This window comes from Pseudomonas frederiksbergensis, from assembly GCF_001874645.1.
Lineage (GTDB): Bacteria > Pseudomonadota > Gammaproteobacteria > Pseudomonadales > Pseudomonadaceae > Aquipseudomonas > Aquipseudomonas frederiksbergensis_B.
The window spans coordinates 731317-843481 of the sequence record NZ_CP017886.1 but is presented as its reverse complement, the minus strand read 5'-3'; the positions used below and the strand labels follow the sequence as shown (position 1 = coordinate 843481).

Genomic DNA, 112165 nt, shown 5'->3' with positions numbered 1-112165 from the left:
TCGCTCACATTCGCTAGACGTTCACCCCTCATTACCCACTTATTCACTGGGTGGCATTAAACCGGGGTTGCTGCCACCGGAATCGACCTGTAAAAAGTAGTCATCTTCGATAGGTGCGACCGCAGAGAGCGGCAAGCACCACACCACCAAACCCGGCCATTGCGCCGGGTTTTTGCGTTTAGGGGTTGGCGATGACAAGCGAGCAACAAGCACTGGCAGAGATGCCGATTTGGTTAGTGATCGTCCTGGCTCTGGTCGGTGGCGTATCGGGAGAGATGTGGCGGGCCGATAAGGATGGGGCGCGGGGCTGGGCATTGTTGCGCCGCCTCGCGCTTCGGTCCGGAGCCTGCATTGTCTGCGGGGTGTCGGCGATGATGCTGATGATCGCGGCCGGCATGACGATCTGGACGGCAGGTGCCTTGGGTTGCCTGACGGCGATGGCCGGTGCCGATGTGGCCATCGGGTTGTACGAACGCTGGGCCGCCAAGCGACTGGGCGTCAGCGAAGTCCCGCCAGCCGGAGGCGAGCAGGGGTGATGCACCGATCTGGGGCGCCGAAAACCGCCGGGGACCCTAGGGATATCTGAAGGACACGGGGTCGGAAACCCGCGGGAAAGTGTTAGCGGTAGGATTGCCAGCTTACTGAAATTCAATCCATTGAAATTGAAAGGTTCCCATTGAAAAGCCGTTGAAAGGAGGGCTTATGACAGAACCAACGTACCTGTCGAAGAGCGCCTTCGCGGCTCGGATCGGCAGGGCGCCCAGCTACATCACCTGGTTGAAAAACAACAACCGCTTGGTGCTGAGTGCCGATGGTAAACAGGTCGATGTAACGGCCAGCGAAGCGTTGATTCGCGACACCGCTGACCCCTGCAAGACCGCCGTCGCTGATCGGCATCACCAGGACCGGCTTCAGCGTGACGTTTACAGTCAGTTATCCAGTCAGGTCGAACCGACTTCAACGGCTGCGCCGCCGCCCGCGATCACCCCTGCGGGGCAGCTGCCCGACTTCCAGAAAGCCCGCGCACTGCGCGAGCACAACCTGGCGCAGCTCGCCGAGATTGAGTTGCACAAAGCCAAGGGCTCGCTGGTCGCCATGACAGCGGTACAGACCGGCGCTTACAACGCCGGCCGCATGCTGCGCGATCAGCTGTTGGGCATGCCTCCGCAGCTGGCTCCCGAACTGGCGTCCATGACGGACCCTTGGGAAATCGAAAAGCACCTGACGGCGGCGATCCGTCGCTCGCTGGAAGACGCCGAACGCATGTCTTCAGCGGACCTTGAACACGCACTGACCACGAGTTAAGCCCATGCCCACGGAAATTCCTGACGGTGCAGAGGTGTACCGCGAGGCGTATTTCCGTGGGTTACGGCCCGACCCGGACGTCTGGATCGATCAGTGGGCCGACGAGTACATGCGGATCCCGCGTGACACCGGCGCCGCTGAGCCGGGCCAGTACCGCACCTCGCGCACGCCGTATGCCCGCGAGCCTATGCGTTGTCTCTCGCCGGCCCACCCTTGCAAGCGCGTGATCACCATGGTCGCGTCGCAACTGATGAAAACGCAGATCGGTCTGAACTGGATCGGTGGCCTGATGCACATGGCGCCGTCGAACATCCTTGCGCTGTTGCCCAGCCTCGGCCTGGCCAAACGGGTGTCGTCGCGGATCGGCAAAACGATCAAGGCTACGCCTGTACTGCGGGAGCGAGTGGCGGCCAACCGGTCGCGGGACTCGCGCAACACTATGGATACCAAGGAGTTCGAGGGCGGTACGTTGTACGTCACCACCGCCGGCTCGGCGGCCAACCTGTCGGAGCTGTCGGCGCGCTACGTTTACGGTGACGAAATCGACCGGTGGGAAGTGGACATCGGCGAGGAGGGCGACCCCATCGAACTGGCGGAAACCCGTGGCAGTACCTTCGGCCGCAACGCGAAGTTCTACTTCTCCAGCTCGCCGACGATCAAGGGCGCCTCGCGGATCTCGGACCTGTTCGATGGCAGTGACCAGCGTCACTACTACGTGCCGTGCCCGACCTGCGGGCACATGCAAACCCTGGAGTGGGAGCGCCTGCACTACTCGAAGGATTACAGCGTGGTGCACTACGAGTGCGCCGGGCCTGAGTGTGACGTGCTGATCGAGGAGTACCACAAGGGCGAGATGCTCGCCAACGGTGAATGGCGCGCCCATGCCGAGGGCGACGGCGAGACGGTGGGCTTTCACCTCAACGCGCTTTATTCACCGCTGGGCTGGATGGACTGGAAGTCACTGGCCAAGCAATTCGAGAAGGCCAAGAAGGCCCAAGCCAAGGGTGACCTTGAACCCATGCAGGTGTTCTACAACACCCGTCTGGCCAAGGTCTGGGACGCCGCTCAGGAGCAAACCAAGGCCGATGTGCTGAAGCGGCGGGCTCGATTGGAAGGCTATGGCCTCGGCTCAATGCCGGCCGGCGTGTTGATGCTCACCGGCGCGGTCGACGTTCAGGCCAATCGCCTGGAGTTCATGGTCATGGGCTGGGGTGTCGGTATGGAGCGCTGGGTCGTTGACTTCCAGGTGATTCCGGGAGATCCCTCAGATGAACGCACCTGGTCAGCGCTGGATGAATTGCTCAAGGCTCGTTACCGCCATCCGTGCGGTGTCGGCCTCGGCATTCTGGCGGTGGCGGTCGACTCCGGCGGTCACCACACCGATGAGGTCTACCAGTTCTGCCGCGTTCGCCGCTGGCGCAATATCTTCGCCATCAAAGGTGCGAGCAAGCCTGGTAAGCCGGTAATCGCTCAGCGGCCGTCGATGGTCGACGTGACCTGGAAGGGGCAGACCGAACGCCATGGCGCCGAACTGTGGTTTGTCGGGACCGACACGGCCAAGGACTGGATCTACAACCGTTACCCGTTCGAGTCAGGGCCGGGTGCGTTGCACTTCGCCAATGACCTACCAGATGACTTCTTCGACCAGTGCGTCGCGGAACGCAAGGTCGCCCGCTACGTGCGGGGCCATAAGCGCATCGAGTGGGTCAAGGGCAAGGCCGAGCGCAACGAAGCGCTCGACCTGATGGTGTACTGCCTGGCCATGGCCCATTACCTGGGCCTCAATCGCTACAAGGAACACGACTGGGAGCGGGTGCGTCAGGCTCTTGCGCAGTCTGGTTTGTTCGACGAAGCGCAGGGCATCAAACCCGTTCAGGGCGAGCGCCTTAGCAGTGAGCCCCCAGTCGTCACCGCATCACCACAACCGGCGCCGCAACCCGTTGCTCCGGTCGTGCAATCACGACCAGCAGCACCGCCGCCTCAACGCCGCAGCTCCAGCAGCGGTTACCTGAAGAGACGCTGATATGTCCTTTACCCAGAAGCACCTCGACGCGGTTGAGGGGGCCATCGCTCGCGGTGAGAAAACCGTGCGCTATGGCGACCGCACCGTGGAATACAGATCCATCGATGAGCTGCTTAAGGCTCGCGACCAGATTCGCACCTCGCTGGTCAACTCGGCCGGGCCGCGCTCTCGCGTGGTTCGTCTGTACCACGGAGGCAAGGGAGTCTAATGGCCCGACATTATCCGACGCTGACCCGTAACGGATTTGTGTTGCCGTCGAACATCAAGGCCAGTTACGAAGGCGCCGGGGAGGGCCGTCGCTCCACTGGCTGGGATGCTCCCGACAACGGGGTCAACAGCATCAACACTCCGGCACTGCGCAACCTGCGCTCCCGCTCGCGTGCGGCGGTACGCAACGACCCGTATGCCTTCAACGTCATCGACAAGCGCGTCAGTAACCTGATCGGCACCGGCATCAACCCTCGGCCGAAAACCGAAGATCATGAACTGCGCAAGTTGCTGCAGGAACTCTGGGAGGACTGGGTCGATGAGTCGGACGCCGATGAGCGCACCGACTTCTACGGCCAGCAGGCACTGATCGCTCGCACGGTCGAAACCTCGGGCGAGTGCTTTGTACGACTGCGTCCGCGTAGCCTGGACGATGGCCTGGCGGTTCCGTTTCAGCTCCAGACATTGGCGCCGGAGTTCGTGCCGCATGACAAATTCGAGACCACTAAAACCGGCAACATCATCCGTGCCGGGATCGAGTTCACGCCGGGCGGCCATCGGGTGGCGTACTGGATGTACCTGTCACACCCGCGTGATGCGTCGTCGCTGAACGCCGGCTACAACCAGTTGGTGCGGGTACCGGCTGCTCAGGTGTTGCACATCTTCGAGCCGGTCGAGCCAGGCCAGCTACGTGGTGTGCCGCGATTGTCGCCGGTGTTGAAGCGCCTGCGCAGTCTCGACAACTACGACGATGCGGTGTTGTTCCGACAGGAGGTGGCGAATCTGTTCGCCGGCTTCATCAGTCGCCCGGCACCGGATGCCGGACCTGTTCCGAGAGACCCGGTCACCGGCCAGCCGTTGAGTCTGGATCGTGATGGCTTCACGCCGATGGTCGCGCTGGAGCCCGGCACCATGCAGGAGCTGGGGCCAGGGGAGGAGGTCGAGTTCTCCAAACCGCCGGACGCGGGCAACAACTACCCGGACTTCATGCGACAGCAGTTGATGGCAGCCGCTGCAGGCACGGGTACGCCTTACGAGATCCTCACCGGCGATATGCGTGAGGTCAATGACCGGGCGCTGCGGGTAGTGCTCACCGAGTTCCGCCGTCGCCTGGAGCAACTGCAATTCAGCGTTTACGTCCACCAGCTCTGCCGCCCGGTCCGGGCCGCCTGGATGGACATGGCTGTCTTGTCGGGCGCCCTGGTGCTGGAGGATTACGCACAGCGTCGCCGTGAGTACCTGCGCACACGTTGGGTGCCGCAAGGCTGGGCCTACATCCAGCCCGTGCAGGACGTACAAGCACGGCGGATGGAAGTGCAGGCCGGTTTTGCCTCGCGCAGCGAAATGGTCCTGCGTACCGGCTACGACGCCGAAACGGTCGACGCGGAAAACGCCGCCGATCTGACCCGGGCCACCACCCTTGGCCTCAACTACAACACTCTCGACGCCGTCCAGCCAATCGACGACAAGGAGCAAACATGAGCAAAAGAGCGCAACCGCGCATTTACAACAGGGCTGGCCAGCGGGTGCAGGTGAAAGACAAAACCTGGTATGCCCTGCAAGCCAGCGGTGAGGCTGCCGAGCGAGTTTTCGAAGTCTTCGTTTACGGCGAGATCGGTGCCTGGGGCATTACCGCCAATCAGTTTGTGCAGGATCTGCGCGCCATGGACGACGGCGTCTCGCCGGTGATCGCGGCGTTCAACAGCATCGGCGGCGATTTGTTTGACGGGCTGGCCATGCACAACGCGCTGTCGCGTCTGGGCGAGCGCTGCACTGGCCGCATTGATGCGTTGGCAGCCAGTGCAGCCAGCGTGGCGGTGTGCGGCGCACATAAGGTCGTGATTGCAGCCAACGCCATGTTGATGATCCACAACCCTTGGACCTATGCGGCTGGGGATGCCGAGGACTTCCGCAAGGTGGCCGACGTGCTCGATCAGACAATGGAGGCAATCATCGCGGCCTACAAGGCCAAGGCGCCGGACATCGATGAGGTCGAGTTGCGTCGGTTGGTCGCCGCTGAGACCTGGTTGACTGCCAATGAGGCTGTGGCTCTGGGCTTGGCCGATGAAGTCGGTGACGGCGTCAAGGTTAAGGCCTGTCTTGGCCAGGGTGGCGTACTACAGCGTTACCAGCACGCACCGGCTGACTTGCTGGCCCAGCTTGATGAACCACCGGAGCCTGATCCGGAGTTAGAGCCTGACGATCCGCTACCGGCGCCGCCCGTGGTCGACTCAGCCAAGCTGGCATTGATGATCACCCAGCGTTGCGCGGAGGCGGGGATCAGCAACCTGGTCGCGCCGTTGCTCAGCTCAACCCAGCTCGAAAGCGAAGAGATCGTCCAGGCGGGCCTGACGCGCGCCAAGGCCGTGAACGACCTTTGTGTTGCCGCACGGTTGCCGGAGCTCAGCGCCGAGTATGTCGAGGCTGGACTGGATGCAGCCGCGGTTCGGGCGCGTCTGTTCGACAAGATCGTCGGCAGCGGCAAGGGCTTTGAAATCGACAACAGCCTGCCACTGGATAACGACCCGGCGCCGAAGGTGCTGGCCAAACAACCTGATCCACCCTCGATCTGGGCCGCCCGTCAGGCCGCCCAAGGAGGACACCCCCAATCCGCGAAAGGAGTAAGACCATGACCATTAAAAGAGAGCCGATGCATGCGGGCGAGTTCCTGCTGTCCGAGGGCGCCGGCAATATCTCGCGGGAAGCAATCGATGTGGCGGCAGGTCCTGCACTAGAGCCAGGGCAAGTCCTCGGTCTAATCACCGCCACCGGCCAGTTCGCGCCTTACAACCCCGCTGGGGAGGACGGGACGCAGAACGCTACCGCGATCCTGTTCGGTCCTTTGGGCGAGTCTGAAGATGTGCGGCGCGGTCGCGCTGTGGTGCGGCTGGCCGAGATCAGTGAGGCCCATTTGACCGGGCTCGACCTCGATGCCGAAAAGGCCCTGGCCACCCATTTCCTGATCGTCCGCTGAGACGGTCATTCACGGTTATCCAACCCCGCCGCGTGCGGGGTTTTTCATTTCTGGAGAGTACCCATGGCCGACATCGCCATTTTTGACGACGAAGCGTTTTCTGTTTCCTCGCTGACCGCAGCCATCAACGAACAAGAATACCTGCCGGGCCGTATCAGCAGCCTCGGCCTGTTTCGCGAAGAAGGTATTACCACCCTGACCGTGCAGATTGAAAAGGACGGCGATGCCCTGGCGCTGGTGCCGGCCGGCGAGCGCGGTACCTCAGGCTTGGTGGTTGGGGCCAGCAAGCGTTTGATGATCCCGTTCAACACGGTGCACCTGCCGCAGCGCTTCACCATTAAGGCCGATGAAATTCAGGGCATCCGCGCCTTCGGCACGCGTACCGAGTTGCAGGCGGTGCAGGATGTGGTCAACGGCCGACTGGCGAAAACTCGTCGTCAGCTGGATGCCACCCACGAGTTCCAACGCATGGGTGCGCTGAATGGGCAGGTGCTCGATGCTGACGGCAAAACCGTCCTGCTGGACATCTACAAAGCGTTCGGTGTTCAGCGGCAGAAAATGTCAATGGAACTGAGCAAGCCGGACACCAACGTTCGGGTTAAATGCGGTGAAGCCCTAGACCTGCAAGAGGACGCGTTGGGCAACATCACCAGTTCCGGTTCCCGTGGATTCTGCGGCAAGAACTTCTGGAACAAGCTGATCAGTCACCAGTCGGTAGAGAAGACGTACCTCAACACAATGCAGGCAGCAGCGCTTCGCGGCGATGCCCGTGAAAGCTTCGAGTTCGGCGGCATCATTTGGGAGCGCTACCGTGGCAAGGTTGCCGGTGTGTCTTTCGTCCACGACGACAAGGCGCTGCTGGTGCCGGAGGGTGTGCCGGATCTGTACATCTCGGTGTTCGCTCCGGCCGACTACATGGAGACGGTCAACACCCAGGGCATTCCGTACTACAGCAAAATCGAGCCACTGCCGTTCAACAAAGGCATGGCCGGGGAAGCCCAGTCGAACCCGCTGCACCTGTGCACTCGGCCCCGTGCACAGATCCTGCTGGAACTCTGACCATGGGCTTTCGTGACCTGATCGCCGAGGTCGACGCGGTGGTGTTCGAAACCCTAGGCGACAGCGCCCGGATCGAGGGCCGTGACGAGCCGGTCCTTGGGATGTTCGCTGCGCCCTGGTTGCAACCGAAGATCGGCAAGCTCAACACGGGGCTGCGAGAGCCCCGGTTTGAGATTCGAGTCAGCGATTCGCACGATCTGAAGAAGGGCCTGCTGGTCAGCGTGGATCTGCCGGAACTGGACGGTGGTGGCGATTACGATTTGTTGCAGCTGGAGCCGAGCGGTGACGGCCTGGTCGCTCTTATTTTGAGGAAGCGCGTATGAGTGTCGGCAGCTACTTCAAACCCTCGGCCGGCGGCGGGATGATCTCGTTGCAGACCTCAACTGCAGATCTGCAAGCGTTCCAGGACTTCGCCAAGTTAGTGCCGAAAGCGGCGGCCGCTGCCCAGCGTCGAGCGATCAACAAAACCCTGGGCTGGCTGCGTACGCACATTGCCCGCGCTGTCGGTCGGCAGGAACGGATCGCCGTGGCAGCCGTGCGTCAGCGGTTGCGTGCTTACCCGGTCACCGGCGGCGCCATGAGCGGCAAGTTGTGGTTCGGTATCAATGCCATTGAGGCGAGTCGGATCGGTCGGGCACGGCAGAGCAACTCCGGTGTGTCGGTGGCTGGTCGCCGTTATCAGGGGGCCTTCTACAAGAAGGTCTATGGCAACAGCGCGGACATCTGGATCCGCACGTCCAGCAAGCATTTCAATGCCGACGACTACCCCGGCAGCACGGTGAGTGCGCGAGGCGGGGCGAGTTCGGGCTGGATTGCCGAACACGACAGTCGTTTCCCTCTGGCCAAGGCCAAGGTTTCTCTGGAACAAGCCCGACCCCACTTCGAAAGCTGGGTACGCAAGGCCGATGAGCACCTGCTGCATGTCCTGCAGCAGGAACTCAACTTTGAACTGCAGAAGTACCTGAAGGGGAAATAATGTGGTGGATGAAACGGAAACACCGTTCAGCCTTGAGCAGTTGTACCAGGCTATCGAGCGGCAGGTGCAGGCGCATTTGCCGGGTGTCCACACCGTAGCAGCTTGGCCGGCTATCGAAGATCGCATTCGGCTGCCGGCGGTGTTCATCGAACTGGCGGACATGGAACCGGGTCAGGACCCCGGTACCGGTGAGGTGGGGCTGGCCTGCAAGTTCGAAGCGCGGGTGATCACCGATCCGATTCAGTCGGATCACCATCAACAGGCGGTTTTCTTGGCGGGGCAGCTCGCTGTCTTGTTGCGCCTGCAGACCTGGGGCGTGGCGGTGGAGCCTGCGGAGTTCGTCCAGGCCATGCAGGACTGGACCAAGCCGGAGCTGGATGGCTACACCGTCTGGGTGGTGGAGTGGACGCAGCAGATCTACCTGGGCAAAGCGCAGTGGCCGTGGCCGGATCAGCCACCGGGAACGCTGATGTTCGGCGTTGATCCGGATGCAGGCCCGGCCAACAAGGACAAGTACTTTGCACCCGAGTCGTTGTCATGAGTTATGTGTCAGCTCAACACGACCGGATGCTCGCGGGCCTGGTCAAGGACTGTTATGTCGTGGCGGTGGATCTCGCCGCTTCGCCACCGGTGTGCCGGGTATCGGACGGTGAATGGGTCAGCGGCTGGGTGCGCTGGCACAGCGTGGCCGCCGGTAAAGCCCGGCATTGGCGGGCGCCCAGCATTAATGAGCAGGGCACGCTGATCAGTACCAGTGGCGACGTGTCGCAAGGGACGTTTATTCCCGGCCTGTACGGCAATGGTGGGGCCCCACCGGACAATCGCGACCACGTTGAAGTCTGGCGTTTCGAGGATGGCGGCTCACTGGTCTACGACTGGGAGGCCAAGAGCTACACCATCAGCGTGCCGAGTGGCACAGTCACCATCAAGGTGGGGGCGACCCAGGCGGAGGTCACAGACAGCGCGGTGACGGTGAAGACCGGCACCATCAACCTGGAGGCAACCGTGAACATCAAGGGGCCGGTGAACATCGACGGCCCATTGCACGCGACGCAGGACATCACCAGCGATGCGGCGATTCTCGACACCGCTGGCAACAGCAACCACCACTCGCATTAGCGACAACCCATAACCCCAGCCCGCCGCGTGCGGGCTTTTTCATGCCGGGAGCAATCATGGCCAAACCTCAAGAAGACCCCATGGCGCTGGATCAAGCCATCACCACCAGCCCACTGCCGGCACCAGGAGGGTCGACGGCGACCTTCCGCGACACCGTGTATACGTCGCGTACGCTGATCCTCTCTGATGACCGGGAGCTGGCCGTTGCGAAGGGGATTGTATCGGTCAGCACCACGGATGCCATGGCGCTGAAGTTCTTCAAGGACAACGCCGAGTTCGAGCCGCTGAAGGAGTAACCCCGATGATCGGAATGGATCGCCACACCGGGCAGCCCATCTCCGGTATCGAGCATTTACGCCAGTCCGTTGAAGACATCCTCGGCACGCCGTTACTGAGCCGCCGCGAGCGACCACTGTACGGTTGCAAGCTGCGGCGCATGGTCGACCTGCCCATTAACGAAGGCTGGAAAAGCGCCGCTCAAGCCGAGGCCGCTCGGGCGTTAGGCCTTTGGGAACCACGCCTGAAGCTTGAGCGGGTGCGCGTGGTGTCCGTGCTGGGCGGGAAAATCAATTTGCGGATCAGCGGCGAATACCTCGGTGTGCGCGGCACGTTGGAGGTGTGGGTATGAGTACCTTGGTGGACCTGTCGGAATTGCCGGCACCGGAGGTGCTAGAGCCGCTGGACTTTGAAGTCGTGTACGAGGAAGGGCTGGAGGTTTTCCGTGGCCACATGGGCGACAACTGGACGGCCTCGCTGGAAAGCGACCCGGTCACCAAACTCCTGGAGGTCGGCAGCTACATCAAGCTCGGCAACCGAGCGCGAGTCAACGACGCGGCCAAGGCGCAGCTGCTGGCCTATGCCACCGCCGGGGATCTGGATCAGCTGGCGGCGAACGTCAACCTGAAGCGCCTGGTGATTCAGCCGGCCGACCCGCTGGCAGTCCCGCCGGTCGAGGCGGTCATGGAGTCCCACGACGCACTGCGTGAGCGGGTGCAACTGGCGTACGAAGGCTTGACCACGGCCGGGCCGCGTAACAGCTACATCCTGCATGCGCGTAATGCCTCGGCGCTGGTGGCAGATGCGACGGCCGAAAGCCCGTCACCTGCGTGTGTGGACCTGACAGTGCTCAGCCTTGAAGGCGACGGTGAGGCCAGCTCAGAGCTGCTGGCCAAGGTCGCGACGGTCGTCAATGACGAAGACGTGCGACCGGTCGGTGATCGCGTAACTGTGCGAAGTGCCGAGATCATTCGTTACCGCGTCGACGCGGTGCTGCACATGAAGGGTGCTGGCCCTGAAAACGATGCAGCGCTCGATGAGGCGATTAAACGTCTGGCGGCCTGGATCAACCCGCGCAGGCGGTTGGGGGTTGAGGTGGCTCGTTCTGGTGTCGACGCGCAACTGCACGTTGCCGGGGTGGGGCGCGTTGAACTCAAAGGTTGGCGTGATCTGGCCCCGACCAAGGGGCAGGCGGCTTACTGTACCGGTTACAGCGTCGTGCTGGGAGGTTGATATGCGCAGTCTTTTACCGCTCAACAGCACGCCGCTGGAGCGTGCTATTGAGGCGGCGTTCTATGAGGAAACCATCATCCCGCTGCGCACGCTGTACAACCCCGATACCTGTCCGGTTCATCTGTTGCCGCACCTGGCGTGGGCCTGGTCGGTCGACCGCTGGGATCCCAGTTGGTCCGAGTCGGTCAAGCGGGCAGCCATCAAGGCGTCGTTTTACATCCATGCGCACAAGGGAACCATTGGCGCATTGCGCCGCGTGGTCGAGCCGCTGGGCTACCTGATTGAAATTATCGAGTGGTTCAAGACGGTGCCGGAGGGCGTACCGGGCACCTTCGCGCTGAAGGTCGGTGTTCTCGACACCGGTATCACCGAGGAAATGTATCAGGAGTTGGAACGCCTGATTGACGACGCCAAGCCCGTCAGTCGGCACATGACCGGCCTGGCGATCAGCCTCGAAACCCAAGGCGCTTTGAATATCAGTGTCGCCCTGTACGAGGGCGATGAAATCGACGTTTACCCGCCGGTCATGCGTGACATCGAGGTCACCGGCACCATCGGCGTGGTTGGGCGCGAACACTCTATAGACACCCTGGACGTTTATTCATGATTGATGCGAACTCTCAGTTTTTCGCGACCCTTACGAATGTGGGGATGGCCAAACAGGCGAACGCCGATGCGCTCGGCATTCCCTGGAAGATCACCGAAATGGGCGTCGGTGATGCCAACAACACCGACCCTATCCCCAGCGCCGCGCAAACCAAGCTGATCAATGAATGGCGCCGCCGTCCGCTGAATCAACTCAGGGTCGATCCTATTAACCCGGCGGTGCTGATCGCCGAGCAGATTATTCCGGCGGATGAGGGCGGTCGTTGGATTCGCGAAATTGCCCTCTATGACGCGGACGGCGACATGGTGGCGGTAGCCAACTGTGCGCCGAGCTTCAAGCCGGTCCTGTCGCAAGGCTCGGGCCGCACGCAAGTGGTACGAATGAATTTCATCGTATCCAGCACCGGGAACATCACGCTCAAGATTGACCCGGCGGTGGTGCTGGCAACCCGTGAATACGTCGATACGCGGATCATGGAAGAGCTGTACAAGCTCGACAATAAGCAGTCGGTGCGGGTGGCCACCACAGCCAACATCGCCCTGGCGGGTCTTCAGGTTCTCGACGGTGTCGCGTTACTGGCGGGTGATCGGGTGTTGGTGAAGAACCAGACCGTGGCCAAGGACAATGGCATTTACATTGGCGCAGGTCCTGCGTGGAAGCGGGCAGAGGATGCCGACACCAATGCCGAGGTGACGTCGGCGTTACAGGTGTCTGTTGAGCAGGGCACCACACAGGCCGACACCACTTGGCAGCTGGTCACAGACGGGGTGATTGTTCTCGGCACCACGACTCTGACTTTTCAGAACATTACCCAAGGGTTTGCGCCGATCAATTCCCCGGCTTTGCTGGGTACGCCAACGACTCCAACGCCGGCTCAGTTCGACAGTAGCAAATTGCTGGTGAACTGCGAGTTTGTGCAGAGAGCGATAGGCAGCTTAGCTAAAAGTGAATCAATAGATGGGGGCAATGTAACGCTGACTGCTGTGCATATTGGTGCTCGGATTGAAATGTCTTCGACCGGAACCCTCACGCTACCCAACGCGAAATTGCTGCCTAAAGGCTCCTCGATCCTGATTACGACCTCTCTCGGAGCCGGAGTGGTAAACCTAGCAGTTCAAGCTGGGGGTGTGCTCGCACTGAATAACGTTGGCGTTGTGACTCCATACTCAATGTCCAGTGGGTCGGACCTCCTGCTGGTATCCGATGGGTCTGTATGGCGCGGCCATGCAAGTCTTGAGTGCTTGAGAACTTCCTCGCTCTTTGCCGCCAGTCTCGGCTCTCCGGGCTGGCAAAAGCTGCCGAGTGGATTAATTATCCAGTGGGGCCAGGTTGTCTGCGTAGCAGGGCAAGGAGGTCAAGGAGGCATGGGGGCCACGATGACACTGCCTCTGGCTTATCCGAACGTCCATATGCAGACGGTTCTTACGCCGTCGCAGACTTCGACAACTGCGGTTTCAGCGTGGGTTGATGCTGAGGATGCGGTTTCGTTCCGCGTCAGTACTAACGGGGTTGCTGGAACTATTGTTCGATATATCTCAACCGGGAGGTGATCGATAATCGAGGCGGATCTTCACGAGTTCAAGCTACCTGGCTTCGACGATATATAAGTGAGTTCGCAGCTGGTAATCCACGTCAATACTTAACGAATCATAATTTAGGTGTCTTATGGGGCTCTTTTCAAGTAAGTCCATGAAAGGTTTCTACGATGATGACGTTCACGAGACTCTCCCAGAGGACGCTCTAAAAATCACTCTGGAACGTCACTCTGAACTTCTGGTGGGTCAATCCGGAGGTCAGTTAATCGACTTCAGTCCTGAAAATGGCCCGGTGCTAATCGATCCGCCGCCAGCCTCTCCTGAGGCTTTGGCCACCATTGAACGGCAGTGGCGTGATGCGCGCTTGCTGGAATCGGACGGTGTTGTTTCGCGCCACCGCGATGAGTTGGAGGGCGGGGGTACTACAACGCTGACTCTTGAGCAGTACACCGAATTGCAGGCGTACCGAAGTGGCCTACGCAACTGGCCGGAGGCGGGAGAGTTTCCGCTGATTGACCATCGTCCGCCGCCGCCTCTTTGGTTGGGAGGCCAGCTCCAGTAAACGCCCCGCACTGACGGGGCGTTTTCTTTTCCGTTACGCGTAACACGAACATCCCTCACAGCCTCGCTTATGCGGGGCTTTTTCGATTCTGGAGATCGCTCTATGAGTTTCTACCACGGCGTCACGACCACTTCGGTGGATACGGGCGCACGCACCATTTCGCTGCCGTCCTCATCGATCATCGGGCTCTGCGACACTTTCACGCCCGGTGGCTTGTCCGGGGCCAGCGCCAAGGCCGGCGAGCTGAAGCTGATCACCACCGAGCGCGAAGCCATTGCTGCCTTCGGCGCCGACGCGGCGATCACCAAGGCCTGCCAGGCAATCTACAAAAAAGCCAAGGCAGTGATTGTGGCCATAGGTGTGCCCAAGATGGATGACCCCGCGCTGCAAACCTCGGCGATCATCGGCGGGGTGCTGGCCTCGGGGCAGCGTACTGGTCTGCAGGCGCTGCTCGATGGCAAGAGTCTGTTCAACGCCCAGCCGCGGCTGCTGATTGCGCCGGGACATTCCGCCACCCAAGCAGTCGCCACGGCGCTCGTCAGCCTGGCACAGAAGCTGCGGGCCCTCGGCATCATCGATGGGCCATGCACCACCGACGAAGCCGCCATGGCCTATGCCAAGAACTTCGGCAGCCGCCACCTGTTCATGGTCGATCCTGGCGTGCAGTTCTGGGATACCGGCACCAGTGCAACGGTAGATGCGCCGGGCTCGGCCTGGACGGCGGGATTGTTTGCCTGGACCGATGCGACCTACGGTTTCTGGGCTTCTCCGTCGAATAAAGAGTTTGTCGGCATCACCGGTACCACGCGGGCCATTGAGTACCTGGACGGTGACGAAACCTGTCGGGCCAACCTGCTCAACAACGCAAACATCACCACGATCATTCGTGATGACGGGTTCCGTTTGTGGGGTAACCGGACCCTGTCCAGCGATCCGAAATGGGCCTTTGTCACACGGGTTCGCACGCTCTTCATCCTCATGGATGCGGTTCAGGCGGGCCACAAATGGGCGGTCGATCGCTCGATCACCAAGACCTATGTCAAGGATGTCACCGACGGTCTGGAGGCGTTCATGCGTGACCTGAAGAACCAGGGCGCGGTGATCAACTTCGAGGTGTTCCCGGATCACGAACTGAACACCGCCAGCCAGATCGAGCAGGGCAAAGTGTATTGGCGCATCCGCTTCACCGACGTGCCACCGGCCGAGAACCCGAATTTCCTTTTTGAAGTCACCAATCAATGGATGACCGAAGTGCTCGAAGCCGCCTAAGGAGGCCCCCTGATGATTCCTGAAATTCTGTCCAACTGCGCCGGCTTTATTGACGGCGTGAGTTTTGCCGGTGAGATGCCGAGTCTCACCCTGCCCAAGGTGGTTCTGAAAATGGACACCTACCGGGGCGGCGGTATGGCCGGTGAAATCGAGATCCCGACCGGCGTTGAGAAACTCGAGGCCGGGTTTACCACCAACGGCGTGCGCCGCGAGGCCCTGAAGTTTTTCGGACTGTCGGATCGCACCGCGTGCAATGCCGTGTTTCGCGGTTCGTTCAAGGGCCTCAAGGGCAAGGTCACCCCGGTCATCGTCACCATGCGCGGCGGCCTCAAGGAGGTTGACATGGGTGACTGGAAAGCCGGTGAAAAGGCCGAGAGCAAACACAACATGGCGCTCACCTACTACAAGCTCGAAGTCGATGGTCGGTTGATTTACGAGATCGACATGGTCGGCATGGTGCTGGTGGTGGATGGCGTCGATCAACTCGCTGCAGAACGTTCGGCCCTGGGCCTTTAAGGAACATACGAAATGACTCAAGTCACCCAAGAAAAGCCGCTGCCGAAGTGGCTGCAAATCACTGAAGACGGTTTTCGCATCGCCCTTCGATACCCGACCGAACTGAGCGGTGTACTGGTCGACAGCATGTCGATGCGCGCCCCCTGTGTGCGCGATATTCGGGCCGCGCAGGCAACCTGCAATGGGGATGAGGAAAAGCGCGAGATGTCGCTGTTTGCCTCTCTGACCCAGACCCCTGAGGCGGATCTGATGGCGCTCAAGCTGGTCGACTACATGCGTCTGCAGGCCGGCTATTTTCGTCTGGTCCAAGACGACGGCGTTTGATGCGACCGCGTTGAAAACGCTGGCCAAGCGCGTGGCCAAAGTGACCGGGTTCTCGGCTGCCGAGATCATGGTCATGCCATTCAACGAGCTGGTGTGGTGGCTCACGGATTGAGCCGCCTTTCATTTCTCCGACGCATAGGGCACGCACATGGCGAACAAACTGGCGCTCGGCTTTGTCATCGGCGGCGCCGTCGATTCGACGGTGGGCAAAGCGTTCAAGGACGTCGAAAGCAAGATCAAGCAGCTGGACGAAACCGGGAAAAAAGCACGGGTGTTGCAGAACACCATCGGCGACACGATCCGCCTGCGCGAGGAGTGGCGCAAGGCGCATATGGCCGGCGCCGAAGGCGCGGGCAAGCTGCTGACCAAGCTGGAATCCAACCTCGACCTGCTGAAGAAACAGGGCGTTGAAGTCGGCCGGCTCAGCAAGGCGTACACCGCGATGGGCCGGGCGGCTGCCGGGGCCGAATTGAAGGCGCTGGGACACCGGCAATTGGAGGAAGGACGGGCGGGCCTTAAGAGCAGTCTTGGTCAGGCAGGCGCCATGGTCGCCGCCGTGGCCATTCCGAGCAAGGTCAGCGCGGACTTCAGCGCCATCATCCGTGACATCTCGATCAAGGCCGGCGTTGCCAACACCGCGCAAGAGCAGGACATGACGCGCACGATCATCAGCACGTCGCAGGACACCGGCATGGCCCGCAACCAGGTGGCCGAGGTGGTCAATGCGTTGGTCGGCGCCGGTATGGACCTGAGCAAGGCGCTGGACTATGCCCCGACGGCGGCCAAGTTCGTCGTCGGTCAGGGGGCGGACGGTACCGAAACCGCGAAGATGATCAATGCTCTGGGGCAGAACGCCAGGATCACCGATCCGGCCATCATGCAAAAGGCGCTGGAAGCTATCGCGTTCCAAGGCCAAGCGGGCAGTTTCGAATCGGCGGACATGGCCCGTTGGTTTCCTGCGTTGCTCGCAGACATGGGCAATCTGAAGATTTACGGCATGGATGCGGTGACCCAACTGGGGTCGATGCTGCAGGTGCAGATGAAAACTGCCGGCGGTGCCGACGAGGCGGCCAACAACCTCAAGAACTGGATGGGCAAGATCGGTTCGGGTCAAACGGTGGATGCGTACAAAAAGGCCGGAATCGACTATCAGGCTTCGATGGCCACCGGATTGCAAAACGGGATGTCGACCCTGGAGTCCAGTTTCGCACTGGCTCAGAAGTACATTGCTGCGACCGATCCGAAGAAGGCCAAGGCGATGGCCGAGGCGACGGCCAAGATCAGCAAGGAGACCGATCCGGAAAAGGCCAAGGGCATGATCATCGCCCTGGAGGAAGCTTTGCGTACCGGTGATCTGTTTGCCGACATGCAAGTCAAGGCGGCCCTGACGGCGTATATGCAGAACAAGGATCTGTACAACCAGCTGAAAAAGGAATCGGCGGACGCCAAGGGCATCCTAGACAAGAACCTGGCAGAGCGCCGGCAGACGTCTTCCCAAAAATGGGCCGAGATGGCCCAGAGCATGGATGACAGCATGCGCAGTATCGGCGATGCGTTGCGGCCGGTCACCGACGCGGTGGCCGACGGCATCACTAGCGTTGCCCGTCGCCTCACTGAGCTCTCCGACGAATCTCCGCGATTGGTGACCGGCATTGGAACAGTCGTGGCCAGCTTGGTTGCGCTGAAGACCGTAGTCAGCGCCTACAAGATGGGCAAGGGGCTGATGAACATCGGGCGTGGCACCTTGATTGGCAATCCGAATATTCCGCAGAAGGTGATCGTCACCAACCTGTCGGCCCTGGGCGGCGGGCCGGATGTCGGCGACCTCAATGCCGGCGGCGATGGCAAGAAGGGTAAGGCATCAAAAGGAGGTGGTAAGGGTGGCGGTGGTAGTGGAGTCGGCGGTGGCGTCGGCTCCGTTGTGAAAGGCACGGCGGTGATCGCAGTGGCTGAAGCCGGCTTGAAGGCTTGGGATACCTACCAGAACGCCGAGACGCAGGACGAAAAGGCCGAGGGTTACGGCGCGGCCGCCGGTGGATTGGCGGGCACGTTGGCAGGTGCCGCAGCGGGGGCCGCTATCGGTTCGTTCGTACCGATTATTGGTACTTTCGTTGGCGGTCTTGTCGGTGGCTATCTGGGTTATATGGGCGGCGATGCCCTGGGTGGTGTTGCCGGAAAATCAATGTTTGGCACTCCAGATGCGCTGAAGAAAGTGCCGGATGCTGGGTCGTTGATGATGACCAACGCCGGGCAGAACATTCCCCCGGTGCTGGGCAATATCGCCCGCTCGTTTGCGCCAGTCGCAGGCAATGACCCGCATGGTCCCAGTCTTCTTATGCCGTCGAAGCCCTTGGCAGCACAGAGTCTTTTGCCAGAGCGGAAGGCAGACACCGCCGCGCTGGGCAATGTCACGCGGTCCCTGACCCGGCCTTCGACGCCCAGTGTGCCACCGCTGTTGGCGCCGGTTCCGCCACCGCCGAAGCCTTCGGCAGTGCAGAGCCTTTTGCCAGAGCGGGAGGCAGACACCGCTGCGTTGGGCGATGTCACGCGGTCCCTGACCAAGCCTGCGACATCCAGTATGCCGGCGCCGTTGGCGCCGGATCCGCCACCGCCACCGCCGAAAAGCGAGCCGCCCAAGATCGAGCAGCGGGTCGACATTCAGGCCCCTTTGCACATTACCGTGCAGGGCGATGTGAAGGATCCAGCGCAGCTAGCGCGAGAGCTGCGGCCATTCATTGAACAACAAATGCGCGAGGCCACGCAGCAGCTGCAGAACCGCAAGCTGTATGACGAACCGCACGTATGACGAGGAGGGCCTATGGCCTACATGGAGCAACTGCAGTCGGGCTTGAAGTACCTGGCGGCAGCGGGCGAAACAGGGCGCCGCAGCCTGGATGGGATGATGGGGCCGGTCAACGGCGCGATCAGCGAAATCACCGGCGCGGCGTCCGAGCTGGAGAGCATTCCCATTGTTGGGCCAGCAGTGGGCCAGAAGCTGCAGCGGGTCATGCGCAGCGTGAACGCCGCTCAGGCCAAAGTGGGGCAGGTGGTGGCCACGTACAACAAGGTGACTCGGGCGGTGTCGCAGATCGATGAGCGCATGGGGGTGCTGAAGGAGCAGGCCGCCCGGGCGTCCACTGCCATCAACAAGATCGCCGGCAAGGTCAGCCCATCACTGGCCAACATCGTGCCGACCGGTTCGCTAGCCGGCGATGCGACACCGATGCCGGAGGCGGTGAAGCCATTCCCGCACTTACTGATCATTCAGCCGCAGGATCCGAAGGCGCAGCCTTACTACTTCAACCTGGACACGGCTGCCTTCGATGAGCTGCGACGCTCGACCGAGTTTCGCTGGGCCTCCCAGGAACGCCTGACCCGTCGACCCGCGCAACAGGCGGTGGGTATGGGGGAGGAAAAGATCACGCTCAAGGGGGCAATTTTTCCGGGATTCAAGGGCGGCATCAAGCAACTGGACACCTTGCGCACCATCGGCGCTCAGCTCAAGCCATTGACCCTGACCACCGGCTATGGCGAGGTCCTTGGCACCTGGTGCTTGAAGAGTGTTGAAGAAGAACAGAGCGCGCTGCTGCAGGGCGGTATCCCGCGCAAGCAGGCGTTCACCTTGGAGTTTGCGCGCTATGGCGACGACCTGCAGAACGTCCTGACGGGGATCTGCTCGATACCCTTTGCTACCACGTTTACGGCCACCTCAACGGCACCGTCGAGGCGGTGCTGGATGCCAATCAGGGGCTGGCCGATGAACCGCAACCGTATCGCGCCGGTATCGTGATCGTGCTGCCGGATCTGCCCGCACCCACCGACGAGGTGGTGATGTTGTGGGGCTGATGCCGACGCCGACGCCGACGCCCCACACACCGCCTTGATGACACTTATTTTGCCCGCCGTGTGCGGGCTTTCTTTTGGACAAAACAATGACCCCAGCCTTTCGCGTCGTGGCCGACGGCGCCGACATCACGGCACTGATCAATGATCGGCTGCTGCAGCTTAAAACCACCGACAAGCCCGGCATGGAGTCGGATGAGTTCGAGTTGCGCATCGATGACCGTGACGGTGCGGTGGCATTGCCGCCGCGAGGGGCCGGCATCGAGATCTTCCTCGGCTATGCGGAAACGTCATTAACCCGCGTCGGGCGCTATGTCGTCGATGATGTCGAGTTCTCAGGACCGCCGGACACCCTGGTGATTACCGGCAAGGCCAGCGACATGCGTGGCAGCGGCAAGACCACGCGTAGCGGCAGTTGGGAAGACGTGCCCTTGTCGCGCATCGTTGCCGATGTCGCCACGCGTAACGGCTGGCAACCGGTGTGCGCGGTGCAGACCAAAGTTCCGCGTGCCGATCAACTCAACGAATCAGACTTCAATTTCATCACCCGCCTGGCCAAGCAGTATGACTGCACGGCCAAGGTCGCCGACGGCAAATTGCTGGTGATGCCTCGGCAGGGCGGGCAGAGCGCCTCGGGTAAGGCCTTTGGCGTGGTCGTGATACATCGCAGTGACGTCAGCCGCTTTCAGTTCCGGCTGGGTGATCGCAACACCCACAAGGCGGTGTCGACCAAGCACCAGGACAAGAAGAGCGGAAAGCTTGCGGTCGTCACCTTGGACAACGACGACTCACCCGACGGCCTGCCGCCGGTGCACACCGACCGTCACATCTACCCGAACAAGTCGGCTGCGGAACAGGCGGCCAAGGCTCGACTGGCGGCCTTTAACCGGTCGACGGCAGGTGTTCGTCTGGAGATGCCTGGGCGCACCGACTTGTTTGCCGAACGAACGATCAACGCCCAGGGCTTCAAGGTCGGCCTTGATGGCGAGTACCTGGTGGACTTGGTGGAGCAGGTGTTCACCCAGTCCGGCTGGAGCACGACTGTTGAATGCAACGGCGGCAAGAAGGGCAAGGCGAAAGCCAAAGGCAAAAAGAAAAAAACGGCGAAAGATCTGAAGGTCGTTCAGCTCAAGCAGTAGAGCCGCATCCCCCACACGACACCATCAACCACTGTCCCAATGGAGAGTCTGTATGTCACTGACAGAGCAACAGCTACAGCGCATCATGCCCAACGCCCGCCGCCAAGCGGGCGTTTTTGTTTCTGCCCTCAACGCGGCGATGCTTTGCCGGCAGATCAACACGCCACAGCGGCAGGCGGCGTTCCTGGCCCAGGTCGGGCACGAGTCCGGCCAGCTGCAGTACGTTCGCGAACTGGGTGGCGACCAGTACCTGAGCAAGTACGACACCGGTAGCCTGGCCGTGAAGCTGGGCAATACCCCGGAGGCTGACGGCGATGGCCAGCGCTATCGCGGTCGCGGCCTGATCCAGGTGACTGGGCGTAACAACTACCTGCGCTGCAGCCTGGCCCTGTTCGGCGATGAGCGCTTGCTGCGTACCCCGGAGTTGCTCGAGCTGCCGCAATGGGCTGCCGAGTCGGCTGCGTGGTTCTGGTGGGTACGCGAGCTGAACGCTCTGGCGGATCGGAATGAGTTCGAGGCGATCACCCGCAAGATCAACGGTGGTCTGAACGGCCTGGCGGATCGGCTGCAACTATGGGAGCGGGCGAGGGCAGTGCTATGCGTGTCGTCGACTTGATTTCTGCGCCTTATCGGCTGTTAGCCATTGGCGTGCTGCTGGCCGCATTGGTTGGTGGTTCTGCTGCGTCGGCCTGGAGGGTTCAGGACTGGCGTTACGGCCGGCAGCTTGAGCAACAGGCGCGCCTGCGGGCTGAAGCCCTCAACCAACTGACACTGGCGTCGGCTGCGCAACAGCGTGTTGAACAGGGTAAGCGCCTGGCTCTGGAGCAACGGCTTTCAGCCAGTGAACAAACCCGTTACCGAGCCTTAAGCGATGCCCAACGTGATCAAGGTCGCCTGCGCGACCGCCTTGCCACTGCTGATCTGCGCTTGTCAGTCCTACTCGACACCACCGATTCAGCCAGCGGTATCGCAGTGTCAGCCGCCACCACAACCGGCGGCTTGGTTCATGGAGCCACAAGAGCCCAACTTGACCCAGCGCATGCTCAACGAATTATCGGTATCACCGATGCCGGCGACCAAGGATTGATCGCGTTGGCGGCCTGTCAGGCCTACGCCAAAGAAGTCTCAACACCGAAGTAAAAAAGAGCGGCCGGGGTGGATGCGTCAACATCCAACCCGGCCGCCGTCCCTGCAGATTGTCCCTGCAAGTCCAGCCAAGGCTCTCGCTTCGTGCACAAAGCGCGGCGAGCCTAGCACCTGTTTATCCATACAGTAAAGGTCTTGCTTTCAATGTCTACACCCATCATCCCTTGGATGGGCGGCAAACGCCGCCTGGCCGACCGCCTCATTCCGCTCTTCCCACCCCACGAATGCTACGTCGAAGTCTTTGCCGGCGGTGCCGCGCTCTACTTCATGCGACCCCAGGCCGCGCCTGTCGAAGTCCTCAACGACATCAACGGCGACCTGGTGACGCTGTACCGCGTCGTGCAGAACCACCTCGAAGAGTTCGTGCGCCAGTTCAAATGGGCGCTCAGCTCGCGTCAGGTGTTCGAGTGGCAGAAGATGACCCGCCCCGAAACCCTCACAGACATCCAGCGCGCCGCTCGATTTTTCTACCTGCAGCACCATGCCTTCGCTGGCAAGGTCACCGGGCAGACGTTCGGTACCGCGACCACCGGCCCGGCCATTAACCTGCTGCGGATCGAAGAAAACCTCTCGGCTGCCTGGCAGCGCCTGTCCGGCACCTACGTCGAGAACCTACCCTGGCTTGAATGCGCCGAGCGCTACGACCGTGCCCATACCTTCCATTACATGGATCCGCCTTACTGGCAGACCGCTGGGTATGGGGTGGACTTCCCGTTCGAGAACTATGAACGGATGGCCGACTTTATGCGCCGCTGCAAAGGCAAGGTGATGGTCAGCATCAACGACCATCCAGACATCCGTCGGGTCTTTGAAGGTTTTCATTTCGAGACGGTAGACATTCGTTACAGTGTTGCCAATCAGCGGCAGGGGAATACGGAGGTGAGTGGGGAGCTCGTAATCATGAACTGGGAGCCGGCTGCGCTAGGCGGGCTGTTCTGATGCTGACTCCCGATGATCCGAACTGCTTACTATACGGTTGCGCCAGGCATTCAGCCCCGCGTCCAGCGCTTCCAAGCGTAACGCTTTCTCTAGGTCGCTTATTGCCACCGCCATCCGCTCAAATCAGCCGGCCGAGCTAAGCCCAAGTCATGCGCCTCGACGGTGAACTCCAGCCAACCGCCGCCGGTACCATTAAGGCCGTCCTCGATGCGCCCTTGCAGCGTCAGTCCGTCCGGTAACTGTACCCGTAGGACGTTCGCACCCTCGGGGCCTTTCAGGTACACCGGGAACTGGATGCGCGCCCTATTAACCCCGGCGTTCTGCAACACGATATGCAGCTCTCCGGTAGTGACCTCGACTGGATCGCACCCCAAGTACAGGGCCGAGATAGTGACGGTGGCAGATCCTTCGTAGGCATTGGGCATGGGGCGTTTCCTTTTCTGGGAAGTGGTGGACAGGGCGTCAATCCAGTGACTGGGGGAGTGGTCATTCAGTGTAGGAGGTGGTGGATTTCGCGCCGACAAAAAAGGCCCCCACGCTTATGGAATGTGTGGGGGCCTTTTGCGTAAGCCGCATTGTTCGAAGTCAGGCGCTACCCTGGTTGGTTCGCTTGGGCTAGCGCAGCTGCACTGATTTTCATAGGCGGCTTTTCTGGCTTTTCGTCCTTGGCCCGACGGCCCAAAATGAAATAAGTGTAGTCATTATTATCCGCAGGGCTGGCTCGCGTGGTGATCGCTAGCAGCTTCCAACCTTCGGTTAGTTTTATATTCGCATCGCGAATGCCTTCTACTTCAGTAATAACAGTGGCGTCCGATAGCTGCATAGCGGTTTTCCTCATTGAGTGCGCCGGAGTGGCCGAGTCAGCCTAGTCCATTGGCCAGCGGCGCAAGGGGGCTTTCGCTCGATTCGTTACATAAGGGGGCCGGCGCCGACCTATCAATGAACGTCGGTGTTCATGAGCCCAAGAAACCAAGGAAACTCACCACCGCTGGCAACCTGCTCAGGAAGGCGGCACACTCTCCACACAATGCCTGTAATAGCTAAGGAGAGAGAATTGGGAGCGGAGTTGGAAAAGGTTAAGGACCGGAAAAGGAGTAGAGCATTGGTTGAAGGCCTCTATGAGGACTCCAATCGTGTCTATGTAATCCATTATTCGTGCGAGTCTTTTTACGAAAATGCGACAGGAGAGTCTAAGCGAGTTACATCTATTGCTATTCGCAATTTAAAATCTGGCCAAACAAAATCATGGTCAATCCATAAAGAGGCAGAGCTAACAAAGCAGCTTGGCAATATGGTTGAGGGGCTAGATAAGTTTGAGAAGTCAATGCTCAAGGGGTATTTTCAGTTTCTTGAGAGGCACAAAGACTGTCGCTTCCTTCATTGGAATATGCGAGACGAAAACTTTGGTTTTTATGCCCTTGAGCACAGATTTCGAGTTCTAGGAGGTAAACCCTTTGAGCTGCAAGACGATAAAAAGGTCGACTTGGCTCGAGAGCTAGTAGCTCTGTACGGTAGGAACTACGCTCCCCATAAAGATTCGAGGGGGAGAAAAGGCCGAATCATGGCCCTAGCAGAGCTCAATAACGCTAGCGATCAAGACGCTCTACCTGGTGCAGACGAAGCAGCAGCATTTGTTAATGAAGAGTATATAAAGATGCACCAGTCCACCTTGAGGAAGCTGGATCTTTTTGCGAACTTCTTTGAGCGCACACATGATAAGTTTTTAAAGACAGCCTCAAACTGGTGGGATCGGAATGGTGCTCATCCAGTGGTAGTTATAGAAGCTATGAAAGAGCATCCAGTATACACGGTGCTTATTGTCTTAAGTCCTCTAGCGATTTCTTTCGTCAACTTTTCAAGTTTCTTAAAATGGGCAAAAAATGTCTTGGCGAGCTAGGCATAAGTGGGAGTGATCATGAGTTTTTGAGCCGCTGAGAATCCTTTTGCGACCAAAAGCAGCCTATTGATATTTGTTTATATTGCTCTTCTTTAGGGTTGCCTTGATCGCGTTTGAATTTAGTACGGTATCATCATCGATGTCGAGTGATATTAGGGAGGATGTCTCGATGTATGTTGATAGCTTCTATTTTAACTGTGTTGCTGGTGTTGGATATGCTTGTAGTGCTTAGCTATTTCTAGCCAAATGTATTTATATCTGTAGTGGAGCCATTTGATGAGTAATGTATCTAGCTGACGTCGAAGAAAGCTTTGCTTTCGTGCTTCAAGCATTTTTTCAATGTCGCTTTCCAGTTCCTCTCTGTTGAAACAAAGCCATATGGTAGGGAGTATGCTCTCAAGATTAGAGTGGCAAACGGGTGCGACCTCTGAGTAGAGGATGTTTTTTACTTCCGTCATGTCAAATTTTTTTACCTGTCTTACAATGGCTGCGTAGTCAACTTCGTTATCAACGAATGCATCCGATAATGCCCACCGTATATCTGCTCGTTCTTGTTTGCTTATAGAATCTTCCACTTGGAAAACTCCTCCAGTTCTTCGTCCAGACTATCGGCAGCCATGCTTCCGGCGATGCCGCCGGCAATACTTCCTGCCAGAACTACCGCTACTGCACATACAAGAGCACCAGGGCCGCAAAATGCGGATACACCGAGGCCAGCCAGTCCACCACCAGCGGCACCACCGCCAATGATTATGCCTTGTCGAGCTGTTTCCTTGACTTTGTTGTCAGCATTCATGATTTCATAAACAGCAAAGGTTGCCGTGATAAGAATGCCAACCTTCCCCATGATTCTCAATTTTTTTGTGACATGACTTACAGGGGCGTTATCGCGGCCAGAAGACTCTAGGATTGAATAATGAACTTTGTTTTTTTGTTCTGCTGTTAGCTTGTTATATTCGATGTTTTCTGCGCGTAGAGCATATTTGTCGAGAGTTTCTTGTAGAGTTGGTGGGAGTTTCTTTTTTCGTTCTGCGAAAGCGAGGCCTTGGGCAGAGGTGAATTTTCGATGTTCCAGCATAATTCTATTACGCATTTCTTGGCAGAACTCGACTCCCTCACGAGCGCTGATCTTTCCAGCGGTCACCTCGGCTTTGGTCTCAATCGACATGCGTTTGATATTGTCCATGTAGCTGGCGCGGATCTTTGCATCAGAGATTGCGTCTGCTGAAAACCGTACTGCGGCGCCTTCCATACCGGCAATTGCCATGTCTAATGGAGAGCTCTCCAGCGCGTGTGCCTTCTGAACGACGTAGCTTCCAGTTACAAGTAAAGGCTCAGACATGAAATGTTCCTTATTTCAATGTTGTATTGAGAAAGGTATCGAACATGGACTCTCCGTCCATTTCACCTTGAGTGCCGAAGTCAAGCTTTTGGCAAACCTTCCCACTGGTGTTGGCGAATTTCACCACGTTATTTGCATCAAACACTCCCGACATGGATGTCCCGTCTTCAAAGTGCGCGACGCAGGTCAGGCCCGCATACGACTCAGTTGCTGGAATGCTGAAGCTGATCCAGCTCGAGAGGATATTCATGGGTGTAGGGGGAATGAACGGTGCGGGTGTATGCGAATCACCGATTATCACTGTGCCCGAACCACCGATCACGACGTCGCCGTGAGTGCCGCCACTGCCTTGTAATGCGGCATTCTTGCCGTTGATGAACACTGTCGAGGATAGTCCCGAAGACAAAGCACTGCCGCAGGTACAGGTGTCGCCTTGGCTAGCAGCTGCAAGCCCATCGAAGAAGACGTTGGCGGAGCCTGTAGCTATGGCTTTGGGGCCATGCCCAGGAATAGGGCAGCTGGTTGGATCGGTGATACGTGCGGCTGGCTTTGCCATGCTTGACTCCCTGTCAACGAATTTACCGGGGCCGACTGTATCAGACTTGCATAGAAAGGAGCTTTGGAAGATGCGGTAGATTTGCGTCTGGAGAGCTGGATAACAGCTTCTGTGTCACAGCAGTAATTCCCTCCATCATCGAGCTGGCCACCACCGGAATGTAGTGGTCAGAACTCGGCCGGAAGCGGTCTTCCGCGATAAAAAGTTTCCGATGCTGACCAAACATTCGCTTGCCGATTTTTTTCTGTTAACGCATATGGAAAACTATTGCGAAACGTGCAGGTCGCTCCTGCTATGAGTAGCTTGTCGGTCGTGGCCGGGGAAGGGCGCGGTGGCAATTCGCGAACAACGCCATGGATGTTCGCGATTCAATGAACGACATTTGAGGAGATTTAAATGGATGAGCAAGGCGCGGTTACGGAACATGTCGTTCAAGGCTTCAACCCCGCAGAGCTTTTCGGCAAAGGTTTAAATCTAGGTTCTGCCGACCTAATTCAAGGTGGCTCGTTCCGGGAGGTGGTAGGCCGATGCGTTTCTGCTTTGCTGCTGCACCTGCGGGACAAGGATGGGCATAGCGTCTTCAAGGGCGCGACGATAGTCCTGCCACCGGCAGCAGCGACCAAGGACACGGAGGAGTCTGTGTTCACTGCCTTGGCCAGAGCGACAAAAGAACTGCGTGGCTTTGAGCTTGACGAACAAGAAATGATTATTCTTCGTCGGCTTGTGCTCATCGTGAATAGCCCATCGCTAGAAGTCGCTGAGCTGCTGCGCACTGTGCAGGAGCAGGGAGAGCGGCGTCTCGTTGCGGTCGCGGGCGCTAGCCAGTATCGAGACCCATCACTCGACCTACCTACTGCCTTCGGTGTATCGGCTATTCGGATGGGCGAAGACCGGTGGGTGCCTCACGTGACTTCGATTTGCCGGCAGCTTGTGACTATTGTGGAGGCGTTGGAGGGCTACGGGCTGGTTCATGTTCCGGAAGTCCCCGCTCAAAAGCCAGCCAATGTGGAGATGCTGCTTTCTGTGAACGATTGTTATGTCGCAACGGTGCATTATGACGCTGCCCCCGAAGATGTGATCAATTCCCGTGCGCAGACATGGAGGTCCATGATACTCCAAGGCCGATTGTCGGATGTGATGACGGAGCTTGAAGGCCTAGCATTGCCGGACGGTACGCGACTCCACGCTCTCGCCCAACTGCTAGGTGGAACTGGAAGAGATAGCGAGACACTCGATGTCATTGCTCAGCTACGACCATATCTCGCGACGCTCTCAGCTGAGGTGACCATTCAATTGGCTCAACTTTCTCATCGGGCAGGCGACGATGAACTGGCGCACGATTTCCTGCCAGAGGGGCCCGATGGGGTTGGAGGCCAACAGTGGCTTGAGGAAGGTCTCGAACTTGCCACGCACCTTGAGGACAACGACCGAATCTCTCGGTTTGACGCACGTCTGTCAGAACTGTTTCCCCATTCGGAGCGCCTGCGGGAGAATCGAGATCGCCGACTGCTCATGAACTCCCAAAAGGTGAAGTCAGGCGAATCGCACATTTTCACTACCGTCGGGTTCACGGCCAATCATTTGATTCTGCTAGCGCGGTTGTCTGCATTAGAACCGGAGTATGAAGCGATTATCGAGGAGGCGCGTGCATGGGAGAAGGACTGGCAGGAGCTAGCCTTCGTTTGTTGCGCGATGCACGCACAAAGCGTCGACAAGCCAAGGGATGCGGCCGAAGTCGCAGGTCTTGTCACCTCCTCCGAACTCTATGGCCGCCAGGCCACCCAGGTTCTCATTTGGTCCGTCAAGTCGATGATGCTCAAGGAACTCGTCCCTGAAGACGAGCGTGACGACTACCGTCACTTTTTCCAATCGGCTTTTCGATTCCTTGCGCTCCATCCAGGAGACAGTGGCGTTAGGTCTGGCCTCACTACGCTGCTGTCGGTCGAATCGTGTGGTGACATGGGCATCCCCCTCGTGGCAGTCACAATGCTTGACCTCGCCCAACAGGGCGTGCACCTGGTGCGGCCGACTGTCGATACCAAGGAAGTCTTCTCCGGAGAGCCTGATGAAAAGATTCGCACATCCATTGAGAGTGCGATGCACTGGCTGGCCGACATCGGTGGAGGCGAGCCCGGCGTGACGGTGATACCACGTGACCTATTGATTGCTAGCCCTGACGACGTCGTGCGCACCATCGCGCGCATGGTGCATATCACCAGTGGTCAGACGGGTGAGAACGTCGACTTGATGTACATGCAGCAGTTGGTACTAATCGCATGCACGATATGCCCTCATGCCACGCAGGAATGTGACGAAGACATTCGGTTAATGAGGCTATTGGCCAGCCAGTTTGCTACAGCGGGACAGTTCCAGCAGGCGCGGGATTTTGCCGAGCAAATCCTGCTGATGGGCCAGACCAGTTTGTATCGCCGTCGCTTGGCCTGGCAGGCATTCGGTGACGTTTATCACCGCTGCCGTAACCACGTCGTTGCGCTCATCGGCTTGGCCTGTGCTTTGGCTGTCGACGTTCCAGTCGAAAAAGCCGACCTTTGGCACGAAGTCTATGCCATCCATCGCGTTCTGCGAGACCTGGGGCTTTTTGAGCTTTCTCGTTCGTTCCTTTCGACAATGAAGACGATTCTGTCAGACCTTGGATTTAACGCAGACAAGGACCCGCGCTTCCTCAGCGCTGAGTTGAGCCTGCGACTTATGGAAACCGATGACTCCGCTATCGGACCGCTTGGCGAAATTCTTGCCGAAGTCGCAGAGGCTTGTCGAGGCGAGCTTGAAGACCGGAATCAGCTGCTTCCTTTAGTATTACTTTTGGGGCAATCGGTCCTCAAAGCGGAAGGTGCGGGCGTGAACATTTCGCCAGAGGTGCGAGCCACGCTAGACACGGCGCTTGACCAGGTCGGAGCTGGAATGGCTGATATGGTTCGGACTGTTTCGACGGCGAAGCCAAGTGCTGAGGACGTGCTGACGATCTTCAACGGCGTGCAGCGTGCAGCATATGCTTCGGATGTCGCGCATGACTACGCAGTCCTCGCACTGACGGCGAGGCGACTATTGGACTTCGGTTCGCAAGGCGAGCTCACACTAAGCGAGCACGCATTTGCTATCGAGCTTCTTGCCGACCACACCGTTACGTTGGTGGGTGAATCTCCGGCGATGATGATGGAGTGGCCAATTCGGTACGCCGCGGAGCTGAATCAGGGGGGGCTAGATGTCGCCTTCCTCGCTTTAAACAGTGAAGGCGAGCTGACGGTAATCCATGTCTCTGACGGACAAGTGCGCACGGTCGAGCAGCCTAAGTCTGAGCGACGTTTTCGGGACCGTTTCCATTCCTGGCTTCAGGACTACCCGAAGAATTATGGCCGTGTCGACAGGACCGAAGGGAACAACATCTTCTACATGACGATGGAGGCACTCGATGTTCGCCTGCCTCAGTGCGAGAGGCTAGTCTTGGTTGCGGAGCCGTTTCTGCAGCAGATCACCGCCAATTTGGTGGTTGTACAGCCGGAGGATGGAACATTTGGTTACTTCGCGGGAACGAAGACGGCTATCGGTATCGTCCCGTCTCTAAGTTGGCTTTCGGCAGCTAGCAACGTTGAGCTCAGTGGGCGAACCGCCTACAAGGCGTGGATTTCGGCTGATCCAAGATTCGGGTTCGGTGAGGCAGCGGAAGTTAAGGATGAAGGCGGAGACAACCAGGAGGCAGCTGAATTAGAAGCTACTCTCGATATCGCTTTAAGGAACCTCAGCAGTTGCTTCAAGGACTTCGGGTTTACAGTCGATAACGGACGCCGACTACCGTATGACATGAAAGATGCCCGCTTGGCCGTGATCACGGCGCATGGGGGACTGAACAGGGAAGGTCGCTACCTCCACAGTATTCGCGACGACGAGGACCTCATCGTTGCGCCGTCGGCTCTCGCTGCCGCCTTGGCAGGAGTCGAACTGGTCATCCTGTTCGTCTGCAGCGGAGGCCGCATTGATAAAAACCCGTGGGACAATTCGACGACCAGTCTCCCAAAACAACTGCTGAACAACGGGTGTCGCGCAGTCATTGCATCGCCCTGGCCGCTCAATGTGATGGTGACCTACAACTGGCTTGAACCCTTCTTGCAGGAGTGGGAAGCAGGCGCGACTGTCCTTGACGCAACGAAAAGGGCGAACGACGAGGTTGCTCATCGCCTCGGCGAGGTTCCGCAGTACTCCTTGGCGATGCGCGTTTATGGGGACGTGTTGCTCACAAAACTGGCGGAGAGGAAGGAAACTCCATCTGCACAGATAGGGGGGTGACGGCTTTGAAGCGGCGCTCGAGAGGCCAATAGACGGAGGGATAATCGCGACAACGGGGTAGGGCTGCATAAAGCTATTTGTGCCGTGTTGCCCCGATCTCACCTATGTCAGCCAGTAGAGTAAGGCCATGAGTCACGACGTTTTTTTCAGTCACTCCAGTGAAGGCAAAACCGCCGTCGCGAGGCTGTTCAATGAATTAACTTGGGCTCGCTGCCTCTTGGCTTAACGGGATGAACACTCAAGCCGCGAAAAATCATCTGGCACAGCATCGACTCCCTTCGAGAAAAAGTACAAGAATGGTACCGGCAGTACTCGTGTCAGGCAGTTATTACAGCTTGCTTAGAAATTGCTACAACGCGAAAAATTTTCAGCGCGTGAACCAGCCTGAATTGGGCATTGGGGGAGTGCTACGTCCAATCCATCATCGGCGCCACGCTGAAGCGGCGGGAGAGGGGTTGGGCGGTGGTTGGAGCAGATGATGGGAGCATGGGTATCTAGGTGGGTAAGGCGAGGGAGGGGAGTTTATCAGGAAAGGAGGTTGGATGGCTGAAGGGGCGAGTGTCTAGGTGTCGGTAGGATGGTCAGCGGAGGCCACGACTTGTGAAAATCGTGGTCTGTCCCTGAGGGATCCCTTGACCTCGTCCAGCGCGACAACACCACGCCGCTGCGCCTGATGGCCGAGCAGGTCAATCTTTCCACGGCTGCCGTGCAGCGCCGCATCAAGCGGATGGAAGAAAAAGGTGTCATCACGGGCAATGTAGCCATCGTCGACCCGACCGCCGTAGGACGGCCGATCACGATCATTGTGGAAGTGATGGCCGAGCGCACGAGCATCGAGGCACTGGAGGCGATGAAGTTGCACTTCGCGGTGCCCGAAGTTCAGCAGTGCTACTACGTCACCGGCGAAGTGGATTTCGTGCTGGTGTTAACCGTTGCCAGCATGCAGGAATACCAGGCATTGGCGCGGCGATTGTTTGCCGAAAATGCCAACGTGACCTGGTTCAAGACAATCGTGGCGCTGGATCGTGTGAAAGTAGGGCTTGATGTACCGAGCGTGACCGGATAACTGCTGGCACAAGAGTGTCTTGCGTATCGAGCTTCTTGGAACATAGCCAGGACAATTGCTCTGGATGCCGGAAAGGGGAAGGATCTATTTAGCGGTTTATTTTGGTCGCTCCAAGTGTCCCGCTTTTGGCCGACATCCCAGGCAAGACGAACTTGCACAAGCGCGGGCTTTTCCGTTTATGAGGCTGGAGTGTAGTGATGGGGCAGATTATTTTTTTTGAAGTGCCCCAATACATCTGTTCACTTATCTCGGAAAATAACCGCCAGTCAATCAGCGCTCTCATTCGCGTCTTTCATGGCCTTTTCTTTTTTCCGATTTTTTGCATCTCTCCTGGCAGCCCAAATAAGGCCCAAGACTGTAACGGCAACAAAGATGATAATTTGTTCTGTAGGCATTTGCTTTCCTTCATAAGGCATCCGTTGAAATAGCGACGTCCCTGAATTCGCGTAAGGCCTGTCCATGCTAATCAACGAGAGGAATGCAGTTGTTGGAAATATGTACCTGAGATGTAAAAGAATGTGATCGGAGGAGGAGCATGAATATCGAAAGTGTTACAGAAGTTGTAGAGGGTGTAGGGGCGGGCATTGCGACAGCCCCTCGTTTATATCGAATGCTGGTTAACCCGCTTGCTCAATTCCTGCGCGCTTTGCTTGCGCGCCGAGTAGTGGTCGACGAGGTCGGGGCGGTCGCGTAGCAGTACGGTGAATTTCAGCCGTTCTTCCATCACGTCCATGGTTTGGCGAATATACGAATTGTCGAATATCAGGTAAAGCGCGGTGGGTGACACTTGCAAGTGCAGGTTTCATCGCTGAAACGAAAATGGGCGACCGCAAAGGGTCGCCCATTTTTTTGGGGATTGGCGGGGAAGGGTGGCACATCGCGATGCTTCCCCGCGTTGCTCTCGGCTTTAGAGATCCAGGCCTTCTTCTATCACCGAGAGAAAGTTGTCCTCATCGAGCTCGACCGGATCCGGCTGCGGTTGTCCGCTGCACGGGAGGGTCTGGATCTGCCAATGCGTTTCACCGTGTTCGGTCTCGGTCCGGCGTAAATACAGCTCTTTGCCTTTGGAGAGCACATCGACACGGCCCATTCCGCCAATGATGAAGCGAGCGATGGGGTCGAGGGTAATGCTGTTGTGGTTGCCCTCGATCAGCAGTTTGTCGATGGCGTAGTTGAAGGTCTCGCCGGAGGGGAGGCTTTCGAAGACGTGTGTGGGGATGCGGCGAATGTTCAAGCCGGCTTCGGTCAGTGGCTCCAGCCATGCTTCAAGCTGGTGGTACATCTCATAGATCTGTATCGGCCAATGCTCAATCGTCGTATCTGCGCAGGCTTCAGCGTCAGCGCGGGTTTGCTGTTTTTGCTTCAGTTTTGCGGCGAGCTCATCTGCCTTACTCATTTCGATGCCCTATCGTGACGTCAGTGTAAGCGTAGCCACTTCAAGGTACTTCACCCGGTTGAGTGACGGCCAGCTAGAATCCGCTGCAATGACAGGTTCACCACGCTGCGAAAGATCATCCGATCTGCCCCAAAGGAGAGGGTTTATGAAAAAACTGTATGCACTGGTCGCGCTCTTTGCGCTGACGATCGGCAGCGCCGGCATGAGCGACGCTCGGTCCCATCGCGATAAGCAGCAGACCGAGTCGGTGGCGGGGGTGTTTGATTACTACCTGCTGACGCTGTCCTGGTCGCCGACGTTTTGCCTGACCCACCAGAACAATCCGCAATGCTCGGGCAAAGGCTACGGCTTTGTGCTCCACGGTCTCTGGCCGCAATACGCCAAGGGCGGTTGGCCGGAGTCTTGTCCGCCGATGGTGCCTTTGTCGCCGGCAGAGCAGAAACAAGGGTTGACGCTGTTTGTGACGCCAAAACTGCTTCAGCATGAATGGTCCAAGCACGGTACGTGCAGTGGCCTTGGCGCTTCGGGTTATCTGAATGTGGCGGACAAGGCGGTTGGCGCGGTGAAGATCCCGGACAAGCTGAAACCCTTAAGTACCGAGATCTACTTCCCTGCGCAGGAAATTGTGCAGATGTTTCGGCAGAGTAATCCCGGAATTCCGGAGGACGGCATCGCGGTGGTTTGCAGGGGGCCGGAGTTGTCGGAAGTGCGAGTGTGCCTGGGTAAGGACTTGTCGTTCGGGTCTTGCGGCAAGGGCGTGAAGAGTCAGTGCCGGGCGGGGGATATTCGGGTTCCGCCAATGCGTTGATGGGGATCGTTGTAGATTTATTGGCATAAAAAATGGGCGACTTCGGTCGCCCGTTTAGCTTGGCAGCCGCTTAATCGAGCGCGGTATTCTTGATTTCCAGCCAGAAGCTCTTGAATCTGAATCGCCACCAAACGACCAGCAGCTTATCGATATTTCGTTTGAGCCAGCTTTCTCTACGAGCGCGGAGGGTTTCTTCGATTTCGGCTTCCAGCCACTCATCATCAAACCCTGTCCAGATCGGAGGAATCGGTGTTTGCGCATTCCAGTGGCAGACCGCAGTCACTTCCGAGAAGAAAATATCTTCGACCAGCGCGATGTCGTAACCCTGGATTTGCCGTGCGATGTAGGCATAGTCCACTGCAGTGTCAACGAAAGCGTCGGCCAGTGCACAGCGGATTTTGGTTTTATCCTCAGGGCTTAATGGGGGGTAGTTGGTCATGCCGGTTCATTCTGCACCTGCACGGGCAACCCCAGCGCTGCCAGATCTTTGCGCAGTTGCGCTGCACTGGTGAACTGACGTGCATTGAATCCTTCCCGGCGTGCGCCTTCGATGTTCGGCGCATGATCGTCGATAAACACTGCGCGGCTGCCTTCGAACTGGTAGCGAGATTTTAGTAGCTGGAAGATCGCCGGGTCGGGCTTGATGAGGCCTTCTTCGCCGGACACGAGAATGCCTTCGAACGTGTGCAAAAAGGGAAAGCGCTGAAGGGCAATCGGGAAGGTTTCGGCAGACCAGTTGGTCAGGGCTAGCAGGCGGACACCCTTGGCGTGCAGTTCATTAAGGATCAGCACGGTCTCTTCCAGCACGCCGCCGAGTGTCTCTTCCCAGCGCTCGCGGTACGCACGAATCAGCGCTTCTTGTGACGGGTGCCGTGCGATGGCTTCGTCGATCCCTTCCTGCCAGGACCGGCCCGCATCCTGGCGCTCGTTCCATTCAGGAGGGCAGACCTCGGAAAGAAAGGTCTCCATGGCCTGTACGTCATCGCCGAAGATCTTTCGGTAAAGGTTTCTTGGGTTCCAGCGTATCAGGACGTTACCGAGGTCGAATACAACGGTATCGATGGTGGTCGGGTGGTTTAGAGCGTTCATGCTTTTCCTCCATGGATTGGCTCGCGCGGCGGTGTATGAATACAAGAGCAGGTGTGTTTGAGTCGGGCCGTTTTAGGGTAGCCCTGTTTCTGCCGCATCCCAAACCGAATAACACGCGCCGTAAACAAACTGATCATCCATCGGAACGGCCCATACAGCAGCGCGCTGGCGCCTTCGATTCGACCGGTATCGCGGTGGTTTTCCTCATCCTCCAGAATCAACTGGAGCGTTTCATAGGTCGCCGAATCGTTCCGGCTTTCAAGGTATGAGAGCTGATCTTTCAGATGGCTCACCACGACCTATTCCACGGCAAAGGTGCAGGCCATGACGCCGTTTTTCCCTGGTAGCGCCGAGATAAAACCCATGAACCATCCCCCGGCGTGATTCACCTTGAGAATCTTTCTGGCGGTGTCCAGCGATGCGGTACTGTCTTTGTATTTCATTGGCCGTGGACGTTCACAGGGCTGTACCGGTGGGGGGCATTGATGTTTCAAGCGAGCATCAACGAACGCGTTGAACATTACAGGAGAAAAGGCGAGCAAGTTTATGACTCGCCCCACAATTGCCCCATATCACCCCGTAAGCTAAGCTCTCTGGCATTAAGGGATCTGGGCTTTTGCTCATGCCTTACCCTTCAAGGATGACGCTTTTGCCTACCCCCATTCACGACCCTCATTACGCCCCTGGCGGCCCTCTTAAACGCTTGCCTCTGCGCAAGGCTGCGGTGATGTTTGTTGCGGCGGTTTGCCTGTGTTTGTGTGGCTTGCTTTACCTGCAACTGGAACAGTCCCGGCGCTACGATTTGTCGTTGGCTGAGGTGGCCTCGTCGAACCTGACGCGGGCGATGGCGCAGCAGGCGCAGGACACGTTTTTGAGCGCGGATCTGGTGATGACCAGCCTGGTTGACTGGATTCAGGCTGACGGTTTTGGCGTGGTGCGGAATCCGCGGTTGCAGCGGACCTTTGCGCGGCGGGTGCAGGCACTCGAGCAGTTGCACGGGCTGTTTCTGTTCGACAAAAACGGGCAGTGGGTGGTGACATCGTTTGATGACCTGCCGCGGCGCGGGGGTGTGGCTGATCGCGACTACTTCAAGTTCCATCAGCAGAATCCTACGTTGCTCGCGCACATTGGGCCGGCAATTCGTAGCCGGCAGAATGGCGAGTGGATCATTCCTATTTCCCGGCGGGTGAACGACCAGCATGGCGAGTTCCAGGGCGTGCTGCTGGCCGGGATCAAGCTGGCGTACTTCGATCAGTTCTTCAAAAGCTTCAGCCTCGATGACAACGGCGTGATGTTTCTGGCGTTGTCGGACGGTACGTTGCTGGCCAGGCGACCGTTCGAGGAAGCGCGAATAGGCGAGTCGCTGGCGCATGGGGATATTTTCCAGAAATACCTGCCCCATGCCAGTTTCGGCAATGGGATGATCCGTTCGGTAGTGGATAATGTGATCCGGCTATATGGCTATCGTCAGCTGGACGCCTATCCGCTGGTGGTTGCGGCGGCGACCCCGAAGGAAACGATTCTTCGGGGCTGGTACGCCAACGCCTATCAATCCAGCGTCATCGTCGCCCTGGTGGTGCTCGGTGTGGGCTTGTTCGGTTGGGTGTTTGTGCTGCAGGTTCGCAATGGTGAACTCATCGAGGCGGATTTGCGGACCGCGCAAGAGCGGCTGGAAGTGATCGCGACTCATGACAGCCTGACCGGGTTGGCAAACCGTCGGCTGTTCGAACGGGCACTGGACATCGAGTTCGCTCGGGGTGCTCGTCAACAGAGTTCGTTGAGCCTGATCATGCTCGATATCGATTTTTTCAAACGCTACAACGATACCTACGGTCATGTGGCGGGGGATCAGTGCCTGGCAGAAGTGGCGCGTGCGGTGAAAAGTTGTTGTCACCGCAAGTCCGACCTGGCGGTGCGTTACGGCGGTGAAGAGTTTGCGGTGTTGTTGCCCGACACTGACATTCACGGCGCCTTTACGATTGCCGAGCAGATCCGCCACAGCGTCAAGGACAAGCACATCATCCATTCAGGCGCGCCGTCGGGGAGCCTGACGGTGAGCCTGGGCTGTTATGCGTTTATCCCCGAAGACGGGGACAGCGTCGAAGTGTTTATCGAGCGGGCAGACGCAGCGTTGTATCAGGCGAAGAATTTTGGTCGAAACCGCACAGTGGTGGTGTCGATGGAAGGAAGTCCTGAAGTGGTTGTGCATTCAGAAGTTTGTTAAGGGGCGGGGCGCTGTTACAGAGCGGACCCGTCTGTAATGTTGATTTTTTACGAGGCACGGCATGAAGTATTCACCCTCGCGACGTTCATTGTTGAAGGCAGGTCTGACACTGCCGTTGATCACGCTGGTATGCCCAGCCTGGGCTAACGCTTCATCTGCGAACAAACCACTGGCCGAGTTGTACAACAAACTTGCCGAGTTGGAGAGCAGTGCAAAAGGTCGATTGGGCGTTGCTTTGATCAACACTGCCAATGGCCACGAGATTCAGTATCGGGGCGGGGAGCGTTTTCCGTTCTGCAGCACCTTCAAGTTGATGCTGGCCGCCGCGGTGTTGCACAAAAGCATGGCTGAGTCGGGGTTGCTGGAGAAGCATATTGCCTATGGTGAAGCCGACTTGTTGTCTTACGCCCCCATCGCCAAACAGAACCTGAAACAGGGTATGAGCATCGCGCAGTTGTGCGCCGCCACGTTGCAATACAGCGATAACACCGCTGCCAACTTGCTGATCAAGGTGTTGGGTGGTGTGGCAGCGGTTAATCAGTTTGCCAAGAGCCTGGGTGATCCGGCGTTCCGGCTTGATCGCTGGGAGCCGGAGTTGAATACGGCCATTCCTGATGATCTCCGTGACACCACGACACCGGCAGCAATGGCCGCCAGTGTGCAGAAAGTGGTGCTGGGTGCTGCGTTGGCAACGGCGCAACGCGAGCAGTTGGCGACCTGGCTCAAGGGCAATACCACTGGCGATGCGAGCATTCGGGCCGGTACGCCAGCGGGTTGGGTGGTGGGTGACAAAACCGGTAGCGGCGACTACGGCACCACGAATGATGTGGCGGTACTTTGGCCACAGACGGGTGCGCCTGTCGTGCTTGCGGTTTACTTCACGCAACATCAAAAAGACGCCGAAGCGCGTCGTGATGTGCTGGCGGCTGCCACTCGTTTGGTGATGTCGCACGTGTCCTGAGCAAGGAGCCACTGATGAATCAGCCTGAACTATCGAATGTTGGCCTCTACCTGAAGCGCCTCGGCTACGACGCACCGCCGCCGCCCACGCTCGACACCCTTCGCGCGTTGCAACTGCGCCATACCAGCACCTTTGCTTTTGAAAACCTTTCTCCGCTGTCCCGGGTGCCGGTACCGCTGGATCTTGAATCGATCCAGCGCAAACTGCTGCACGAGGGGCGAGGCGGTTACTGCTACGAGCTCAACAACCTCTACATGGCGCTGTTGCAGCACCTGGGTTACGAAGTGCGCGGCATCACCGGGCGCGTGGTGATAAATGCCCCTGAGGATATCTGGGCTACGCGCACCCATCGCTTGACCCTGCTGACCCTGGATGGCGTGCGTTACATCACCGACGTAGGCTTCGGTGGCACGGTGCCCACCGCACCGTTGTTGCTTGATACTGAAGAAGAACAAAGCACGCCTCACGAGCCCTTTCGCATTACTCGGCAGGGCGACAGCTACACCTTGCGCGCCAAGGTCGCCGGTGAATGGCAGGCGATGTATGTGTTTGATCTGCAGCGCCAGGAAGGCGTCGATTACGAGATGGGCAACTGGTACGTCTCGACCCATCCCGAGTCGCCGTTTCTCCAGCGGCTGATGGTGGCACGTACCGGGCCAGAGACACGCTACACACTCAACAACGGCAGTTATGCCATTCACCGGATGGGCAGCGCCAGCGAGCGACGGGAGATGACCGATCCTGAGGTACTGATCGAACTGCTCCGGGAGGTGTTCGGGATTCAAGTACCTGAGCATCCCACGCTGAGAGAGGCCATCACGCGGTTGATCGAGCCAAAGTAGGGAGTGGCTGGAGTCAAGCAAAAAGAGCAGATCAAACGATCTGCTTTTTTTTGGGATGGGCTTTAGAGGCATCGGGGTGCGTAATAGCTAGCTTCAAAGGGGGCAGAGGTGGATGCGTGTCCATTATGTGACTGGCAAGTTGTATACAACTCTATAGACATTTGTCTTGAGTATTGAATACAGTGTGCGCATAACAAAAAACCAGGGAACCCCCCACGATGAAAACGCCCTCTGTTTCACACCCGCGGCCTGAGGATGAAAACCTCGGGGTCGGCGCGAATATGGCTTACGGCCTGCAACACGTTCTGACCATGTATGGCGGTATCGTTGCGGTACCACTGATCATCGGCCAGGCGGCCGGGCTTTCTCCGGCAGACATCGGTCTGTTGATTGCGGCGTCACTGTTTGCGGGGGGCTTGGCGACATTACTGCAAACCCTCGGATTGCCGTTTTTCGGCTGTCAGTTGCCGCTGGTTCAGGGCGTTTCGTTTTCGGGTGTCGCGACCATGGTGGCGATTGTCAGCAGCGATGGTGAGGGTGGTTTTCAGTCAATTCTGGGGGCAGTGATCGCCGCCTCATTGATCGGATTGTTGATTACGCCGGTGTTCTCTCGAATTACCAGGTTCTTCCCGCCGTTGGTCACTGGCATTGTGATCACCACCATCGGCCTGACGCTGATGCCCGTGGCAGCGCGCTGGGCCATGGGGGGTAACAGCCACGCCGAGAGCTTTGGCAGCATGTCGAATATCGGGCTGGCGGCATTGACGCTGGCACTGGTGCTGATGCTGAGCAAGATCGGCAGCGCCACGATCTCCCGCTTGTCGATTCTGTTGGCTATGGTGATTGGCACCGTGATTGCGGTGTTTCTCGGCATGGCCGACTTTTCGACGGTGACTCAAGGGCCGATGTTTGGTTTCCCGACACCGTTCCACTTCGGCATGCCGACCTTCCACTTCGCGGCGATTCTGTCGATGTGCATTGTGATCATGGTGACGCTGGTGGAAACCTCTGCGGACATCCTGGCGGTCGGTGAAATCATCGGTACCAAGGTTGATTCCAGGCGTCTGGGCAACGGTCTGCGGGCCGACATGCTGTCGAGCATGATCGCGCCGATCTTTGGCTCCTTCACCCAAAGTGCCTTTGCCCAGAACGTCGGGCTGGTGGCGGTGACCGGGATCAAAAGTCGTTACGTTGTGGCCACGGGCGGGGTGTTCCTGGTAGTGCTCGGATTGTTGCCGGTCATGGGGCGAGTAATTGCCGCTGTGCCGACTTCTGTCCTCGGCGGCGCCGGTATCGTGCTGTTCGGTACAGTGGCGGCGAGTGGCATTCGTACGTTGTCCAAGGTTGATTACCGCAACAACGTCAACCTGATCATCGTCGCCACCTCCATCGGTTTTGGCATGATCCCCATCGCCGCACCCAACTTCTACGATCACTTCCCAAGCTGGTTCGCGACCATCTTCCATTCCGGTATCAGCTCGTCGGCGATCATGGCGATCGTGCTTAACCTGACCTTCAACCACTTCACTGCTGGTAACTCGGACCAGCAATCGGTCTTTGCTGCCGGCACTGAGCGCACCTTGCGCTTCCAGGATCTGGCGGCGCTGCGCGAAGGGGATTACTTCAGCCACGGCAAACTGCATGACTGTGATGGCAATGAAGTCCCGGTAGTGGTGGATTCGTCCCACGGCCCGACGGAGCAACGTGCCGAACATGCCAAAAGCAGTGAGCATGTCTGACCGCAGCACTCACTGATAAAGCTTGAAGATCAAAAGATCGCAGCCTGCGGCAGTTCCTACATTGGGTCGGTGTAAATCCTGGAGCTGCCGCAGGCTGCGATCTTTTACATTTCCGTCACGCACAAAAAAGCCCCTGAATCTTTCGATTCAGGGGCTTTTTGATATTGCTGTCTGGCTCACGACCTGGACTCGAATGAAAACTTAAGGAAACTCTGAAAAAGACTTTCAGATTTGGTGAAATAGCCGCCTGATCCGAACACGACGGTTGAGCCCCGATGAAACAGATGTCCTTCGCCGATGCCGAGTACGCCGGCAAACGTAAGCAGACCCGCCGCGAGCGTTTCCTGATCGAGATGGATCAGGTCGTGCCCTGGAAGGGTCTGATTGCCTTGATCGAGCCGAATTATCCGAAAGGCGAAGGTGGTCGTCCGGCGTATCCATTGATGGCGATGTTGCGGGTTCATCTGATGCAGAACTGGTTCGGCTACAGCGATCCGGCGATGGAAGAAGCGCTGTACGAGACCACTATCCTGCGCCAGTTTTCGGGGCTGCATCTGGATCGGATTCCCGATGAAACCACGATCCTCAACTTCCGACGTCTGTTGGAAAAACATGAGTTGGCCGGCGGGATTTTGCAGGTCATCAACGGTTATCTGGGCGACCGTGGCCTGATGTTGCGCCAAGGTACGGTGGTCGATGCGACGATCATTCATGCGCCGAGTTCGACCAAGAATAAAGAGGGTAAACGCGACCCCGAAATGCATCAGACGAAGAAGGGGAACATGTATTTCTTCGGGATGAAAGCGCATATCGGCGTCGATGCCGAGTCGGGTTTGGTGCATAGCCTGGTGGGCACGGCGGCCAATGTGGCGGACGTGACGCAGGTCGATCAGTTGCTGCATGGCGAGGAATCATACGTGTCTGGCGATGCCGGTTACACCGGTGTGGACAAGCGTCCTGAGCATCAGAATCGCAAGATGATCTGGTCGATTGCCGCACGGCCCAGCAGCTATAAAAAACACGCGAAAAAGAGTTTGATCGGGCGCCTGCGGCGCAAAATCGAATATGCGAAAGCACAAGTCCGGGCGAAGGTTGAGCATCCATTCCGAGTGATCAAGCGTCAGTTTGGCTATACGAAAGTGCGCTTTCGCGGCCTGATGAAAAACACCGCGCAACAGGCCACGCTATTTGCCCTGTCGAACCTGTGGATGATGCGAAAACGGCTGCTGGTCGCGGGAGAGATGCGCCTGTAATGCGGGAAAAGCGCCTTGAAAAGGCGTCGCTCAAGGGTGAAACGATGAGTTAAGAATAGGAAAGGTCTGATTTCTGACCAGCCAGCGTTTTTTGAACCTCTACCAACGAGGGCATCAAAAATCGCTGACTACTTCAGACCTTCCTTAAGTACCTGTTTTACAATAAATTCATGCTGATTTCTAAAGTCTCTATCCCTACGATTATCCTAATCAGGCCAGTATTTTATGCGAGTTCTTTCAGTACCTCATGAGCGGGGCAGCGGCAACAGTAGAAAATTAATAATCTAACGTTGGGCCTATTTCACTGAGGAGAATGCAGCGCTGTGAAACGGCTGACTGCTTGTGGCCGATTCCAGTGGGTGGTTCATAGGTGCGCAACCTGAGCGCTGTCTTATGAAGAAGTACTAATTTATGATGCCGCATTGATAAATTTGGAAACGGCATCATGAGTACACGTTCCGACCTCCTGACCAGCGCTGAGATTCTGTTGCGTACCAAGGGCTACGCAGCCTTCAGCTATGCCGATCTGGCGGAAGACATCGGTATCAAGAAGGCGAGTATTCACCACCACTTTCCCACCAAAGAAAGTCTGGCGATCGCCATCGTTGAGAGTTATCTGTTCCGGTTCAAGAATCAGCTGGAATGCATCAATGATGAAAATACCGGCATTATCGATCGGCTCAATGCCTTCGCCCTGATGTTCGCGCAAAGCAGTAAAAACGCGATGCTTCCGCTCTGCGGCGCCCTGGCAGCGGAATTGCTGGCTTTGCCTGAAAGCCTAAAGGAATTGACGCGGGACTTTTTCGAAATCCATCTCAATTGGCTTCAGGCCAATATCGCACTGGGCCAGGCGGCAGGGGAACTCAAAGCTGAGCTGGACGGCGTGAAGGTTGCCAGGTTCATCTTGAATACGTTGGAAGGTGGCAGCTTTGTATCTTGGGCGCTGAGCGACAATTACGAACAGTCTTCTGGATTTGATTTCATTTTAGATGGGCTTCGGGTTACCGAAACGCATCACTGAGGTTCGATCAGCTTTTTTCTGCGTCATAAAACGACCGATTCTGCCCCTGCTGGCTCGGTCCGTTTTCCCGCCTCGTAAGTGGTTTCAGCCGCTTAGCTCACGCTCTCTGAATTCTTTTTGCGCGCACTCAATCTGACGAGCGTACGTCTAGTCTCGCATTTGGGTTGCGGATACCTACCCATGTCTACACTTTCGGTGTGTGACCAGAAGTACAAGATTAAGTAGAAATTACTGCATTGTTATCGGAGTTATCCCTATTCAGGAAAACTCTGTCGAAGCTGGTTTTTTTTGGCGATTGGTTATAAGAATAATAATCTATTGATCGACAACCTACCAGTTGGTAGGCTTGTTTCTCTTCCGGGCCAAACGCCCGGTCCATCCGAAGAGGAACGAACACATGAGCAACAACCTGAATGGTATCGATGTCGCCGCACTCCAGCAGTTTGCCCAAAGCGTTGCTGAGGATGCGACCAAGCGCCACGCGAGCTTCAACGTCAAGACTCAGTGGAAAGGCCAGACTCGCTCTGTGGCCAAAGTCAATCGCTACAGTCTGGCCGGTGAAACCTATCCGCGGGATTTCGAAATCGTCGCCGATGAGCCTAATGAATTGCTGGGCCAAAACACTGCGCCTAACCCTCAAGAGCTGCTGATGGCCGCTCTCAACGCCTGCATGTCGGTCGGTTATGCCGCCAACGCCGCAATGATGGGTATCAAGATTCACAGCCTGGAAATCGAAACGGACGGCACCCTCGACCTGCGAGGCTTCCTGGGCCTCGACGAGAGCGTCAACCCAGGTTACGACGAAGTGAGTGTGGTGATTCGACTGCACACCGACGCCTCCCGTGAGCGCGTTGAAGAGCTGCACAAAGTGGTGCTCAAAACCTCGGTCAACTACGCCAACTTCTCGAAAGCCATCCGCATGGTGCCAACCCTCGAAGTGCGTGAGGGCTGATTCGCTCGTTTCAAAGAGATTCAAACCTTGCGTGCACCAGCAGGCAGCCAGCCGCCTTGGTGCCGACCCTAATTAGTTCTGGATAACCGGAGTCTGCAATGAACGATTTTTTCAAAGGTAAAAAACTGCTAGTTGTCGGTGGCACCAGTGGCATGGGCCTGGAAACGGCCCGCATGGTGCTCAAGGCAGGCGGCAGCGTGGTGCTCACCGGCAGCAAGCAAGACAAGGCCGATGCGGTGCGTAACGAGCTGAGCCCGCTGGGCCCTGTGTCGGTGATCGTCGCCAACCTGATGACTGAAGAAGGCATGAATTTTGTTCGCAAGGAAATCAATGCCAACCATAGCGATATCAGCCTGATGGTGAACTCCGCCGGGATCTTTATTCCCAAGCCGTTCACCGAGCACGATGAGGCCGAGTACGACATGTACCTGTCTCTGAACCGTGCGACCTTCTTCATCACCCAGGCAGTGGTCAAGAACATGCTGGCTGCCAAGCGCGAAGGGGCAATTGTCAATGTTGGCTCCATCGGTGCGCAGGCCGCATTGGCAGGTTCACCGGCCTCTGCCTACTCCATGGCAAAGGCAGGTCTGCATGCGCTGACACGCAACCTAGCAATTGAATTGGCTCACTCGGGTATCCGGGTCAACGCCGTCTCACCAGGGATCGTTCACACCTCGATCTATGAAGGGTTCATGGACAAAGAGGCGATCCCGGAAGCGATGAAATCGCTGAACGATTTCCACCCCCTGGGACGAGTCGGCGTTCCCGAAGACGTCGCCAACACCATCCTGTTCCTGCTGTCGGACAAGACGTCCTGGGTGACCGGCGCAATCTGGGACGTGGATGCTGGAATTATGGCTGTTCGGGCCTGACCACAGTGGCGAGCGCGGCCTGATGAAAGCTCCCATCGCGGGAGCTTTCACGCCTTCACTCAGTACAAGTGAAAGTAGGCTGAATGCTGGCTGCAGGAGTCTTCAATGTCGATCACGACAAAAGCAGCGCTGTTGAGAGCTGCGGAAACCCAAATGCGCTCCAAGGGCTATTCCGCGTTCAGTTATGCCGATCTTGCGGCGCAGATCGGCATTAGAAAAGCCAGTATTCACCATCACTTCCCGACCAAGGAAAGCCTGGGCGCGGAGTTGATCAAGGACTACATCAAACGCTTCGATGCGACCCTCAGTTCGATCGAAGAAACGCATGTCGATCCGCTGCTGCGGCTTCGTGGTTTTGCCCGGCTTTTCATCATCAGCGCCAACGAGGGGCTGCTGCCCTTGTGTGGTGCCCTGGCGGCAGAAATGGCGGCACTGCCGCTGTCGCTGCAAGGGCTCACTCGGGCGTTCTTTGAAACCCAGCTCGATTGGCTTCAGGCCACCCTCAATGCAGGGGTCCGGCAGCGCAACTGGTCGCTGGACAAACCCGTTGAGACCTACGCGTTCATGCTGCTGAGCAGCCTGGAGGGCGCGAGCCTTATCGATTGGACATTGGGCCGATCAACCGACCCGTTGGCAGGCTTCGATCATTTGCTTGAAACGCTGGTAACGCGGTCTTGATTTCTTTGAGTACAGGACGAGTCATGCAAACTTCTTCGAAAAAATATGCAGTGGATACCTGGGCTGATTTTGTTTGCCCTTGGTGCTGGGTAGCCAAGCGTCGATTCGAGCAGGCGCTCGATAAATTTGCTGAAAAAGACAATGTACAAGTCAACGTCAAGGCCTATCGTCTGGCGGCGAATCAAGCGCCAGAGCCTATGATCGCTGCCCTTAAACGCAAGCTCGGCAATCCGGATTCCGCTGTCGCGATGATGAACACCGTCAGTAAATATGGTCGGGCCGATGGGCTTGATTACCGCTTTGACAGCATGCTGTTTGGCGATACCGCAGATGCCCATGTACTGGTCAAGGCGGTTGTGGACGAAGTCGTTAAAAAACGCTTGGTCGAGGCGCTGTATGAGCAAAGCACCTCCCATGGTCAGTCGCTGTTTGATCGCGGCAGCCTGGAGGCCATAGCCAAGGCCGTAGGTGTTTCGGACGCGTTAATCCAACGGGCGTGGTCATCCGTTGAATTGCGCGAAGAGATGGAGGAAGACGAACATATCGCCGCGCAACTAGGTTCGGGCGTGCCTTTGTTTGTATTCGATAATGCCTTCTCATTGTCCGGTGCTCAGCCTGAGGCTGCTTTTCTTGAAGCGCTGAACAAGATGCAGGAGAAGTCGAAAGTCGAAGATGACGCATTCAGCAGTCAAGTCTGCGGCATAGATGGCTGCAAAATTTGATCAGCAGAAGCGGTGCGGCACTGGGTTGTGCTGTCCTTCATCCATATTGAGAGCGAGATCCAAATGAGCCGTATCGTTGAGTTGAGTGCTCAGCAGTTCGCCCGCTTTGTGGCCAAAGGCAGCAGCGTCGTTCTGTTTTCAGCGTCCTGGTGCAAGCCTTGTCAGCAGATGAAGCCGGTCTTTCATGCTTTGGAAGAAAAGCTTCACTCCTTGGCGGCTTTTGCAAAGATTGATGTGGTGGTGTCTCCGGCGATCGCGCAAATGTACGGTATCCGGGTGGTGCCATCCTTGGCGGTGTTCCATGAGGGGCGGCTGCTGCGGGTCATACCCGGATCCCGTTCAGTTGGAACAGTGAAAAAAGCCATTCTTGCGGAGTTGGAAGAGGCGATTTAACCGAACCTCCTCCATCAGCGGTCAGGCTGATCAGCCTGGCGTTCTTTTTCATCCCTAGGGTGTGGATTTGCCCCGGACCAGTTATCGATGGGATGAGCGCGGTCTTCGTTGAAGATTTCCGTTAACAGCACGTTGGCCCGTTTGTAGGCGTCATACTTGAACTCGGTATCATCCACCGGCTGCGCGGCCATTTCTTCCAGCATCTCCAGGTTCAGGCGACGGAATCGATCCGCTCGTTCGCGGGCTTTGTAACGACCAATGCCCAGTTGCTCCAATGCCCTGCGGCCCAAGGACAATGCGAAAGCAGGGTCGAGGGGCAGCGTTGAAAGCACCGTGGACAGCCACAGGCGTCAGCCTGCGCATCTGGCAGTAGGCCGCGGTCGCATGCAGGGGTTGGGCAAGCACCGAAAACCCGGGGGTGGTCACCCATGTCGAACTGGTCGTGCTCGCCGCCGGTGGTCACGGCCCACAACAAGCTCTTACCTTTGAGTGCGGTGGCGCCTTTGCCATAGGCCCACCCTTGGGTGAAGGCTTTATCGATCCACAATTTCAGCAGCGGCGGGCAGCTGTACCAGTACAGCGGATGTTGCAGGACCAGAAGCTCTGCCTGTTCTAGGGATTGCTGCTCGGCTTGGACATCGATGTTGAAGTCCGGGTACAGGTCATAAAGGGAGCGTATGACCACATCCGGGTTATTGGAGGCTTGCCTGAGCATCACCTCGTTAACCTTGGATTTGTCGGGGTAAGGGTGAGCGTAATGATCAGAATCATTGGGAGCATTCCACGACAAATCGCGAGTTCATTCAGAACGAAAAAACTCTCTGGTCGTTGGGCATGAAGATGCCCACCGACCAGAGAGTCGCTTTTTGGGGATGGAACCCTTTATTTACCTACTTGCAGTTTCAATATGTCCTGCGCAGTCACGGGTTCGCCAGCGATTCCCCAATCTCCGCTTTTGACCTCTTCGAAGATGACCCAGGTGAGGGCGCGCATGTTTTCACCTTCCACAGACACCATGGCGTCCGTCACTTTCTGGATGACTTCGGCTTTCTGCTTGTCGGTAAAAACGCCTTCAATGCCTTTGATGGTAACGAGAGGCATGGTGTGCTCCTTAACGTCTGAAGTGGACAGTGATGAAACAGCGAATAATCAGGCTTTGGCTGCAACGTATTCCGGGTAGTCGGTGTAACCCTTGGCAATGCGATCGCTGACACCGTAGTAAGTCGCGCGATCACCCTCTGCCAGTGGCCAGCCGTTCTGCATGCGCTCCACCAAATCGGGGTTGGCGATGTAGGCCGTACCGAAGGCGATCAAGTCGAGTTCACCTTTAACCAGTTCCGACTCAGCGAGGGCTTGGTTAAACCCACCGGCGGCCATCAAGGTACCCTTGTAGGCTTCACGGAACGCGGCGCCGAACCCCGGCGGCGTTTCAGCGGCGACGATGGTCGGTTGGTAGTTCAGGTGGACGTAGGCCAGTTCGCGTTCATTAAGCGCTGCCGCCATGCTCATCCAGGTTTCTGCTTCACCTTCGTACACACCAAAGTCATACAGGCGGCCAAACGGCGAGAACCGTACGCCAATCTTCGAGCCGCCGATTTCGGCAGAAATCGCGTCAATGGTTTCCAGCAGAAAGCGCTGGCGATTGGCGATCGAGCCACCGTACTGGTCGGTACGGGTGTTCAAGGCGCTGCTGAGGAACTGATCGAACAGGAACCCGTTGGCAGCCATGATTTCGATACCGTCAAAACCGGCCTCCATCGCCATACGCGCAGACTTCACAAAGTCAGCGATGACACGTTTCACTTCTTCCGTTTCCAGCGCACGGGGCACGCTGGGTTGCACAGCGCCGGATTCGCCAGGCTCGATCCAGGCATACACCGTGGTATCGACCGCCGGCTGAGTACCCGAAGAAACCGGAACCATGCCATGCACCGAAATATGGGACATACGGCCAACGTGCCATAACTGCGCGAAGATCTTCCCGCCCTTGGCATGCACCGCGTCGGTGACCTGACGCCAGCCTGGCAAGTGTTCGTCGGCATAAATACCTGGGGTGTACAGGTAGCCACGGGCTTCGTCGGAAATCGGCAGGCCTTCGGTGATCAGCAGACCAGCAGAAGCACGCTGCGCGTAATACATCGCGGTGAACTCGTTAGGGATGTTGTCTAGGGTCCGGGTGCGGGTCATGGGGGCCATAACGACCCGGTTTTTTAGCGCAGTACCGGACAGATCGTAAGGGGTGAGCAGCTTATTCATGATTGGTCTCGAAGTCGTTAACAGGTTGAAAGTCAGCGTTTGATTTACGACTTATCGAAAGCGTCCAGCACATGTGTGCTGTACACCAACGCGGCACCGGCGTTCATGTTGATTGCCACGCCCAGTGCTTCGGCGACTTCTTCACTGGTGACGCCAAGTTTCTTGGCTTCGGCGGCGTGGAAGGCGATGCAACCGTCGCAGCGGGTGGTCACGGCCACGGCGAGCGAGATCAGTTCTCGGGTCTTCGCGTCCAGGTGATTGGTCTTGCCGCCGGCAGCGCCGAGCGCCGCCATGCCTTTCATTGTTTCCGGAGACAGGCCGTTTAGTTCTACCAAGCGAGTATTGATGTCTTTGCGGGTTTGCTTCCAATCTTGCATGGGATTCTCACAGGGATGGTGTTAATTACAGTTATCTAAAAACTTGCTAACAAACTACCATCCAGTTGGTAGGCGTACAATGTGTTCGTGCTGATTTTCACTATCAACGCAATCGAAGGTATTGATAATTTGGTCCCGAACAATAGGGGAATCGCTTCATGGGGATGACGATTACTGGGCTGTTGATTGTCAGCACCGCTTGCTGTCAGGCATCGTCGAGACGCTCACATACTGATCGCCGCGAAGCGCCGTCATGGTTCGATTCACACTGGACAACCGGTTTTGCGCGGTGGCGATGCCGATATCGCACTTATTCAACTTGCTGACGCAGATGTCCGGCGTAGTCCAACAAGGTCTGCCGATCAATTTGTCGCGCATCGTTAAACCCTGGTCCATCCTCCGAGCGACACCACCGAACAAACGCCTGCCAGCGATCACTGTGCGCCTGCACCGTGCCGTAATGCCCGCCGCCAAATAGATCGCGCAATGCCTGCGGCCCGGCATAACTCAGTTGCCGGCCATAGCCAAAATTGCGTCCATCTCGCCTGCCCACTGGTGCCATGATCGAACTCCTCTCGAAGCCAAACCTTTGAAACTTTCCCCACGTCATCCCGCCAAGGATGTTGAGTGTTATCAGGGATCAAGGCCCCTGCGACCTGTGAGGGGTGTCCACTAACGCGGGACTGGCGGCTCTTTACGACCGGGAGCTTGGGCATCTCATGATCTGGCCTCCTGAACACTTCCGAAGAAGTGGGCGGGTGGAGGCTGCGCTGGCTGACGAGACCAATGCCGCGAGATCCTGAGTCGGGTGAAGGCAGCGAGGCAATGACCGGGGCATACCTGACTGTCAGTCAGGTGCAGTCCATTCCGTGGGCTGCGGCACCATCATCTGCATCGCTGTTGCTGGTGACTTCGGTGTTTGTCACGCCGATTGTCACGAGGGGAAATGCCGCAAAGCCTTGTACGAGGTGGGCTGCAGCAGTGGTAGGAGCGCCCGTCTCTTTCCGGGAGAAAGAGACGGGCGCAGGTTGGCGCAATGAAATGGCCACGCGGATAGGTTGCTGCAGGGCAGTTGGGTAGGGGGATGTATTTGCCGCAATGGCAATGATCTGAAGTGGGCATCCATCACTCGGTGAGTGACCGTGCGAGCCACCGGACGCTAATCGCACTTTGGGAGAACCACCACGGCGTGGCGTAGCCTTAAAGGTTCTGGCTACCTGGGTTGCTGTCAACGACAGCGCTTTGCCCGACCTTTTCTACGCCTGTGGAGAATTCGGGTCAAGGCTCGAATTTTCGGGAGTTCTGCGGCTGTAGATGAACTTATCCACTAATGGAAATCAGTGGTTTTCCACAGACAATTGCGTGGGCTCTAGATTTTTTAAGTGAGGTCCGTCCAAGCAGGGCGGCTTTGCAGCCCTGTTTGGATGGACCCGCGTGGACAAGCGGATCACTGAGATATGAGGACCGAGCGCTTACTCAGTTGCGCCACGTTTTGCTTTTAGTCGAGAGACATTCGCACCGGTCTGATTGGCGAATTCGCGTGGGCTGACATGCTCCTGCTGATTGGCCTCAAGGTAGCGACTCCACCAGTTCATGATCAGCCTGCGCTCCTCGATGAATTCGGCCTTGTGGATGTAAGCGGCGCGGACGTTGTTGCGTTCCTTGTGGCTCATCTGCCGCTCGATGGCTGTGTCCGTCCACAAACCCGACTCGATCAGTGCGCTGCAGGCCATCGAACGAAAGCCATGGCCGCAGATCTCGGTTTTGGTGTCGTACCCCATTTTCCGAAGCGCGCTGTTCACGGTGTTTTCGGACATTGGTTTCCAAGACTTGGTATCGCCTGCGAACACCAAGTCAAATTTGCCTGTGATTGCTTGGATCTGCTCGAGCAAAGCGACCGCTTGCGGCGATAAGGGTACAAGATGGATATCGCCTGCCATCTTCGTACCCCTTGTGGAAAAGGGTACGCCTTCCAACGCTGGTCGCGTGTCGGGTATTTCCCAGACGCCACGTTTGAGGTCGAACTCGCTCCAGCGGGCGAAGCGCAGCTCGCTGGAGCGTACAAACACGTGCAGCGACAGCAAGACCGTCAGCCGGGTAAGTGCGCGGCCTTTATAGGTGTCGATCCGTTCCTGCAATTCAGGCAAGCGCGATAAGGATAAGGCGGGGCGGTGGACGACCCGCGAGGCTTTGATCGAGCCTACGAGGTCGTAAGCAGGGTTTACGGTGATAAGCCGGAGGCGCTTTGCCTCGCGCATGATGCTCTGCAGGTAGTTTTGTACCCTTAAAGCAATCTCTATCGTTCCGCGCTTCTTAATCGCGTCCAGGGGCCGCATAAGGTCGTGGGTATCAAGGTCGACAATGGCGCGGGCGCCGATCAGTGGGAAGAGGTGAGTTTTGAGGCGACTCATCACTGTCTTGGAATAGTCCGGTGCCCACTTGGCTGACATTTCCGTGTGCCAGCCGAGGGCAACGCTTTCAAAGGTGCGGCCTTTGATCAGAGCGTCCGTCTTGGCTTGGTTCTTGGCTCCTATAGGGTCAATGCCATCCGCCAGCATTCGCTTGACCTCCAAGCGCTTGCGGCGCGCATCCGCGAGGCCAACGATGGGGTAGTTGCCGAATGAGGTCAGTCCTTCCCGGCCATCAGGTTTGACGTATCTGAGACGCCAGCCTTTGCGGCCATTGGGTTGGACTAGAAGGTAAAGGCCGTCGCCGTCAAAAAGCTTGTAGGTGCATCTGTGGGCTTGGCCGAACGGCAAGCGGCGTCGGAGAGTGGAGCAGTAGTGCGCGACATAAGGGTACTCCCTTTTATCGAACTGACCTTTATCCCAAACTCTACCCTTAAAATGGCTGGTACCCACCGGAATCCGACAGAACGCCAAAACGAAAAAACCCGCCAGAAGGCGGGTTTTTCGGGGGTTTCAGAGATTTTGAAAGCCTTCTCTGGAACCTTGTCTGGCTCCACGACCTGGACTCGAACCAGGGACCCAGTGATTAACAGTCACTTGCTCTACCAACTGAGCTATCGCGGAATGCGCTGTATGTTACTGATTAAAAAGAACAAGTCAAGCCTGGATTGTTTGAATGATACATTTTCAGTCGAGTGGTGGTGATTCCGGGGCGAGAAGGGGGCTGTCAGCCATTGGCGGTTACCAGAATCGTGGCAGAGGTCTACCATGGCGTCCCGGAAGTGGTTTCACGCGCTACCGGCCCTCAGCCGAAAAGGTACGCGTCATGACTCACCCACCACTGTTCACTTCGTCAATGCTGCGCGAGGTGTTCGTATGAGCATAGCTCAGATCAGCCTGCCCAAAGGCGTTGGGCCGCATGCCGAGAAACTCTTCGACGCGATCACTCAGGCGAGCACCGCTGACGAGCTGAATCGTGCTGGCGGCAAGGCCGAAGGGTTTGTGCTGGGGCTGGAAAGCACCAAAGCGATCAAAAGTCAGGTTGCCGAATCGCTGTATGTGGCTTATGACGACGCCGCCAGTCAGCGGTCGACTGAGCTGGCGGGCTGATCGACCTTAGCCGCCGAAGGTGAAGGTGCCGAGCAAGAACTTGGCATACAGCGACGTGGCGGCCAGTTGCACCAGCCACAGGGCCAGGCCGCCGAGAAACACGCCCAAGGCAACCTGCCACACCAGTCCGCTGCTGCGTTTGGTCTGGTTGCGTGGTACGAAGTGGTCCAGGTCTTCATCGCGGTCAGCGCGTAAATCATCGTTCTTCATAAGATCTCTCAATTGGGAAGGGGGCGCCGTAGGAGCTGCCGCAGGCTGCGATCTTTGAGCAGCCACATCGATTGACAGTTTAGAGCGCAAGTCGTGTAAGCCGGAAACTATCTGGCCACCAACGAAAAGGGGAAGCCAAACGGCTTCCCCTTTTCTGTTGCGCGTGTGGCTTAGATCACCTGAGCGATGGCCTTGGTCACCACGTCGATGTTGCTCTGGTTAAGCGTGGCCACGCAGATGCGGCCGGTGTCGAGGGCGTAAATGCCGAACTCGTTGCGCAGACGGGTGACTTGCTCAACCGTCAGGCCGGAGTACGAGAACATGCCGCATTGACGACCGACGAAGCTGAAGTCGTGGTCAGGCGCGTGTTTCGCCAGCAGATCGACCATCTGCGTGCGCATGCCGCGAATGCGCAGACGCATTTCGGCCAGTTCCTGTTCCCACTGGGCGCGCAGCTCAGGGCTGTTCAGCACGGCGGCAACGATGGCTGCACCGTGGGTCGGCGGGTTGGAGTAGTTGGTGCGGATCACGCGTTTGACTTGCGACAGCACGCGAGCGCTTTCTTCTTTCGATTCGCTGACGATCGACAGCGCGCCAACACGTTCGCCGTACAGCGAGAACGATTTGGAGAACGAACTGGAAACGAAGAAGTTAAGACCCGACTCGGCGAACAGGCGCACAGCGGCGGCGTCTTCGTCGATGCCATCGCCAAAGCCCTGATAGGCCATGTCGAGGAAGGGTACGTGGTTTTTCGCCTTGATCACGTCCAGCACGTTGTTCCAGTCGGCCGGGCTCAGGTCGACACCGGTCGGGTTGTGGCAGCACGCGTGCAGAACGACGATCGAACCAGCCGGCAGGGCGTTCAGGTCTTCCAGCAGGCCGGCGCGATTCACGTCGTGAGTCGCCGCATCGTAGTAGCGATAGTTCTGAACCGGGAAGCCGGCGGTTTCGAACAGAGCGCGGTGGTTTTCCCAGCTTGGGTCGCTGATGGCCACTACGGCGTTCGGCAGCAGTTGCTTGAGGAAGTCAGCGCCGATTTTCAGCGCGCCGGTACCGCCGACGGACTGAGCGGTGACAACCCGGCCAGCGGCGAGCAGAGGCGAGTCTTTACCAAACAGCAGCTTTTGCACGGCTTGGTCGTAGGCCGCGATGCCGTCGATCGGCAGGTAGCCACGGGAAGCGTGTTGAGCAGCGCGAATCGTCTCGGCTTCGACAACGGCTCGCAGGAGTGGAATTCGCCCCTCCTCGTTGCAATAAACACCGACTCCCAGGTTGACCTTGTTGGTACGGGTATCAGCGTTGAATGCTTCGTTGAGGCCCAGGATTGGATCGCGTGGTGCCATTTCGACAGCGGAGAAGAGGCTCATTATTGCGGCGGCTCTGAATGGAATGTGGAGGGACATGTGGCGCTCCAGCCGAATGCACTAGAGCGGTGCACAAACGGGGAGCTAGTATAGAGGCCAACACTGGGCGCGGCGACAGGCGTTTCCGCTTTTTGGGCAGGTTTTTTCGGATTATTTTTCGGCCGTTCGCCTTATTGTCACGTCAATGGCTGAGGGGTATGTAGGACGATTGCCTTGAAACTAGAGGTATTCGGCACCACATCAACGGTTATCATGATTTTTCCCTGCGACATTCGTCGTGAGCGGTCTTCACCGTTCTGGCGCGCTTGCTCGCGCCGAAGTGAGCCTCTCCCTGGAAACCAATAGGTACGATATGTCTGAATTCCAGCTAGTCACCCGTTTCGAGCCCGCCGGCGATCAGCCGGAAGCCATCCGTTTGATGGTCGAGGGCATCGAGGCCGGGCTGGCGCACCAGACGTTGCTCGGTGTGACCGGTTCGGGCAAGACCTTCAGCATCGCCAACGTGATCGCCCAGGTACAGCGGCCGACGCTGGTGCTGGCGCCGAACAAGACGCTGGCCGCGCAACTGTACGGCGAGTTCAAGGCGTTCTTCCCGAACAACGCGGTGGAGTACTTCGTTTCCTACTACGACTACTACCAGCCCGAAGCCTACGTGCCGTCCTCCGACACCTTCATCGAGAAAGATGCCTCGATCAACGACCATATCGAGCAGATGCGTCTGTCGGCAACCAAAGCGTTGCTGGAGCGCAAGGACGCGATCATCGTCACCACGGTGTCGTGCATTTACGGTTTGGGCAGCCCGGAAACCTATCTCAAAATGGTGCTGCACGTCGATCGGGGCGACAAGCTCGATCAGCGCGCCTTGCTGCGCCGGTTGGCCGACCTGCAATACACCCGCAATGACATGGATTTTGCCCGAGCGACCTTCCGCGTGCGCGGCGATGTGATTGATATCCACCCGGCGGAATCCGATTTTGAAGCGATCCGTATTGAACTCTTCGATGATGAAGTGGAGAAAATTTCTGCTTTCGATCCGTTGACCGGCGAAGTGATTCGCCAGCTGCCGCGTTTCACCTTCTATCCGAAGAGCCACTATGTAACGCCGCGAGAAACCCTGCTGGGGGCCATCGAAGGGATCAAGGTTGAGCTACAGGAGCGTCTGGAATACCTGCGCTCCAACAATAAACTGGTGGAAGCTCAAAGGCTGGAGCAGCGCACCCGTTTTGACCTCGAGATGATACTGGAGCTGGGTTACTGCAACGGTATTGAAAACTACTCGCGCTACTTGTCGGGCCGTGAGTCCGGTGAGCCGCCGCCCACCTTGTTTGACTATCTGCCAGCCGATGCCTTGCTGGTGATCGACGAGTCTCACGTCAGCGTACCGCAGGTCGGTGCGATGTATAAGGGCGACCGCTCACGCAAAGAGACGCTGGTCGAATACGGTTTCCGGCTGCCGTCGGCACTGGACAACCGGCCGATGCGTTTTGATGAATGGGAAAGCATCAGTCCGCAGACGATTTTCGTCTCGGCGACCCCGGGCAATTACGAAGCGGAACACGCCGGTCGAGTGATCGAACAGTTGGTGCGGCCGACCGGTCTGGTCGACCCGCAAATTGAAATCCGTCCGGCGCTGACTCAGGTCGACGACTTGCTCTCGGAAATCACCAAGCGGGTGGCGCTGGAGGAGCGGGTGCTGGTGACCACGCTGACCAAGCGCATGTCCGAAGACTTGACCGACTACCTCGCCGACCACGGTGTGCGGGTACGTTATCTGCACTCGGACATTGATACCGTGGAGCGGGTCGAGATCATCCGCGATTTGCGTCTGGGCACCTTCGATGTGCTGGTGGGGATCAACCTGCTGCGTGAAGGTCTGGACATGCCGGAAGTGTCACTGGTGGCGATTCTCGATGCGGACAAGGAGGGTTTCCTGCGTTCCGAGCGTTCACTGATCCAGACCATCGGCCGCGCGGCGCGGAACCTCAATGGCCGGGCGATTCTGTATGCCGACCGGATCACCGGGTCGATGGAGCGGGCGATTGGCGAGACCGAGCGTCGTCGCGACAAACAAATCGCCTTCAACCTGGCGAATGGCATTACCCCCAAAGGCGTGTTCAAGGACGTTGCCGACATCATGGAAGGCGCCGTCGTGCCGGGCTCGCGCAGCAAGAAGCGCAAGGGCATGGCCAAGGCTGCCGAGGAAAGCGCCAGGTACGAAAACGAATGGCGTTCGCCGAGCGAAATCGCCAAGCGCATTCGTCAGCTGGAAGAGAAGATGTACCAGCTCGCCCGCGACCTGGAGTTCGAAGCCGCTGCGCAGACACGCGACGAAATCGCCAAGATGCGCGAGCGGTTGTTGACCGTCTGATGCATTCGATAGGGTCAGCGTAGGAGCTGCCGAAGGCTGCGATCTTTTGATCTTGGCGTCCATCCGGGCGGCCACATTATCCATTGAAAAGATCGCAGCCTGCGGCAGCTCCTACGGGGTGAGGCTAGTGTGCCTCGCCGGCTTTCAATCCCGCCGGCAACGCCTTGGTCAGCAAGATCGCCAGCATGCTCACCCCCAGCGCAATCCCGACAAAGTGAAACGCATCGTTGTAGGCCATGATCGAGGCCTGCTGATGGGCAATCTCACTGAGCTTGCCCAGCGCCGCCGTCTCACTGCCAAATCGATCGGTCATGCTCGCCATGCGCTCAGCCACCTGCGGGTTGGTCGGCACGATCGACTCCCGTAAATAATCAAAGTAGGTCTTGGTCCGCGCATCCAGTAGGGTCGCGAGCAGGGCGATGCCAATCGCGCCGCCAAGGTTACGCAGGATGTTGAACAGGCTCGACGCCGACCCGGCGTCCTGCGGCAGGATGTAGGCGGTGGCGATCAGCGAGATGGTCACCATGATCAGCGGCTGGCCCAGCGCCCGGATGAGCTGGATCTGATTGAACTGCGGTCCGGCAAAGTCCGGGTTGAGTGCGCCTGAAGAAAAGCTCGCGAAACCAAACAATCCAAAACCGAGGGTGCAGAGTAACTTCGGTGAAATGAACTTCATCAGTTTCGGCACCAGCGGAATCAGGAACAACTGCGGCACGCCCATCCACATGATCACTTCGCCGATCTGCAAGGCGTTGTAGTTCTGGATTTGCGCCAGGTACAGCGGCAGCAGATAAATCGAGCCGTACAGCCCCACGCCCATGCCCAGGCTGGAAATGCTCGATAAGCCAAAGTTGCGGTTGCGCAAGATGCCCAGATTGATCAGCGGATTGGGCTTGGACACCTGCACGATCACAAAGGTGATCAGGCTCAACAGGGCGATGCAGCCCAGCGTCACGATCAGGTTTGACTCCAGCCAGTCCTTGCGATGGCCTTCCTCAAGAAACACCTGCAAGCTACCGAGGCCGACCGCCAGCGTGAGGATGCCCATGTAGTCGGTGCTTTTCAGCAACTCCCAGTGCGACTCTTTCTTCTCCAGGCCATAAAGCAGGCCGGCGATCATGATCAGTCCGGGCGGTACGTTGATGTAGAAAATGTACTTCCAGCCCCAGTTCTCCGTCAGCCAGCCACCAATGGTCGGGCCGATGGAGGGGGCGAAGGTCGCGGTCATGGCGAACATTGCCATGCCTTTGGCGCGATGGTGTTCGGGAAGTTTGATCAGCGTCAGGGTGAACGCCAGCGGGATCAGCGCGCCGCCGGTGAAACCCTGCAAGGCGCGGAAGACGATCATGCTCTCCAGGCTCCAGGCCATCGAGCAGAGCAGTGACGCGCCAAGAAAGCCCAACGAAACCCACACGGCCAGCCGTCGTGCCGAGAGCAACTGCACCAGCCACGCAGTGAGCGGGATCATGATGATTTCCGCCACCAGGTACGAGGTGGAAATCCACGAGCCTTCTTCCAGAGTCGCTGACAGCGCGCCCTGAATGTCTTTGAGCGAAGCGTTGGTGATCTGGATGTCGAGCACTGCCATGAAGGCGCCGAGCATCACGCTCATCACCGCAATCCAGTCCCGCCGGGTCGGTTCGCCGACCGGGCGGATCAGTTGATCACCGGCCATCGACCGGGTCTTTGATGTTGACTTTGACGGTGACCGACATGCCTGGGCGGATCTTGCTGTGCAGCGGATTGTCGGCGGCAAAGGTCAGTTTCACCGGAATCCGTTGGACGACTTTGGTGAAGTTGCCGGTGGCATTGTCGGGTGGCAGCAGGCTGAACTGCGCGCCCGAGGCGGCGAACAGGCTGTCGACCCGGGCTTCGATCGGTGTGTCACTGTAGGCATCGAAGGTCAGTTCGGCTTTCTGGCCTGGCTGCATGTGGCCAATCTGGGTTTCCTTGAAATTGGCCTGAATCCAGATGTCCTGGTCCGGGACGATCGACAGCAGGTAAGCGCCGGCTTGTACGTATTGACCATTGCGGGCTGCACGTTGGCCGATCAGGCCACTGATCGGTGCGTGGATTTCGCTGCGGGTCAGGTTCAGTTGGGCCTGCGCCAGATCGGTTTTGGCATTGGCGATCTGGGCGTCCAGGCGCTTGATCTCGGCCGTCAAGGCGTTGACCTGCTGGCGCTGGCCTTGGGCATCAGCCTGGGCCTTGGCGACTTGCGAGCGGGCGATATGGTTGTCGGCGGAGAGGGTGGTCACCCGTTCTTCCGAGACGTAACCCGGCTTGCGCAGGGTTTGTGCGCGGGACAAATCGACTTGCGAGCGGCCGAGGGTGGCCTGACTCGAGGCGACCTGGGCTTCGCTGGCGGCAATCAGGCTGGCTTGTTGTGTCAGTTTGCTCTGGGCTTGCAGGCGCTCGGCCTCGCGAGTGGCGAGGGCGGCGTTAGCGCGGTCGACGGCGAGATGAAAGTCATCGCTTTCGAGTTTGATCAGCAGCTGGCCTTTTTCGACATGTTGGTTGTCTTGTACCAGCACTTCCTCAATGCGCGCGCCCAACTGGCTGGAGACGCGGGTAATTTCACCCTGGACATAAGCGTTATCGGTGCTTTCGTAAAAGCGTCCCTTGAAGAACCATTGAGCAAAGAAGCCCCCGGCAATCAGCAGGACGATAAACAGAAAAGTAAACAGGCGACGCTTGAGTTGGGCAGGCATGGGCAGACTGTAGTCGAGAGAGTGTAAGGAGATTTATCAATGCTTGAATCTGTCATATAGCCGACAAGCGGTAAATGCCACTTATTGATAATCAGCCATTGAGCGGTGCCAGAGCCTTTTGTAGCCCCAACGTTGGCTTAAATGCCCTGCTCACTGGAGCCGGGCGGGCAACGCCTGTTACCATTCGTCCTTTGTTTCATCTCCGCTTTTTATATTCTTTCGAGACATGCCATGACCACCGTCCGCACTCGCATCGCGCCATCGCCTACCGGCGATCCCCATGTCGGCACCGCTTACATCGCTTTGTTCAACTACTGCTTTGCCAAGCAGCATGGCGGTGAGTTCATCCTGCGGATTGAAGACACCGACCAATTGCGTTCGACCCGCGAGTCCGAACAGCAGATTTTCGATGCCTTGCGCTGGTTGGGCATCAACTGGAGCGAAGGCCCGGATGTGGGCGGCCCGCACGGTCCGTATCGCCAGAGCGAGCGTGGCGACATCTATCAGAAGTACTGCCAGCAACTCGTCGATCTGGGGCACGCGTTCCCGTGCTTCTGCACGAGCGACGAGCTGGATCAGATGCGCGCCGAGCAAATGGCCCGCGGCGAAACCCCGCGTTACGACGGCCGTGCGCTGTTGCTCTCCAAGGAAGAAGTCGCGCGCCGTCTGGCCGCTGGCGAGCCGCACGTCATCCGCATGAAGGTGCCGACCGAGGGCGTCTGCGTGGTGCCGGACATGCTCCGTGGCGACGTCGAGATCCCGTGGGATCGCATGGACATGCAAGTGTTGATGAAGACCGACGGCCTGCCGACCTACTTCCTCGCCAACGTGGTCGACGACCACCTGATGGGCATCACCCACGTATTGCGCGGTGAAGAGTGGCTGCCATCGGCGCCGAAGCTGATCCTGCTTTACGAGTACTTTGGCTGGGAACAACCAGAGCTGTGCTACATGCCGCTGCTGCGTAACCCGGACAAGAGCAAGCTGTCCAAGCGCAAGAACCCGACTTCAGTAACGTTCTACGAGCGCATGGGCTTCATGCCGGAAGCGATGCTCAACTACCTCGGTCGTATGGGCTGGTCGATGCCTGACGAGCGCGAGAAGTTCTCGCTGCAGGAGATGGTCGACCACTTCGACCTGAAGCGCGTTTCCCTCGGCGGACCGATTTTCGACATCGAGAAGCTGTCGTGGCTCAACGGCCAATGGTTGCGTGATCTGCCGGTGGAAGAGTTCGCCAGCCGCCTGCAGACCTGGGCGCTGAACCCTGAATACATGATGAAGATCGCGCCGCACGTGCAGGGTCGGGTTGAAATTTTCAGCCAGGTCGCACCGTTGGCCGGGTTCTTCTTCGCCGGTGGCGTGAACCCGGATGCCAGGTTGTTCGAGTCCAAGAAGTTGTCCGGCGATCAGGTTCGTCAGCTGATGCAGTTGATCCTGTGGAAGCTCGAAAGCCTGCGTCAGTGGGAGAAGGACAGCATCACCGCGACCATTCAAGCGGTGGTCGAGTCCCTGGAACTGAAGTTGCGTGATGCCATGCCGCTGATGTTCGCAGCCATCACCGGTCAGGCCAGTTCGGTCTCGGTACTGGATGCGATGGAAATCCTTGGCCCGGACCTGACGCGTTTCCGTCTGCGCCAGGCGATCGACTTGCTCGGTGGCGTGTCGAAGAAAGAAAACAAAGAGTGGGAAAAGCTCTTGGGCGCTATCGCCTGATTTGATGCATTTCCTCGTAGGAGCTGCCGCAGGCTGCGATCTTTTGATCGTGGTTTTCGGCGACCGAAAAGATCGCAGCCTGCGCCAGCTCCTGCACGGGGTGCGCAAGAACGCCGCCGCGTAGGCGTTGGCGAAGGCTGCGATCTTTCCAAAAGCCCTTGTTTTTCGGGGGGAGGGCGGTAAGTGATTGTTATGGCGGCAAAAATTTTTGGAAATTGTTAAAAATAAGTTTGACAGCTTTCCGATGCGCCATTAAGATTCGCCCCGTCCTCAGCGATGAGGGGCTATAGCTCAGCTGGGAGAGCGCTTGCATGGCATGCAAGAGGTCGACGGTTCGATCCCGTCTAGCTCCACCAATTTACACTTCAAGGCCTGGCCACACCGGTCTTGAAGCGATCAACGCATCGCGGTGATCAGTTGTATAGAAGGGTTTGCGTCCCCTTCGTCTAGTGGCCTAGGACACCGCCCTTTCACGGCGGTAACAGGGGTTCGAGTCCCCTAGGGGACGCCAGTTTTACAGAAGTGATGTTGAAAAATGTCGCTCCGCCGCGAGGCGAAAAATCCGGGGCTATAGCTCAGCTGGGAGAGCGCTTGCATGGCATGCAAGAGGTCGACGGTTCGATCCCGTCTAGCTCCACCAATTTTACAGTTCAAGGTCTGGCCACACCGGCCTTGAATCGATCAGTACTCAGCGCTGATCAGTTGTATAGAAGGGTTTGCGTCCCCTTCGTCTAGTGGCCTAGGACACCGCCCTTTCACGGCGGTAACAGGGGTTCGAGTCCCCTAGGGGACGCCACGATTACCCGCTCTGCGGGATTTATAAGGGTCATTCAATTATTGAATGGCCCTTTTGTTTGTCTGGCGTTTGGCCAATCCCCTCATTCTCCCAACACTGTTCTTCTGACCAACGGTCACATCAACGACTTGCGAAAAATTATTATGAGAATAATATTCTAATCGTAATATTCGGAGGCAACGATGAACGACAAAAAAGCTCAAACCCGTGAACGCATTCTCCAGGCCGCCAGCTCTGCGCTGATTCAACGTGGCCCGGCAGAGCCTAGCGTGGGTGAAGTGATGGGCGCTGCCGGCCTCACCGTCGGTGGTTTCTACGCGCACTTCGAAAGCAAGGACGCCATGATGCTGGAGGCCTTCACGCAATTGCTCGACCAGCGCCGGGCAATGATTGCTGAAATGGACGCCTCGCTGACGGGCGAGGAGCGCCGTGCGTTGGTCGCCGCGTTTTACCTGTCACGCAAACACCGCGATTCCACCGAGCACGCCTGCCCGATTCCGGCGTCGGTTGGGGAGTTGGGGCGCCTGCCGGACGATTTCCGTCTGGCCTTGAATGAGCACATCGAGTTGATGGTCGCGCAGTTGGCCGCCAGCCCGGAAGACACCGATAAAGCGTTGGCTGACTTGGCGCTGATGGTCGGTGGTTTGGCCCTGGCGCGGGCGCTGGGTGCCGGTGACTTGTCCGATCGATTATTGCGTGCCGCCAAGTCGGCGGTGCTATGACCTGAAGCACAAGCCTTTGGAGATGAGCGATGAGCGCGTTAAGTTGGGTTCGTGGCGTTAATGGCACCTTGGGCTGGGTTGCACCTCAGTGGGTGGCGAGCAAGATGCGTTCGGTGTTCATGACGCCGCGCGAGCGGCCACCGCGTGATTGGGAAATGCCGCTGCTGGCGAAGTCCGAGCGGATCACCTTGCGCTTCGGTCTTTCAGCGTTGCGCTGGGGGCAGGGCCCGACGGTGCTGCTGATGCATGGCTGGGAAGGCCGGCCGACACAATTCGCCAGCCTGATCACAGCGCTGGTAGATGCCGGCTATACCGTGGTCGCGCTGGAGGGTCCGGCTCACGGTCGCTCTCCTGGTCGCGAGGCCAATGTGGTGCTGTTTGCGCGGGCCATGCTTGAAGCGGCGGCGGAGTTGCCACCCTTGCAAGCCGTCATCGGTCACTCCATGGGCGGTGCCAGTGCGATGCTTGCTGTTCAATTGGGTTTGCGCACTGAAACCCTGGTCAGTATCGCTGCGCCGGCGCGGATTCTCGCTGTGTTGCGCGGTTTTGCCCGCCACGTTCGTATGCCGCCCAAGGCGCGTTCGGCGTTTATCCGCAAGGTCGAACAGGATGTGGGTATTCAGGCTTCACGGCTCGACGTCGCCCACTATCAACTGGATATGCCAGGGTTGATCGTACACGCCGAAGACGACGGCTTTGTTTCGGTCAATGAGTCGCAATTGATTCACGACGCCTGGTTCGACAGTCGCCTGTTGCGCCTGGAAGAGGGTGGTCATCAGCGAGTGCTGGCTGATCCGCGCTTGATCGAAGGCGTGCTGTTGCTGCTGTCCGGTCGCAGCTTGCAGGCGCACCAATCGGCCTGATCATCCGTTACACTGCCCCGGTCGATTAATTTGACCGGGAGTGGGGCATGGGCTGGGATCGGGCAACGCCATTTATCATTGACCTGCAGGTGGCTGCCGAGGACATTGACGGGCTAGGGCACGCCAATAACGCGGTGTACGTCACCTGGCTCGAGCGCTGCGCCTGGCGTCACTCGCAGCGCCTTGGTCTGGATCTGACCGAATATCGGCGGCTGGACCGGGCGATGGCGGTGGTGCGCCACGAAATCGATTACCTGGCCGCCGCCTATGAGGACGATGAGTTGCAGCTGGCGACCTGGATCGTCGACTGGGATCAGCGCCTGAAGATGACCCGGCACTTCCAGTTGATCCGCCCCAGCGACAACGCCACGCTGTTGCGGGCGCAAACCACGTTTGTCTGCATCGAGCTGACCAGCGGCAAGCCCAAGCGCATGCCGGCGGAGTTCATCGAAGGCTACGGCTCGGCGTTGCACGTCGTGAGCTGACACGGTCCCCTGCGTTGCGCAAATCCAGTAAACTGCCGCACGTTTTTCGTTGAGTGTTTTCCATGCAAATTGCTTTGGCGCCCATGGAGGGGTTGGTCGACAACATCCTGCGGGACGTGCTGACCCGTGTTGGCGGTATCGACTGGTGCGTGACCGAGTTCATTCGGATCAACGATCAACTGCTCACGCCTGCCTATTTCCACAAGTTCGGCCCTGAACTGCTGAACGGCGCCAAAACCGCTGCCGGTGTGCCGTTGCGCGTGCAGTTGCTGGGGTCCGATCCGGTGTGCCTGGCGGAAAACGCCGCGCTGGCCTGCGAGCTGGGCTCTGAAGTGATCGACCTGAATTTCGGTTGTCCGGCCAAGACCGTTAACAAGTCGCGCGGCGGTGCAGTACTGCTCAAAGAGCCAGAGCTGCTCAACGAAATCGTCGAACATGTGCGCCGCGCAGTGCCGGCGCACATCCCGGTGACCGCCAAGATGCGTTTGGGTTTTGACAGTCCCGACGGCGCGCTGGTCTGTGCCACGGCCCTGGCCGAGGGCGGTGCTGCGCACATCGTGGTACACGCACGGACCAAGACTGATGGCTACAAGCCGCCGGCCCATTGGGAATGGATCCCGCGGGTGCAGGAGGTGGTCAAGGTGCCGGTGTTCGCCAATGGCGATATCTGGAGCGTTGAAGACTGGCGCCGTTGCCGCGAAATCAGCGGCGTAGAAGACATCATGCTCGGTCGTGGTCTGGTCTCGCGTCCCGACCTGGCGCGGCAAATCGCTGCCGCACGGGCGGGTGAGGACGTCGTCGAGATGACCTGGGCCGAGCTGCTGCCGCTGCTTCAGGATTTCTGGCTGCAAGCCAAGGCGCAGATGACGCCACGCCAATCGCCGGGTCGCTTGAAACAGTGGCTGGCGATGCTGACCCGCAATTATCCCGAAGCAGTTGAGCTATTCACCGTCCTGCGCCGTGAAACCGAGCTGGATCGGGTCTCGCATTTACTGGGTCTGCAGGTGTCTGAAGCGGCCTGAAACCTTTTTTGAAAAAACAGAAAATAATCTCTTGAAATGCAATCGGCGGTCCTTATCTAAGGAGTACGCGATGCCGAATTCGGGTCGCGGAGACAAAAAACTTGCTGATTGTTTTCAGGAGATTTGAATCATGAGTACTGCATTTTCCATGGCTCCACTGTTCCGTTCCTCGGTGGGCTTCGATCGTTTCAACGATCTGTTCGAGTCAGCGCTGCGCAATGAGCCAGGTAGCACCTACCCCCCGTACAACGTCGAAAAGCACGGCGACGATGAATACCGTATTGTCATCGCGGCGGCCGGCTTCCAGGAAGAAGACCTGGAATTGCAAGTCGAAAAAGGTGTGTTGACCGTCAGTGGCGGTAAACGCGATGCCCATGAAGGCGTCACCTATCTGCATCAGGGCATTGCCCAGCGTGCGTTCAAACTGTCGTTCCGCCTGGCTGACCACATCGAAGTCAAGGCTGCCGACCTGCGCAACGGTCTGTTGAACATCGACCTGCTGCGCATCGTGCCGGAAGAAGCAAAAGCCAAACGCATCCCGATCAACGGGACGCAAAAACCAGCGTTGCAGCACTGAGTCATCGCGATGAGAAAGGGCGCCACTGGCGCCCTTTTTTGTACCCATCATTTGAGCAGTTTCAGGAAGCCCTCCAGCGGCAGCGGCTGACTGTGCAGGTAGCCTTGATACAAATGGCAGCCCAACCCCAGCAAAAACTCAAGCTGTTCGGGGGTTTCGACGCCTTCGGCAATCACCGTCAGCTCAAGACTGAGGGCCATGGCCACAATGGCGCGGATGATTTCTGCGTCGTTCGGATCGCTGGTCGCATCGCGGATGAAGGACTGGTCGATTTTCAGGGTGTCCACCGGCAGGCGCTTGAGGTAAGTCAGCGACGAGTAGCCAGTGCCAAAGTCGTCCATGGCGAAGCTGACGCCGAGTTTCTTCAAGCGGCGCATCTTGTTGATGGTGTCGTCCAGGTTCTGGATCACGATGCCTTCGGTAATCTCCAGTTTGAGCAGCGAGTACGGCAGCGCATGGCTGCTCAGGCTGTGTTCAATCCGTTCGACAAAGTCGTTCTGGCGGAATTGCCGTGGACTGATGTTCACGCAGAGACTGAAGTTCAGCGGGTCGATCAGGCCTCTATCGATCAGTTGCCTGAATGCCTGGCAGGCTTCATCAAGGATCCAGGCACCGACCTCCAGAATCAGTCCGCTGTCTTCCAGCACCTTGATGAACTCGGTGGGCGATTGCGCGCCCAGCTGCGGGTGGTGCCAGCGTACCAAGGCTTCAGCGCCGATGATTCGATCGTCTTGCGCATCCACCTGAGGTTGGTAGTGCACGCTGAATTCGCCTCGCGAAAGGGCCAGGCGCAGGTCGGTTTCCATCCGCAGGCGTTCACTGGCAGCTTTTTGCATGGTGCTGTGGAACATCTGCGTGGTATTGCGCCCCGAGTCCTTGGCCCGGTACAGGGCAATGTCGGCGCGCTTGAGCAGGTCGGTCGGGGTCGAGCCGTGATCGGGAATCAGTGCCACGCCGATGCTCGGTGTGACTTGCAGGCGCTGACCGTCGAGGAACATCGGTTCGGACAGCAGCTCGCGCAGCGTGTCGGCCAGCTCGCGAACCTGTTCGCTGACTTCGTTGCGCGTACCTTCCAGGCCGCTCAGCAGCACCACGAACTCATCGCCACCCAGTCGCGCCACGGTGTCTTCCATGCGCACGCTGGCTTCGAGGCGCGCAGTGATGATTTTCAGCACCGTGTCGCCCACCGGGTGACCGAGCGAGTCGTTGATGTGCTTGAAGTGGTCGAGATCGAGGAACAGCAAGGCGCCGCGCAGATTATGGCGTTTGAGCAGGGCGATTTGCTGGCTCAGGCGATCCATCAGCAGGGCACGGTTGGGCAGGTTGGTCAGCGGGTCGTGGTAGGCGAGGTGACGGATTTGCGCTTCGGCATTTTTCAGCAGGCTGACGTCCCGTGCGGTCAGCAGCAGGCAGGCGGTTTCGTTCAGGGTGATGGGTTCGATAGACACCTCGACCGTGAGAATTTCGCCGCGCTTGTTGCGACCGAGCATTTCCTGGTGATGCACCCGGCCTTTTACCTTCAACTGGGCCAGCAGGTTTGAGCGTTGTTTTTCTTCGGCCCAGATGCCGATCTGATACACGGTTTTACCAATCACTTCATCAGCTCGGTAGCCGGTCAAACGGCAGAAACCGTCGTTGACCTCCAGGTAGCGTCCGCTGTCGCGCTCGGTGATGGTGATGGCGTCGGGGCTGGAGTGAAACGCCTTGGCGAATTTCTCTTCACTGGCCTTGAGTGCAGCCTCGGAGCGCTGCTGCTGGGTGATGTCGCGCAAGGTGGTGACGATGCACGGCTCGTTGCCGACGCTGATTTGTCGGCTGGATATCACGCACGTCAAGGGTTGCCCGTCCTTGTGGTAAACGATGATCGCAACGTTGTTCAGCGCTTGTTCGCGAATCACCTGTTCGATGCGTTGCTGACGCTTCACCGAGGCGTCCCAGAGGCCGATTTCGTCGGCGCTGCGGTCGATGACGTCGCTGGCAGTCCAGCCAAAGGTCTGAGTGAAGGCGGAGTTGATCTCGATGAACTGGCCGGTGTCCTGGCGCGTTACGCAGATCGGGTCCGGGCTGACCTGGAACAGGCTGGCGAACTTTTCTTCGGAGGTGATCAGGCGCTGTTCACGCTCCACCTGGTCGGTGATGTCGAGCAGGGTGCCGGCCATGCGCAGTGGCGCGCCAGACTCATCGCGATAAAGCCGTGCGCGGCTTTCCAGGTAGCGCGAGCTGCCGTCGGGCAGTTGCACGCGGTAGGTCAGTTGATAATTGCCGGCGGGGCCTTCGCGCAAGCTGCGGTAGGCGTCGCGCATGCTGTCGCGCTCATCGTCTGGCACGCCTTCGAAAAAAGCATCGAAGGGTTCGTGAAAGGGCACCGGGTCAAGACCATGCAACTGCGCGGCGCGGGCCGAGCCGTAAAGCATGCCACTGGGAATGTGCCAGTCCCAGGTGCCGAGTTGCGCCGAGTCGAGGGCCAGGTCCAGGCGCTCCTGACTGTCCTTGAGCGCTTGCTCGGCGAGTTTGCTTTCGCTGGTGTCCAGGAACGTGCTGAGCAGGTAGGCCTGGCCTTCGAGCTCAACCTTTTGCGCGCTGAGAATGCCATCGTGGACCAGGCCGTTGCTGGCGCGAAACTGCACCTCCATGCTGACCAGATCGCCCTTGGCCTTGGTTGCCTTGACCAGTTTGGCGCGTTGTTCCGGGCGCACCCAAAGGCCCAGTTCCAGCGTCGTGCGGCCGATCACGCTTTGCACCGGCCAACCGAACAGGCTTTCGAAGTATTGATTGGCTTCGCTGATCAGGCCGTCTTCCTGGCGGGTCAGCAGCACCATGTTCGGGCATAGATGAAAGAGTGTTGCGAAGCGTTTCTCCGAACTGCTCAGGGCCTGTTCACGCTGGCGTTGATGGGTGATCTCGCGGATGACCCCGATCATCCGTGGTCGGCCGTGTTTGTCCGGCAGCAGGCTGCCGGTGATCTCCAGCCAGTGCAAACTGCCGTCGGGCCAGCGGATCCGGTGATGCATTGCCGTTTCCAGTGGCGCGCCGGCCACCACGGCGTTAAAGGCCCGCAGCGCTTTTGCGCGATCTTCCGCCGGTAACAAATCCAGGTACTCAAGGTCGGCCGGCAGCGGTTTTCTTGGGTCAAACCCGAACAGGGCTTGAGTCCCCCGTGACCAACTGATCAGCCCGCGTTCAATGTCCCAGTACCAGGCGCCCAGGCGTGCGCCGTTCAAGGCGGCGAGCAGTTGTGGCGCGCTCTCCCAACTCTGCTCCGAGGTGCGCGGGTCGAGCGCCTGAATGCGCGGCATTGGGGGTGTGCGTGAGCGAGAGCGGTCAACAGATTTAGGCATTGGCAACAGGCCTTGGCTGAATTGGGCGTTTGGCACTGGGGTTTGCGGTCTTACAGGATTAGCACAACCTAGCCATGAATCCGTGGCAGATCGATTTGTGCATCCAGCAAGGCCATGAAAGCCCGTGCAGCATTCGACAGCGTCCGTTCGGTGTGCACGATATAGCCTAGCTGGCGAGTGAGCTGTATGCCCGGTAAAGGAATGCGTGCCACTTGATCATCGAGCATGGTGCGCGGCAACACGCTCCAAGCCAGGCCAATGGAAACCATCATCTTGATAGTTTCCAGATAGTTAGTGCTCATCGCGATGTTCGGCGTCAGGCCCTGGGCTTCGAACAGCCGTTGCACGATGTGGTGGGTAAAGGTGTTTCCACCGGGGAAAACCGCCGGATGGCGGGCAATGTCGGCCAGGCTGACGGCGCCGTTGCTGATCAGCGAGTGTTCCGGGGCCGCCACGAAGTCCAGCGGGTCGTCCCACACTGGCGTGGCTTTCACCAGTGTGTGGGGTTCGGGTGCCAGGGTAATGACTGCCAGTTCGGCGCGGCCGTGAAGAATTTCTTCGTAGGCGACTTCCGAATCGAGGAACTGAATATCCAGCGCAACCTCGGGATAACGCCGGGTGAACGCCCGCAGCAAGGGCGGCAGGCGGTGCAGGCCGATGTGGTGACTGGTCGCCAGTGTCAGACGACCGGTCACTTCGCCGGTCAGGTTGGTCAGCGCCCGGCGCGTGTCATCCAGCACATTCAGAATCTGATAGGCGCGCGGCAGCAGGGCGCGTCCGGCCTCGGTCAGGCTGACTTCCCGACCCAGTCGATCAAACAGCCGCACATTGAGCTGCTGTTCCAGCCCGGCAATGCGTTTGCTGATGGCCGGCTGGGTCAGATGCAGTCGTTCGCCGGCGCCGGAGAAGCTGCCGGTCTCGGCGATGGCTATAAAGGCATTGAGGTTGGCCAGGTCCATGGTTGTATTCCAGTTGGTTATCCAAAGCATAAAAAATATGAATTTGAGTTATTTAATGTAACGCCATAGGATCGACCTCACAAGCCAAGGGGTTATTGAGTCGCTTCAAAAATCCAGGGCATAGAAACAAGCTGATGAGGAAACGTCTGATGGCCGGCAAAACGCTCTACGACAAGCTCTGGGATTCGCATTTGGTCAAACAGCGCGACGATGGTTCGGCGCTGATCTACATCGATCGTCACATCATTCACGAAGTGACCTCGCCGCAAGCCTTCGAAGGTCTGCGTCTGGCCGGGCGCAAGCCGTGGCGCATCGATGCCAACATCGCGACCCCGGACCACAACGTACCGACGACTCCAGAGCGCAAGGGCGGCATTGCCGCCATTGCTGACGAAGTCTCGCGTTTGCAGGTTCAGACCCTCGATGACAACTGTGACGAATATGGCATCGTCGAATTCAAGATGAATGACGTGCGTCAAGGCATCGTCCACGTTATCGGCCCGGAGCAGGGCGCTACCTTGCCGGGCATGACCGTGGTCTGCGGTGACTCCCATACGTCGACCCACGGCGCTTTCGGCGCGTTGGCTCACGGTATTGGCACTTCCGAGGTCGAGCACGTGCTCGCCACCCAGTGCCTGGTCGCCAAGAAAATGAAGAACATGCGGGTTTCCGTCGAAGGCACCTTGCCGTTCGGCGTGACCGCCAAGGACATCGTCTTGGCGGTCATCGGCAAGATTGGCACCGCCGGCGGTAACGGCCACGCCATCGAATTCGCCGGTAGCGCGATTCGTGAGTTGTCGGTCGAAGGCCGCATGACCATCTGTAACATGTCCATTGAAGCCGGTGCGCGTGTAGGTCTGGTCGCCGCCGATGAAAAAACCGTTGCCTACGTCAAAGGTCGTCCGTTCGCACCGAAAGGCGCTGAGTGGGAGTTGGCCGTCGAAGCCTGGAAAGACCTGGTTTCCGACGTGGATGCGAAGTTCGACACCCTCGTTGAGCTCGATGCCGCGCAGATCAAGCCGCAAGTCAGCTGGGGCACGTCCCCGGAAATGGTCCTCGCCGTCGATCAGAACGTGCCGGATCCGGCTAAAGAGATGGATCTGGTCAAGCGCGACTCTATCGTCCGTGCCCTGAAATACATGGGTTTGACCGCCAATCAGGCGATCACCGACATTCAACTGGACCGCGTGTTCATTGGCTCCTGCACCAACTCGCGGATCGAAGATTTGCGCGCTGCGGCAGTGATCGCCAAGGGCCGTAAAGTGGCTTCGACCATCAAGCAAGCCATTGTGGTGCCGGGTTCGGGCCTGGTGAAAGCTCAAGCCGAAGCTGAAGGGCTGGACAAGATTTTCCTCGAGGCCGGTTTCGAATGGCGCGAGCCAGGTTGCTCGATGTGTCTGGCAATGAACCCGGACCGTTTGGAGTCCGGTGAGCATTGCGCATCGACCTCCAACCGTAACTTCGAAGGTCGTCAGGGCGCCGGTGGCCGTACGCATCTGGTGAGCCCGGCAATGGCCGCCGCCGCCGCTGTCAACGGTCGCTTCGTCGACGTCCGTGAATTGATCTGAAGGAGCGCAGCATGAAAGCTTTTACCCAGCACACTGGTCTTGTCGCGCCTTTGGATCGTGCCAACGTCGACACCGACCAAATCATTCCCAAGCAGTTCTTGAAGTCGATCAAACGCACCGGTTTCGGCCCGAACCTGTTCGATGAGTGGCGTTATCTGGATGTGGGTCAACCGTATCAGGACAACTCCAAGCGTCCGTTGAACAAGGACTTCGTGCTCAACGCCGAGCGTTATCAAGGTGCCAGCGTGTTGCTCGCCCGGGAAAACTTCGGCTGCGGTTCGAGCCGCGAGCACGCGCCGTGGGCCCTGGAAGAGTACGGCTTTCGCAGCATCATCGCGCCGAGCTACGCCGACATCTTCTTCAACAACAGCTTCAAGAACGGCTTGCTGCCGATCATCTTGAGCGACGCTGAAGTCGACGAGTTGTTTGCGCAAGTGGAAGCCAATCCGGGTTACCAGCTGCAGATCGACTTGCAGGCCCAGACCGTGACCCGCCCTGACGGCAAGGTCCTGAGCTTCGAAATCGATGCTTTCCGCAAACACTGCCTGCTCAATGGCCTGGACGATATCGGCCTGACCTTGCAGGACGGCGATGCGATAGCCACGTTCGAAGCCAAACACCGCGCCAGCCAGCCATGGTTGTTCCGCGACGCGTGATGTTTTGAAAAGATCGCAGCCTGCGGCAGCTCCTGCATGGAATGGCATACACCTGTAGGCGCTGCCGCAGGCTGCGATCGTTTGATCTTCCAGCCTGGCAACACACAAGGACATCTCCATGACCAGCACTGCCCAGCACAGCGACGTAGTACAAAAGCAATTCGGTGAGCAGGCCTCGGCCTACCTGAGCAGCGCAGTACACGCCCAGGGCACCGAATTCGCGCTGCTACAGGCCGAACTGGCAGGTCGCAGTGAGGCGCGGGTGCTGGACCTGGGCTGCGGCGCCGGTCATGTGAGTTTTCATGTGGCTCCGCTGGTCAAGGAAGTGGTCGCCTACGACCTGTCGCAGCAGATGCTCGACGTGGTGGCAGGTGCTGCGGCTGATCGTGGCCTGAACAACGTGACCACCGTGCTAGGTGCAGCGGAGCGTCTGCCGTTCGCCGAGGGTGAGTTCGATTTCGTGTTTAGCCGTTATTCGGCGCACCATTGGAGCGATCTTGGCCTGGCCCTGCGTGAAGTGCGCCGAGTGCTCAAGCCGGGTGGGGTGGCAGCGTTCATTGATGTCTTGTCGCCGGGCAGTCCATTGTTCGACACTTACCTGCAAAGCGTTGAAGTCCTGCGCGACACCAGCCACGTGCGTGATTATTCCGCCGGGGAGTGGTTGCGTCAGGTCAGTGAGGCGGGGTTGCATACCCGTAGCACCACGCGCCAGCGGCTGCGTCTGGAGTACAACTCCTGGGTCGAGCGCATGCGCACACCCCAAGCGTTGCGCGTGGCGATCCGCGAGTTGCAGCAGGCAATGGGCAATGAAGTGCGCGAGTATTTCGAGATTGAGGCCGATGGTTCGTTCAGCACCGATGTGCTGGTGCTTTGGGCTGAACGCTAGAACTTTTTCCGGTGAACCCGCGAGCCTGCGGGCTCGCCGACTGATGACATGAGGAACGCATGAGCAAGCAGATTCTGATTCTCCCAGGTGACGGTATTGGCCCGGAAATCATGGCCGAAGCGGTCAAGGTGCTGGAGCTGGCCAACGACAAGTTCGCGCTGGATTTTGAGTTGAGCCATGACGTGATCGGCGGCGCCGCCATCGACAAGCACGGCGTGCCGTTGGCCGACGAAACCCTGGCCCGCGCGCGTGCTGCCGATGCGGTGTTGCTGGGTGCGGTGGGCGGTCCGAAATGGGACACCATTGAACGTGACATTCGTCCAGAGCGCGGCTTGTTGAAGATTCGTGCGCAGCTGGGCCTGTTCGGCAACCTGCGCCCGGCGATCCTTTACCCGCAACTGGCCGAAGCTTCCAGTCTGAAAGCGGAAATCGTCGCAGGCCTGGACATTCTGATCGTCCGTGAGCTGACCGGCGGTATCTACTTCGGCGCGCCACGTGGTGTGCGCGAGCTGGAAAATGGCGAGCGTCAGGCATACGACACCCTGCCATACAGCGAAAGCGAAATCCGCCGTATCGCTCGCGTCGGTTTCGACATGGCGCGTGTGCGTGGCAAGAAACTCTGCTCGGTCGACAAGGCCAACGTTCTGGCTTCCAGCCAGCTGTGGCGCGAAATCGTCGAGCAAGTGGCCAAGGACTACCCGGACGTCGAGCTGAGCCACATGTACGTCGACAACGCCGCCATGCAACTGGTGCGTGCACCGAAGCAGTTCGACGTGATTGTCACCGACAACCTGTTCGGCGATATCCTGTCCGACGAAGCCTCGATGCTCACCGGTTCCATCGGCATGTTGCCGTCGGCCTCGCTGGATGCCAACAATAAAGGCATGTACGAGCCGTGCCACGGTTCGGCGCCGGACATTGCAGGCAAAGGCATCGCCAACCCGTTGGCGACGATTCTGTCGGTGTCGATGATGCTGCGTTACAGCTTCAATCAGGTTGTGGCCGCGGATGCCATTGAAAAGGCCGTCAGCCTGGTATTGGACCAAGGGCTGCGCACAGGTGACATCTGGTCGCCGGGTTGCGCGAAAGTAGGTACGCAGGAAATGGGCGACGCAGTAGTCGCAGCGCTGCGGAATCTGTAATCTCTCTGGCCCCGCTTGTCGCTGATGCTGGCAAGCGAGCCCACTTTTTGTAAAAGGTGTAGTTGCGATGAAACGTGTAGGTCTGATCGGTTGGCGCGGTATGGTCGGTTCCGTGCTCATGCAGCGGATGCTGGAAGAGCAGGATTTCGATCTTATTGAGCCGGTGTTTTTCACCACTTCCAATGTGGGTGGCCAAGGCCCGTCCGTGGGTAAGGACATTGCTCCGCTCAAGGACGCTTACAGCATTGAAGAGCTGAAAACCCTCGACGTGATTCTGACCTGCCAGGGTGGCGACTACACCAGCGAAGTCTTCCCGAAACTGCGCGAAGCCGGCTGGCAGGGGTACTGGATCGACGCCGCTTCCAGCCTGCGCATGCAGGATGACGCGGTGATCGTTCTGGACCCGGTCAACCGCAAGGTCATCGACCAGCAGCTCGACGCAGGCACCAAGAACTACATCGGCGGCAACTGCACCGTCAGCTTGATGCTGATGGGCCTGGGCGGTCTGTTTGAAGCCGGTCTGGTGGAGTGGATGAGTGCCATGACCTATCAGGCAGCCTCCGGTGCCGGCGCGCAGAACATGCGTGAGCTGATCAAGCAAATGGGCGCGACCCACGCCGCTGTTGCGGATGAACTGGCCAATCCGGCCAGCGCTATCCTCGACATCGACCGTAAAGTCGCCGAAGCCATGCGCAGTGACGCCTACCCGACCGAAAACTTCGGCGTGCCATTGGCTGGCAGCCTGATCCCGTGGATCGACAAAGAACTGCCGAACGGTCAAAGCCGCGAAGAGTGGAAGGCCCAGGCCGAGACCAACAAGATCCTCGGTCGTTTCAAGAGCCCGATCCCGGTGGACGGTATCTGCGTGCGCATCGGTGCCATGCGTTGCCACAGCCAGGCGCTGACCATCAAGCTGAACAAAGATGTGCCGATCGCCGATATCGAAGGGCTGATCAGCCAGCACAACCCGTGGGTCAAACTGGTGCCGAACCAGCGCGAGATCAGCATGCAGGAGTTGAGCCCGACCAAGGTCACCGGCACTCTGAACGTACCGGTTGGCCGTCTGCGCAAGCTGAACATGGGCACCCAGTACCTGGGTGCGTTCACCGTTGGCGACCAACTGCTGTGGGGCGCGGCCGAACCGCTGCGTCGCATGCTGCGGATTCTGCTGGAGCGTTGATTCGCTGATGCAATGAAACAACCCGTGCCTTGAAAGGGGTGCGGGTTTTTTGTTCCCTTGAAAGATCGCAGCCTTCGGCAGCTCCTACAGAATCGGGTTTACACGCGACCAATGTAGGCGCTGCCGAAGGCTGCGATCTTTTGCTCTAAATTGCCGAACCGCCAACCACCCGGTAAAGTGCCGCTCCCCCGTTTCGCCTGAGGTAAAACCATGAGCCAGTCCTTTGATATCGCCGTCGTCGGCGCCACCGGTACTGTCGGCGAAACCCTCGTCCAGATTCTTGAAGAGCGCGACTTCCCGGTTGCCAACCTGCACCTGCTCGCCAGCAGTGAATCGGCAGGGCACTCAGTGCCGTTTCGCGGCAAGAACGTACGGGTGCGGGAAGTCGACGAATTTGATTTCAGCAAGGTCCAGTTGGTGTTCTTCGCCGCCGGCCCTGCGGTCACCCTGAGCTTTGCACCGCGAGCGACGGCCGCCGGTTGCGCGCTGATCGATTTGTCCGGCGCCTTGCCAGCGGAACAAGCACCGCAGGTGGTGCCGGAAGCCAACAGCTCAGTGCTGGCCGGCTTGAAAAAGCCGTTTCAGGTGAGCAGCCCAAGTGCATCGGCCACCACTCTGGCCGTGGTGCTGGCACCGTTGCGCGATGTGCTCGACTTGCAGCGAGTGACCGTCACTGCGAGCCTGGCCGTTTCCGCCCAAGGCCGCGAAGCGGTCACCGAGCTGGCCCGGCAGACCGCAGAGCTGCTGAATGTTCGCCCACTGGAGCCGCGTTTCTTTGATCGGCAAATGGCTTTCAACCTGCTGGCACAAGTCGGCACACCGGATGCTCAGGGTCATACGCTGCTGGAAAAGCGCCTGGTTCGAGAGCTGCGCGAGGTCATGGCGCAGCCTTTATTAAAGATTTCTGCCACTTGCGTTCAAGCCCCGGTGTTTTTCGGCGATAGCTTTAGCGTGACCTTGCAGTCAACCAAGGCTATCGACCTGGCGGCGGTGAATGCAGCGCTTGAGGCGGCGCCTGGTGTCGAGCTGGTCGAGGCGGGTGATTACCCGACGCCGGTAGGTGATGCGGTAGGGCAGGATGTGGTCTACGTGGGTCGGGTTCGCAGCGGTGTCGACGACCCGACGGAACTTGATCTGTGGCTGACGTCAGATAACGTACGTAAAGGCGCGGCACTCAACGCAGTGCAGGTGGCTGAGTTGTTGATAAAAGACCTTGTGTAAAAGATACTTGGCAACAATTTGCAGAATGATTCTAGTCGAGCGCTATGCTAGGCCTGAATGCTGGAGGCGAGCCACCATCAGGGGCTTCCAAGGGCATAAGTGAAATAAGCGCGCAATGCCTTACGGCAGCGGTATCAACACCTTCTCGCTTGCCGAGGAAAGTTCAACAAAGGATGAGGCTATGGTTCAAGTTCGCAAACTGGTGTTAGCAATAGCGGCCGCCTCGGCGCTGTCCTCCGGTATGGCGCATGCCCTCGGGCTCGGGGAATTGACCCTGAAGTCGACCCTGAACCAGCCCTTGGTGGCAGAAATCGAGTTGCTCGACGTCAAGGACCTCACCGCTGCCGAAGTGGTGCCGAGCCTGGCTTCGGCCGACGATTTCGCCAAGGCCGGGGTTGATCGTCAAGCGTTCCTCAATGACCTGACGTTCACGCCAGTGCTCAATGCCAGTGGTAAGAGCATCCTGCGGGTGACTTCAAGTCAACCACTCTCCGAGCCTATGGTGAAATTCCTGGTTCAGGTGATGTGGCCAAACGGCCGACTGCTGCGCGACTACAGCGTGCTGCTCGATCCGTCCAAGTTCTCGCCACAGACGGCTGACGCTGCTGCGCAACCCGCACCGTCTCAAGCGCCAGCAGTCAACGCGCCGGTGACTGGCGCGAGCAAGCCAGCACAGCACATCACGACGCCGCGCGACACCTTGTGGGAAATCGCCGCGAAGGCGCGTAATGGCGGCTCGATCCAGCAAACCATGCTGGCGATTCAGGCACTGAACCCGGACGCCTTTATCGATGGCAACATCAACCGACTGAAAACCGGTCAGGTCTTGCGCTTGCCAGACGCCGCACAAAGCACCGGCCTGGCACAGCCTAAAGCCATTGCCGAGGTTGCCGCGCAGAACACGGCCTGGCGACAGGGTCGTCGCTCGGTTCACCGGGCGCAAGTGCAACAGCTCGACGCAACCAGGCACGGGCGTGATGTTGTTGCGCCGCAAGGTGCCGCCAAGGACACTCTGAGTCTGGTGTCGGCCGAGTCTGGCAAGAAAGGTGGCAAGGGCGCGGCGGGTGATAGCAAAGCCATCAGCAACAAGCTGGCGGTGACCCAGGAAAGCCTTGATACGACCCGTCGCGACAATGCCGAGCTGAAAAGCCGCATGACTGACTTGCAGAGTCAGTTGGACAAACTCCAGCGCTTGATCGAGCTGAAGAGTAATCAACTGGCCAAGATTCAGGCAGAAGGCAAGGGGGCAGATGCTGCTGCTCAGCCTTCGGCGGCGATGTCGGCCGGGCTGGTTGCCCAGCCTGCTGCGGCGCCTGCGCCCGTGGTAGCGCCAGACGCAACGCCGGCCGCAGTGCCTGCTGAGGCGCCGATTCAGGCAACCCCAGCGGCGAGTGACGAGCAAAAGTACAACGAACTGCTGACCAATCCGGTGCTCCTGGGTCTGGTGGGTGGCGGTGCCGTGGTGGTGCTGTTGCTGCTGTTGTTGCTGGCGCGTCGGCGCAAGGCTCAACAGGAAGCCGAGAAGCACAAGCGCATGGCGAAGGCGTTGGCTGAAGAGTCGGACTTGACGGAAGACCTCGATCTGCCGGAAAGCAGCTTCGAAGGCCTTGAAGTGCCACCGCCAGTCGTCAAGCTTGCAACGCCTCCAGCTCCAGTTGTGGCGCCGGTAGTCGTGACGCCGCCGATTGCTGCGCCATTGGTATCGCCAGCGGCCGAGCGTTCGGACGATGTTCTGGCGCAAGCCCAGTCGCACATCAATGCCGGACGTCTGAATCAGGCCGCCAGCCTGCTCGAGGAAGGTATCAAGCAAGAACCGCAACGCAGCGACCTGCGCTTGAAACTGATGGAAGTCTATGGCCAGCAGGGCGATCGCAGCGCGTTCGTGGCGCAAGAGCGTCAGTTGGTTGCCAATGGCCAAAATCATGCTGACGTTGAACAACTGAAAAGCCGCTTCCCGGCAATGGTTGCCGTGGCAGCTGTTGGCGGCATCGCCGCCGCAGCGGCTGCCGCCGAGCTGGATGCGCAATACGTCAAGGACCTGCTGCACGAGGAGCCTAAGGCGCCCGCTCCGGCACCTGAAGCTGCACCCGCCCCGGCACCTGTCGATGATGACTTCGACAGCGCCTTCGACTTGAGTCTGGACGATCTGGAAGCGGCATCGCCAGCGGTCGTCGCTCCAGAGCCAGAGCCAGAGCCAGCGCTGGAACTGGACGCTTTCCCGCTCGACGATGATCTGAGCTTCGAATCTGTTCTGCAACAGCAGGCCGAAGCCAAGGACAGTCTGGATGATCTGTCGGATTTCGACCTTGATCTGGGCGGTGACGTGCCTGATTCGACCCTGGCCGACGACGAGTTCCTGCTCAACCTCGACGACGATCTGAAAGACCTGCCTGCGGTTGAGTCGCCTGCGGTCACTGAAGCGGCGCTGGATGATCTGGAGTTGCCAGCTGATTTCGACCTGTCCCTGGCGGATGAAGTCGATGCTCACGCCAAGCCTGAGCCGGACGGCTTCATGTCCGAGCTGGACGACGTCAATGCTGAGCTGGATCGTTTGTCCGGTAGCCTGGAGCATCCGCCTATCGCCGAGCCAGGCTTCACTGCTGAAGAGGCTGCGGTGGGGATGGATGAGCCTGAGTTTGATTTCCTCTCGGGCACTGACGAGGTCGCTACCAAGCTGGACCTGGCGCAGGCTTACATCGACATGGGTGACAACGAAGGCGCGCGGGACATCCTCGGCGAGGTAATCAGCGAGGGTAATGACGGTCAGAAGAGCGAAGCCAAGGAAATGCTGGCGCGTATGGCCTGATTGACCGATAACGCATAACGAAAACGGCAGCCCCATTGGGGCTGCCGTTTTTGTTTCAGGGGCATTATGGGTTCGCCGGAGCATGAACAAAAAACACCGTGAACATGGCGTCCCGGCCCTGCGGCCTTATAATGCCCGCCTTTGCGTATATCAGCAGGCTGTCACTCCTTGGCAAATATAGATAACCCGGCCGCCGAAATGGCGGCCGACGGCTTTTTCCGGATCGCGTTGGGCGTTGAATACAAAGGCTCGCGCTATCGCGGCTGGCAGCGTCAGGCGTCCGGTGTGGCCACTGTGCAGCAAACCCTTGAAACGGCCCTGTCGAAGGTCGCGGACTCGCCGGTGTCTTTGCACTGCGCGGGTCGCACCGATGCCGGCGTGCACGCCTGTGGTCAGGTGGTGCATTTCGATACTCAAGTCGACCGTTCATTGAAGGCCTGGGTCATGGGGGCCAACATCAACTTGCCCCACGACATCAGCGTCAGTTGGGCCAAGGTCATGCCGGCGCATTTTCATTCGCGTTTCAAGGCGATTGCCCGTCGTTATCGGTATGTGATCTACAACGATCAGATCCGCCCGGCGCACCTCAACGAAGAGGTCACCTGGAATCACCGACCGCTGGATGTCCAGCGCATGGCCGAGGCGGCGCAGCATCTGGTGGGCACCCACGATTTCAGCGCCTTTCGCGCCGGTCAGTGTCAGGCCAAGTCGCCAATCAAGGAAATCCATCACCTGCGAGTCACCCAGCACGGCAAGATGATCGTGCTGGATATCCGCGCCAGTGCGTTCCTGCATCACATGGTGCGCAATATCGCCGGCGTGCTGATGACCATTGGTGCCGGCGAGCGTCCGGTGGAGTGGGCCAAGGAAGTGCTGGAAAGCCGGATTCGCCGTACCGGCGGTGTCACGGCTCATCCATTCGGGTTGTACCTGGTGCAAGTCGAGTATCGCGATGAGTTCGAGTTGCCTGAACGTTACATTGGTCCGCACTTCCTGACCGGTTTCTCGGAACTTGACGGCTGACGGCCTCGAATGCATTTGCTACCATCCGGGACTTTCCCGGATTTGCCCTGAGGTTCAAACGACATGTCAGCCGTTCGCAGCAAAATTTGTGGGATTACCCGCATTGAAGATGCGTTGGCAGCGGTTGATGCCGGGGCGGATGCCATTGGTTTTGTGTTCTATGCCAAAAGCCCGCGGTCGGTGACAGTGCAGCAGGCCCGGGCAATCATCGCCGCGTTGCCGCCGTTCGTGACCACCGTGGGTTTGTTCGTCAATGCCAGCCGCTGCGAGCTCGGTGAGATTCTCGATGCGGTGCCGCTGGATCTGTTGCAGTTCCATGGCGACGAAACCCCGGCCGATTGCGAGGGTTACCATCGGCCGTACATCAAGGCATTGCGGGTCAAGGCGGGCGATGACATCGCTGCCAGTTGCGATGCCTATGCCAAAGCCAGCGGCATTTTGCTCGATACCTATGTCGAAGGTATTCCCGGCGGAACCGGCGAGGCCTTTGACTGGTCATTGATACCGCAAGGATTGAGCAAGCCGATCATCCTCGCAGGTGGGCTGTCGGCGGCCAATGTGGTCGAGGCCATTGCCCGGGTTCACCCTTACGCGGTAGACGTCAGCGGTGGGGTAGAGCAGAGCAAGGGCATTAAGGATCACGCGAAGATTCGCGCATTTATACAGGCGGTTCGCAGTAGCTTGATGTGACGGCTGGCAGACTGCCGCCGTCCACTGCACTGTACAAAACAGGTGTACTGCATAAGGCAGGCATGGCTGAGGGTTATTGGGTTGTACGAAGGTCAGTCTTGCTGACCCGGCCATCCACCGATCATCGCCGCACACATGAATTTAGCTCAAGGGCATACGCGGGGCTGCGAACCAAAGCGTTCGAGTCGCCGGTACTGGAGAAAGAAAGCATGAGCAACTGGTTAGTAGACAAACTGATCCCTTCGATCATGCGTTCCGAGGTGAAGAAAAGCTCGGTGCCTGAAGGTCTGTGGCACAAATGCCCGTCCTGCGAGGCGGTGTTGTATCGTCCGGAGCTGGAAAAGACCCTGGATGTTTGCCCCAAGTGCAACCACCACATGCGCATCGGCGCACGTGCGCGGATCGACATCTTCCTTGACGCCGAAGGCCGTGCCGAACTGGGCGCTGACCTGGAGCCGGTTGATCGTCTGAAGTTCCGCGACGGCAAGAAGTACAAGGATCGCCTGACCGCTGCGCAGAAGCAGACCGGTGAAAAAGACGCGCTGATCTCCATGAGCGGTACCCTGCTGGGCATGCCGGTTGTGGTGTCGGCATTCGAATTCTCCTTCATGGGCGGTTCGATGGGCGCGATCGTCGGCGAACGCTTCGTGCGTGCGGCCAACTACGCGCTGGAAAACCGTTGCCCGATGATCTGCTTCGCCGCTTCCGGTGGTGCGCGGATGCAGGAAGCGCTGATCTCGCTGATGCAAATGGCCAAGACCTCTGCGGTACTGGCGCGTCTGCGCGAAGAAGGCATTCCGTTCATCTCCGTGCTGACCGACCCGGTCTACGGCGGTGTTTCCGCCAGTCTGGCGATGCTCGGCGACGTCATCGTCGGTGAGCCGAAAGCCCTGATCGGCTTTGCCGGTCCGCGTGTTATCGAGCAGACCGTGCGTGAAAAGCTGCCGGAAGGCTTCCAGCGCAGCGAGTTCCTGCTGGAGCACGGCGCGATCGACATGATCATTGCGCGTCAGGAGCTGCGCCCGCGTCTGGGTAACCTGCTAGCACAACTGATGGGCCTGCCGACGCCTGAGTTCGTGGCTGCGCCAGTCGAGCCAATCATTGTTCCGCCGGTGCCTGCAAACCTATGACCGAACGTACCCTTGGCGATTGGCTCGCCTACCTTGAGCAGTTGCATCCGTCAGCCATCGACATGGGGCTTGCGCGCTCGCAAGAGGTAGCGTCCCGGATGGGATTAGGCAAGCCGGCGCCTCGGGTGATTACGGTCACCGGCACCAATGGCAAGGGCTCTACCTGTGCGTTTGTGGCGTCATTGCTGCGAGCGCAAGGGCTCACGGTCGGTGTCTACAATTCTCCGCACCTGCTGCGTTACAACGAGCGGGTGCAGGTCAACGGCGTCGAAGTCACTGATGCGCAACTGTGCGAAGCCTTTGCTGCGGTCGACGCCGGGCGCGGTGAAATCTCCCTGACGTACTTCGAGATGGGCACTCTGGCAGCGTTCTGGCTGTTTCAGCGTGCAGGTCTCGATGCGGTGGTGTTGGAGGTCGGCCTCGGCGGGCGTCTGGATACCGTCAACCTGGTGGATGCCGATATCGCGCTGGTCACCAGCATTGGTGTTGACCACGCAGATTATCTCGGCAATACCCGCGAATCCGTCGCCTTCGAAAAGGCCGGCATCTTCCGTCAGGGCGCGCCTGCGCTTTGTGGTGACCTCAACCCGCCTCAACCTTTGCTGGATAAAGCGCGCGAACTCCATTGCCCGTTCTTCCTGCGGGGTCGTGATTTTGATTTGGGTGTCACCGAGCAGAACTGGCAGTGGCGGGGCGTCGATCTCAAAGGGTGTGCGATTGAATTGCACGATTTGCCGCTGCTCGATCTGCCGATGGAAAACGCCGCGCTGGCGTTGCAGGCTTATGCGCTGCTGGGTTTGCCATGGCAGGCTGAGCAAATTGTCGCTGCATTGAAAGCAACGACAGTGATAGGGCGTCTGGATCGCCGTCAGTTCAACTGGCACGGCAAGCGTCTGAACCTGATGCTGGATGTGGGCCATAACCCCCATGCCGCCGAGTATCTGGCTCAGCGTTTGGCTCGGCGGCCAGTGGCGGGTCGACGTTTGGCGGTATTTGGCTTGTTGGCCGACAAGGATCTCGATGGAGTTGTCGGCGAATTGAGTGGTAGTGTCCAGCATTGGGCTGTCGCCCCGCTCGATTCTGCGCGCGCACGTCCGGTTGCGGATTTGCAGGCTGCGTTGCAGAACCTTGGGGCGTCGGTAACATCCTATGCAAGTGTTGCGGATGCCCTGGAAGGGCAATGTGCGCTGGCGACGGCGGAAGATGAAATTCTGCTGTTCGGATCATTTTATTGTGTTGCCGAGGCCCTCGAATGGTTGGCTCGGCGCTCCACGGAGGAAGCTGCACATGGCTTTGCTGGATAACGCGTACAAGCAGCGGATGGTTGGAGCTCTGGTTCTGGTGGCATTGGCGGTGATTTTCTTGCCGATGCTGTTTTCCCGACAAGATGAGCAGCGCCAGGTGGTGGTTCACGCCCCGGCTGCACCTCAGGCCCCGGCAATGCCGCAAGTGCAGGTCGAGCCCGTGGTGGTGCCGGAGCCGCAAGCGCTGCCGCAGGAGCCGGTTCCAACTGATGACGAAATTGCCGCGGAGCAAACACCGTCGAAACCGGTTGCCCCTGGCGCGTCTATCACACCGGCCCCGGCTGTCGCCAAGCCGGTAACGCCGCCTCCTGCGCCGAAACCTGCACCTGCACCTGCTGCCGCGCAGCCGGTCGCTGTGGCGCCGAGCAAGCCTGATACCAGCCAGAGCCGCGTCGACGCCAATGGCCTATCGGTCAGTTGGTCGGTGCAGCTGGCCAGTCTGTCGAGTCGCGAAAGTGCCGAAAGCTTGCAGAAAACCCTGCGTAGCCAGGGTTATAACGCCTATATCCGTTCCGCCGATGGCAAGAACCGGGTGTTTGTCGGGCCGTTGATCGAGCGTGCAGAAGCTGATCGGCTGCGTGACCTGTTAGGTCGTCAGCAGAATCTCAAAGGCTTTGTCGTTCGCTTCCAGCCTGAGCGCGGCTGACGCTAACTGACTGATTTAAAATGCACTTGCAATCGCAGCTTACCGACAGCCATGGGCTCTGCTAAAATGCGCCGCCTTATCCGTCTGTAGGCTGCACTGTGCCATTTACCTGGGTTGACTGGGCGATCGTTGCGATCGTCGCCATCTCCGCTTTGATCAGTCTGAGCCGCGGCTTCGTCAAGGAAGCCTTATCGCTGCTGACCTGGATCATCGCAGGGGTCGTTGCCTGGATGTTCGGTGGCTCACTGTCCGAGTACCTCGCCGGATACATCGAAACGCCGTCGGCTCGCGTGATCGCGGGCTGTGCCATCATGTTTGTCGCCACCTTAATGGTGGGCGCAATGATCAATTACCTTATCAGCGAACTGGTTCGCGTCACCGGCCTGTCCGGGACCGATCGTTTTCTTGGTATGGCCTTCGGCGCGGCGCGTGGCGCGCTGCTGGTGGTCACTGCGGTCGGGCTCTTGAGTCTCGGCCCGGTACAGCAAGATCCATGGTGGCGGGAGTCAAGGCTCGTGCCACAATTTCTATTAGTTGCAGACTGGTCCAAAAACCTCATATTAGGGTGGAGCAGTCAGTGGCTGGCCAGCGGTATCAGCGTACCCGTTGACATACCGTTCAAGGAGCACCTCTTGCCGACGGCCAAAACGCCGCAGTGAGATGTGTTCAGTTCAGTTTCATTAAGTAGGGGTTGCGTCGCATGTGTGGCATCGTCGGTATCGTCGGTAAGTCGAACGTCAATCAGGCGCTGTATGACGCGCTAACCGTCCTCCAGCACCGCGGCCAGGACGCTGCCGGTATCGTGACCAGCCATGATGGCCGGTTATTCCTGCGCAAGGATAATGGTCTGGTTCGTGACGTTTTTCATCAGCGTCACATGCAGCGCCTGGTCGGCCACATGGGCATTGGCCATGTGCGTTATCCGACTGCGGGCAGCTCGACTTCGGCCGAGGCTCAGCCGTTTTACGTCAACTCGCCCTATGGCATCACCCTGGCGCACAACGGTAACCTGACCAACGTTGAACAACTGGCCAAGGAGATTTACGAATCTGACCTGCGCCACGTCAACACCAACTCCGATTCGGAAGTGCTGCTCAACGTGTTCGCTCACGAGCTGGCCCAGCGCGGCAAGTTGCAGCCAACCGAAGAAGACGTGTTTGCGGCCGTCACTGACGTGCACAACCGTTGCGTCGGTGGTTATGCGGTCGTGGCAATGGTGACCGGTTATGGCATCGTCGGTTTCCGTGATCCGCACGGCATCCGCCCGATTGTCTTCGGTCAGCGTCACACCGACGAAGGCGTCGAGTACATGATCGCTTCCGAAAGCGTTTCCCTGGACGTGCTCGGTTTCACCCTGATTCGCGACCTGGCGCCGGGCGAAGCGGTCTACATCACTGAAGACGGCAAGTTGCACACCCGTCAGTGCGCAACCAATCCATCGCTGACTCCATGCATCTTCGAACACGTCTACCTGGCGCGTCCGGACTCGATCATTGACGGCGTTTCGGTTTACAAGGCCCGCCTGCGCATGGGTGAGAAACTCGCCGAGAAGATCCTGCGCGAGCGTCCAGAACACGACATCGACGTGGTCATCCCGATTCCGGATACCAGCCGGACTGCGGCTCTGGAGCTGGCGAACCACCTGGGTGTGAAGTTTCGCGAAGGCTTCGTGAAGAACCGCTACATCGGTCGGACCTTCATCATGCCGGGCCAGGCTGCACGGAAAAAATCCGTACGCCAGAAGCTCAACGCCATCGAGCTGGAATTCCGCGGCAAGAACGTGATGCTGGTGGACGACTCGATCGTTCGCGGCACCACCTGCAAGCAGATCATCCAGATGGCTCGCGAAGCCGGCGCCAAAAACGTCTACTTCTGCTCGGCAGCGCCAGCCGTGCGTTATCCGAATGTGTACGGCATCGACATGCCGAGCGCTCACGAGCTGATCGCTCACAATCGCACGACTCAGGACGTGGCTGATTTGATCGGCGCTGATTGGCTCATCTACCAGGACCTGCCGGACTTGATCGAAGCGGTTGGCGGGGGCAAGATCAAGATCGAGAACTTCGACTGCGCGGTGTTCGACGGCAAGTACGTCACCGGCGACGTCGACGAGGCTTACCTGAACAAGATCGAGCAGGCGCGTAACGATGCCTCCAAGGTCAAGACGCAGGCAGTCAGTGCGATCATTGATCTGTACAACAACTGAGTTTCTACCGGCCCTGAGGGGCCGGTTTTGTATCTACCCATAAAGAACTTTTATCTATCAAAAACGGGGCAAGGAGTGACAGCATGAGTCAGGATTGGGATGCCGGTCGGCTGGACAGCGACCTCGATGGTGTAGCGTTCGATACCCTGGCCGTACGCGCCGGTCAGCACCGCACGCCGGAAGGCGAGCACGGTGATCCGATGTTCTTCACTTCAAGCTACGTGTTCCGTACCGCTGCCGATGCGGCGGCGCGCTTCGCTGGCGAAGTGCCGGGCAACGTTTACTCGCGCTACACCAACCCGACCGTTCGCGCGTTCGAAGAGCGGATTGCCGCCCTCGAAGGTGCTGAGCAGGCAGTGGCAACGGCCACCGGGATGGCAGCGATTCTTGCGGTGGTGATGAGCCTGTGCAGTGCTGGCGATCATGTGCTGGTGTCGCGCAGCGTGTTCGGCTCGACCATCAGCCTGTTCGAAAAGTACTTCAAGCGTTTTGGCGTCGAAGTCGATTACGTGCCCCTGGCGGAACTGTCCGGCTGGGACGCGGCGATCAAGGCCAACACTAAATTGCTGTTTGTCGAGTCGCCGTCCAATCCGCTGGCCGAACTGGTGGACATCACCGCGCTGTCGGAAATCGCTCATGCCAAGGGCGCGATGCTGGTGGTCGACAACTGCTTCTGCACGCCGGCCTTGCAGCAACCGCTGAAGCTCGGTGCGGACGTGGTGGTGCATTCGGCGACCAAGTTCATCGACGGACAGGGTCGTTGCATGGGTGGCGTAGTGGCCGGTCGCGGCGAGCAGATGAAAGAAATCGTTGGCTTCCTGCGCACTGCCGGGCCGACCTTGAGTCCGTTCAACGCCTGGATCTTCCTCAAGGGCCTGGAAACCTTGAGCTTGCGCATGAAGGCGCATTGCGCCAATGCTCAGCAGCTGGCCGAGTGGCTGGAACAGCAGGGCGGCATCGAGAAAGTTCATTATGCCGGCCTCAAGAGCCATCCGCAGCATGAGTTGGCTCAGCGCCAGCAGAAGGGTTTTGGCGCAGTGGTGAGTTTCGAGGTCAAAGGGGGTAAAGACGGCGCCTGGCGCTTTATCGATGCCACGCGTTTGATTTCGATCACCGCCAACCTCGGTGACAGCAAGACCACCATTACCCATCCGAGCACCACCTCTCACGGTCGCCTGGCGCCGCAAGAGCGTGAGGCTGCTGGGATCCGCGACAGTTTGATCCGGATTGCGGTCGGCTTGGAAGATGTGGCTGACCTGCAAGCGGATCTGGCGCGCGGGCTGGCTGCCTTGTGATCGAGTTGTCCACGCCTGCGAGTGGCGCTAATGGCCGGGTTGCACTGGTCACGGGGGCTGCGCGCGGCATAGGTCTGGGGATTGCCGCCTGGCTGATCAGCGAAGGCTGGCAGGTGGTGCTGACCGATCTTGATCGGGTGCGCGGCTCGAAGGTTGCCAAGGTGCTGGGTGACAGCGCCTGGTTCATCAGCATGGACGTGGCCGATGAACAGCAGGTGGCGCAGGGCGTTGCCGAGGTGCTTGGGCAGTTCGGTCGCATTGATGCGCTGGTGTGCAATGCGGCGGTCGCTGATCCGCACAACATCACGCTGGAAAGCCTCGATCTGGCGTATTGGAATCGAGTGCTGGCGGTGAACCTCAGTGGGCCGATGCTGTTGGCCAAGCACTGCGCGCCTTATTTGCGCGCTCACAGCGGCGCCATCGTCAATCTGGCCTCAACCCGGGCCGCGCAGTCAGAGCCGGACACCGAGGCTTACGCGGCGAGCAAGGGCGGTTTGCTGGCATTGACTCATGCGTTGGCTATCAGCCTGGGGCCGGAGATTCGGGTCAATGCGGTCAGTCCCGGCTGGATCGATACGCGTGATCCGGCGGCGCGACGTGCCGAGCCGCTGAGCGATGCGGATCATGCTCAGCATCCGGCGGGGCGGGTAGGGAACGTCGAGGACGTAGCGGCGATGGTGGCCTGGCTGCTGTCGAAGAATGCCGGGTTTGTCACGGGCCAGGAGTTTGTGGTCGACGGTGGCATGACCAAGAAAATGATTTATAGCGAGTAACCGTTGCGCTGGGGCCGCGATGGATGTGGCTTGAAGTTGGGGGTGTTGCTGGTTGGCGCCCTGGAAGATGACATGAATTTGTCTTTTTTAGAAAAACTTCAAGCGGGCTATTGACTTAGCTTCGGTATCTGCGTAAATTTCGCGGCCTCAGAGAAGCAAAGGGTGATTAGCTCAGCTGGGAGAGCGTCTGCCTTACAAGCAGAATGTCGGCGGTTCGATCCCGTCATCACCCACCACTTCTTGAGTCTTGTGAAAGCAAGAAGGAAGCTGTAAAAAGCCTCCACCGACGCGCAGCGGTAGTTCAGTCGGTTAGAATACCGGCCTGTCACGCCGGGGGTCGCGGGTTCGAGTCCCGTCCGCTGCGCCATATTTTCCAGATCGGGTTTTCCCGGTTTGAGATTGAAAAGCTTACAAGATTTTCAATCCGACAACGGTTCACACAGACGCAAGTCTGAGCGATACGCAGCGGTAGTTCAGTCGGTTAGAATACCGGCCTGTCACGCCGGGGGTCGCGGGTTCGAGTCCCGTCCGCTGCGCCATATCTGCCTCAAGGCCCACTGAACGCCTTGAAGCTACGAAGAAAGCCACTGGCTACTTCGAGTCGATAGCAAAGACCCTGGTCGAAAGACCGGGGTTTTTTGTGTCTGGAATTTGGATTTGAGCCCCCGCCATGTCAAGGTGGTGACTAAGTTCACTTCAAAAAAACCGCCTGTTGGCGGTTTAATGAGATGGTCACCCCCACACCCTGCGAGGGCTACGCTTTCGCAGGGTGTTTTGTTTTCGGAGGCCATCATCATGAGCGAGTCAGCGCTGATCGGAATCGATCTCGGTAAACACAGTTTCCATCTGCACGGCCAGGACAAATCCGGGCGAGAGGTGTTTCGCAAGAAGCTCTCGCGCCCACAGATGATGCAGTTCTTCGGCAACCTACCGGCCTGTACCGTGGTGATGGAGGCGTGTGCCGGCGCGCATTTTGTCGCTCGTCAGCTGATCGCCATGGGGCATCAGGCCAAACTGATTTCTCCGCAGTTCGTCCGGCCCTTCGTCAAGGGCAACAAAAACGACTTCGTGGATGCCGAGGCCATTTGCGAAGCCGCTTCACGTCCGTCGATGCGCTTCGTCTCGCCTAAAACCGAGGCCCAGCAGACTCTTTCCGTTCTGCACCGCCTGCGCGAATCGCTGGTGCACGACCGCACCAAAGCCGCCAATCAGATGCACGGTTTCCTGTTGGAGTTTGGTATCAGCCTGCCCAAAGGTCTGGCGATCATGAAACGTTTGGCGAGTATCTTGGCCGAGCATGAGTTGCCGGTTCGGCTCACCGGGCTGTTGCAACAACTGCACGATCACTTCGTTTGCCTGGATGAGCAGATCAAGGAACTGGATAAAGAGCTGGCAAGCCAACTGGCCGCCGATGATCTGGGCAGTCGCCTGCTGAGCATGCCGTGTGTCGGCCCGATCACCGCCAGCCTGTTGGCTGTCGAAATGGGCGACGGCCAACAGTACAAGTGCAGTCGCGACTTCGCCGCGTCTGTGGGTCTGGTGCCCAGACAATACAGCACCGGTGGCAAGGCGAATTTGCTCGGCATCAGCAAGCGCGGTGACAAGCACCTACGGCAATTGCTGGTGCAGTGTGCTCGGGTCTACATGCAAAGGCTGGACTACCAGCGCGGCCGTTTGGCCGACTGGGTACGCTCAATGCTGACGCGACGCCACTCGAACGTGGTGGCCTGTGCCTTGGCTAACAAGCTGGCGCGGATCGCGTGGGCGCTAGCGGCCCACCATACGCAGTATGAAGCAGGGCCAGACGCGCTGAACGCCTGACCCTGCGGTTGTTGCAGTACCACGAACCACCCTTCAGGTTTTGCGATAGCTGAACAACGGATGACGTGAACGGCCCACCGGCCTGACGAACAACCTGGCACAAAAATCGGCTTTAGAAAGCCGTCGGTTTTTTCAGGATCGTCAGGCGCGACTCTCATCGTGGCGCGGGGCATGCCCCAAACAGACGCCGGATAGATTTAAGCAAGCCAACCACTTCACCCATTAATCAGTATTGCAAAAACGGGGGTGACCATAGATTTTTGTATTCGCGATCAATCAAAAGTCGAACTTGTCTCGCAGGCCGTAATACCAGGCACCCAGCGCGGCGAATGGTGTGCGCAGCAGTTGGCCGCCGGGGAAAGGGTAGTGCGGCAAGTCGGCAAAGGCATCAAAACGCTCTGCCTGACCGCGCAAGGCCTCGGCCAGAACTTTGCCTGCCAGGTGCGTGTAAGTCACGCCATGGCCGCTACAGCCTTGGGAGTAATAGATGTTGTCGCCCAGGCGGCCGACCTGCGGCAGGCGCGACAAGGTCAGCAGGAAATTGCCGGTCCAGGCGTAGTCAATCTTCACATCCTTGAGCTGCGGGAAGGCCTTGAGCATCTTCGGTCGAATGATCGCTTCGATGTTGGCCGGATCCCGAGCGCCGTACACCACGCCGCCGCCGAAGATCAGGCGCTTGTCACCAGTAAGGCGATAGTAGTCGAGCAAGTAGTTGCAGTCCTCGACACAGTAATCCTGAGGCAGCAGGGTCTTTGCCAGTTCATCGCTCAGGGGTTCGGTGGTGATCACCTGGGTGCCGCACGGCATTGATTTGGCGGCCAGCTCTGGAACCAGATTGCCCAGATAGGCGTTGCCGGCGACGATGATGAACTTCGCCCTGACCTTGCCTTGAGGTGTGTGAACCACTGGATTGACGCCACGCTCGATGCGTATGGCTGGCGACTGTTCGTAAATGCTCCCGCCCAGCGACTCGACGGCCGCGGCTTCGCCCAGAGCGAGGTTGAGTGGGTGGATGTGGCCGCCACTCATGTCGAGCATGCCGCCCACGTATTGATCACAGGCGACGACTTCGCGTATGCGGCGCTTGTCCAGGAGTTCCAGCTGGGTGTGGCCGTAGCGTTCCCACAGGCGCTTCTGCGATTCCAGATGGCTCATCTGCTTGCTGGTAATGGCTGCAAACACACCACCGTCCTTCAGGTCGCACTGGATCTGGTATCTGGCCACGCGGTCGCGAATGATCTTGCCGCCTTCGAACGCCATTTGACCGAGCATTTGCGCTTGCTTGGGGCCAACGCTGCGTTCGATTACATCGATATCGCGGCTGTAACTGTTAACGATCTGACCGCCGTTGCGACCCGAGGCGCCGAAGCCGACTTTGGCGGCCTCCAGGACCGTCACCCGAAACCCGTTCTCCAGCAGAAACAGTGCGCTGGACAGGCCGGTATAGCCCGCGCCAATGACGCAGACATCTGTCTCTACGTCATCCTGTAGTAATGGGCGCGAGGGGGCGGCGTTGGCCGACGCGGCGTAATAGGATTCCGGATAAGGGGTGTTCGCCATCCTGCAGCCTCTGTTTAATATATTTTACGAGTGCTCCGATCCTACCTGAGTTAAAAATCGACTGCCAGCTACCCCGGATACCTTCTTTGCAGTACCAAAATTAAATATTTTGCATATTCATAGGGTTAGGTGAAAAAAAGGTGTTGACACCCCTCCGGAATTCCGTAGAATGCCGCCTCACAGCAGGCACGTAGCTCAGTTGGTTAGAGCACCACCTTGACATGGTGGGGGTCGTTGGTTCGAGTCCAATCGCGCCTACCAAACAAAATCCGCTCTGCTGGGCGGTCTAGAAGGGCTCACCGAAAGGTGGGCCCTTTTTTGTGCTTGGCGATTTTCAACGCTTTTGCAAAACCTCCAGCGCACTGCACCTTCAAGTCGGTATTTACCTTCGGAAATGGCTGAGTTCGAAGCGTTCAAGGGGGTAGCATAAGAGTCGCAAGCGAGGCGAATACACTGACCGCGATTTGATCCGCGCACTGGCCTAAACCCAACTGCACTGGATTGAAAAGGGCCTTATGAAGGTGCCGGGGGTGGCAGCATGACCCAGGTTCAGCGTTTCACAATCAACACCGTCGGCCGCGATTTTGCCGTGGGTGATATTCACGGCCATTTCACCAAACTTCAGGCTGCGCTTGATGCTGTTGGCTTCAACCCCGCAACCGACCGCCTCTTCAGTGTTGGCGATATGGTTGACCGCGGCCCCGAATCTACTGACGTTGACGTGTGGCTGGCCAAGCCATGGTTCTTTGCCGTGCAGGGCAATCATGAGCAAATGGCGGTCGATGCCCATCGGCTCAGCCATAAAGGCCAGGCCAGCTACATACACATGATCAACGGTGGCGCCTGGCTGTACGGTCTGTCCACCGTTGAACAGGCCTTCTATGTCGATCTGTTCGCCGTGCTGCCTATCGCTATTGAAGTCATGACACCTATTGGTCTGGTGGGGATCGTGCATGCCGATTGCCCGTTCGATGATTGGGCGCAAATGCTTGGCGTCCTCGAACAGGAGCAAGGCGCGATGCAGCGGAGTGTCCAGACAATCTGCCAGTGGTCGCGCGCACGCATTACCAGCGAAAACGACACTGGCGTCAGTGGCATCAGGGCGGTGCTCGTCGGCCACACGGTGGTCCTTCAGCCGACAGTGCTGGGCAACGTCTACCACATCGACACGGGCGGATGGAGGGGCGGCCACTTCACGCTGATTGATCTGGCCACTCTCGAGTGCTTCCCGCCGGTCAATCCAGAGCTGTGCAGCAGGTGAGTGAGTGGCGGGTAGATCAAGAGGCTGCGTACTCGAGATACAGCCTTTCGAGAGCCTCTTGGTACTTGTCTCCTGTTAAAGACTTTTTCAGAGCTTCCATGGCTTCGAGTGCTGAAGCGGCAGCCAGGACCTCTTTTTCTCCCCGGTGTGCAGCGCGCAGTCTTGCTGCTGCAATGATCGAATCTTCAGTCGTTGGCATCGTGTTGCCCTCGAAGGACTCAGTCTGACTGATGCCGGCAGTCCATCACCGATTCTACCCCCGAGATAGGCCATGACAATCAGGCAGCCCACCCGGATCGCGCCACGGTCGCTGGGGCGGCGCGTGCCGACTACCGACTCAAGTGCGGCGTGTGTGCGGTTCAGGCGTAAAATGGCTGGGCTACTTCATCAAAAGGAGCCAACTATGAACTCCGACCAAATGAACAAACGGACGGCTGGAGAAAGAGTCGTTTGGGATCAGTATTTTTGTGCTGCGCTGATCGCGGAAAGCAATCTCACGGCACCGACGGTAGGGGGCCCAAAATCGAATCACGAAGACAGGCAGAATCTATTGGTTGATAGAGCCAAAGTTCTTGCTGACAAGATGATGGAGCACCGGCAATAAACAGAGCCCAGCCATTGCGCTGGGCTCTTCATTTGCATGGGGCAATGAGCGATGCGCAGGCGAAAAAAAACCCGCAGGTGGGCGGGCCTTTTATCGATAGGGGCGTTGATCCTTCAACTCGCGCAAGTGTGCTCTGCGGCTCAAGCCCAATCAACCGAATGGCGACGAAACGCCAAAATAAAAAGGCGGGAGCGGGAGCGGGATGGTTGCTTGTCTTGTGCGCGAAGCCAGGCGTTTTGGGCTACTACTGACAGACCGACATTTTTTCGTCTTGAATGGGGAGCAATTCGATGCTGGTTCACTGGTTTCTCGCAGCGGTCCATCTCTTGGCTTATGCCCTGGCGCTCTGGGGAGTACTGACGCGTGGTATGGCTTTTCGTCGAGTGGCCTCGGATGGTGTGGGGGCTCGTAGTGTTTTGCTGGCAGATAACTTCTGGGGGATCTCTGCATTGATTCTTCTGATTAGCGGCGGGCTCCGTGCCTTTGGCGGGTACGAAAAGGGGGCGGACTATTACCTGCATCAGCCGCTGTTCCATCTGAAAATGACTTTATTCGTCATCATCCTGCTGCTCGAGATTGCCCCGATGGTGGCCTTGATCAAATGGCGGATCGCTTTGAGCCGAAGTGCGCCGATTGATGTCGGGCGAGTCAGTCTCTTCGCGCGTATCAGTCATATCGAGGCGCTGTTGATTATCTTGATGGTCGTGGCCGCGACAGGCATGGCGCGAGGTATGACGTTTGGATAGTCGGCTGACGTTGCGCTAAGGATTGGAGCGCCCAGGCCGGCTGTGAGGTTTTCACCGGGCTGAATCCGAATCGTCTGACAGCAAGGCTCATGGCGATGTCGTTAGTATCATCGGCGGGGGGTGCTGTTGTAGTGGGGCTGCTGGCGTTGGTCGGTGATGGTAGCGATTTTGGCGTGCGCCGTTGTCATGGCGAAAGGAGGCGGGAGGTCGCGCGCAGAATCTTTAGCCAGCCGTTGCTGTGAGAGGAAAGGCTGGCTACTGATTGCTGACGGCTCAGGGGGTTTCGCGCTTGTCCGGCGCAGTAAGACCCGCCTGAATACGCTGGTAGATTTCTTCGCGATGCACCGCAACGTCTTTCGGGGCATTGATGCCGATTCTGACTTGCTGGCCGCTAACGCCCAGAATGGTGATGGTAATGTCATCACCGATGTTTATGCTTTCACCGACTTTGCGGGTGAGTATCAGCATGATCTTCTCCTTGATAGCTTTGTAGGGCACCTGACTCAAACAATGCAGATGTCGGTAGTACCTATAGATTAGTGCGAAGTGTCACGGTTTGGGTGCCTCTTTCTGACGTGCAGACGCTGCATTAATTCCCAAGGTGCGACTATACAGAGGCGAGAAACATCATTCTCGTTGTTTTGAGGCCTGATTACCGGGTCGTGAGGCATTCTCGGGTGATAAAATCCTGGCTTTTGGCATTCAGAGGGGAAAGTTGTGCGCAAAATGGCGTTGGTGGTCGCGGTATTGGTACTGGCTGGGTGCGGTCAGGAAAAGGCCGGGGAGTCGAAAAAGCCTCAGGCGCCGGTTGTCTCTGCACCCGCAGTGGCTGCAGCACCGCAATGGGATGTTCTGGTTCAGGGCGAGACCGTGCAGGCGATCAGTGATCTCACCGGCTGGCTGATCGAACACAGTTTTGTTTCCTACGTGGTCACGCAAGACGGTAAACAGCGCGTGCTGGTCGGGCCGTTCAGCTCCAAAGCCGAAGCCGAGGCAAGGCAGGTCGAGCTGACCGCAGCCTTGGCCAAGGCGAAGAAGATGAATATCGAATCAATGGTCGTTGAGCACGGCGCGGCTCAATAATTGACTCCACTTGATTAACCACAAGCCTTCATGTCTACGGGGCCGACGAACTCATTGCCGCGCCCCATCACACACGCCACGCTCTGATTGCGTTGGCGCTCCCAGCTTTGTACCGGGTAAGTCTTGTTCCAGGCTTCGTAGAGTTGTCGATCCTGTTTGGACAGTCGCAAACCGTATTGCTTGCTCATGTAGAAATAAGTGCGAGCGATCATCCCGCGAATAGACGGGCGGGGCATGACCTTCTTGGCTTTGAAGTCGACCTGGGTCAGGCACGAGCCGTATTGCCCGGATTGCACAGGGAGCCAGCCAAAGCTGAAATTGCTGCGGTCCCCGTTCACCTCGCCGATGCTGGGCACGAGGTTGTGCAGATCGGCCTCGGCGCGCTGATAGGTCGGGTCGTGGCGTGTGCAGTTCTTGCGGCCGCCCTGTTGCCAGCACTGGCGTTGGTGACCGATCTGCCACGCAGGAACGATGTGCTCCCATTCGATACGTGCAGCGCGGTTGGCGTTTTTACGTGGCACATACCCGCAGGCTTTCAGATCGACCCGATTGCCCGTGTATTTGCAGCCACAATAGAACTCGGTGGACTGTGGGGCGTAGAGTTTCCAGGCGACCTTTTTCGCCTCATTGAAGGTGCGTGGCGCATCCGCCTGAGCGCAGGCAACAACGAAGAGCAACAGCAAAGCAAAACAACGAACAATCATTGAATCAGTCTTCCTTCGGCACAACCCAGAAAATCTGCACGCCGCCATCGTCGCGATAAGCGAGGGTGACGTTGTCGTTCTCGGCGATTTCCTCGAGCAAGCGCTCCCATTCATCTACTGGTTCGTCGGGGAGGCGGAAGATCAAGGCGGCCTTGGCTTTTTGGGCGGTCGGGGAGTTGATGATTTTTTGAATGCGCAAACCGAGTCGTTCGTAGGTGCCTGGAGGGTTAGTCGCTGCTGAAGAGGTCGTGGCCACGGAGTAATCCTTATTAAGCTGTACGTGCATACAGTATTTAACTGTGGGCATTTTCGCAACTGCTTAAGATTCAAGAAAATCCTCTGACAGCGATTTTTTCCGTTTGGTGTAAACCGGTTGGAGATTATTCAGAAGAAATAGCGGGGAAGGCGGGAGGGTAGTTCACTCGCCCGAGCGGGCGAGTGGGGGTGGCAAGCGTCCGACCGGATCGGGCCGGACGCAATCAATCAGTACTCCCAGAACATCCGTTGCAGCTCTTTGCTGTCCGAAGTCTTGGTCAGCGCAACCATCGTCAGAATGCGAGCTTTTTGCGGGTTCAGGTCATGCGCAACGACCCAGTCATACTTGTCGTCTGGCTGTTCGGCGTTGCGCAAGACAAAGCCGCCGGCATTGACATGGGAAGAACGAATGATCTGCACGCCATCCTTGCGCAGTGCTTGCAAGGTGGGAACGACACGCGAAGACACCGAGCCATTGCCGGTGCCGGCATGGATGATGGCTTTGGCGCCAGATTGGGCCAGGGCCTTGTAAGCAGTACCGTCGACATTGCCATAGGAATAGGCGATCTCGACGTCAGGCAGGCTCTTGATGGTTTTGATGTCGAATTCCGAATCCATGGTGTGACGCTTGGCTGGCAAGCGGAACCAGTAGGATTTCCCTTCGACTATCATGCCCAATGGGCCCCATGGGCTTTTGAACGCTTCGGTCTTGATGTTGATCATTTTGCTGACATCGCGACCCGACTGAATCTCGTCGTTCATGGTGACCAGCACGCCTTTGCCGCGAGCATCTTTGCTGCTGGCGACGGCGACGGCGTTGTACAGGTTGAGCATGCCGTCAGCCGACATTGCGGTGCCTGGGCGCATCGAGCCGACAACGATGATTGGCTTGTCGGTTTTTTCCACCAGGTTCAGGAAGTAGGCGGTCTCTTCCAGGGTGTCGGTGCCGTGAGTAATAACGATGCCATCGACGTCTTTGCTGTCGGCCAGTTCGGCCACGCGGCGACCCAGTTGCAGCAGGTTTTCGTTGGTGATGCTCTCGGAGGCGATTTGCATCACTTGCTCGCCGCGAACGTTGGCCAAATGGCTCAGTTCAGGGATGCCGGCAATCAGCTGCTCGATCCCGACTTTTGCGGCCTGGTACGTAGCGCTGTTGGCTGAGCTGGCGCCAGCACCGGCAATCGTGCCGCCTGTGGCGAGGACTACCACGTTTGCCAGTTTCTGTTGGGTTTCGACTTCTTTTGCTTGCAGTGCAGCCGGGAGGAGCAGCAGGAGGGCCAATGCGCCCGGAACAAAGGTATTGAAGGCAGATTTCATTGTTTTCTCTCTAATAGTGATGACGGTGCTGATGCAGGTTCATCTAGAAACACCCCAAGCAGATCTGTCGCCGGGGTACCCAGTAAGAGCAGGATCTGTACCAGTCATACTTCGGATTGAAAATTATCTTAACTATCTGATTTATATCAATTTATTGTTTAATTGGCGCAGCGCTGAAGGCGATCGCCGTCCGGGTTTCCGAATATGTTTAACGGGCGCGTTCGGATGTCCGAAAATGCCTACACTGCAAGTCGATGATTTCCCACATTTAGAGGGGGCATTAGCGCTAAAGAAAACCGCTCAGAGGTCGATGGTCCTTTCAGGATCATTTTTTGTGCAGGAGCTCATATGTCCATTTCAGTCGGCTTTCCAAACGCGGGCGGCATCACTATTGGTGGCAATTCGCTCGCTACGGTCAGCGCATTGAGCGACGCGACGACAGACGCTTCGACGCAATTGGTGGGTAGCAAGGAGGGTGACAGCAAGCAAGTCAGGACAGGCCCGGTGGGGCAAAACCCGGAGACGGAGGCCAAAGCGGATGACGGTGGTAACGTCAGCGTCACGGTGAAGATGCTGCTTCAGCGCATGAAGGAACTGCAAGAACAACTGCGCCAGCAACAACAGCAACTGGCTGCCGCCCAGGCCGCGTCATATCCGACGCCGGAAGCCAAGACCACGGCGGTCATGGCGATTCAGGGGCAGATCGCTGAGACCAACGGTGCGCTGATGGAGGTGGCCAGCAGCCTGGTCAAGGAGCTGGCCAAGGGCTCCAGTAGCGGATCGATGGTCAACACCACGGCATAATTGGCATTGCCGTTTTTTGCCAGCCAGACCACAAAGCGGTTTTTTCTGACCGTTGACAAATGTCAGCAGGGTTCGCATAGTCTGGCCTACGCAAACGTTTGCGCGACCCTGTCGACGGTTTGACTTCGTTGACACGACGATCCTCGTTCCCGCGTGTCAAGGCGCTGGTGAACGGATTTGAAGCGTATGCAGCGCAAGCGTTGCTCAGAATAATCATAAGATCGGAGTGAACTCATGAAGCTGCCATTCGCTGGACGTCTTCTCGCTGTCGCTATGCTGGCTGCCGCATCCGCTGCTTTGCCCCTCTCTTCGGCCTTCGCCGACACTGAAAAACCTAAAGTCGCGCTGGTCATGAAGTCCCTGGCCAATGAGTTCTTCCTGACCATGGAAGAGGGTGCCAAGGCTTACCAGAAAGAACATCCCGCCGATTTCGAGTTGATCTCCAACGGGATCAAGGACGAAACCGACACCGCCAACCAGATCCGCATTGTCGAGCAGATGATCGTCTCCAGGGTCAATGCGCTGGTGATCGCGCCTGCGGATTCGAAAGCGATGGTGCCGGTCATCAAGAAAGCCATCGACGCGGGTATCACGGTCATCAACATCGATAACCAACTCGACCCGGCGGTGCTCAAAAGCAAAAACCTCAGTGTGCCCTTCGTCGGTCCGGACAACCGCAAAGGCGCGCGTCTGGTTGGCGAATACCTGGCCAGGCAACTGAAAGCTGGTGATGAAGTCGGCATCATCGAAGGCGTTTCCACCACCACCAACGCTCAGGCACGCACCGCAGGTTTCAAGGACGCGATGGACGCGGCGCAGATCAAGGTCGTGTCCTTGCAATCCGGCGAGTGGGAAATCAACAAGGGCAACCAGGTTGCCTCGTCGATGCTGAGCGAATACCCGGAAATCAAGGCGCTGCTGGCGGGTAACGACAGCATGGCGGTCGGTGCCGTTTCGGCGGTGCGCGCCGCAGGCAAGGCGGGCAAGGTGCAAGTAGTGGGTTACGACAACATCAACGCCATCAAGCCGATGCTCAAGGATGGCCGCGTCCTGGCCACTGCTGACCAATTTGCGGCCAAACAGGCGGTGTTCGGTATCGAGACCGCGCTGAAAATGCTCAAGGGCGAAAAGGTCGACAGCGGCACCAACGGCGTCATCGAAACTCCGGTTGAACTGGTTACCCAGTAATCATTCTGGCGACACAACGGCGCTCGCCTGTTCGGGCGAGCGCATGGAGAGTTTTTTATGTCAGTTTGTGCCCCGAACGCGGTCCTTTCGGTCAGCGATATCGGCAAGACGTATGCGCAACCGGTATTGACCGGCATTGACCTGACGCTGATGCGTGGTGAAGTGCTGGCATTGACCGGCGAGAACGGTGCTGGCAAAAGCACGCTGTCGAAAATCATTGGCGGGCTGGTCGCTCCGACCACCGGTCAGATGCAATTCCAGGGGCGCGATTACCGTCCTGGCAGCCGAACCCAGGCCGAAGAACTGGGCATTCGCATGGTCATGCAGGAGCTCAATCTGCTGCCGACTTTGTCTGTCGCGGAAAACCTGTTTCTCGATAACCTGCCCAGCAATGGCGGATGGATCAGTCGCAAGCAGCTGCGCACAGCGGCAATCGCAGCGATGGCTCAGGTCGGGCTCGATGCGATCGATCCAGACACGCTGGTCGGTGAGTTGGGAATCGGTCATCAGCAAATGGTCGAGATTGCGCGCAACCTGATCGGCGACTGCCATGTACTGATTCTCGACGAGCCGACAGCGATGTTGACGGCTCGCGAAGTCGAGATGCTCTTTGAGCAAATCACCCTCCTGCAAGCCCGTGGCGTGGCGATCATTTATATTTCCCATCGGCTGGAAGAGCTGGCGCGGGTTGCTCAGCGCATCGCGGTGTTGCGTGACGGCAATCTGGTCTGTGTCGAACCGATGGCCAACTACAACAGTGAGCAACTGGTCAATCTGATGGTGGGCCGCGAATTGGGCGAGCACATCGATCTCGGTCCGCGGGAAATCGGCGCGCCGGCCCTGACTGTCAGAGGACTGAGCCGTTCGGACAAGGTTCGGGATGTGTCTTTCGAGGTGCGCAGCGGCGAAATTTTCGGGATATCCGGTTTGATCGGGGCGGGGCGCACGGAACTGCTCCGCCTGATCTTCGGCGCGGACGCAGCAGACAGTGGCACGGTCGCCCTCGGTTCGCCGGCGCAGGTGGTGAGCATTCGTTCGCCCGCCGACGCGGTCGGTCACGGCATTGCCCTGATCACCGAAGATCGCAAAGGTGAGGGCCTGCTGCTGACTCAGTCGATCAGCGCCAACATTGCCTTGGGCAATATGCCGGTGATCTCCAGTGGCGGCATTGTTAACTCGGGTGACGAGCTGGCGCTGGCGCAGCGTCAGATCGACGCCATGCGCATTCGCAGTTCCAGCCCTGCGCAGTTGGTGTGCGAGTTGTCGGGAGGCAATCAGCAGAAGGTGGTGATTGGCCGCTGGCTTGAGCGAGAGTGTTCGGTGCTGTTGTTCGATGAGCCAACTCGCGGCATTGATGTCGGTGCCAAGTTCGATATTTATGCGTTGCTCGGCGAGCTGGCGCGTCAGGGCAAGGCGCTGGTGGTGGTGTCCAGCGATCTGCGCGAACTGATGTTGATCTGCGACCGTATCGGCGTGTTGTCGGCCGGACGTTTGATCGACACTTTCGAGCGCGACAGCTGGACTCAGGATGATTTGCTTGCCGCCGCTTTTGCCGGCTACCAAAAACGTGATGCGTTGCTCCATGAAGCGGCGCCTAGGGATCTCCCATGAAAACTGCAATGTCTGCTGGCAAGCCTGCAATGTCCGTTGGCAAACGTAGTGGCAATTTTTACGGCCTCGGTACCTACTTGGGCCTGGCCGGTGCCTTGCTGGCGATGATTGCGCTGTTCTCGGTCTTGAGCAGCCATTTCCTCTCTTACGACACCTTCAGCACACTGGCCAATCAGATCCCGGACCTGATGGTGCTGGCAGTCGGTATGACGTTCGTGTTGATCATCGGTGGCATCGACCTCTCGGTAGGTTCGGTGCTGGCATTAGCGGCCTCGACCGTCAGTGTGGCGATCCTCGGCTGGGGCTGGAGTGTCTTGCCGGCAGCGCTGCTGGGCATGGCCACCGCAGCATTGGCCGGGACCATCACCGGTTCGATTACCGTGGCCTGGCGCATTCCGTCGTTTATTGTTTCGCTCGGTGTGCTGGAGATGGCTCGCGGCGTTGCCTATCAGATGACCGGCTCGCGCACGGCCTACATCGGTGATGCCTTTGCCTGGTTGTCGAATCCGATTGCCTTTGGTATTTCACCGTCATTTATTATCGCGTTGCTGGTTATCTTCATCGCCCAGGCGGTGTTGACCCGTACCGTGTTCGGTCGCTACCTGATCGGTATCGGCACCAACGAGGAAGCTGTGCGTCTGGCAGGTATCAACCCAAAACCTTACAAGATTCTGGTGTTCAGCCTGATGGGGTTGCTGGCGGGTATTGCCGCGCTGTTTCAGATCTCGCGCCTGGAAGCGGCGGACCCGAATGCCGGTTCCGGCCTGGAGTTGCAAGTCATCGCTGCCGTGGTGATCGGTGGCACCAGCCTGATGGGCGGTCGTGGTTCGGTGATCAGCACCTTCTTCGGCGTCCTGATCATTTCTGTATTGGCCGCAGGGTTGGCGCAAATCGGCGCGACCGAACCGACCAAACGTATCATCACCGGCGCGGTGATCGTGGTCGCGGTGGTGCTGGACACCTACCGCAGCCAACGTGCAAGTCGACGGAGCTGAATCATGGCAACGATCAAGGATGTAGCAGCGCTCGCGGGGATCTCCTATACCACGGTTTCCCACGTGGTAAACAAGACCCGGCCGGTCAGTGAAGAGGTTCGGCTCAAGGTCGAGGCCGCGATCAATAGTCTGGACTATGTGCCCAGCGCCGTGGCGCGCTCGCTGAAAGCGAAGACCACCGCAACCATCGGCCTGCTGGTGCCCAATAGTCTCAACCCGTACTTCGCGGAGTTGGCCCGTGGCATCGAAGATTACTGCGAACGAAACGGCTACTGCGTGATCCTCTGCAACTCCGACGATAACCCGGACAAACAGCGCAGTTACCTGCGGGTACTGCTGGAAAAGCGCATCGACGGGCTGATTGTCGCATCCGCAGGGGGTGATAGCGGGTTGGCGCAAGGGTTGGCTGGCGTGCGTACACCGATGGTGATTGTCGACCGTGGGTTGGAGGGGCTTGATGCGGACCTGGTGCGCATCGACCATGAATACGGTGCTTACCTGGCGACCCGGCATTTACTCGAACTGGGTCACCGCGACATCGCCAGTATTGGCGGTCCGGCACATACCAGCGTGGCGCAGATGCGCCTGGCAGGTTATTGCCGGGCCCTGAAAGAGGCGGGCGTCGAAGTGCCGAGCGAGCGGATGCTCGAAAGCGACTTCACCAGCACCGGGGGTTACAACGCGGCGGCAATATTGCTGGAAAAGAATCCGCCCAGCGCGATCTTTGCCGGCAACGACATGATCGGTATCGGCGTACTTCGAGCGGCCGCCGAGCGCAATATCCGGGTGCCGAGTGAGCTGTCGGTCATCGGTTTCGACGATATTCAGATGAGCCGTTATGTCTATCCGGCGCTGACCACGGTCGGCCAGTCGATCCTGCAGCTTGGCGAAATGGCTGCGGAGGTACTGTTGCGACGGATCGCAACACCTGAACTGGCGACCGATCAGCGGATCGTGACGCCCAGCATTGTCATGCGAGAGTCGACCGCGCCGCTGGCCGGCGTATTCGACCAATACCGCTGAGGCGAATTGATGAGTAGTGATGTATGCCAGCAAAAGTAGTGGTGGTAGGCAGTTTGAACATGGACCTGGTGACCCGTGCCCAGCGGCTGCCACGTGCCGGAGAAACGCTGCATGGCGAGTCGTTTGCCACCGTGTCGGGCGGCAAGGGCGCTAATCAGGCGGTCGCGTCTGCCCGGCTGGGTGCGCAGGTGTCGATGATCGGTTGTGTGGGGGAGGACGCTTATGGCGAGCAGTTGCGTGCTGCACTGCAGGCAGAACAGATTGATTGCCAGGCGCTGACTTCGGTCGAGGGTTCCAGCGGTGTGGCGCTGATCGTGGTCGATGACAACAGCCAGAATGCGATTGTCATCGTTGCGGGCGCCAACGGTCTGCTGACGCCTGATGTAGTCGCCGGGTTCGATACGGTGCTAATGGCCGCCGACGTGATCATCTGTCAGCTTGAAGTGCCGATGCAAACGGTCGGTTATGTCCTCACGCGCGGTCGTGAGCTGGGCAAGACGGTGATCCTGAATCCGGCGCCAGCTACCAGTCCATTACCGGCCGACTGGTATTCGTCGATCGATTATCTGATCCCCAATGAAAGCGAAGCTTCGGCCCTGAGCGGTTTGCCGGTGGACTCTCTGGAGAGCGCCGAGCTGGCCGCGAGCCGATTGATCGCCGCCGGTGCCGGCAAGGTCATCATCACGTTGGGTCCCCAGGGTTCATTATTCGCCAGCGGACAGAGTGTTGAGCATTTTCCGGCGCCCAAGGTCAAGGCAGTCGACACCACCGCGGCTGGCGACACCTTTGTCGGCGGTTTTGCCGCGGCATTGGCCTCTGGCAAAAGCGAAGCCGAGGCCATTCGTTTTGGTCAGGTCGCGGCAGCCTTGTCGGTGACGCGGGCCGGTGCGCAACCCTCGATTCCTTCCTTGTCAGACGTACAGGCCTTCAAAGCATCATGAAAAAAACACCCTTGCTCAATATCGCGTTGTCGCGACTGATTGCCTCTCTGGGCCATGGCGACATGGTGGTGATTGGCGACGCCGGTCTGCCGGTGCCGCCCGGGGTTGAGCTGATCGACCTGGCGTTGACCCAAGGCATTCCGGATTTTGTCAGTACCTTGCACGTTGTGCTGAGTGAAATGCAGGTGGAAAACCATGTGCTGGCCGAAGAAATCCTGCTCAAGCAACCGCTGGCGCTGCGGGCGATCGACGAGCTGACGGCCAATGCTGCGTTGGGGCAGCGGCGGTTGCTGAGTCATGACGAATTCAAACTCCTCAGCCGACAGGCGCGGGCGATTGTTCGTACGGGCGAATGTCAGCCGTACTGCAATATCGTGCTGGTAGCAGGGGTAACGTTCTAGTCCGCTATATCCCGATTCGATTTACCCTCGCACAAGGAGTGCGCTATGCAACGCTATGCTCAACGACTGCATCATCTGATCCGGAGTCTGCTGCTTTTGTCCTTGCTCACCGCTACAGGCGCCCACGCGGCGGAAAAGATTGATCTGATCATCGACACCGATCCGGGTGCCGACGACGTCGTGGCGCTGCTGTTTGCCTTGGCATCGCCCGAAGAACTGAACATTCGCGCACTGACTACCGTTGCCGGTAATGTGCGCCTGGACAAAACCTCACGTAATGCGCGGCTGGCCCGCGAGTGGGCAGGGCGTGAAGAGGTGCCGGTCTATGCGGGCGCACCGAAACCGCTGATGCGCACCCCGATCTATGCCGAGAATATTCACGGTAAGGAAGGCCTGTCGGGCGTCACAGTGCATGAGCCGAAGAAAGGTCTGGCCAAAGGCGATGCGGTCAATTACCTGATCGACACCTTGCGCGCGGCCAAACCTCATAGCATCACCATCGCGATGCTCGGGCCACAGACCAACCTGGCGTTGGCGCTGATTCAGGATCCGGAAATCACCCAAGGCATCAAGGAAGTGGTGATCATGGGCGGCGCGCACTTCAACGGCGGCAACATTACCCCGGTGGCCGAGTTCAATCTGTTCGCCGATCCGCAGGCGGCTGAAGTGGTCCTCAAAAGCGGCGTCAAGCTGACCTATCTGCCGCTGGATGTCACCCACAAGATTCTGACCAGTGACGCTCGCCTGAAGCAGATTGCCGCGTTGAACAATAACGCCAGCAAACTGGTGGGCGACATTCTCAACGAATACGTCAAAGGCGACATGGAGCACTACGGTATTCCAGGTGGTCCGGTGCATGACGCCACAGTGATCGCGTACCTGCTCAAGCCTGAACTGTTTACCGGTCGAGCGGTGAATGTGGTGGTCGACAGTCGCGAAGGGCCAACCTTTGGCCAGACCATCGTTGACTGGTACGACGGCCTGAAAGCCCCGAAGAATGCGTTCTGGGTCGCGAACGGCGATGCTCAGGGCTTTTTTGACTTGCTGACGGCGCGTCTCGCCCGTCTCAAGTAAGCCTTGCCCCCCTGCAGGTGCCCGCCTGCGGGGTTTTACTCCCTTTCTGTGTGGGGTGTGCCCATGTCGTCGATGGGGTACTTCTCGAATACCTGCTCGATGAACTGTTGAGCGGCTTTCGTGCCCAGGTCTTTGACCAGCAGGTCTATGCCAATGATTGCCAACTCTTCCGGGCTGCTGGGGCTGTAAGAACTGTGGCCTTGGGGCCAGCTGACTTTGATATCGGCGTCGATGGTCACGGTGGTCATGAGTGTCTCGCGAGTTGGGGAAGTCTGTGTATTGAGTTAACCACCTTGCGCAGCTTTTGGCACTCCGACTTAGGCATGAACGGAGGGCTATGCGACACTTGGGCTTTGTAGATTTCAAGGAAAGTGCTGTGCAGATCGATTTGAATACCCCGGACGGCTTGACGCTTGAGGCAGTGCGCCAGCTGCTGGCATCTGCGAGCGACGATACGCACACCCAGTTGCGGGTCACCAAGACAGGTATTGCCTACATTTCGTCGGGTGTCGTCGGCGGAACGGATATCGACGGGCTGCTGTTTCGCCTTGAAACGTGGGCCAAGGGCTCCGGATACGTGGGGTTGGTTGCCGCCAGTGATGAGGTCTGGGTCATGCAGATATTCAACGCGTTGAAGGAGAATTGGCCGAAACCACCCTTTGATTACATCGATATCTACTGAACCCGCTCATATTCAGTCACGATTGCGCGCTGAATAGTGCGTGATAGCTCAGGCAAACTGGCGTGCTTGACGGTTTTGACGGCGGGGATGGCAGTGGCCATGAAACCAAGCGCCCAAACGGCTGTCGCACGAATTCAGCTCAACTATAGAAAAGGAGGCGTCATGCCTTGGAAGCTCGCGTCATTGGGTACTTTGCTGGCCGCTGTCATGTTGGCGGGTTGCAGCAGTACCTCCGAGTCGGCAAAAGAACCTGTGGTAGCCGGGGTCGGTAGCGGCCGCTGTGAGGCAAAGGCTGCCGAATTCACCATTGGCAAAAAGGCTTCGCCAGAGTTGCTGGAACAGGCCCGTACGCGCTCCGGGTCGCAGACTGCGCGAGTCCTCAGGCCCAACGATATGATCACTCTGGAATACCGTTCGGATCGCTTGAACCTCAACACCGACGCCAACCTGGTAATTACCCGCGTCAACTGCGGCTGATCGCGTCAGGCTTTTGTTGCGCCCATAAAAAACCCCGTCACATGGACGGGGTTTTTTTAGTGCGCCTGGAAATTACTCTGGGCGAACTTGTGCAGCTTGCATACCCTTTTGGCCTTTCTCAGCCACGAAGGAAACGGTTTGGCCTTCTTTCAGGCTTTTGAAACCGTCGCTTTCGATAGCTTTGAAGTGTACGAACAGGTCGTCACCGCCACCTTGAGGAGTGATGAAGCCGAAGCCTTTTTCATCGTTGAACCATTTAACGGTGCCGGTTTGGCGATTAGACATGGTGTATCTCCAAGAAACATATATTTTCAGTAGTACTGTGCTGCTCAGGCCAACTGGGCACACCGGAGTATCATAGTCGAAATGTTCGATTTGGGAGCCCCCCGGACGTGCTGTTTGCCTTCGTATCGCCTGTTTTTTGTCGATGTATATGGCTGAAAGCCCCGGTTTCAAAGGGTTGTAGCCAGATACGCGTCCTGTAAAAAAAGCTGTAAAAGCTGCGTAATTTGTCTGAAATAGTGGTTTTTCAGCTGTTTTCTACTCGGCAGGGCCGGTGTTTTTAGCCCCGCAGCGGCTTATTTCTTGACCCTGCATTCCTGAATAGCGTCCAGTGCCTTGGTCCGCAGCTCCGCACTTGGCTGTTTCGTCTTGCTCATCAGCTCGCCGATTTCGGCAGTTGTAAACTTCTCGTTCAGCTTGTCCGCGCCACAGGCGCAATGCATTTCGGCGGACTTCTGGTCGACGCTCTGACTGGCGGCGGAAACGCAATCCTTCATATAGCTTTCGCGAACCCCGGCAGGCCAGGCAGCCTGCGCGCTCAGCGGGAGCAGCATTACCAGTGGGGAGGCAAGGGCGATAAGGCGGATAAGACGCATAACTGGAACTCCGTGAGGTCGATAATGTGTGGCGATTCTCAGCCTATTTGAGGTGAGCCGTACATCTCAAGTTCACTTTTTGATGCAAAAGCCCTGAATTCGGCGTTGCCGAAACAAGGTCGCGGCGATGACCGTTCATCTGTGCTAGGATCCAGCGCTTGGGTATTTTCAGGCTCTGGATGATCTGTTCTCCAGTGGCGGTAAATACCTGAATAACCCTGATTTGATCTCCAGTCACTCTGGTTCGGTTCCCGGTTGGCCGCAAGGCTCCTGCCGCTGTAAGGCAAGCGTTCATTATTGAATGGCCTGGACTGAATCGCGTACTGGCTGCTCATCCCAACCCACGTGACCTTTGGTAGGGGTCACCACTAGGAGAGGAGGCGCCATGCCCACTATTACTCTTCCCGACGGCAGTCAACGTTCCTTCGATCATCCGGTTTCCGTAGCCGAGGTCGCCGCATCCATCGGTGCAGGTCTGGCCAAGGCCACCGTGGCCGGCAAGGTCGACGGCAAGCTGGTCGACGCCAGTGACCTGATCACCGGTGATGCCACCCTGCAGATCATCACGCCGAAGGATCACGAGGGGCTGGAGATCATTCGCCACTCTTGCGCCCACCTGATTGGACATGCGGTCAAGCAGCTATACCCGACGGCGAAAATGGTGATCGGTCCGGTCATCGATGAAGGCTTTTATTACGATATCGCCTATGAGCGTCCTTTCACTCCGGACGACCTGGCGGCGATCGAACAGCGCATGCACCTGCTGATCGAAAAAGATTACGACGTCATCAAGAAAGTCACTCCGCGCGCGGAAGTGATCGACGTGTTCACCCGTCGTGGCGAAGACTACAAGTTGCGCCTGGTCGAAGACATGCCGAACGAGCAGGCCATGGGCCTGTATTATCACGAAGAATACGTCGACATGTGCCGCGGTCCGCACGTGCCGAACACCCGCTTCCTGAAATCCTTCAAGCTGACCAAGCTGTCCGGCGCCTACTGGCGCGGCGATGCCAAAAACGAGCAGTTGCAGCGCGTTTATGGCACTGCTTGGGCTGACAAGAAGCAACTGGCGGCTTACATCCAGCGTATCGAAGAAGCTGAAAAACGCGACCATCGCAAGATCGGCAAGCGTCTCGGCCTGTTCCATACCCAGGAAGAAGCGCCGGGCATGGTTTTCTGGCACCCGAACGGCTGGACCCTGTACCAGGTGCTCGAGCAGTACATGCGCCAGGTTCAGCGTGAAAACGGCTATCTGGAGATCAAGACTCCGCAGGTGGTAGACGTTAGCCTGTGGGAGAAATCCGGGCACTGGGCCAACTACGCCGAGAACATGTTCACCACGCAGTCGGAAAGCCGCGACTACGCGATCAAGCCAATGAATTGCCCTTGCCACGTGCAAGTGTTCAATCAGGGTCTGAAAAGCTACCGCGAACTGCCGATGCGTCTGGCCGAGTTTGGTGCTTGCCACCGTAACGAGCCGTCCGGTGCGCTGCACGGCATCATGCGTGTGCGTGCGTTCACCCAGGACGATGCACACATCTTCTGCACTGAAGAGCAGATGCAGGCCGAATCCGCCGCGTTCATCAAGCTGACCATGGATGTCTACGCCGATTTCGGCTTTACAGACGTCGAAATGAAGCTGTCCACTCGTCCGGAAAAACGCGTTGGCTCCGATGAATTGTGGGATCGCGCAGAATCCGCGCTGGCCGCAGCCCTTGATAGTGCGGGCCTGCCGTACGATCTGCAGCCAGGTGAGGGGGCTTTCTACGGTCCGAAAATCGAGTTCTCGCTAAAAGATTGCCTCGGTCGTGTTTGGCAATGTGGTACCTTGCAACTCGATTTTAACCTGCCAATCCGTCTGGGAGCCGAATACGTCTCCGAAGACAACAGTCGCAAGCACCCGGTTATGTTGCACCGGGCGATCCTGGGTTCCTTCGAGCGTTTCGTCGGGATTCTGATCGAGCATTACGAGGGCGCGTTCCCTGCGTGGCTGGCTCCGACTCAGGCAGTGATCATGAATATCACTGATAAACAGGCAGATTTTGCCGCTGAAGTTGAAAAAACTCTCAATCAAAGCGGTTTTCGTGCCAAGTCTGACTTGAGAAATGAAAAGATCGGCTTTAAAATCCGCGAGCATACGTTGCTCAAGGTTCCCTATCTCTTGGTTATTGGAGATCGGGAAGTCGAGATGCAGACTGTCGCTGTGCGTACTCGTGAAGGTGCTGACCTGGGCTCGATGCCCGTCGCCCAGTTCGCTGAGTTCCTCGCGCAAGCGGTTTCCCGGCGTGGTCGCCCAGATTCGGAGTAATTATTATTAAGCGTGAAATGAGACAAGATAAACGAGCTGCACCGAAAGCCCCGATCAACGAGAATATCTCGGCACGCGAGGTTCGGTTAATTGGCGCTGACGGCGAGCAGATTGGCATCGTCTCGATTGATGAAGCGCTTCGTATTGCTGAAGAGTCCAAACTGGATTTGGTGGAAATTTCTGCCGACGCAATACCGCCTGTTTGCCGCGTGATGGACTACGGCAAATCGATCTTCGAAAAGAAGAAACAGGTAGCTGCAGCGAAGAAAAACCAGAAGCAGATTCAGGTTAAAGAAATCAAGTTTCGTCCAGGGACGGAGGAAGGGGATTACCAGGTAAAACTGCGCAACCTGGTACGTTTCCTGAGTGATGGGGACAGGGCCAAGGTATCCTTGCGATTCCGCGGCCGTGAGATGGCCCACCAGGAGCTGGGGATGGAACTCCTCAAGCGGGTTGAAGGTGACCTGCTCGAGTACGGTTCGGTCGAACAGCATCCTAAGATGGAAGGACGCCAGCTGATCATGGTCATCGCCCCGAAAAAGAAGAAGTAATCAACAGGGCACGGCAGGCCTTGCGATTATGTTTATCAACTGAATGCGGAGTATCCGAACATGCCAAAGATGAAAACTAAAAGTGGTGCTGCTAAGCGGTTTCTGAAAACTGCTAACGGTATCAAGCACAAGCACGCTTTCAAGAGCCACATCCTGACCAAAATGTCGACCAAGCGTAAGCGTCAACTGCGCGGTAGCAGCTTGCTTGCTCCGTGCGACGTGGCAAAAGTCGAGCGCATGCTGCGCCTTCGTTAATTTTTGGTTAAGAATAGAGGAAGTAACTCATGGCTCGTGTAAAGCGTGGCGTCATTGCCCGTAAACGTCACAAAAAAATTCTGAAACTTGCTAAAGGCTACTACGGCGCTCGCTCGCGCGTATTCCGTGTTGCCAAGCAAGCGGTAATCAAGGCAGGCCAATACGCCTACCGTGACCGTCGTCAGAAAAAACGTCAGTTCCGCGCTCTGTGGATCGCTCGTATCAACGCTGGTGCACGTATCAACGGTCTGTCCTACAGCCGTTTCATCGCTGGCCTGAAAAAAGCGTCCATCGAGATCGACCGTAAGGTTCTGGCTGATCTGGCAGTGAACGAAAAAGCGGCGTTTGCTGCGATTGTCGAGAAAGCTAAAGCCACCTTGGCTTAAGTACCCCCGACAGTCACCCGGGCTCACCTCTGTGGGCCCAGGTGTTAAACGTCATAAATAGGGGAAGAGCCTTCAAGCTCTTCCCCTATTTTGTATCTGGAGTCTGTACATGGAAAACCTGGATGCGCTGGTCTCTCAAGCACTAGAGGCTGTGCAAAGCGCTGAAGATATCAATGCCCTGGAGCAAATCCGGGTTCACTACCTTGGCAAAAAAGGTGAATTGACTCAGGTGATGAAGACCCTGGGGAATTTGCCGGCAGAGGAGCGTCC

Annotated in this window: 114 protein-coding genes, 9 tRNA genes and 7 pseudogenes (1 of these 130 cut by a window edge); 95 read left to right on the top strand and 35 right to left on the bottom strand. The window is 58.1% G+C overall.

What is annotated here, in order from left to right:
• Positions 1–191 precede the first annotated feature (191 nt).
• The 28 genes and pseudogenes from BLL42_RS04235 (at position 192) to BLL42_RS04100 (ending at position 23052) form a co-directional block, all read left to right on the top strand.
• Complete coding sequence (locus tag BLL42_RS04235) at positions 192–536, top strand: phage holin family protein (protein WP_071550918.1); 345 nt, start codon at positions 192–194, stop codon at positions 534–536.
• 166 nt (positions 537–702) lie between these two features.
• The gene (locus BLL42_RS04230; RefSeq protein WP_071550917.1) at positions 703–1305 is read left to right on the top strand and encodes a terminase small subunit; all 603 of its coding nucleotides are present in this window, start codon (positions 703–705) and stop codon (positions 1303–1305) included.
• 4 nt (positions 1306–1309) lie between these two features.
• Positions 1310–3328 (top strand): phage terminase large subunit family protein, encoded by a 2019-nt coding sequence (locus BLL42_RS04225; protein ID WP_071550916.1) that lies wholly within the window; start codon positions 1310–1312, stop codon positions 3326–3328.
• 1 nt (position 3329) lies between these two features.
• A complete protein-coding gene (locus BLL42_RS04220) occupies positions 3330–3536 on the top strand; it encodes a phage head-tail joining protein (RefSeq protein WP_071550915.1) in 207 nt (68 codons plus the stop codon).
• The gene (locus BLL42_RS04215; RefSeq protein ID WP_071550914.1) at positions 3536–5017 is read left to right on the top strand and encodes a phage portal protein; all 1482 of its coding nucleotides are present in this window, start codon (positions 3536–3538) and stop codon (positions 5015–5017) included. Before BLL42_RS04220 ends, BLL42_RS04215 begins: the two co-directional genes overlap by 1 nt.
• Complete coding sequence (locus BLL42_RS04210; RefSeq protein WP_071550913.1) at positions 5014–6168, top strand: head maturation protease, ClpP-related; 1155 nt, start codon at positions 5014–5016, stop codon at positions 6166–6168. The genes BLL42_RS04215 and BLL42_RS04210 overlap by 4 nt, the downstream gene beginning before the upstream one ends.
• Positions 6165–6509 (top strand): head decoration protein, encoded by a 345-nt coding sequence (locus BLL42_RS04205; protein ID WP_071550912.1) that lies wholly within the window; start codon positions 6165–6167, stop codon positions 6507–6509. The genes BLL42_RS04210 and BLL42_RS04205 overlap by 4 nt, the downstream gene beginning before the upstream one ends.
• Before the next feature lie 63 nt (positions 6510–6572).
• The gene (locus BLL42_RS04200; RefSeq protein WP_071550911.1) at positions 6573–7568 is read left to right on the top strand and encodes a major capsid protein; all 996 of its coding nucleotides are present in this window, start codon (positions 6573–6575) and stop codon (positions 7566–7568) included.
• A 2-nt stretch (positions 7569–7570) separates the two neighbouring features.
• The gene (locus BLL42_RS04195; RefSeq protein WP_071550910.1) at positions 7571–7891 is read left to right on the top strand and encodes a head-tail joining protein; all 321 of its coding nucleotides are present in this window, start codon (positions 7571–7573) and stop codon (positions 7889–7891) included.
• Positions 7888–8544 carry a hypothetical protein gene (locus BLL42_RS04190; RefSeq protein WP_071550909.1) on the top strand — a complete coding sequence of 219 codons (657 nt, stop codon included), beginning with the start codon at positions 7888–7890 and terminating at the stop codon, positions 8542–8544. The genes BLL42_RS04195 and BLL42_RS04190 overlap by 4 nt, the downstream gene beginning before the upstream one ends.
• A gap of 4 nt (positions 8545–8548) precedes the next feature.
• Positions 8549–9085 (top strand): hypothetical protein, encoded by a 537-nt coding sequence (locus tag BLL42_RS04185; protein WP_129586996.1) that lies wholly within the window; start codon positions 8549–8551, stop codon positions 9083–9085.
• On the top strand, positions 9082–9663 hold the full coding sequence (locus BLL42_RS04180; RefSeq protein WP_071550907.1) for a phage baseplate assembly protein V: 582 nt from the start codon (positions 9082–9084) through the stop codon (positions 9661–9663). The genes BLL42_RS04185 and BLL42_RS04180 overlap by 4 nt, the downstream gene beginning before the upstream one ends.
• Positions 9664–9719: 56 nt before the next feature.
• Positions 9720–9959 (top strand): hypothetical protein, encoded by a 240-nt coding sequence (locus BLL42_RS04175; protein WP_071550906.1) that lies wholly within the window; start codon positions 9720–9722, stop codon positions 9957–9959.
• Between the two features lie 5 nt (positions 9960–9964).
• Entirely contained in the window at positions 9965–10291 is a 327-nt protein-coding gene (locus BLL42_RS04170; protein ID WP_071550905.1) for a GPW/gp25 family protein, read from the top strand.
• Positions 10288–11172 carry a baseplate assembly protein gene (locus tag BLL42_RS04165; protein ID WP_071550904.1) on the top strand — a complete coding sequence of 295 codons (885 nt, stop codon included), beginning with the start codon at positions 10288–10290 and terminating at the stop codon, positions 11170–11172. Before BLL42_RS04170 ends, BLL42_RS04165 begins: the two co-directional genes overlap by 4 nt.
• A gap of 1 nt (position 11173) precedes the next feature.
• Complete coding sequence (locus BLL42_RS04160) at positions 11174–11779, top strand: phage tail protein I (protein ID WP_071550903.1); 606 nt, start codon at positions 11174–11176, stop codon at positions 11777–11779.
• The gene (locus tag BLL42_RS04155) at positions 11776–13329 is read left to right on the top strand and encodes a phage tail protein (RefSeq protein WP_071550902.1); all 1554 of its coding nucleotides are present in this window, start codon (positions 11776–11778) and stop codon (positions 13327–13329) included. The genes BLL42_RS04160 and BLL42_RS04155 overlap by 4 nt, the downstream gene beginning before the upstream one ends.
• 139 nt (positions 13330–13468) lie before the next feature.
• Positions 13469–13876, top strand: a complete 408-nt coding sequence (locus BLL42_RS04150; RefSeq protein WP_236721967.1) for a phage tail protein — start codon at positions 13469–13471, stop codon at positions 13874–13876.
• A 102-nt stretch (positions 13877–13978) separates the two neighbouring features.
• Positions 13979–15145, top strand: a complete 1167-nt coding sequence (locus BLL42_RS04145; protein WP_071550900.1) for a phage tail sheath subtilisin-like domain-containing protein — start codon at positions 13979–13981, stop codon at positions 15143–15145.
• 12 nt (positions 15146–15157) lie between these two features.
• Positions 15158–15661 (top strand): phage major tail tube protein, encoded by a 504-nt coding sequence (locus BLL42_RS04140; RefSeq protein ID WP_071550899.1) that lies wholly within the window; start codon positions 15158–15160, stop codon positions 15659–15661.
• Between the two features lie 12 nt (positions 15662–15673).
• Entirely contained in the window at positions 15674–15985 is a 312-nt protein-coding gene (locus BLL42_RS04135) for a phage tail assembly protein (RefSeq protein WP_071550898.1), read from the top strand.
• A gap of 148 nt (positions 15986–16133) precedes the next feature.
• On the top strand, positions 16134–18791 hold the full coding sequence (locus tag BLL42_RS04130) for a phage tail tape measure protein (protein ID WP_071550897.1): 2658 nt from the start codon (positions 16134–16136) through the stop codon (positions 18789–18791).
• A gap of 12 nt (positions 18792–18803) precedes the next feature.
• A pseudogene (locus BLL42_RS04125) lies at positions 18804–19646 on the top strand (phage tail protein); the annotation flags it as partial.
• 11 nt (positions 19647–19657) lie between these two features.
• Positions 19658–19831, top strand: a complete 174-nt coding sequence (locus BLL42_RS29510) for a tail protein X (protein ID WP_236722012.1) — start codon at positions 19658–19660, stop codon at positions 19829–19831.
• An 86-nt stretch (positions 19832–19917) separates the two neighbouring features.
• Positions 19918–20967 (top strand): phage late control D family protein, encoded by a 1050-nt coding sequence (locus BLL42_RS04115; protein ID WP_071550896.1) that lies wholly within the window; start codon positions 19918–19920, stop codon positions 20965–20967.
• Between the two features lie 52 nt (positions 20968–21019).
• Entirely contained in the window at positions 21020–21583 is a 564-nt protein-coding gene (locus BLL42_RS04110) for a glycoside hydrolase family 19 protein (protein ID WP_071550895.1), read from the top strand.
• Positions 21565–22107 (top strand): lysis protein, encoded by a 543-nt coding sequence (locus BLL42_RS04105; RefSeq protein WP_071550894.1) that lies wholly within the window; start codon positions 21565–21567, stop codon positions 22105–22107. The genes BLL42_RS04110 and BLL42_RS04105 overlap by 19 nt, the downstream gene beginning before the upstream one ends.
• Before the next feature lie 150 nt (positions 22108–22257).
• On the top strand, positions 22258–23052 hold the full coding sequence (locus BLL42_RS04100) for a DNA adenine methylase (RefSeq protein WP_071550893.1): 795 nt from the start codon (positions 22258–22260) through the stop codon (positions 23050–23052).
• Positions 23053–23150: 98 nt separating this feature from the next.
• On the opposite strand, the gene BLL42_RS04095 is transcribed toward BLL42_RS04100, so the two are convergent.
• Complete coding sequence (locus BLL42_RS04095; protein WP_071550892.1) at positions 23151–23477, bottom strand: hypothetical protein; 327 nt, start codon at positions 23475–23477, stop codon at positions 23151–23153.
• Between the two features lie 167 nt (positions 23478–23644).
• Positions 23645–23875 (bottom strand): hypothetical protein, encoded by a 231-nt coding sequence (locus BLL42_RS04090; RefSeq protein ID WP_071550891.1) that lies wholly within the window; start codon positions 23873–23875, stop codon positions 23645–23647.
• Between the two features lie 279 nt (positions 23876–24154).
• Between BLL42_RS04090 and BLL42_RS04085 the strand changes: the two genes are divergently transcribed.
• Positions 24155–24949, top strand: a complete 795-nt coding sequence (locus BLL42_RS04085; protein ID WP_174553324.1) for a hypothetical protein — start codon at positions 24155–24157, stop codon at positions 24947–24949.
• A gap of 191 nt (positions 24950–25140) precedes the next feature.
• Here BLL42_RS04085 and BLL42_RS04080 read toward each other — a convergent pair whose 3' ends face one another.
• Genes BLL42_RS04080 through BLL42_RS04070 form a run of 3 tightly spaced genes read right to left on the bottom strand, consistent with a single transcriptional unit; the run spans position 25141 to position 26847 of the window.
• Complete coding sequence (locus BLL42_RS04080) at positions 25141–25524, bottom strand: DUF7079 family protein (RefSeq protein WP_129586930.1); 384 nt, start codon at positions 25522–25524, stop codon at positions 25141–25143.
• The gene (locus BLL42_RS04075; protein WP_071550890.1) at positions 25509–26291 is read right to left on the bottom strand and encodes a hypothetical protein; all 783 of its coding nucleotides are present in this window, start codon (positions 26289–26291) and stop codon (positions 25509–25511) included. The genes BLL42_RS04080 and BLL42_RS04075 overlap by 16 nt, the downstream gene beginning before the upstream one ends.
• Before the next feature lie 10 nt (positions 26292–26301).
• Positions 26302–26847, bottom strand: a complete 546-nt coding sequence (locus tag BLL42_RS04070) for a PAAR domain-containing protein (RefSeq protein ID WP_071550889.1) — start codon at positions 26845–26847, stop codon at positions 26302–26304.
• 396 nt (positions 26848–27243) lie between these two features.
• Between BLL42_RS04070 and BLL42_RS04065 the strand changes: the two genes are divergently transcribed.
• Both BLL42_RS04065 and BLL42_RS04060 read left to right on the top strand, forming a co-directional pair.
• Positions 27244–31149: a CHAT domain-containing protein gene (locus BLL42_RS04065; RefSeq protein WP_071550888.1), complete on the top strand. Its 3906-nt coding sequence runs from the start codon at positions 27244–27246 to the stop codon at positions 31147–31149.
• A 631-nt stretch (positions 31150–31780) separates the two neighbouring features.
• A pseudogene (locus BLL42_RS04060) lies at positions 31781–32215 on the top strand (Lrp/AsnC family transcriptional regulator); the annotation flags it as partial.
• Positions 32216–32481: 266 nt separating this feature from the next.
• Here BLL42_RS04060 and BLL42_RS30755 read toward each other — a convergent pair.
• From BLL42_RS30755 to BLL42_RS04050, 3 genes and pseudogenes are all read right to left on the bottom strand, one after another.
• Positions 32482–32610, bottom strand: a complete 129-nt coding sequence (locus tag BLL42_RS30755; protein WP_269086206.1) for a hypothetical protein — start codon at positions 32608–32610, stop codon at positions 32482–32484.
• Positions 32611–32816: 206 nt separating this feature from the next.
• Positions 32817–32948: pseudogene (locus BLL42_RS04055) on the bottom strand (arsenical resistance protein ArsH); the annotation flags it as partial.
• A gap of 174 nt (positions 32949–33122) precedes the next feature.
• The gene (locus BLL42_RS04050; RefSeq protein ID WP_071550885.1) at positions 33123–33611 is read right to left on the bottom strand and encodes a hypothetical protein; all 489 of its coding nucleotides are present in this window, start codon (positions 33609–33611) and stop codon (positions 33123–33125) included.
• A 145-nt stretch (positions 33612–33756) separates the two neighbouring features.
• On the opposite strand from BLL42_RS04050, the gene BLL42_RS04045 reads away from it, so the two are divergent.
• Positions 33757–34419, top strand: a complete 663-nt coding sequence (locus BLL42_RS04045; protein WP_071550884.1) for a ribonuclease T2 family protein — start codon at positions 33757–33759, stop codon at positions 34417–34419.
• A 70-nt stretch (positions 34420–34489) separates the two neighbouring features.
• On the opposite strand, the gene BLL42_RS04040 is transcribed toward BLL42_RS04045, so the two are convergent.
• Genes BLL42_RS04040 through BLL42_RS30020 form a run of 4 tightly spaced genes read right to left on the bottom strand, consistent with a single transcriptional unit; the run spans position 34490 to position 35951 of the window.
• On the bottom strand, positions 34490–34858 hold the full coding sequence (locus tag BLL42_RS04040; protein ID WP_071550883.1) for a DUF7079 family protein: 369 nt from the start codon (positions 34856–34858) through the stop codon (positions 34490–34492).
• Complete coding sequence (locus BLL42_RS04035) at positions 34855–35508, bottom strand: HAD family hydrolase (protein WP_071550882.1); 654 nt, start codon at positions 35506–35508, stop codon at positions 34855–34857. The genes BLL42_RS04040 and BLL42_RS04035 overlap by 4 nt, the downstream gene beginning before the upstream one ends.
• Positions 35505–35801 carry a ferritin family protein gene (locus BLL42_RS04030; RefSeq protein WP_129586929.1) on the bottom strand — a complete coding sequence of 99 codons (297 nt, stop codon included), beginning with the start codon at positions 35799–35801 and terminating at the stop codon, positions 35505–35507. Before BLL42_RS04030 ends, BLL42_RS04035 begins: the two co-directional genes overlap by 4 nt.
• 6 nt (positions 35802–35807) lie before the next feature.
• On the bottom strand, positions 35808–35951 hold the full coding sequence (locus BLL42_RS30020; RefSeq protein WP_161492341.1) for a demethoxyubiquinone hydroxylase family protein: 144 nt from the start codon (positions 35949–35951) through the stop codon (positions 35808–35810).
• Positions 35952–36157: 206 nt separating this feature from the next.
• Between BLL42_RS30020 and BLL42_RS04025 the strand changes: the two genes are divergently transcribed.
• The 11 genes from BLL42_RS04025 (at position 36158) to BLL42_RS03975 (ending at position 47165) form a co-directional block, all read left to right on the top strand.
• On the top strand, positions 36158–37732 hold the full coding sequence (locus tag BLL42_RS04025) for a sensor domain-containing diguanylate cyclase (RefSeq protein ID WP_071550880.1): 1575 nt from the start codon (positions 36158–36160) through the stop codon (positions 37730–37732).
• Positions 37733–37793: 61 nt separating this feature from the next.
• Complete coding sequence (gene bla / locus BLL42_RS04020) at positions 37794–38693, top strand: class A beta-lactamase (protein ID WP_071550879.1); 900 nt, start codon at positions 37794–37796, stop codon at positions 38691–38693.
• Between the two features lie 14 nt (positions 38694–38707).
• Positions 38708–39535 (top strand): arylamine N-acetyltransferase family protein, encoded by an 828-nt coding sequence (locus tag BLL42_RS04015; RefSeq protein WP_071550878.1) that lies wholly within the window; start codon positions 38708–38710, stop codon positions 39533–39535.
• 218 nt (positions 39536–39753) lie between these two features.
• Positions 39754–41274, top strand: coding sequence for a nucleobase:cation symporter-2 family protein (locus tag BLL42_RS04010; protein WP_071550877.1), 1521 nt, complete (start codon positions 39754–39756; stop codon positions 41272–41274).
• A 275-nt stretch (positions 41275–41549) separates the two neighbouring features.
• Positions 41550–42527, top strand: coding sequence for an IS5 family transposase (locus tag BLL42_RS04005; RefSeq protein WP_071550144.1), 978 nt, complete (start codon positions 41550–41552; stop codon positions 42525–42527).
• Positions 42528–42972: 445 nt separating this feature from the next.
• A complete protein-coding gene (locus tag BLL42_RS04000) occupies positions 42973–43548 on the top strand; it encodes a TetR/AcrR family transcriptional regulator (protein WP_071550876.1) in 576 nt (191 codons plus the stop codon).
• Positions 43549–43945: 397 nt separating this feature from the next.
• Positions 43946–44500, top strand: coding sequence for an OsmC family protein (locus BLL42_RS03995; RefSeq protein WP_071550875.1), 555 nt, complete (start codon positions 43946–43948; stop codon positions 44498–44500).
• Between the two features lie 98 nt (positions 44501–44598).
• A complete protein-coding gene (locus BLL42_RS03990) occupies positions 44599–45372 on the top strand; it encodes an SDR family NAD(P)-dependent oxidoreductase (RefSeq protein ID WP_071550874.1) in 774 nt (257 codons plus the stop codon).
• Between the two features lie 105 nt (positions 45373–45477).
• Positions 45478–46050 carry a TetR/AcrR family transcriptional regulator gene (locus BLL42_RS03985; RefSeq protein WP_071550873.1) on the top strand — a complete coding sequence of 191 codons (573 nt, stop codon included), beginning with the start codon at positions 45478–45480 and terminating at the stop codon, positions 46048–46050.
• A gap of 23 nt (positions 46051–46073) precedes the next feature.
• On the top strand, positions 46074–46772 hold the full coding sequence (locus BLL42_RS03980; protein ID WP_071550872.1) for a DsbA family oxidoreductase: 699 nt from the start codon (positions 46074–46076) through the stop codon (positions 46770–46772).
• Between the two features lie 63 nt (positions 46773–46835).
• Positions 46836–47165, top strand: a complete 330-nt coding sequence (locus tag BLL42_RS03975) for a thioredoxin family protein (protein WP_071550871.1) — start codon at positions 46836–46838, stop codon at positions 47163–47165.
• 14 nt (positions 47166–47179) lie between these two features.
• Here the strand turns inward: BLL42_RS03975 and BLL42_RS29500 are convergent.
• The 8 genes and pseudogenes from BLL42_RS29500 to BLL42_RS03930 all read right to left on the bottom strand — a co-directional run.
• Positions 47180–47464 (bottom strand): annotated as a pseudogene (locus BLL42_RS29500) (glutathione-regulated potassium-efflux system protein KefC); the annotation flags it as partial.
• Between the two features lie 13 nt (positions 47465–47477).
• Positions 47478–47880 (bottom strand): annotated as a pseudogene (locus BLL42_RS03965) (NAD(P)H-dependent oxidoreductase); the annotation flags it as partial.
• 167 nt (positions 47881–48047) lie between these two features.
• Positions 48048–48266 (bottom strand): tautomerase family protein, encoded by a 219-nt coding sequence (locus BLL42_RS03960; RefSeq protein ID WP_071550870.1) that lies wholly within the window; start codon positions 48264–48266, stop codon positions 48048–48050.
• A gap of 48 nt (positions 48267–48314) precedes the next feature.
• Entirely contained in the window at positions 48315–49421 is a 1107-nt protein-coding gene (locus tag BLL42_RS03955; protein WP_071550869.1) for an alkene reductase, read from the bottom strand.
• 44 nt (positions 49422–49465) lie between these two features.
• Positions 49466–49798, bottom strand: a complete 333-nt coding sequence (locus BLL42_RS03950; RefSeq protein WP_014860758.1) for a carboxymuconolactone decarboxylase family protein — start codon at positions 49796–49798, stop codon at positions 49466–49468.
• 219 nt (positions 49799–50017) lie between these two features.
• Positions 50018–50360: pseudogene (locus BLL42_RS03945) on the bottom strand (integrase domain-containing protein); the annotation flags it as partial.
• 910 nt (positions 50361–51270) lie between these two features.
• Positions 51271–52592, bottom strand: a pseudogene (locus BLL42_RS03935) (tyrosine-type recombinase/integrase).
• Positions 52593–52754: 162 nt separating this feature from the next.
• Positions 52755–52830: transfer RNA gene (locus BLL42_RS03930), tRNA-Asn, on the bottom strand.
• Between the two features lie 252 nt (positions 52831–53082).
• Between BLL42_RS03930 and BLL42_RS03925 the strand changes: the two genes are divergently transcribed.
• On the top strand, positions 53083–53316 hold the full coding sequence (locus tag BLL42_RS03925) for a hypothetical protein (RefSeq protein WP_019692692.1): 234 nt from the start codon (positions 53083–53085) through the stop codon (positions 53314–53316).
• A gap of 6 nt (positions 53317–53322) precedes the next feature.
• Here the strand turns inward: BLL42_RS03925 and BLL42_RS03920 are convergent, their stop codons facing one another.
• The gene (locus BLL42_RS03920) at positions 53323–53526 is read right to left on the bottom strand and encodes a hypothetical protein (protein ID WP_071550868.1); all 204 of its coding nucleotides are present in this window, start codon (positions 53524–53526) and stop codon (positions 53323–53325) included.
• A gap of 170 nt (positions 53527–53696) precedes the next feature.
• A complete protein-coding gene (locus BLL42_RS03915) occupies positions 53697–54893 on the bottom strand; it encodes an amino acid aminotransferase (RefSeq protein ID WP_071550867.1) in 1197 nt (398 codons plus the stop codon).
• Positions 54894–55242: 349 nt separating this feature from the next.
• On the opposite strand from BLL42_RS03915, the gene uvrB reads away from it, so the two are divergent.
• On the top strand, positions 55243–57258 hold the full coding sequence (uvrB, locus tag BLL42_RS03910; RefSeq protein WP_071550866.1) for an excinuclease ABC subunit UvrB: 2016 nt from the start codon (positions 55243–55245) through the stop codon (positions 57256–57258).
• A 124-nt stretch (positions 57259–57382) separates the two neighbouring features.
• On the opposite strand, the gene BLL42_RS03905 is transcribed toward uvrB, so the two are convergent.
• Both BLL42_RS03905 and BLL42_RS03900 read right to left on the bottom strand, forming a co-directional pair.
• On the bottom strand, positions 57383–58933 hold the full coding sequence (locus BLL42_RS03905; RefSeq protein ID WP_071550865.1) for an MDR family MFS transporter: 1551 nt from the start codon (positions 58931–58933) through the stop codon (positions 57383–57385).
• Complete coding sequence (locus tag BLL42_RS03900) at positions 58923–59969, bottom strand: HlyD family secretion protein (RefSeq protein WP_071550864.1); 1047 nt, start codon at positions 59967–59969, stop codon at positions 58923–58925. Before BLL42_RS03900 ends, BLL42_RS03905 begins: the two co-directional genes overlap by 11 nt.
• Positions 59970–60200: 231 nt before the next feature.
• On the opposite strand from BLL42_RS03900, the gene gltX reads away from it, so the two are divergent.
• From gltX to BLL42_RS03850, 10 genes are all read left to right on the top strand, one after another.
• Positions 60201–61682: a glutamate--tRNA ligase gene (gltX, locus tag BLL42_RS03895; protein WP_071550863.1), complete on the top strand. Its 1482-nt coding sequence runs from the start codon at positions 60201–60203 to the stop codon at positions 61680–61682.
• A 280-nt stretch (positions 61683–61962) separates the two neighbouring features.
• A tRNA-Ala gene (locus tag BLL42_RS03890) sits at positions 61963–62038 on the top strand.
• Positions 62039–62117: 79 nt separating this feature from the next.
• Positions 62118–62193: transfer RNA gene (locus tag BLL42_RS03885), tRNA-Glu, on the top strand.
• A 53-nt stretch (positions 62194–62246) separates the two neighbouring features.
• Positions 62247–62322, top strand: a tRNA-Ala gene (locus tag BLL42_RS03880).
• An 80-nt stretch (positions 62323–62402) separates the two neighbouring features.
• A tRNA-Glu gene (locus BLL42_RS03875) sits at positions 62403–62478 on the top strand.
• 182 nt (positions 62479–62660) lie between these two features.
• Positions 62661–63200, top strand: coding sequence for a TetR/AcrR family transcriptional regulator (locus BLL42_RS03870; RefSeq protein ID WP_071550862.1), 540 nt, complete (start codon positions 62661–62663; stop codon positions 63198–63200).
• A 29-nt stretch (positions 63201–63229) separates the two neighbouring features.
• Positions 63230–64063 carry an alpha/beta fold hydrolase gene (locus tag BLL42_RS03865; protein ID WP_071550861.1) on the top strand — a complete coding sequence of 278 codons (834 nt, stop codon included), beginning with the start codon at positions 63230–63232 and terminating at the stop codon, positions 64061–64063.
• Positions 64064–64110: 47 nt separating this feature from the next.
• Positions 64111–64548 (top strand): acyl-CoA thioesterase, encoded by a 438-nt coding sequence (locus BLL42_RS03860; RefSeq protein ID WP_071550860.1) that lies wholly within the window; start codon positions 64111–64113, stop codon positions 64546–64548.
• Between the two features lie 62 nt (positions 64549–64610).
• Complete coding sequence (locus tag BLL42_RS03855; protein ID WP_071550859.1) at positions 64611–65570, top strand: tRNA dihydrouridine synthase; 960 nt, start codon at positions 64611–64613, stop codon at positions 65568–65570.
• A gap of 130 nt (positions 65571–65700) precedes the next feature.
• Positions 65701–66147, top strand: a complete 447-nt coding sequence (locus BLL42_RS03850; protein ID WP_071550858.1) for an Hsp20 family protein — start codon at positions 65701–65703, stop codon at positions 66145–66147.
• A 47-nt stretch (positions 66148–66194) separates the two neighbouring features.
• Here BLL42_RS03850 and BLL42_RS03845 read toward each other — a convergent pair whose 3' ends face one another.
• Both BLL42_RS03845 and BLL42_RS03840 read right to left on the bottom strand, forming a co-directional pair.
• Positions 66195–69485: a sensor domain-containing protein gene (locus BLL42_RS03845; RefSeq protein WP_071550857.1), complete on the bottom strand. Its 3291-nt coding sequence runs from the start codon at positions 69483–69485 to the stop codon at positions 66195–66197.
• 68 nt (positions 69486–69553) lie between these two features.
• Positions 69554–70444 (bottom strand): LysR family transcriptional regulator, encoded by an 891-nt coding sequence (locus BLL42_RS03840; RefSeq protein ID WP_071550856.1) that lies wholly within the window; start codon positions 70442–70444, stop codon positions 69554–69556.
• 149 nt (positions 70445–70593) lie between these two features.
• On the opposite strand from BLL42_RS03840, the gene leuC reads away from it, so the two are divergent.
• From leuC to BLL42_RS03740, 20 genes are all read left to right on the top strand, one after another.
• Positions 70594–72012 carry a 3-isopropylmalate dehydratase large subunit gene (gene leuC / locus BLL42_RS03835; RefSeq protein WP_071550855.1) on the top strand — a complete coding sequence of 473 codons (1419 nt, stop codon included), beginning with the start codon at positions 70594–70596 and terminating at the stop codon, positions 72010–72012.
• 11 nt (positions 72013–72023) lie between these two features.
• Positions 72024–72668, top strand: coding sequence for a 3-isopropylmalate dehydratase small subunit (leuD, locus tag BLL42_RS03830; RefSeq protein ID WP_071550854.1), 645 nt, complete (start codon positions 72024–72026; stop codon positions 72666–72668).
• 118 nt (positions 72669–72786) lie between these two features.
• Positions 72787–73554, top strand: coding sequence for a class I SAM-dependent methyltransferase (locus BLL42_RS03825; RefSeq protein WP_071550853.1), 768 nt, complete (start codon positions 72787–72789; stop codon positions 73552–73554).
• 59 nt (positions 73555–73613) lie between these two features.
• Positions 73614–74696 carry a 3-isopropylmalate dehydrogenase gene (gene leuB / locus BLL42_RS03820; protein ID WP_071550852.1) on the top strand — a complete coding sequence of 361 codons (1083 nt, stop codon included), beginning with the start codon at positions 73614–73616 and terminating at the stop codon, positions 74694–74696.
• A 67-nt stretch (positions 74697–74763) separates the two neighbouring features.
• On the top strand, positions 74764–75876 hold the full coding sequence (gene asd, locus BLL42_RS03815; RefSeq protein WP_071550851.1) for an aspartate-semialdehyde dehydrogenase: 1113 nt from the start codon (positions 74764–74766) through the stop codon (positions 75874–75876).
• 210 nt (positions 75877–76086) lie between these two features.
• Positions 76087–77097: an aspartate-semialdehyde dehydrogenase gene (locus BLL42_RS03810; protein ID WP_071550850.1), complete on the top strand. Its 1011-nt coding sequence runs from the start codon at positions 76087–76089 to the stop codon at positions 77095–77097.
• Positions 77098–77278: 181 nt separating this feature from the next.
• Positions 77279–79903 carry a motility hub landmark protein FimV gene (locus BLL42_RS03805; RefSeq protein WP_071550849.1) on the top strand — a complete coding sequence of 875 codons (2625 nt, stop codon included), beginning with the start codon at positions 77279–77281 and terminating at the stop codon, positions 79901–79903.
• A 198-nt stretch (positions 79904–80101) separates the two neighbouring features.
• On the top strand, positions 80102–80926 hold the full coding sequence (truA, locus tag BLL42_RS03800) for a tRNA pseudouridine(38-40) synthase TruA (RefSeq protein ID WP_071550848.1): 825 nt from the start codon (positions 80102–80104) through the stop codon (positions 80924–80926).
• A 63-nt stretch (positions 80927–80989) separates the two neighbouring features.
• Positions 80990–81616 carry a phosphoribosylanthranilate isomerase gene (locus BLL42_RS03795; RefSeq protein ID WP_071550847.1) on the top strand — a complete coding sequence of 209 codons (627 nt, stop codon included), beginning with the start codon at positions 80990–80992 and terminating at the stop codon, positions 81614–81616.
• 209 nt (positions 81617–81825) lie between these two features.
• Positions 81826–82746 (top strand): acetyl-CoA carboxylase, carboxyltransferase subunit beta, encoded by a 921-nt coding sequence (gene accD, locus BLL42_RS03790; protein ID WP_071550846.1) that lies wholly within the window; start codon positions 81826–81828, stop codon positions 82744–82746.
• Positions 82743–84050 (top strand): bifunctional tetrahydrofolate synthase/dihydrofolate synthase, encoded by a 1308-nt coding sequence (gene folC / locus BLL42_RS03785; protein WP_071550845.1) that lies wholly within the window; start codon positions 82743–82745, stop codon positions 84048–84050. The genes accD and folC overlap by 4 nt, the downstream gene beginning before the upstream one ends.
• Complete coding sequence (locus BLL42_RS03780; RefSeq protein WP_071550844.1) at positions 84034–84696, top strand: SPOR domain-containing protein; 663 nt, start codon at positions 84034–84036, stop codon at positions 84694–84696. Before folC ends, BLL42_RS03780 begins: the two co-directional genes overlap by 17 nt.
• A gap of 98 nt (positions 84697–84794) precedes the next feature.
• The gene (locus tag BLL42_RS03775) at positions 84795–85355 is read left to right on the top strand and encodes a CvpA family protein (RefSeq protein ID WP_071550843.1); all 561 of its coding nucleotides are present in this window, start codon (positions 84795–84797) and stop codon (positions 85353–85355) included.
• Between the two features lie 41 nt (positions 85356–85396).
• On the top strand, positions 85397–86902 hold the full coding sequence (gene purF, locus BLL42_RS03770; RefSeq protein WP_054596632.1) for an amidophosphoribosyltransferase: 1506 nt from the start codon (positions 85397–85399) through the stop codon (positions 86900–86902).
• 83 nt (positions 86903–86985) lie between these two features.
• A complete protein-coding gene (locus BLL42_RS03765; RefSeq protein WP_071550842.1) occupies positions 86986–88197 on the top strand; it encodes an O-succinylhomoserine sulfhydrylase in 1212 nt (403 codons plus the stop codon).
• Positions 88194–88970: an SDR family oxidoreductase gene (locus tag BLL42_RS03760; RefSeq protein WP_071550841.1), complete on the top strand. Its 777-nt coding sequence runs from the start codon at positions 88194–88196 to the stop codon at positions 88968–88970. Before BLL42_RS03765 ends, BLL42_RS03760 begins: the two co-directional genes overlap by 4 nt.
• 160 nt (positions 88971–89130) lie before the next feature.
• Positions 89131–89206 (top strand) — tRNA-Val (locus BLL42_RS03755).
• A gap of 54 nt (positions 89207–89260) precedes the next feature.
• Positions 89261–89337, top strand: a tRNA-Asp gene (locus BLL42_RS03750).
• A gap of 95 nt (positions 89338–89432) precedes the next feature.
• Positions 89433–89509, top strand: a tRNA-Asp gene (locus BLL42_RS03745).
• A gap of 256 nt (positions 89510–89765) precedes the next feature.
• The gene (locus BLL42_RS03740) at positions 89766–90791 is read left to right on the top strand and encodes an IS110 family RNA-guided transposase (RefSeq protein WP_071550690.1); all 1026 of its coding nucleotides are present in this window, start codon (positions 89766–89768) and stop codon (positions 90789–90791) included.
• Between the two features lie 276 nt (positions 90792–91067).
• Here the strand turns inward: BLL42_RS03740 and BLL42_RS03735 are convergent, their stop codons facing one another.
• Complete coding sequence (locus BLL42_RS03735; RefSeq protein ID WP_071550840.1) at positions 91068–92351, bottom strand: NAD(P)/FAD-dependent oxidoreductase; 1284 nt, start codon at positions 92349–92351, stop codon at positions 91068–91070.
• Positions 92352–92535: 184 nt separating this feature from the next.
• On the opposite strand from BLL42_RS03735, the gene BLL42_RS03730 reads away from it, so the two are divergent.
• Both BLL42_RS03730 and BLL42_RS03725 read left to right on the top strand, forming a co-directional pair.
• A tRNA-Val gene (locus BLL42_RS03730) sits at positions 92536–92612 on the top strand.
• 277 nt (positions 92613–92889) lie between these two features.
• On the top strand, positions 92890–93612 hold the full coding sequence (locus tag BLL42_RS03725) for a metallophosphoesterase (RefSeq protein WP_071550839.1): 723 nt from the start codon (positions 92890–92892) through the stop codon (positions 93610–93612).
• A gap of 16 nt (positions 93613–93628) precedes the next feature.
• Here BLL42_RS03725 and BLL42_RS03720 read toward each other — a convergent pair whose 3' ends face one another.
• Positions 93629–93811 carry a hypothetical protein gene (locus BLL42_RS03720; RefSeq protein ID WP_071550838.1) on the bottom strand — a complete coding sequence of 61 codons (183 nt, stop codon included), beginning with the start codon at positions 93809–93811 and terminating at the stop codon, positions 93629–93631.
• 204 nt (positions 93812–94015) lie between these two features.
• Here BLL42_RS03720 and BLL42_RS03715 point away from each other — a divergent pair, with 204 nt between their 5' ends.
• Entirely contained in the window at positions 94016–94216 is a 201-nt protein-coding gene (locus BLL42_RS03715; protein WP_071550837.1) for a hypothetical protein, read from the top strand.
• 290 nt (positions 94217–94506) lie between these two features.
• Positions 94507–94962, top strand: a complete 456-nt coding sequence (locus BLL42_RS03710) for a DUF2214 family protein (RefSeq protein ID WP_071550836.1) — start codon at positions 94507–94509, stop codon at positions 94960–94962.
• Between the two features lie 273 nt (positions 94963–95235).
• Here BLL42_RS03710 and csrA read toward each other — a convergent pair whose 3' ends face one another.
• Positions 95236–95430 carry a carbon storage regulator CsrA gene (gene csrA, locus BLL42_RS03705; protein WP_007920550.1) on the bottom strand — a complete coding sequence of 65 codons (195 nt, stop codon included), beginning with the start codon at positions 95428–95430 and terminating at the stop codon, positions 95236–95238.
• Positions 95431–95679: 249 nt separating this feature from the next.
• Between csrA and BLL42_RS03700 the strand changes: the two genes are divergently transcribed.
• On the top strand, positions 95680–96045 hold the full coding sequence (locus BLL42_RS03700; protein WP_071550835.1) for an SPOR domain-containing protein: 366 nt from the start codon (positions 95680–95682) through the stop codon (positions 96043–96045).
• A 14-nt stretch (positions 96046–96059) separates the two neighbouring features.
• Here the strand turns inward: BLL42_RS03700 and BLL42_RS03695 are convergent, their stop codons facing one another.
• The 3 genes from BLL42_RS03695 to BLL42_RS03685 form a co-directional block, all read right to left on the bottom strand.
• Positions 96060–96749 (bottom strand): endonuclease, encoded by a 690-nt coding sequence (locus BLL42_RS03695; protein WP_071550834.1) that lies wholly within the window; start codon positions 96747–96749, stop codon positions 96060–96062.
• Positions 96750–96753: 4 nt separating this feature from the next.
• Complete coding sequence (locus BLL42_RS03690) at positions 96754–97005, bottom strand: DUF1654 domain-containing protein (protein WP_330220782.1); 252 nt, start codon at positions 97003–97005, stop codon at positions 96754–96756.
• A gap of 227 nt (positions 97006–97232) precedes the next feature.
• Positions 97233–98321 carry an asparaginase gene (locus BLL42_RS03685; protein ID WP_071550832.1) on the bottom strand — a complete coding sequence of 363 codons (1089 nt, stop codon included), beginning with the start codon at positions 98319–98321 and terminating at the stop codon, positions 97233–97235.
• A 348-nt stretch (positions 98322–98669) separates the two neighbouring features.
• On the opposite strand from BLL42_RS03685, the gene BLL42_RS03680 reads away from it, so the two are divergent.
• The 8 genes from BLL42_RS03680 (at position 98670) to BLL42_RS03645 (ending at position 106358) form a co-directional block, all read left to right on the top strand.
• Positions 98670–99125: a hypothetical protein gene (locus BLL42_RS03680; RefSeq protein ID WP_071550831.1), complete on the top strand. Its 456-nt coding sequence runs from the start codon at positions 98670–98672 to the stop codon at positions 99123–99125.
• A gap of 234 nt (positions 99126–99359) precedes the next feature.
• Positions 99360–100313: a sugar ABC transporter substrate-binding protein gene (locus BLL42_RS03675; protein WP_071550830.1), complete on the top strand. Its 954-nt coding sequence runs from the start codon at positions 99360–99362 to the stop codon at positions 100311–100313.
• A gap of 57 nt (positions 100314–100370) precedes the next feature.
• Positions 100371–101924 carry a sugar ABC transporter ATP-binding protein gene (locus BLL42_RS03670; protein ID WP_071550829.1) on the top strand — a complete coding sequence of 518 codons (1554 nt, stop codon included), beginning with the start codon at positions 100371–100373 and terminating at the stop codon, positions 101922–101924.
• Entirely contained in the window at positions 101921–102919 is a 999-nt protein-coding gene (locus BLL42_RS03665) for an ABC transporter permease (protein WP_071550828.1), read from the top strand. Before BLL42_RS03670 ends, BLL42_RS03665 begins: the two co-directional genes overlap by 4 nt.
• A gap of 3 nt (positions 102920–102922) precedes the next feature.
• Entirely contained in the window at positions 102923–103942 is a 1020-nt protein-coding gene (locus BLL42_RS03660; RefSeq protein WP_071550827.1) for a LacI family DNA-binding transcriptional regulator, read from the top strand.
• A 23-nt stretch (positions 103943–103965) separates the two neighbouring features.
• Entirely contained in the window at positions 103966–104883 is a 918-nt protein-coding gene (gene rbsK, locus BLL42_RS03655; RefSeq protein WP_071550826.1) for a ribokinase, read from the top strand.
• Positions 104880–105284 (top strand): D-ribose pyranase, encoded by a 405-nt coding sequence (rbsD, locus tag BLL42_RS03650; RefSeq protein WP_071550825.1) that lies wholly within the window; start codon positions 104880–104882, stop codon positions 105282–105284. Before rbsK ends, rbsD begins: the two co-directional genes overlap by 4 nt.
• A gap of 45 nt (positions 105285–105329) precedes the next feature.
• Complete coding sequence (locus BLL42_RS03645; RefSeq protein ID WP_071550824.1) at positions 105330–106358, top strand: nucleoside hydrolase; 1029 nt, start codon at positions 105330–105332, stop codon at positions 106356–106358.
• A 35-nt stretch (positions 106359–106393) separates the two neighbouring features.
• On the opposite strand, the gene BLL42_RS03640 is transcribed toward BLL42_RS03645, so the two are convergent.
• Entirely contained in the window at positions 106394–106606 is a 213-nt protein-coding gene (locus BLL42_RS03640; RefSeq protein WP_071550823.1) for a hypothetical protein, read from the bottom strand.
• Between the two features lie 128 nt (positions 106607–106734).
• Between BLL42_RS03640 and BLL42_RS03635 the strand changes: the two genes are divergently transcribed.
• Both BLL42_RS03635 and BLL42_RS03630 read left to right on the top strand, forming a co-directional pair.
• Positions 106735–107040 (top strand): hypothetical protein, encoded by a 306-nt coding sequence (locus tag BLL42_RS03635; protein WP_071555695.1) that lies wholly within the window; start codon positions 106735–106737, stop codon positions 107038–107040.
• A gap of 162 nt (positions 107041–107202) precedes the next feature.
• Positions 107203–107517, top strand: coding sequence for an I78 family peptidase inhibitor (locus tag BLL42_RS03630; protein WP_071550822.1), 315 nt, complete (start codon positions 107203–107205; stop codon positions 107515–107517).
• 72 nt (positions 107518–107589) lie between these two features.
• Here BLL42_RS03630 and BLL42_RS03625 read toward each other — a convergent pair whose 3' ends face one another.
• Positions 107590–107802: a cold-shock protein gene (locus BLL42_RS03625; protein WP_003179963.1), complete on the bottom strand. Its 213-nt coding sequence runs from the start codon at positions 107800–107802 to the stop codon at positions 107590–107592.
• Positions 107803–108095: 293 nt separating this feature from the next.
• Positions 108096–108395 carry a hypothetical protein gene (locus BLL42_RS03620; protein WP_071550821.1) on the bottom strand — a complete coding sequence of 100 codons (300 nt, stop codon included), beginning with the start codon at positions 108393–108395 and terminating at the stop codon, positions 108096–108098.
• A 385-nt stretch (positions 108396–108780) separates the two neighbouring features.
• Between BLL42_RS03620 and thrS the strand changes: the two genes are divergently transcribed.
• The 5 genes from thrS to pheS all read left to right on the top strand — a co-directional run.
• Positions 108781–110703, top strand: a complete 1923-nt coding sequence (gene thrS, locus BLL42_RS03615; protein WP_071550820.1) for a threonine--tRNA ligase — start codon at positions 108781–108783, stop codon at positions 110701–110703.
• Entirely contained in the window at positions 110703–111254 is a 552-nt protein-coding gene (infC, locus tag BLL42_RS03610; protein WP_172979313.1) for a translation initiation factor IF-3, read from the top strand. Before thrS ends, infC begins: the two co-directional genes overlap by 1 nt.
• Positions 111255–111314: 60 nt before the next feature.
• Positions 111315–111509, top strand: a complete 195-nt coding sequence (gene rpmI, locus BLL42_RS03605) for a 50S ribosomal protein L35 (protein WP_008145659.1) — start codon at positions 111315–111317, stop codon at positions 111507–111509.
• A 29-nt stretch (positions 111510–111538) separates the two neighbouring features.
• Complete coding sequence (gene rplT, locus BLL42_RS03600) at positions 111539–111895, top strand: 50S ribosomal protein L20 (RefSeq protein ID WP_007905879.1); 357 nt, start codon at positions 111539–111541, stop codon at positions 111893–111895.
• Between the two features lie 109 nt (positions 111896–112004).
• Positions 112005–112165: the 5' end (the start) of a phenylalanine--tRNA ligase subunit alpha gene (gene pheS, locus BLL42_RS03595; RefSeq protein ID WP_007905876.1), read on the top strand. It continues 856 nt past the right edge of the window; only the first 161 of its 1017 coding nucleotides appear in the window; it begins with the start codon at positions 112005–112007; the stop codon falls past the right edge of the window.

What these genes read in the sequence shown, in the direction of transcription:
- BLL42_RS04070 (WP_071550889.1), bottom strand. Translation starts at nt 26,847, where the DNA reads ATGGCAAAGCCAGCCGCACGTATCACCGATCCAACCAGCTGCCCTATT.
- BLL42_RS03825 (WP_071550853.1), top strand. Translation starts at nt 72,787, where the DNA reads ATGACCAGCACTGCCCAGCACAGCGACGTAGTACAAAAGCAATTCGGT.
- BLL42_RS04050 (WP_071550885.1), bottom strand. Translation starts at nt 33,611, where the DNA reads ATGAGTAAGGCAGATGAGCTCGCCGCAAAACTGAAGCAAAAACAGCAA.
- BLL42_RS04090 (WP_071550891.1), bottom strand. Translation starts at nt 23,875, where the DNA reads ATGCAGCTATCGGACGCCACTGTTATTACTGAAGTAGAAGGCATTCGC.
- BLL42_RS30020 (WP_161492341.1), bottom strand. Translation starts at nt 35,951, where the DNA reads ATGAAATACAAAGACAGTACCGCATCGCTGGACACCGCCAGAAAGATT.
- BLL42_RS04200 (WP_071550911.1), top strand. Translation starts at nt 6,573, where the DNA reads ATGGCCGACATCGCCATTTTTGACGACGAAGCGTTTTCTGTTTCCTCG.
- BLL42_RS03620 (WP_071550821.1), bottom strand. Translation starts at nt 108,395, where the DNA reads ATGCGTCTTATCCGCCTTATCGCCCTTGCCTCCCCACTGGTAATGCTG.
- gltX (WP_071550863.1), top strand. Translation starts at nt 60,201, where the DNA reads ATGACCACCGTCCGCACTCGCATCGCGCCATCGCCTACCGGCGATCCC.
- BLL42_RS04145 (WP_071550900.1), top strand. Translation starts at nt 13,979, where the DNA reads ATGAGTTTCTACCACGGCGTCACGACCACTTCGGTGGATACGGGCGCA.
- BLL42_RS03765 (WP_071550842.1), top strand. Translation starts at nt 86,986, where the DNA reads ATGAGTCAGGATTGGGATGCCGGTCGGCTGGACAGCGACCTCGATGGT.
- BLL42_RS03795 (WP_071550847.1), top strand. Translation starts at nt 80,990, where the DNA reads ATGTCAGCCGTTCGCAGCAAAATTTGTGGGATTACCCGCATTGAAGAT.
- BLL42_RS04220 (WP_071550915.1), top strand. Translation starts at nt 3,330, where the DNA reads ATGTCCTTTACCCAGAAGCACCTCGACGCGGTTGAGGGGGCCATCGCT.
- BLL42_RS03670 (WP_071550829.1), top strand. Translation starts at nt 100,371, where the DNA reads ATGTCAGTTTGTGCCCCGAACGCGGTCCTTTCGGTCAGCGATATCGGC.
- leuC (WP_071550855.1), top strand. Translation starts at nt 70,594, where the DNA reads ATGGCCGGCAAAACGCTCTACGACAAGCTCTGGGATTCGCATTTGGTC.
- BLL42_RS04010 (WP_071550877.1), top strand. Translation starts at nt 39,754, where the DNA reads ATGAAAACGCCCTCTGTTTCACACCCGCGGCCTGAGGATGAAAACCTC.
- BLL42_RS03850 (WP_071550858.1), top strand. Translation starts at nt 65,701, where the DNA reads ATGAGTACTGCATTTTCCATGGCTCCACTGTTCCGTTCCTCGGTGGGC.
- BLL42_RS03695 (WP_071550834.1), bottom strand. Translation starts at nt 96,749, where the DNA reads ATGATTGTTCGTTGTTTTGCTTTGCTGTTGCTCTTCGTTGTTGCCTGC.
- thrS (WP_071550820.1), top strand. Translation starts at nt 108,781, where the DNA reads ATGCCCACTATTACTCTTCCCGACGGCAGTCAACGTTCCTTCGATCAT.
- BLL42_RS03980 (WP_071550872.1), top strand. Translation starts at nt 46,074, where the DNA reads ATGCAAACTTCTTCGAAAAAATATGCAGTGGATACCTGGGCTGATTTT.
- BLL42_RS03740 (WP_071550690.1), top strand. Translation starts at nt 89,766, where the DNA reads ATGAGCGAGTCAGCGCTGATCGGAATCGATCTCGGTAAACACAGTTTC.
- BLL42_RS04115 (WP_071550896.1), top strand. Translation starts at nt 19,918, where the DNA reads ATGACCCCAGCCTTTCGCGTCGTGGCCGACGGCGCCGACATCACGGCA.
- BLL42_RS04165 (WP_071550904.1), top strand. Translation starts at nt 10,288, where the DNA reads ATGAGTACCTTGGTGGACCTGTCGGAATTGCCGGCACCGGAGGTGCTA.
- BLL42_RS03915 (WP_071550867.1), bottom strand. Translation starts at nt 54,893, where the DNA reads ATGAGCCTCTTCTCCGCTGTCGAAATGGCACCACGCGATCCAATCCTG.
- BLL42_RS04140 (WP_071550899.1), top strand. Translation starts at nt 15,158, where the DNA reads ATGATTCCTGAAATTCTGTCCAACTGCGCCGGCTTTATTGACGGCGTG.
- leuB (WP_071550852.1), top strand. Translation starts at nt 73,614, where the DNA reads ATGAGCAAGCAGATTCTGATTCTCCCAGGTGACGGTATTGGCCCGGAA.
- BLL42_RS03645 (WP_071550824.1), top strand. Translation starts at nt 105,330, where the DNA reads ATGCAACGCTATGCTCAACGACTGCATCATCTGATCCGGAGTCTGCTG.
- BLL42_RS03905 (WP_071550865.1), bottom strand. Translation starts at nt 58,933, where the DNA reads ATGGCCGGTGATCAACTGATCCGCCCGGTCGGCGAACCGACCCGGCGG.
- BLL42_RS03860 (WP_071550860.1), top strand. Translation starts at nt 64,111, where the DNA reads ATGGGCTGGGATCGGGCAACGCCATTTATCATTGACCTGCAGGTGGCT.
- BLL42_RS03845 (WP_071550857.1), bottom strand. Translation starts at nt 69,485, where the DNA reads ATGCCTAAATCTGTTGACCGCTCTCGCTCACGCACACCCCCAATGCCG.
- BLL42_RS04135 (WP_071550898.1), top strand. Translation starts at nt 15,674, where the DNA reads ATGACTCAAGTCACCCAAGAAAAGCCGCTGCCGAAGTGGCTGCAAATC.
- bla (WP_071550879.1), top strand. Translation starts at nt 37,794, where the DNA reads ATGAAGTATTCACCCTCGCGACGTTCATTGTTGAAGGCAGGTCTGACA.
- BLL42_RS04160 (WP_071550903.1), top strand. Translation starts at nt 11,174, where the DNA reads ATGCGCAGTCTTTTACCGCTCAACAGCACGCCGCTGGAGCGTGCTATT.
- BLL42_RS04225 (WP_071550916.1), top strand. Translation starts at nt 1,310, where the DNA reads ATGCCCACGGAAATTCCTGACGGTGCAGAGGTGTACCGCGAGGCGTAT.
- BLL42_RS03810 (WP_071550850.1), top strand. Translation starts at nt 76,087, where the DNA reads ATGAGCCAGTCCTTTGATATCGCCGTCGTCGGCGCCACCGGTACTGTC.
- BLL42_RS03630 (WP_071550822.1), top strand. Translation starts at nt 107,203, where the DNA reads ATGCCTTGGAAGCTCGCGTCATTGGGTACTTTGCTGGCCGCTGTCATG.
- BLL42_RS04065 (WP_071550888.1), top strand. Translation starts at nt 27,244, where the DNA reads ATGGATGAGCAAGGCGCGGTTACGGAACATGTCGTTCAAGGCTTCAAC.
- BLL42_RS03900 (WP_071550864.1), bottom strand. Translation starts at nt 59,969, where the DNA reads ATGCCTGCCCAACTCAAGCGTCGCCTGTTTACTTTTCTGTTTATCGTC.
- BLL42_RS03675 (WP_071550830.1), top strand. Translation starts at nt 99,360, where the DNA reads ATGAAGCTGCCATTCGCTGGACGTCTTCTCGCTGTCGCTATGCTGGCT.
- BLL42_RS03625 (WP_003179963.1), bottom strand. Translation starts at nt 107,802, where the DNA reads ATGTCTAATCGCCAAACCGGCACCGTTAAATGGTTCAACGATGAAAAA.
- BLL42_RS03955 (WP_071550869.1), bottom strand. Translation starts at nt 49,421, where the DNA reads ATGAATAAGCTGCTCACCCCTTACGATCTGTCCGGTACTGCGCTAAAA.
- purF (WP_054596632.1), top strand. Translation starts at nt 85,397, where the DNA reads ATGTGTGGCATCGTCGGTATCGTCGGTAAGTCGAACGTCAATCAGGCG.
- BLL42_RS03865 (WP_071550861.1), top strand. Translation starts at nt 63,230, where the DNA reads ATGAGCGCGTTAAGTTGGGTTCGTGGCGTTAATGGCACCTTGGGCTGG.
- BLL42_RS03715 (WP_071550837.1), top strand. Translation starts at nt 94,016, where the DNA reads ATGAACTCCGACCAAATGAACAAACGGACGGCTGGAGAAAGAGTCGTT.
- truA (WP_071550848.1), top strand. Translation starts at nt 80,102, where the DNA reads ATGGCGGCCGACGGCTTTTTCCGGATCGCGTTGGGCGTTGAATACAAA.
- BLL42_RS03975 (WP_071550871.1), top strand. Translation starts at nt 46,836, where the DNA reads ATGAGCCGTATCGTTGAGTTGAGTGCTCAGCAGTTCGCCCGCTTTGTG.
- BLL42_RS03960 (WP_071550870.1), bottom strand. Translation starts at nt 48,266, where the DNA reads ATGCCTCTCGTTACCATCAAAGGCATTGAAGGCGTTTTTACCGACAAG.
- rpmI (WP_008145659.1), top strand. Translation starts at nt 111,315, where the DNA reads ATGCCAAAGATGAAAACTAAAAGTGGTGCTGCTAAGCGGTTTCTGAAA.
- rbsK (WP_071550826.1), top strand. Translation starts at nt 103,966, where the DNA reads ATGCCAGCAAAAGTAGTGGTGGTAGGCAGTTTGAACATGGACCTGGTG.
- BLL42_RS03685 (WP_071550832.1), bottom strand. Translation starts at nt 98,321, where the DNA reads ATGAAATCTGCCTTCAATACCTTTGTTCCGGGCGCATTGGCCCTCCTG.
- BLL42_RS04110 (WP_071550895.1), top strand. Translation starts at nt 21,020, where the DNA reads ATGTCACTGACAGAGCAACAGCTACAGCGCATCATGCCCAACGCCCGC.
- BLL42_RS04155 (WP_071550902.1), top strand. Translation starts at nt 11,776, where the DNA reads ATGATTGATGCGAACTCTCAGTTTTTCGCGACCCTTACGAATGTGGGG.
- BLL42_RS04210 (WP_071550913.1), top strand. Translation starts at nt 5,014, where the DNA reads ATGAGCAAAAGAGCGCAACCGCGCATTTACAACAGGGCTGGCCAGCGG.
- BLL42_RS04195 (WP_071550910.1), top strand. Translation starts at nt 7,571, where the DNA reads ATGGGCTTTCGTGACCTGATCGCCGAGGTCGACGCGGTGGTGTTCGAA.
- rbsD (WP_071550825.1), top strand. Translation starts at nt 104,880, where the DNA reads ATGAAAAAAACACCCTTGCTCAATATCGCGTTGTCGCGACTGATTGCC.
- BLL42_RS04095 (WP_071550892.1), bottom strand. Translation starts at nt 23,477, where the DNA reads ATGCCCAATGCCTACGAAGGATCTGCCACCGTCACTATCTCGGCCCTG.
- asd (WP_071550851.1), top strand. Translation starts at nt 74,764, where the DNA reads ATGAAACGTGTAGGTCTGATCGGTTGGCGCGGTATGGTCGGTTCCGTG.
- BLL42_RS04130 (WP_071550897.1), top strand. Translation starts at nt 16,134, where the DNA reads ATGGCGAACAAACTGGCGCTCGGCTTTGTCATCGGCGGCGCCGTCGAT.
- BLL42_RS03780 (WP_071550844.1), top strand. Translation starts at nt 84,034, where the DNA reads ATGGCTTTGCTGGATAACGCGTACAAGCAGCGGATGGTTGGAGCTCTG.
- BLL42_RS04205 (WP_071550912.1), top strand. Translation starts at nt 6,165, where the DNA reads ATGACCATTAAAAGAGAGCCGATGCATGCGGGCGAGTTCCTGCTGTCC.
- BLL42_RS03735 (WP_071550840.1), bottom strand. Translation starts at nt 92,351, where the DNA reads ATGGCGAACACCCCTTATCCGGAATCCTATTACGCCGCGTCGGCCAAC.
- BLL42_RS03920 (WP_071550868.1), bottom strand. Translation starts at nt 53,526, where the DNA reads ATGAAGAACGATGATTTACGCGCTGACCGCGATGAAGACCTGGACCAC.
- uvrB (WP_071550866.1), top strand. Translation starts at nt 55,243, where the DNA reads ATGTCTGAATTCCAGCTAGTCACCCGTTTCGAGCCCGCCGGCGATCAG.
- BLL42_RS04170 (WP_071550905.1), top strand. Translation starts at nt 9,965, where the DNA reads ATGATCGGAATGGATCGCCACACCGGGCAGCCCATCTCCGGTATCGAG.
- BLL42_RS04150 (WP_236721967.1), top strand. Translation starts at nt 13,469, where the DNA reads ATGAAAGGTTTCTACGATGATGACGTTCACGAGACTCTCCCAGAGGAC.
- BLL42_RS03985 (WP_071550873.1), top strand. Translation starts at nt 45,478, where the DNA reads ATGTCGATCACGACAAAAGCAGCGCTGTTGAGAGCTGCGGAAACCCAA.
- BLL42_RS03665 (WP_071550828.1), top strand. Translation starts at nt 101,921, where the DNA reads ATGAAAACTGCAATGTCTGCTGGCAAGCCTGCAATGTCCGTTGGCAAA.
- folC (WP_071550845.1), top strand. Translation starts at nt 82,743, where the DNA reads ATGACCGAACGTACCCTTGGCGATTGGCTCGCCTACCTTGAGCAGTTG.
- BLL42_RS03805 (WP_071550849.1), top strand. Translation starts at nt 77,279, where the DNA reads ATGGTTCAAGTTCGCAAACTGGTGTTAGCAATAGCGGCCGCCTCGGCG.
- BLL42_RS03710 (WP_071550836.1), top strand. Translation starts at nt 94,507, where the DNA reads ATGCTGGTTCACTGGTTTCTCGCAGCGGTCCATCTCTTGGCTTATGCC.
- BLL42_RS04175 (WP_071550906.1), top strand. Translation starts at nt 9,720, where the DNA reads ATGGCCAAACCTCAAGAAGACCCCATGGCGCTGGATCAAGCCATCACC.
- BLL42_RS04075 (WP_071550890.1), bottom strand. Translation starts at nt 26,291, where the DNA reads ATGTCTGAGCCTTTACTTGTAACTGGAAGCTACGTCGTTCAGAAGGCA.
- BLL42_RS04235 (WP_071550918.1), top strand. Translation starts at nt 192, where the DNA reads ATGACAAGCGAGCAACAAGCACTGGCAGAGATGCCGATTTGGTTAGTG.
- BLL42_RS30755 (WP_269086206.1), bottom strand. Translation starts at nt 32,610, where the DNA reads ATGCCTACAGAACAAATTATCATCTTTGTTGCCGTTACAGTCTTGGGC.
- BLL42_RS04215 (WP_071550914.1), top strand. Translation starts at nt 3,536, where the DNA reads ATGGCCCGACATTATCCGACGCTGACCCGTAACGGATTTGTGTTGCCG.
- BLL42_RS04015 (WP_071550878.1), top strand. Translation starts at nt 38,708, where the DNA reads ATGAATCAGCCTGAACTATCGAATGTTGGCCTCTACCTGAAGCGCCTC.
- BLL42_RS03840 (WP_071550856.1), bottom strand. Translation starts at nt 70,444, where the DNA reads ATGGACCTGGCCAACCTCAATGCCTTTATAGCCATCGCCGAGACCGGC.
- BLL42_RS04045 (WP_071550884.1), top strand. Translation starts at nt 33,757, where the DNA reads ATGAAAAAACTGTATGCACTGGTCGCGCTCTTTGCGCTGACGATCGGC.
- BLL42_RS03870 (WP_071550862.1), top strand. Translation starts at nt 62,661, where the DNA reads ATGAACGACAAAAAAGCTCAAACCCGTGAACGCATTCTCCAGGCCGCC.
- BLL42_RS03925 (WP_019692692.1), top strand. Translation starts at nt 53,083, where the DNA reads ATGAGCATAGCTCAGATCAGCCTGCCCAAAGGCGTTGGGCCGCATGCC.
- BLL42_RS04180 (WP_071550907.1), top strand. Translation starts at nt 9,082, where the DNA reads ATGAGTTATGTGTCAGCTCAACACGACCGGATGCTCGCGGGCCTGGTC.
- BLL42_RS04005 (WP_071550144.1), top strand. Translation starts at nt 41,550, where the DNA reads ATGAAACAGATGTCCTTCGCCGATGCCGAGTACGCCGGCAAACGTAAG.
- BLL42_RS04190 (WP_071550909.1), top strand. Translation starts at nt 7,888, where the DNA reads ATGAGTGTCGGCAGCTACTTCAAACCCTCGGCCGGCGGCGGGATGATC.
- BLL42_RS04105 (WP_071550894.1), top strand. Translation starts at nt 21,565, where the DNA reads ATGCGTGTCGTCGACTTGATTTCTGCGCCTTATCGGCTGTTAGCCATT.
- BLL42_RS03855 (WP_071550859.1), top strand. Translation starts at nt 64,611, where the DNA reads ATGCAAATTGCTTTGGCGCCCATGGAGGGGTTGGTCGACAACATCCTG.
- BLL42_RS04000 (WP_071550876.1), top strand. Translation starts at nt 42,973, where the DNA reads ATGAGTACACGTTCCGACCTCCTGACCAGCGCTGAGATTCTGTTGCGT.
- rplT (WP_007905879.1), top strand. Translation starts at nt 111,539, where the DNA reads ATGGCTCGTGTAAAGCGTGGCGTCATTGCCCGTAAACGTCACAAAAAA.
- BLL42_RS03990 (WP_071550874.1), top strand. Translation starts at nt 44,599, where the DNA reads ATGAACGATTTTTTCAAAGGTAAAAAACTGCTAGTTGTCGGTGGCACC.
- accD (WP_071550846.1), top strand. Translation starts at nt 81,826, where the DNA reads ATGAGCAACTGGTTAGTAGACAAACTGATCCCTTCGATCATGCGTTCC.
- BLL42_RS03660 (WP_071550827.1), top strand. Translation starts at nt 102,923, where the DNA reads ATGGCAACGATCAAGGATGTAGCAGCGCTCGCGGGGATCTCCTATACC.
- BLL42_RS04230 (WP_071550917.1), top strand. Translation starts at nt 703, where the DNA reads ATGACAGAACCAACGTACCTGTCGAAGAGCGCCTTCGCGGCTCGGATC.
- csrA (WP_007920550.1), bottom strand. Translation starts at nt 95,430, where the DNA reads ATGCTGATACTCACCCGCAAAGTCGGTGAAAGCATAAACATCGGTGAT.
- BLL42_RS04035 (WP_071550882.1), bottom strand. Translation starts at nt 35,508, where the DNA reads ATGAACGCTCTAAACCACCCGACCACCATCGATACCGTTGTATTCGAC.
- BLL42_RS03950 (WP_014860758.1), bottom strand. Translation starts at nt 49,798, where the DNA reads ATGCAAGATTGGAAGCAAACCCGCAAAGACATCAATACTCGCTTGGTA.
- BLL42_RS03640 (WP_071550823.1), bottom strand. Translation starts at nt 106,606, where the DNA reads ATGACCACCGTGACCATCGACGCCGATATCAAAGTCAGCTGGCCCCAA.
- BLL42_RS04040 (WP_071550883.1), bottom strand. Translation starts at nt 34,858, where the DNA reads ATGACCAACTACCCCCCATTAAGCCCTGAGGATAAAACCAAAATCCGC.
- leuD (WP_071550854.1), top strand. Translation starts at nt 72,024, where the DNA reads ATGAAAGCTTTTACCCAGCACACTGGTCTTGTCGCGCCTTTGGATCGT.
- BLL42_RS03680 (WP_071550831.1), top strand. Translation starts at nt 98,670, where the DNA reads ATGTCCATTTCAGTCGGCTTTCCAAACGCGGGCGGCATCACTATTGGT.
- BLL42_RS03720 (WP_071550838.1), bottom strand. Translation starts at nt 93,811, where the DNA reads ATGCCAACGACTGAAGATTCGATCATTGCAGCAGCAAGACTGCGCGCT.
- BLL42_RS03995 (WP_071550875.1), top strand. Translation starts at nt 43,946, where the DNA reads ATGAGCAACAACCTGAATGGTATCGATGTCGCCGCACTCCAGCAGTTT.
- BLL42_RS03725 (WP_071550839.1), top strand. Translation starts at nt 92,890, where the DNA reads ATGACCCAGGTTCAGCGTTTCACAATCAACACCGTCGGCCGCGATTTT.
- BLL42_RS04100 (WP_071550893.1), top strand. Translation starts at nt 22,258, where the DNA reads ATGTCTACACCCATCATCCCTTGGATGGGCGGCAAACGCCGCCTGGCC.